General features: G+C 68.8%; 84 protein-coding genes and 1 tRNA gene (1 of these 85 running past the window's edge). 35 read left to right on the top strand and 50 right to left on the bottom strand.

The window, feature by feature from the left end; translation table 11 throughout:
- Together AB0G15_RS19555 and AB0G15_RS19550 are read right to left on the bottom strand one after the other, a co-directional pair.
- Positions 1–3,270: the 5' portion of a DEAD/DEAH box helicase gene (locus AB0G15_RS19555; RefSeq protein ID WP_362841433.1), read on the bottom strand. 1,437 nt of this gene lie to the left of the window's left edge; only the first 3,270 of its 4,707 coding nucleotides appear in the window; its start codon is at positions 3,268–3,270; the stop codon falls past the left edge of the window.
- On the bottom strand, positions 3,267–6,590 hold the full coding sequence (locus tag AB0G15_RS19550) for a hypothetical protein (protein ID WP_362841430.1): 3,324 nt from the start codon (positions 6,588–6,590) through the stop codon (positions 3,267–3,269). The genes AB0G15_RS19555 and AB0G15_RS19550 overlap by 4 nt, the downstream gene beginning before the upstream one ends.
- A 270-nt stretch (positions 6,591–6,860) precedes the next feature.
- Between AB0G15_RS19550 and AB0G15_RS19545 the strand changes: the two genes are divergently transcribed.
- Positions 6,861–7,508, top strand: a complete 648-nt coding sequence (locus tag AB0G15_RS19545; protein WP_362841427.1) for a hypothetical protein — start codon at positions 6,861–6,863, stop codon at positions 7,506–7,508.
- 213 nt (positions 7,509–7,721) lie between these two features.
- On the opposite strand, the gene AB0G15_RS19540 is transcribed toward AB0G15_RS19545, so the two are convergent.
- The 4 genes from AB0G15_RS19540 to AB0G15_RS19525 form a co-directional block, all read right to left on the bottom strand.
- Positions 7,722–9,290, bottom strand: coding sequence for a CBS domain-containing protein (locus AB0G15_RS19540; protein WP_362841424.1), 1,569 nt, complete (start codon positions 9,288–9,290; stop codon positions 7,722–7,724).
- Between the two features lie 465 nt (positions 9,291–9,755).
- Positions 9,756–10,181: a hypothetical protein gene (locus tag AB0G15_RS19535; RefSeq protein ID WP_362841421.1), complete on the bottom strand. Its 426-nt coding sequence runs from the start codon at positions 10,179–10,181 to the stop codon at positions 9,756–9,758.
- Between the two features lie 60 nt (positions 10,182–10,241).
- Positions 10,242–10,907 carry a DUF433 domain-containing protein gene (locus tag AB0G15_RS19530; protein ID WP_362841418.1) on the bottom strand — a complete coding sequence of 222 codons (666 nt, stop codon included), beginning with the start codon at positions 10,905–10,907 and terminating at the stop codon, positions 10,242–10,244.
- A gap of 278 nt (positions 10,908–11,185) precedes the next feature.
- Complete coding sequence (locus AB0G15_RS19525; RefSeq protein ID WP_362841415.1) at positions 11,186–11,641, bottom strand: ATP-binding protein; 456 nt, start codon at positions 11,639–11,641, stop codon at positions 11,186–11,188.
- A 352-nt stretch (positions 11,642–11,993) separates the two neighbouring features.
- Between AB0G15_RS19525 and AB0G15_RS19520 the strand changes: the two genes are divergently transcribed.
- Both AB0G15_RS19520 and AB0G15_RS19515 read left to right on the top strand, forming a co-directional pair.
- Positions 11,994–12,887: a helix-turn-helix transcriptional regulator gene (locus AB0G15_RS19520; protein WP_362841413.1), complete on the top strand. Its 894-nt coding sequence runs from the start codon at positions 11,994–11,996 to the stop codon at positions 12,885–12,887.
- Positions 12,888–12,901: 14 nt separating this feature from the next.
- Entirely contained in the window at positions 12,902–13,111 is a 210-nt protein-coding gene (locus AB0G15_RS19515; RefSeq protein WP_362841410.1) for a DUF397 domain-containing protein, read from the top strand.
- A gap of 130 nt (positions 13,112–13,241) precedes the next feature.
- Here AB0G15_RS19515 and AB0G15_RS19510 read toward each other — a convergent pair whose 3' ends face one another.
- From AB0G15_RS19510 to AB0G15_RS19480, 7 genes are all read right to left on the bottom strand, one after another.
- A complete protein-coding gene (locus AB0G15_RS19510; RefSeq protein ID WP_362841407.1) occupies positions 13,242–14,984 on the bottom strand; it encodes a hypothetical protein in 1,743 nt (580 codons plus the stop codon).
- 28 nt (positions 14,985–15,012) lie between these two features.
- A complete protein-coding gene (locus AB0G15_RS19505; RefSeq protein ID WP_362841404.1) occupies positions 15,013–17,013 on the bottom strand; it encodes a DUF262 domain-containing protein in 2,001 nt (666 codons plus the stop codon).
- A gap of 129 nt (positions 17,014–17,142) precedes the next feature.
- Positions 17,143–20,532, bottom strand: a complete 3,390-nt coding sequence (locus AB0G15_RS19500; protein WP_362841402.1) for a Swt1 family HEPN domain-containing protein — start codon at positions 20,530–20,532, stop codon at positions 17,143–17,145.
- Between the two features lie 4 nt (positions 20,533–20,536).
- The gene (locus tag AB0G15_RS19495; protein ID WP_362841400.1) at positions 20,537–23,329 is read right to left on the bottom strand and encodes a DUF1156 domain-containing protein; all 2,793 of its coding nucleotides are present in this window, start codon (positions 23,327–23,329) and stop codon (positions 20,537–20,539) included.
- Positions 23,326–26,838, bottom strand: a complete 3,513-nt coding sequence (locus AB0G15_RS19490) for a helicase-related protein (protein ID WP_362841397.1) — start codon at positions 26,836–26,838, stop codon at positions 23,326–23,328. Before AB0G15_RS19490 ends, AB0G15_RS19495 begins: the two co-directional genes overlap by 4 nt.
- Positions 26,839–27,213: 375 nt before the next feature.
- A complete protein-coding gene (locus AB0G15_RS19485) occupies positions 27,214–28,764 on the bottom strand; it encodes a serine/threonine-protein kinase (protein WP_362841393.1) in 1,551 nt (516 codons plus the stop codon).
- A 255-nt stretch (positions 28,765–29,019) separates the two neighbouring features.
- Positions 29,020–29,523, bottom strand: coding sequence for a DUF1643 domain-containing protein (locus AB0G15_RS19480; RefSeq protein WP_362841390.1), 504 nt, complete (start codon positions 29,521–29,523; stop codon positions 29,020–29,022).
- Positions 29,524–29,606: 83 nt separating this feature from the next.
- On the opposite strand from AB0G15_RS19480, the gene AB0G15_RS19475 reads away from it, so the two are divergent.
- The 3 genes from AB0G15_RS19475 to AB0G15_RS19465 all read left to right on the top strand — a co-directional run bounded on the left by AB0G15_RS19475 (position 29,607) and on the right by AB0G15_RS19465 (position 33,061).
- A complete protein-coding gene (locus tag AB0G15_RS19475; protein WP_362841387.1) occupies positions 29,607–29,963 on the top strand; it encodes a nucleotide pyrophosphohydrolase in 357 nt (118 codons plus the stop codon).
- A gap of 126 nt (positions 29,964–30,089) precedes the next feature.
- A complete protein-coding gene (locus tag AB0G15_RS19470) occupies positions 30,090–31,964 on the top strand; it encodes a DUF2075 domain-containing protein (protein WP_362841384.1) in 1,875 nt (624 codons plus the stop codon).
- 209 nt (positions 31,965–32,173) lie between these two features.
- Positions 32,174–33,061, top strand: coding sequence for a serine/threonine-protein kinase (locus AB0G15_RS19465; RefSeq protein ID WP_362841381.1), 888 nt, complete (start codon positions 32,174–32,176; stop codon positions 33,059–33,061).
- On the opposite strand, the gene AB0G15_RS19460 is transcribed toward AB0G15_RS19465, so the two are convergent.
- Together AB0G15_RS19460 and AB0G15_RS19455 are read right to left on the bottom strand one after the other, a co-directional pair.
- A complete protein-coding gene (locus AB0G15_RS19460; protein ID WP_362841492.1) occupies positions 33,051–33,974 on the bottom strand; it encodes a serine/threonine-protein kinase in 924 nt (307 codons plus the stop codon). The two genes, AB0G15_RS19465 and AB0G15_RS19460, sit on opposite strands and share 11 nt — an antisense overlap.
- A gap of 840 nt (positions 33,975–34,814) precedes the next feature.
- Entirely contained in the window at positions 34,815–35,384 is a 570-nt protein-coding gene (locus AB0G15_RS19455; protein ID WP_362841378.1) for a TetR family transcriptional regulator, read from the bottom strand.
- Positions 35,385–35,487: 103 nt separating this feature from the next.
- Between AB0G15_RS19455 and AB0G15_RS19450 the strand changes: the two genes are divergently transcribed.
- The gene (locus AB0G15_RS19450) at positions 35,488–35,967 is read left to right on the top strand and encodes a nuclear transport factor 2 family protein (protein WP_362841375.1); all 480 of its coding nucleotides are present in this window, start codon (positions 35,488–35,490) and stop codon (positions 35,965–35,967) included.
- Between the two features lie 22 nt (positions 35,968–35,989).
- Positions 35,990–36,112 carry a hypothetical protein gene (locus AB0G15_RS19445; RefSeq protein ID WP_362841372.1) on the top strand — a complete coding sequence of 41 codons (123 nt, stop codon included), beginning with the start codon at positions 35,990–35,992 and terminating at the stop codon, positions 36,110–36,112.
- Positions 36,113–36,221: 109 nt separating this feature from the next.
- Here AB0G15_RS19445 and AB0G15_RS19440 read toward each other — a convergent pair whose 3' ends face one another.
- The 3 genes from AB0G15_RS19440 to fusA all read right to left on the bottom strand — a co-directional run bounded on the left by AB0G15_RS19440 (position 36,222) and on the right by fusA (position 40,130).
- The gene (locus AB0G15_RS19440) at positions 36,222–37,217 is read right to left on the bottom strand and encodes a CU044_5270 family protein (RefSeq protein ID WP_362841370.1); all 996 of its coding nucleotides are present in this window, start codon (positions 37,215–37,217) and stop codon (positions 36,222–36,224) included.
- Positions 37,210–37,797 carry an RNA polymerase sigma factor gene (locus AB0G15_RS19435; RefSeq protein ID WP_362687829.1) on the bottom strand — a complete coding sequence of 196 codons (588 nt, stop codon included), beginning with the start codon at positions 37,795–37,797 and terminating at the stop codon, positions 37,210–37,212. Before AB0G15_RS19435 ends, AB0G15_RS19440 begins: the two co-directional genes overlap by 8 nt.
- Positions 37,798–38,024: 227 nt before the next feature.
- A complete protein-coding gene (gene fusA / locus AB0G15_RS19430; protein ID WP_362841489.1) occupies positions 38,025–40,130 on the bottom strand; it encodes an elongation factor G in 2,106 nt (701 codons plus the stop codon).
- A 490-nt stretch (positions 40,131–40,620) separates the two neighbouring features.
- Here fusA and AB0G15_RS19425 point away from each other — a divergent pair, with 490 nt between their 5' ends.
- Together AB0G15_RS19425 and AB0G15_RS19420 are read left to right on the top strand one after the other, a co-directional pair.
- On the top strand, positions 40,621–41,748 hold the full coding sequence (locus AB0G15_RS19425) for a pectinesterase family protein (protein ID WP_362841368.1): 1,128 nt from the start codon (positions 40,621–40,623) through the stop codon (positions 41,746–41,748).
- Between the two features lie 680 nt (positions 41,749–42,428).
- A complete protein-coding gene (locus AB0G15_RS19420; protein ID WP_362841365.1) occupies positions 42,429–42,965 on the top strand; it encodes an RICIN domain-containing protein in 537 nt (178 codons plus the stop codon).
- A 275-nt stretch (positions 42,966–43,240) separates the two neighbouring features.
- Here AB0G15_RS19420 and AB0G15_RS19415 read toward each other — a convergent pair whose 3' ends face one another.
- The 4 genes from AB0G15_RS19415 to AB0G15_RS19400 all read right to left on the bottom strand — a co-directional run bounded on the left by AB0G15_RS19415 (position 43,241) and on the right by AB0G15_RS19400 (position 48,565).
- Positions 43,241–44,635, bottom strand: a complete 1,395-nt coding sequence (locus tag AB0G15_RS19415; RefSeq protein ID WP_362841363.1) for a hypothetical protein — start codon at positions 44,633–44,635, stop codon at positions 43,241–43,243.
- Positions 44,636–44,661: 26 nt separating this feature from the next.
- Entirely contained in the window at positions 44,662–46,176 is a 1,515-nt protein-coding gene (locus AB0G15_RS19410) for a serine/threonine-protein kinase (protein ID WP_362841361.1), read from the bottom strand.
- Positions 46,177–46,186: 10 nt separating this feature from the next.
- Complete coding sequence (locus tag AB0G15_RS19405; RefSeq protein WP_362841358.1) at positions 46,187–47,677, bottom strand: serine/threonine-protein kinase; 1,491 nt, start codon at positions 47,675–47,677, stop codon at positions 46,187–46,189.
- 651 nt (positions 47,678–48,328) lie between these two features.
- Complete coding sequence (locus tag AB0G15_RS19400; protein WP_362841355.1) at positions 48,329–48,565, bottom strand: hypothetical protein; 237 nt, start codon at positions 48,563–48,565, stop codon at positions 48,329–48,331.
- Between the two features lie 145 nt (positions 48,566–48,710).
- Here AB0G15_RS19400 and AB0G15_RS19395 point away from each other — a divergent pair, with 145 nt between their 5' ends.
- Complete coding sequence (locus tag AB0G15_RS19395) at positions 48,711–50,033, top strand: sensor domain-containing protein (protein WP_362841352.1); 1,323 nt, start codon at positions 48,711–48,713, stop codon at positions 50,031–50,033.
- Entirely contained in the window at positions 50,021–50,680 is a 660-nt protein-coding gene (locus AB0G15_RS19390; protein ID WP_362841350.1) for a response regulator transcription factor, read from the top strand. Before AB0G15_RS19395 ends, AB0G15_RS19390 begins: the two co-directional genes overlap by 13 nt.
- 130 nt (positions 50,681–50,810) lie before the next feature.
- Here the strand turns inward: AB0G15_RS19390 and AB0G15_RS19385 are convergent, their stop codons facing one another.
- Entirely contained in the window at positions 50,811–51,860 is a 1,050-nt protein-coding gene (locus tag AB0G15_RS19385; RefSeq protein WP_362841347.1) for a DUF6461 domain-containing protein, read from the bottom strand.
- Between the two features lie 464 nt (positions 51,861–52,324).
- Here AB0G15_RS19385 and AB0G15_RS19380 point away from each other — a divergent pair, with 464 nt between their 5' ends.
- The 5 genes from AB0G15_RS19380 (at position 52,325) to AB0G15_RS19360 (ending at position 57,733) form a co-directional block, all read left to right on the top strand.
- Positions 52,325–52,687: a GntR family transcriptional regulator gene (locus tag AB0G15_RS19380; RefSeq protein ID WP_362841345.1), complete on the top strand. Its 363-nt coding sequence runs from the start codon at positions 52,325–52,327 to the stop codon at positions 52,685–52,687.
- A complete protein-coding gene (locus tag AB0G15_RS19375; RefSeq protein WP_362841343.1) occupies positions 52,684–53,598 on the top strand; it encodes an ABC transporter ATP-binding protein in 915 nt (304 codons plus the stop codon). The genes AB0G15_RS19380 and AB0G15_RS19375 overlap by 4 nt, the downstream gene beginning before the upstream one ends.
- Positions 53,595–54,299 carry a hypothetical protein gene (locus AB0G15_RS19370; protein ID WP_362841341.1) on the top strand — a complete coding sequence of 235 codons (705 nt, stop codon included), beginning with the start codon at positions 53,595–53,597 and terminating at the stop codon, positions 54,297–54,299. Before AB0G15_RS19375 ends, AB0G15_RS19370 begins: the two co-directional genes overlap by 4 nt.
- 293 nt (positions 54,300–54,592) lie before the next feature.
- Complete coding sequence (locus AB0G15_RS19365) at positions 54,593–55,246, top strand: NYN domain-containing protein (protein ID WP_362841339.1); 654 nt, start codon at positions 54,593–54,595, stop codon at positions 55,244–55,246.
- A 435-nt stretch (positions 55,247–55,681) separates the two neighbouring features.
- Positions 55,682–57,733, top strand: a complete 2,052-nt coding sequence (locus AB0G15_RS19360; protein ID WP_362841337.1) for a hypothetical protein — start codon at positions 55,682–55,684, stop codon at positions 57,731–57,733.
- Position 57,734: 1 nt separating this feature from the next.
- Here the strand turns inward: AB0G15_RS19360 and AB0G15_RS19355 are convergent, their stop codons facing one another.
- A complete protein-coding gene (locus tag AB0G15_RS19355; RefSeq protein WP_362841335.1) occupies positions 57,735–58,178 on the bottom strand; it encodes a hypothetical protein in 444 nt (147 codons plus the stop codon).
- An 85-nt stretch (positions 58,179–58,263) separates the two neighbouring features.
- Here AB0G15_RS19355 and AB0G15_RS19350 point away from each other — a divergent pair, with 85 nt between their 5' ends.
- The 3 genes from AB0G15_RS19350 to AB0G15_RS19340 all read left to right on the top strand — a co-directional run bounded on the left by AB0G15_RS19350 (position 58,264) and on the right by AB0G15_RS19340 (position 64,545).
- On the top strand, positions 58,264–58,554 hold the full coding sequence (locus AB0G15_RS19350) for a hypothetical protein (RefSeq protein ID WP_362841333.1): 291 nt from the start codon (positions 58,264–58,266) through the stop codon (positions 58,552–58,554).
- A 557-nt stretch (positions 58,555–59,111) separates the two neighbouring features.
- On the top strand, positions 59,112–61,292 hold the full coding sequence (locus AB0G15_RS19345) for an N-6 DNA methylase (RefSeq protein WP_362841331.1): 2,181 nt from the start codon (positions 59,112–59,114) through the stop codon (positions 61,290–61,292).
- A gap of 1,117 nt (positions 61,293–62,409) precedes the next feature.
- Positions 62,410–64,545, top strand: coding sequence for a hypothetical protein (locus tag AB0G15_RS19340; RefSeq protein ID WP_362841329.1), 2,136 nt, complete (start codon positions 62,410–62,412; stop codon positions 64,543–64,545).
- Positions 64,546–64,677: 132 nt separating this feature from the next.
- On the opposite strand, the gene AB0G15_RS19335 is transcribed toward AB0G15_RS19340, so the two are convergent.
- Positions 64,678–66,192: an alpha/beta fold hydrolase gene (locus AB0G15_RS19335; RefSeq protein ID WP_362841327.1), complete on the bottom strand. Its 1,515-nt coding sequence runs from the start codon at positions 66,190–66,192 to the stop codon at positions 64,678–64,680.
- A 240-nt stretch (positions 66,193–66,432) separates the two neighbouring features.
- Positions 66,433–67,923 carry a serine/threonine-protein kinase gene (locus AB0G15_RS19330; protein ID WP_362841325.1) on the bottom strand — a complete coding sequence of 497 codons (1,491 nt, stop codon included), beginning with the start codon at positions 67,921–67,923 and terminating at the stop codon, positions 66,433–66,435.
- Between the two features lie 354 nt (positions 67,924–68,277).
- Between AB0G15_RS19330 and AB0G15_RS19325 the strand changes: the two genes are divergently transcribed.
- Complete coding sequence (locus tag AB0G15_RS19325; RefSeq protein WP_362841323.1) at positions 68,278–69,285, top strand: D-isomer specific 2-hydroxyacid dehydrogenase family protein; 1,008 nt, start codon at positions 68,278–68,280, stop codon at positions 69,283–69,285.
- A gap of 130 nt (positions 69,286–69,415) precedes the next feature.
- On the opposite strand, the gene AB0G15_RS19320 is transcribed toward AB0G15_RS19325, so the two are convergent.
- The 8 genes from AB0G15_RS19320 to AB0G15_RS19285 form a co-directional block, all read right to left on the bottom strand.
- Positions 69,416–69,829, bottom strand: a complete 414-nt coding sequence (locus AB0G15_RS19320; protein WP_362841321.1) for a VOC family protein — start codon at positions 69,827–69,829, stop codon at positions 69,416–69,418.
- 90 nt (positions 69,830–69,919) lie between these two features.
- On the bottom strand, positions 69,920–70,975 hold the full coding sequence (locus AB0G15_RS19315; RefSeq protein ID WP_362841319.1) for a helix-turn-helix domain-containing protein: 1,056 nt from the start codon (positions 70,973–70,975) through the stop codon (positions 69,920–69,922).
- Positions 70,976–71,261: 286 nt separating this feature from the next.
- The gene (locus AB0G15_RS19310; protein ID WP_362841317.1) at positions 71,262–72,425 is read right to left on the bottom strand and encodes a M20 family metallopeptidase; all 1,164 of its coding nucleotides are present in this window, start codon (positions 72,423–72,425) and stop codon (positions 71,262–71,264) included.
- Between the two features lie 198 nt (positions 72,426–72,623).
- On the bottom strand, positions 72,624–73,778 hold the full coding sequence (locus AB0G15_RS19305; protein WP_362841315.1) for an amidohydrolase family protein: 1,155 nt from the start codon (positions 73,776–73,778) through the stop codon (positions 72,624–72,626).
- 254 nt (positions 73,779–74,032) lie between these two features.
- Entirely contained in the window at positions 74,033–75,352 is a 1,320-nt protein-coding gene (locus AB0G15_RS19300; RefSeq protein WP_362841313.1) for an MFS transporter, read from the bottom strand.
- Positions 75,353–75,786: 434 nt separating this feature from the next.
- Positions 75,787–76,257: an ATP-binding protein gene (locus AB0G15_RS19295; RefSeq protein ID WP_362841311.1), complete on the bottom strand. Its 471-nt coding sequence runs from the start codon at positions 76,255–76,257 to the stop codon at positions 75,787–75,789.
- A 389-nt stretch (positions 76,258–76,646) separates the two neighbouring features.
- Complete coding sequence (locus AB0G15_RS19290; protein WP_362841309.1) at positions 76,647–77,603, bottom strand: TIGR03885 family FMN-dependent LLM class oxidoreductase; 957 nt, start codon at positions 77,601–77,603, stop codon at positions 76,647–76,649.
- 149 nt (positions 77,604–77,752) lie between these two features.
- Positions 77,753–78,838, bottom strand: coding sequence for a hypothetical protein (locus AB0G15_RS19285; protein ID WP_362841306.1), 1,086 nt, complete (start codon positions 78,836–78,838; stop codon positions 77,753–77,755).
- A gap of 238 nt (positions 78,839–79,076) precedes the next feature.
- Between AB0G15_RS19285 and AB0G15_RS19280 the strand changes: the two genes are divergently transcribed.
- Positions 79,077–80,048, top strand: coding sequence for a hypothetical protein (locus AB0G15_RS19280; RefSeq protein WP_362841303.1), 972 nt, complete (start codon positions 79,077–79,079; stop codon positions 80,046–80,048).
- 6 nt (positions 80,049–80,054) lie between these two features.
- Here the strand turns inward: AB0G15_RS19280 and AB0G15_RS19275 are convergent, their stop codons facing one another.
- Positions 80,055–83,009 carry a glycosyl hydrolase gene (locus tag AB0G15_RS19275; RefSeq protein WP_362841300.1) on the bottom strand — a complete coding sequence of 985 codons (2,955 nt, stop codon included), beginning with the start codon at positions 83,007–83,009 and terminating at the stop codon, positions 80,055–80,057.
- Between the two features lie 535 nt (positions 83,010–83,544).
- Here AB0G15_RS19275 and AB0G15_RS19270 point away from each other — a divergent pair.
- The 3 genes from AB0G15_RS19270 (at position 83,545) to AB0G15_RS19260 (ending at position 86,265) form a co-directional block, all read left to right on the top strand.
- Positions 83,545–83,913 (top strand): hypothetical protein, encoded by a 369-nt coding sequence (locus tag AB0G15_RS19270; protein ID WP_362841298.1) that lies wholly within the window; start codon positions 83,545–83,547, stop codon positions 83,911–83,913.
- 252 nt (positions 83,914–84,165) lie between these two features.
- Positions 84,166–85,344, top strand: a complete 1,179-nt coding sequence (locus tag AB0G15_RS19265) for an FAD-dependent oxidoreductase (RefSeq protein WP_362841295.1) — start codon at positions 84,166–84,168, stop codon at positions 85,342–85,344.
- Between the two features lie 279 nt (positions 85,345–85,623).
- Positions 85,624–86,265 (top strand): tetratricopeptide repeat protein, encoded by a 642-nt coding sequence (locus AB0G15_RS19260; protein WP_362841292.1) that lies wholly within the window; start codon positions 85,624–85,626, stop codon positions 86,263–86,265.
- Between the two features lie 171 nt (positions 86,266–86,436).
- Here the strand turns inward: AB0G15_RS19260 and AB0G15_RS19255 are convergent, their stop codons facing one another.
- Together AB0G15_RS19255 and AB0G15_RS19250 are read right to left on the bottom strand one after the other, a co-directional pair.
- Positions 86,437–87,294, bottom strand: coding sequence for an alpha/beta hydrolase (locus AB0G15_RS19255; protein WP_362841289.1), 858 nt, complete (start codon positions 87,292–87,294; stop codon positions 86,437–86,439).
- 447 nt (positions 87,295–87,741) lie between these two features.
- Positions 87,742–90,624: a BTAD domain-containing putative transcriptional regulator gene (locus tag AB0G15_RS19250; protein ID WP_362841286.1), complete on the bottom strand. Its 2,883-nt coding sequence runs from the start codon at positions 90,622–90,624 to the stop codon at positions 87,742–87,744.
- Positions 90,625–91,298: 674 nt separating this feature from the next.
- Here AB0G15_RS19250 and AB0G15_RS19245 point away from each other — a divergent pair.
- Entirely contained in the window at positions 91,299–94,661 is a 3,363-nt protein-coding gene (locus AB0G15_RS19245) for a choice-of-anchor D domain-containing protein (RefSeq protein WP_362841283.1), read from the top strand.
- Positions 94,662–94,820: 159 nt separating this feature from the next.
- Positions 94,821–95,648, top strand: coding sequence for a hypothetical protein (locus tag AB0G15_RS19240; protein ID WP_362841280.1), 828 nt, complete (start codon positions 94,821–94,823; stop codon positions 95,646–95,648).
- Between the two features lie 219 nt (positions 95,649–95,867).
- Here the strand turns inward: AB0G15_RS19240 and AB0G15_RS19235 are convergent, their stop codons facing one another.
- Both AB0G15_RS19235 and AB0G15_RS19230 read right to left on the bottom strand, forming a co-directional pair.
- The gene (locus AB0G15_RS19235) at positions 95,868–96,290 is read right to left on the bottom strand and encodes a hypothetical protein (RefSeq protein WP_362841278.1); all 423 of its coding nucleotides are present in this window, start codon (positions 96,288–96,290) and stop codon (positions 95,868–95,870) included.
- A gap of 103 nt (positions 96,291–96,393) precedes the next feature.
- The gene (locus AB0G15_RS19230) at positions 96,394–96,771 is read right to left on the bottom strand and encodes a hypothetical protein (protein WP_362841273.1); all 378 of its coding nucleotides are present in this window, start codon (positions 96,769–96,771) and stop codon (positions 96,394–96,396) included.
- Positions 96,772–97,166: 395 nt separating this feature from the next.
- Between AB0G15_RS19230 and AB0G15_RS19225 the strand changes: the two genes are divergently transcribed.
- Positions 97,167–100,427, top strand: a complete 3,261-nt coding sequence (locus AB0G15_RS19225; protein ID WP_362841270.1) for a BTAD domain-containing putative transcriptional regulator — start codon at positions 97,167–97,169, stop codon at positions 100,425–100,427.
- A 334-nt stretch (positions 100,428–100,761) separates the two neighbouring features.
- Here AB0G15_RS19225 and AB0G15_RS19220 read toward each other — a convergent pair.
- Positions 100,762–100,838, bottom strand: a tRNA-Lys gene (locus AB0G15_RS19220).
- 256 nt (positions 100,839–101,094) lie between these two features.
- Here AB0G15_RS19220 and AB0G15_RS19215 point away from each other — a divergent pair.
- On the top strand, positions 101,095–101,466 hold the full coding sequence (locus tag AB0G15_RS19215) for a PRC-barrel domain containing protein (protein WP_362841268.1): 372 nt from the start codon (positions 101,095–101,097) through the stop codon (positions 101,464–101,466).
- Between the two features lie 137 nt (positions 101,467–101,603).
- Here the strand turns inward: AB0G15_RS19215 and AB0G15_RS19210 are convergent, their stop codons facing one another.
- A complete protein-coding gene (locus AB0G15_RS19210; protein WP_362697519.1) occupies positions 101,604–102,203 on the bottom strand; it encodes a hypothetical protein in 600 nt (199 codons plus the stop codon).
- A gap of 61 nt (positions 102,204–102,264) precedes the next feature.
- On the opposite strand from AB0G15_RS19210, the gene AB0G15_RS19205 reads away from it, so the two are divergent.
- Positions 102,265–102,780: a DUF6328 family protein gene (locus tag AB0G15_RS19205; RefSeq protein WP_362841266.1), complete on the top strand. Its 516-nt coding sequence runs from the start codon at positions 102,265–102,267 to the stop codon at positions 102,778–102,780.
- 25 nt (positions 102,781–102,805) lie between these two features.
- Positions 102,806–102,955 (top strand): GPGG-motif small membrane protein, encoded by a 150-nt coding sequence (locus AB0G15_RS19200; protein ID WP_362697514.1) that lies wholly within the window; start codon positions 102,806–102,808, stop codon positions 102,953–102,955.
- Between the two features lie 271 nt (positions 102,956–103,226).
- On the opposite strand, the gene AB0G15_RS19195 is transcribed toward AB0G15_RS19200, so the two are convergent.
- Together AB0G15_RS19195 and AB0G15_RS19190 are read right to left on the bottom strand one after the other, a co-directional pair.
- Positions 103,227–103,940, bottom strand: coding sequence for a metallophosphoesterase (locus tag AB0G15_RS19195; RefSeq protein WP_362841263.1), 714 nt, complete (start codon positions 103,938–103,940; stop codon positions 103,227–103,229).
- The gene (locus AB0G15_RS19190) at positions 103,937–104,182 is read right to left on the bottom strand and encodes a BON domain-containing protein (protein ID WP_362697508.1); all 246 of its coding nucleotides are present in this window, start codon (positions 104,180–104,182) and stop codon (positions 103,937–103,939) included. Before AB0G15_RS19190 ends, AB0G15_RS19195 begins: the two co-directional genes overlap by 4 nt.
- A 158-nt stretch (positions 104,183–104,340) precedes the next feature.
- Between AB0G15_RS19190 and AB0G15_RS19185 the strand changes: the two genes are divergently transcribed.
- Positions 104,341–105,546, top strand: coding sequence for a glycosyltransferase (locus tag AB0G15_RS19185; RefSeq protein ID WP_362841260.1), 1,206 nt, complete (start codon positions 104,341–104,343; stop codon positions 105,544–105,546).
- A 99-nt stretch (positions 105,547–105,645) separates the two neighbouring features.
- Here AB0G15_RS19185 and AB0G15_RS19180 read toward each other — a convergent pair whose 3' ends face one another.
- The 6 genes from AB0G15_RS19180 to AB0G15_RS19155 all read right to left on the bottom strand — a co-directional run bounded on the left by AB0G15_RS19180 (position 105,646) and on the right by AB0G15_RS19155 (position 110,234).
- Complete coding sequence (locus AB0G15_RS19180) at positions 105,646–105,897, bottom strand: DUF4235 domain-containing protein (RefSeq protein ID WP_329084950.1); 252 nt, start codon at positions 105,895–105,897, stop codon at positions 105,646–105,648.
- A gap of 128 nt (positions 105,898–106,025) precedes the next feature.
- Positions 106,026–106,295 (bottom strand): DUF6458 family protein, encoded by a 270-nt coding sequence (locus tag AB0G15_RS19175; RefSeq protein WP_362841257.1) that lies wholly within the window; start codon positions 106,293–106,295, stop codon positions 106,026–106,028.
- Positions 106,296–106,540: 245 nt separating this feature from the next.
- A complete protein-coding gene (locus AB0G15_RS19170; RefSeq protein ID WP_362841255.1) occupies positions 106,541–107,377 on the bottom strand; it encodes a MetQ/NlpA family ABC transporter substrate-binding protein in 837 nt (278 codons plus the stop codon).
- Between the two features lie 71 nt (positions 107,378–107,448).
- Positions 107,449–108,231 carry a DUF305 domain-containing protein gene (locus AB0G15_RS19165; RefSeq protein WP_362841252.1) on the bottom strand — a complete coding sequence of 261 codons (783 nt, stop codon included), beginning with the start codon at positions 108,229–108,231 and terminating at the stop codon, positions 107,449–107,451.
- An 89-nt stretch (positions 108,232–108,320) separates the two neighbouring features.
- The gene (locus AB0G15_RS19160) at positions 108,321–109,190 is read right to left on the bottom strand and encodes a lytic polysaccharide monooxygenase (protein WP_362841250.1); all 870 of its coding nucleotides are present in this window, start codon (positions 109,188–109,190) and stop codon (positions 108,321–108,323) included.
- A 120-nt stretch (positions 109,191–109,310) separates the two neighbouring features.
- Entirely contained in the window at positions 109,311–110,234 is a 924-nt protein-coding gene (locus tag AB0G15_RS19155; protein WP_362841247.1) for an NADP-dependent oxidoreductase, read from the bottom strand.
- Between the two features lie 100 nt (positions 110,235–110,334).
- Between AB0G15_RS19155 and AB0G15_RS19150 the strand changes: the two genes are divergently transcribed.
- Together AB0G15_RS19150 and AB0G15_RS19145 are read left to right on the top strand one after the other, a co-directional pair.
- Positions 110,335–110,616 carry a CYTH domain-containing protein gene (locus tag AB0G15_RS19150; RefSeq protein WP_362841244.1) on the top strand — a complete coding sequence of 94 codons (282 nt, stop codon included), beginning with the start codon at positions 110,335–110,337 and terminating at the stop codon, positions 110,614–110,616.
- A 149-nt stretch (positions 110,617–110,765) separates the two neighbouring features.
- The gene (locus AB0G15_RS19145; protein WP_362841241.1) at positions 110,766–111,302 is read left to right on the top strand and encodes a histidine phosphatase family protein; all 537 of its coding nucleotides are present in this window, start codon (positions 110,766–110,768) and stop codon (positions 111,300–111,302) included.
- A gap of 153 nt (positions 111,303–111,455) precedes the next feature.
- Here AB0G15_RS19145 and AB0G15_RS19140 read toward each other — a convergent pair whose 3' ends face one another.
- Entirely contained in the window at positions 111,456–114,590 is a 3,135-nt protein-coding gene (locus AB0G15_RS19140) for a M14 family zinc carboxypeptidase (protein ID WP_362841238.1), read from the bottom strand.
- A 322-nt stretch (positions 114,591–114,912) separates the two neighbouring features.
- Between AB0G15_RS19140 and AB0G15_RS19135 the strand changes: the two genes are divergently transcribed.
- Positions 114,913–115,343 (top strand): ice-binding family protein (locus AB0G15_RS19135; protein ID WP_362841235.1); only part of this gene is annotated, 431 nt, incomplete at its 3' end.

Here is a 115,343-nt window from a genome sequence, read left to right as displayed (position 1 = left end):
GAAGAACTCACCGGCCGTCGTCCACGTCTCGCCGCCGACCTTCTTCGCGTGCCGGAAGAACGCCGAAAGGGCGATCGAATGCGCGTGCCGCCGGTCGATCCGCTCGTTGCCGAGCGGGACGTACGGCGCGCGCACCTGCCCGGCGATCATCGAGGCGGGGTTCTGGTAGCGGGACAGGTCGTGGGAACGCCGCTGCGCGTAGGTCACCACCAGCGCGGCCGAGTCCGTTCTGCGCCCCGCCCGTCCGGCGCGCTGGACGTAGTTGGCGGTCGTCGGCGGCATGTTGCGCAGCAGCACCGACTGCAGTTCACCGACGTCCACCCCGAGTTCGAAGGTGGTGGAGCAGGACAGCAGGTTGACCTCACCGCGGAGGAACCCCTGTTGGATGGCCGCCGCCTCCAGGCTGGTCCATTGGGCGGTGTGCTCGCGCGCCACCAGCGGCACCGGCCGCATCGACTGGTAGACGACGCGGTAGTGGTTGTCGTCCTCTGCCAGAGGCGGGATGGTGAACGGTTGCAGCGTGCCTCGACAGCCCATCGTCGAGCAGACGCCGCGTACCGAGACTGAGGCGACTCGGCGGCACACGTTGCACCGGTGCGACGGCCGTTCCGGCGAGGCGGGCGCGAACCGCAGCCAGTCGTGGTCGATCTGCCGCAGCGTGCCGAGCGACCGGACGGTGTCCGTCTTCAGCCAGCCGTCCCGCTGGTTGGTGATCAGCTTCCAGCAGCCGCGAAGCACCTCCTTGGGATCCGCGGCGAAACCGGCGGGCCCCAAAGCCTCCAGCACCCGCCGCATGTAGTCCAGCCGCCGGTTCATCCCCCGGGTGGGCAGCCAGCTCAGCACTTTCCTGGCGGGTTCCGAACCGTCCTCTCTCAGGTAGATCGGGCCCCGGCGCGGGTCGAACGCCTCGTCCCTGGGGTCAACCCCGTCCGGCATGGTCAGGACACCCTGCTGCCTGACACTGCGGAGCAGCTCGGTCAGCAGCGCCCAGCTCTCGCCGTCGGAGAGCCCTAATGCCCTTAACCCTGGTGGCACCGGCCACCGGCGTTCCCTGTCCAGGTCGACGTGGAGCAGCCCGAGCCCCTCCAGGGACTGGCGATCGTCCATGGCCACCAGCTCCCGCATGATCCACAGAGCCACTCTGCGCCTGCGCTCCTGAGCGGACGTGCGGCGGGTGAACACATGGGCCCGGTCCGCCGCCTTCGCCACCTGGTAGGTGAGGTCGGCGACGCTGACCGCGTCGTCGTCCCGGGTGGCCGCCTTCAACCCTTCGAGGATCAGGCGGCGGTGCTGGATGCTCTCGTAGCTGGACTCCAGGTACGGGGCGAAGAACGCGGCGGCCTGACGGCTGTCACTGAAGGAGAGCAGCTTGCGGCCCTCCCCCGGCTGGTCGGCCAGTTCCTCCTCGGCGGCGGGGGGCAGCGCCTGATAGAGGGCGGTGCCGAGGACGGCCACCGCCGCGTCGTTACCGCTCTCGAACTGCCTGACCATCCCCTGCCCCCTCGCCCCGCAGGCGACGCAGCCGGATGGGGAGTCCTGATGGGTGTTGAGTCGGCGGACCGGCCAGAGGGAGGTCGCCGTACAGCCGGCCCGCCCGCAGACGAGCCTCGGCGACAGGTGCAGCCCGCCGCAGCCCGCGCAGAGGAACGCGTCGTCCCCGGTGACCTCGGTCGAGCTGCCGATCTCGTCGATCTCGTCGTCCTCGTCGGCCAGCACCGGGGAGTCGCCCAGGAGCAGCCACACCCTGCGCTCGTCACGCTTGATCCTCGGCGCGAAGACGTAGTCGGCGCCGTCCGCCCGGACCGCGCCGATCAGATGAACCGCGCCGCACCGCTTGCAGGCACCGAACTCGAAGGTGGCCCCCTGGCACGACTCGCAGGTCTCGTGACGTCCCAGGGAGACGTGCGGCCCGGCGGGAGTGAGGCAGGTGAACGCGCCCTCGGTCGCCCGGGCGAAGAGGTGGTAGCGGGCGGAGAGCACGGGCGAGCCGGCCAGGTCACGGAGCTTGCTGCCCACCGCGACCAGCGCGGCAAGCGTCTCCGCCGGTCGCTCGTGCGGGTCGAAGAGCAGCCCGGCGAGATCCGCGAAAGGAACCGGTCCCGCGGCCAGGCGCTGGCGCAGCTCGGCCATGCCCTGCTCGTGAGCGAGAGCCATGCCGGGGTCGTCCGCGGCGAAACCCCGCTCTTTGGCCAGCACCAGCAGGTCGGCGGCCGGGTCGGCGGCCTCGGCCAGCTCCCGGTAGGCGTCGGCGGGCAGCGGGCCCCAGAACGGACCCTCCGGCATCCTCACCCGGGTCGCGGTGACCAGGTCCTGCCGGGAGGTGTCGCCAGGCACCCACTCGAACGGCACATCGAAGAGCTTCCTGGCGAACTCGGTAACCGGTGCCGGGTCGTCGCCGACCGTCGCGCTGGTGGCGATGCACTGCAGCGGCCGTTCCGGAGCCACCCGGTCGTGCAGGCGGCGCAACAGCATCGCCAGCTCGGCCGCCTTGGCGCCGTCGTAGACGTGGGCCTCGTCCAGCGCGACGAACCGCCAGCTGCGCTGTTCGAACAGGTACAGATCATCGGGCCGGAGCAGGAGGTACTCCAGCATGGCGTAGTTGGTCAGCAGGAGGTGCGGGGGGCTCTCCCGCATCTCCTGCCGGCTGAGCAGCTCGTTGGGTAGGCGCGGTTCGCCGGGGTTGAGGGCCTCGAAGTTCTCCGCGCCCTCCCGCGCACTCTCCGGCGTGTCTCCGGTATAGCGGCCGAAGGTGATCTGCGGGACGTTCGCCAGAAGCCTGCGCAGCCGCTTCAGCTGGTCGTTGGCCAGCGCGTTCATCGGATAGAGCAGTAGTGCCCGCACCCCGGGGCCGAGGTCGCCGCTCGCGTGTTCGACGATCAGCGAGTTCAGGATCGGCAGCAGGAAGCTCTCGGTCTTGCCGGAACCGGTTCCGGTGGCGACCACCAGGTTCCGGCCCTGCCCGGCCTTGCGGATCGCGGTCTCCTGGTGCCGGTACAGCGGCCGTTCCAGTGGCAGGTCCTTCCCTGCGAGCAGGCGGAACGCCGGATCGAGCACGCCCTCGTCGATGAGCTGGAGAAGCGTGGCCCCCGTCGCGTACGGCGGGGTGGCCTCCAGCAGCGGCCCCTTCGTCAGCATCGGACTCGCGGAGATCTCCGCCGCCAGCGCCCGCGCGATCTGTGGTTCGCGGACGGGAAGCAGCGACCGCAGATACCGGCGGTAGCTCTCGACGATGAGGCCGCTGGTGCTCAGCGGGTCGAGCGTGTCGCTCACTGCGTCTCCTTCTTCCCTGCGCCGATCAGAAGCTCGGCGAGTACGAGGTCGATCGTCACGAGGTCGGGTGCCACCGCGGCGAGACGGGCCCAGTCAGCGCGGAAGAGCTGTTCGGCGCGGACGCAGTCCGCGTCCCCCCTGGCTGCCAGCCTGGCAAGGAGCGCGAACGCCGTCGAGGCCGCGGGCAGGGAGTACCAGCCGCGTTTGTCCGCCGGATGCCTTCGCCGATCGACCTGGCCCAGCAGAACCGGTCGTCCCAGCACCGACCGCGCCGACGTGACCGCGTGCGCGGCGATCTGGCTGACCGGTCGTAACCCCTCCTCCCCTCGGGCGTCGAAAAGCCTGCGCGCCGCCGACGCCCGGGTGTCGACGTCGAGCAGCGCTTGGGGGACGACGTTGGCAGCTCGCCAGATGCCCTCGATCTGCTGGGACGTCAGGTGGACCATCCTTTCGACCTCGGAACCGAAGCGCCCCACTCCAGCCCATGGGTCGACGCCTTTCTCCGTGATCTCGGCCAGCGCCGCACCGCACTGTCGTTCCGCCGCCGAGAAGCAGTCGGCGTCCGACAGATCTCCGGCCAATACCGCCGCCGCCGGTGCGAGCGGCCACATCCTCCGCGCCGCACCGGCCTGTTCCAGGTCCGGTACGGCCGTCGCCGCGAGCCCCGAAGTGATGAGGGCCACCACCGTGCGGTCCGGTTCGAAGCCGAGCTCCACCAGCGCGACCAGCGCGTCGGCGGGCCGCTGCAGCAGCGGCCCGGAGCAGTGCAGCCGGAACCGTTGCACGTCGGAGGAGGACCTGAGCTGATGCATGAGATCCAGCGCGGTCCAGACCCGCCGCAGGTCGTCGACCTCGTTCGGAAACCCGCCCTCCCCCGCCACGAAACGGGAGAGCGCCGTCTCCTCCGGATCCTCGCTCACCAGGTGACCTTCGCCACCCACCGTCAGATAGTGGTCGGGCCAGCGCGGCCATTCGACCGGCACCCACGGGTCGTCCACCTGAAGGCAGAGCAGGAGGGGACCGGCGTCGACCAACTCAGGGAGGAGGGGGATCCTGCCGTCCTGCTCGACCGGCACGATCAGCGGCTCCCGCCAGGGCGCCCGAACGGCGTAGATCCCTGCGGTCAGCCCCTCAACGGGCACGAATCCGGCGAGCTGGAGGTGCCTGTTCACCCGATCGACGCTCTGCGCGAGCCGCCGGGGACGGATGCTCGCGGCCCTGATGACCTCCTTGCCCACGTCCAGCAGCAGGTCGGCCCGCTGGTGCTCGTTCACCGTGTCGGCGAGCTTGACCAGGTCGTAGCGGGCCGTTCCCTCCTGGACCCGGCCGCTGGAGAAAATCTCCTGCACGATCCGTTCCCCGACCACCACTCGCAGCCTCGGCAGCACGCGCGCCTCGGGGACCCGGACGAGCAGGGCGCCGGGGCCGTCGGCGAACACGTCGGAGGTGATCCGCAGCGGACCCGCCCGCCACCCCGGCGGTTCGGCGGCCCGTTCGTGCATGACCTGAACGTGCGGAGGCGTGACCACCAGAGGTTCGGACTCCGTCTCGGTCCGGTACTCGATCACGCCCGCGAGCCGGTCGGCGTCGAAGGAGAGCACCCGGGGACTGGCCAGGGCCCCGATGGCCGCCGACAGTTCGGCCCTGCCCTCGGCCAGACCAGAGCGGCCGAACACCCGAACCCGTGGAGTGAACCGCACGTCGAGTCCCTCGGCGACGAACACCGTACGCCTGGCCCCGCGTCCCAGCGGACCGCGTACGGCGAGGTCGAAGGCACCGAGCAGGGGCCGGGGCAGCGAGTCCCACAGGCCGGTGACCGTGGTGGGCCCGCTGATCGTCTGAGAGCGCGACGCGACGACGACGTCACTCCCGCTGGACCGCACCTCGATCAGCCAGGTCGTGTCCGCGCCGGACTCGCCCGGCAACCAGATCTCCGGCGGGCGCGGATAGACCGGGGAGCCGTACGGCGTGGCGACCCCTCGGACGGGGTCGCCGGTGACGATCCGGGGGTGGGAGTAGCCGCGCACGGTACGGCGGCAGGCGGGCATCTCGGCGAGCTCGACCGAGCGCACGCCCCGCAGCGAGACCTGCCGCAGGCACCAGCCCTCCCAGCCCAGCGGTAGTTGCCCCTCGACGGTCACCGCGAGCGGGCTGTCCGCCACCAGTTCGTGCTCGTCGGGATGCACGACCCAGACCACGTCGGGTGGGAGCGGCAGGCTGGACGGCAGCAGGCGGCCGTCCTCGGCGAAGACCAGCAGGGGGGCGGCCGGGTCGACGACGGACAGCTCGCTCTGGTGCTGCCAGCCGGCCAGGGCGACCACCACCGTACGGACCGGCCGCAGCAGGCCGAAGCCGGTCGAGGGGGCACCCTCGGCCGTCCCCACCCACTGGGCCTGGCTGCGGACCGTGGTGGTCACCCCGTCGGCGGTGACGTTCCAGCGCGCGATCCCGTCGGGGGTCTCGCTGATCGCGGGCAGGACCACCTCGACACCGCGGCCGAAGGGGTCGAGGGCGATCCTGGGTTGTTCGCTCCGTATCCGTTTTCCGCCGGACGAGCGCGGAGCGGTGAGCGTGAGGCGTCCCTCGGCCGCCAGCTCCTGGGCGCGGCCGACCACCCGGGGCGGCAGGCCAACGCCGTCGAGATCGGGGGCAGAGTCCCCCAGCCGGTCGAGCAGGTCAAAGCTGCGCTCGACGAAGTCCAGCGCGAACTCAGTGCCGTGCTGCAGGAAGCGGCGCGCGGGCACGTCGAGCTCCTGGAGGCGCTTCTCCAGGCCCGAGGCGGTCGCCCAGGCGAGGAAGCCCTCGGCATCCAGTCCCCTGTCAACGGTTCTGCGCTGGGTGATCAGCCGGAAGTAGTCCTCCAGGCAGTAGGTCGGGATGCCGGTGTGCATCAGGATCGGGCCCAGGTAGGGCATCGACATGTCGGGGAAGGCGGGCATCCCGAGGGTGGCGAGCGCCGCTCTGAAGCCCTTCCCCCAGATGGTCTGGTCCTCCGGCAGTCCTCTGTAACGGACGGCCTTCCAGAGCTCGGGCCAGAACGTCCCTCGCTGGTAACCCCGGGCGGCGACCCCGGTGACGGCGACCGCCACGCAGGAGGGCCACTGCACGAAGAAGTCAGCGGGCCGTCGCCTGTTACCAGTCCACTTCTCGTAGACCTTGCCGAGAACCGACGCCACCTGCTCGCTGTAGGCGTCCTTGACGTCGACCTCCGCGATCAGGGATGACCCTCGTAGACGTCTGGACCAGGACTTTTCCCGGATGTTGAGCAGTTCTACAGGGCCGACCTTCTTCGTGGACGCGGCGTCTTTGGAACCTTCCATGCCAGAAAAGTAATCACCGACAACGGCATTCGGAATAGCGAGGTACAGATAGTTATTCGATGCTTGTAACCGGGAAAAGGGTCGGGTCCCCTTGCCAGGAAGTCTCGGTGACCTGGGGAAGCCGGGAGAGCACTGTGTCGATTTGATAGCTTATAGAGCTTTTACATGCTCGCTGTCCCAGTCTGCACGCCCCTTCTGGACAACTCGCACATCCACCTACTCGACTCCGAAAGTCTAAACGCAGCGAGCCGAGAGAGGACCTCACAAGCCATGACCCTCATCACCCTGCAGCAAGCCGCCGTTCACCTGGGCCTTTCCTCCCCCGCCCTACGGAAGATCGCGGATGCGGGTCTGCTTCCCGTAGCCGGTCAACACAGCGACAAGCTCGTCATTCCTACGGACGTGGCGCAACGGATCCGGGCCCGCTCCGCTGTAGCGTTACATCACCTCTTGCCAACGACAACGGGCAGCGCCACGATGGCGGTGTTGCGCGTCGACGTGGCGAAGCATGTCCCAGACGAAGATCGACCCTTCATCGGCTTTCACGCCGACCTGACACCCGCGGACTTGCTGGAGGCGCTGCGCGGATGGTGGGTGGGAAGACCGGAAAAGATCGCCCAGGCCGGCATTCTCCCGGTGACACTCGGCGGATTCGTCGTCGCCGTACTAACGGGACTGAGCAGCTGGGACACTAAACCAACCGGCAACGGCCTGATCCGTCATCGTTTCGATGCCCGGCTCGCCGGCTACATCAGCGACCTCGACGCGACCATCAACATGATCACGGTTGGCACAGCCGACGACCTGCGAATCGCCGAGATCCTTCTCGGCAAGCGCCTCCAATCCACGTCCGGCGGCCCGATCGCCTACGTGACCGTAGCCACTCATCAGCCAACCTCCGAGATCAGCGGCCACTGATCCCGCGGCAACACCCCCCGAAGTGTCTCTACCGCTGTCCGTGGGAACGGCCTGCCGCAGCATTTTCGCCAACCCCAAGAATGCATACCGGGTGCGCTGCCGGGGAGTACTTCGAAGTCACCCTCGCCGCGGTGCCCCCGGAATTGCTCAACAACGTGGTCGTCAACAAGCACCGCTCACACGTTCGGTCGTGGCACAGACCTCTCCGGTTTGCTACGGCCGCGGGTCGGCGGCCCGGAGCACCGCCAGCAGACCGTGCACGGCCGCGTACTGCGTGGGAGAGAGCGGGTCTGGAGAGAAGTGCATGAGCTCGTTACGCGCCTTCCGGACCTCTTCCAGGTATTCAAGAAGGATCTCCTGATCGACGTTCCAGCCCAGCACCTCCCATCGCCCCTGGTCCTTCAACAAGTGGAAATAATTACCAAAGGTGAGATCTGCGGCCTGGCGGACCTTGGACCTCTGATGTGGTGTCACCGCCTGCTTGAGGTCGTCCACGCTGAACACCTCTGCCGCCCGGCGGAGCCTGTTCTCCGCCTCCTCGATCAGGATGAACGGCCGCGCATGGTAACCGAACTGGCGGGTCAGATCCGCTGCCGTGATGATCCCGGTTACCTCTGATCGGTCGGCACTCCGGACGAAGATGTATCCCTTTTCGTAGATGACCTCGATCTGGTCGAGGAGGAGCGCATCGTGATCGACTACGACGGCGGCTGTCAGTGCCTCCTGCAACGTCGGATCGGCCGAAGCGACGTGTGCGTGACCGATCGACTCCCAGCTGATCGCACCGTGGAAGGTGCCGTCCTCGTCGACCACGGCCAGTTGGGAGAAGTTCTTCGTCAGCATGAGGGTCTTGGCGTACTTGAGCTTTGCCGATTTCGGCACCGAGACGAGCGGCGCCGGGAGACCGCCGAGCCTGAGCGTCATGGGCTCGTAGTCGAAGACATTCTCGATGTCGTCGGCGTCTTCGACGACATTCATCTCCACATCGGGTTCCCCGACGAGTCGCACCAGAGCGACCTCCGTGTCCACCGAGCCTTCTGTGAACGGCGGCTGGGTGGTGAGGCCCTGAGCGGCGAGATCGGATTTGATCGCTTCAATGGCCGAGCCGGTTCGACGTGAGGTCCCCCAGTGCTCCAGGAGGTCGCGGATCGTCAGCTTCCGGGGATCCTGCGGGTTTCGCGAAACAGCGTCCTCCAGGAGATCGGCGGCCGTGGTGATCTCCTCCTGTCCCTCCACTCCGGGGTCGACACCGTATTCGGCAAGGTGAGCGATCCGTCGTGCCGCGTCATTGCGGCTCAATCCGCAGACCGTGAGAAGAGAGGTGGTGCTCGCACGCAGGTCAGACTTGAAAATATCGCGAGGAATGTCGGTGTGGATCCACTCGACCCTACGGACCTGCCGGAATCCAGGTGCCTCGTCCTGGCGGTACTCGTAAGGGCCGATCACCCTCCCTATCGCGACCTTCTTGGGATCCCGCTTCCTGGGCATCACCACCAGGTCGCCTTCCTGGATCTCCTTGGAGAATCGCCAAAGTTGCCCGGCCCAGTTGGCGATGACACCCGGCGAGCTCTTCGGATAGGCGCGCCGTACCTCTTCCTTGAGGTCGTCCCGGTGCGCGTAGTGCCCGATATCTCCGAGTTCGCGCCAGCCGATGACCGCGAGCCCCTCGGCAAGCGCCTTGTCCTCTTTTCTATCCTCCAACTCTTCGTTGCCCTCGCCGTCCCGGCCACCACGGATCAGCCATGCCAGAGGCTCATTCTCTCGCCGCAGCCTCTCCCCCATGATTGACCTCCCTCCGTTTGCATCAACGAGAATGTCCAGGGACTCTCCGATCCAAACTGATATGCCATCGGCTCGCCACCGCTTTCGAGGACACCTCTCGACCAATCCCGGTGCCGTCCACGTGGGCACGCTCGCTCTGCAGTACGGCGAGCTGACTCCGTACCTTCTGCTCGGCCTTGGCGACCAGGAACTTCTTGCCGTCGCCGCCGCGACATCACGTTTCAGCCGCCCCTGCCATATGGCCGCCGATCGGCGCGATCTCCAATAGCGGTTGGACACGATCGACGGCTCAACTATGGTGAGTGGCGCGTGGTCGAGTACGAACCGCGAAATAAGGCCGGGCTCCCTCCGCATGACGGGCACCCGGCCATCGCGCTCTGATCGTTCTCTTCGCGCCTGTCCGCGAACCGGCCGCCTGCCTTCTCACGGCGAGGTCCTCGTATCACACCTGTTCGGCCGGGCACCTCAACGCTGCCACTGGCTGCCTTCGCGGGGCAGCAGATCCAGTTGGAGGGTTTCGCGGTAAGATCCACAACCAATCGTCTTCGGACGCCGTGCTCGCTTCTTCTTCGCAGCCGGAGCCTCATAGGGGTCCAGCCCGTGCGCGGTCAGTCGCCATACACCTGATCGGAGCTGGCTGGCCTCGCTGCACATCGCCGAGAGATTGCAGGCGATCAGTCCCTTGCGTTCCTCGACCTTCGACTCGCCCGGCAGCAGGAAAACCGCGACCTTGGCCTTGAGATATGCCTCGTATTCGTGCGGGCGCTCGAAGATACGGATGTCGCAGGCGATCACCAGCCAACCTCGCTGCCCGACCAGAGGTAGCCAGCGCTCATCGGCGGCACCCAGCGCCTCGTCTCGCGAGCCGAACAGTTCCGCGGGAGTGTGCAACCCAGTCCGGCCAGCAGCCTACGGACACTGCGGCTGACGCTGTTCTCGTCGAGGTAGAACTCAGGCGGCGTGGCTCAGGAGGATGCGGGTGGCAGTTCTGACGTCGTCGAGGGTGACTCCGAGCTCATCGGCGATCACCTCCGGCTCCTCGCCGGCCTTCATCATGGCCGCCACCTCGGACACCCTCGTGCGCGTCTCCGCGAAGATCGGCTGCCCGAACGCCCGATGTGGATCGACCACCACATTCGACGGCAGACAGCTCCGCAGCCGCAGGCTGGCGGGGAATCCGTCCTCGGCGCGGATCACGTAGTCCAGATAGTCGGTGACGATCTCCCGGATGACGTGCTGGCCCGTCCGTGCTTCGATGAGTCCCGCACCGGCCTCCGTTCGCGAGAAGTCCCACAGCACGTCGATGCCGTCCGTCGCCAGTTCGGGAGCGAGTAGGACGTACTCGTGACCGAACTCCTGCCGAAGCCGCTGGAGGGCGGGCCGGATCCTGTTCGGCTTCACGCCGGCCCGTTTGAGCGCGTCCAGCACATAGGCCTCGGCCATGGCGACGAACGGCGCGGTCGCCTGCCGGGAGTCGCCGGAGGGAAGAACGTGCAGTAGCGGACGCCCCCGCTCGTAACCCCTGGCCCAGCGGTTGAAGGTCTGCTGCCGGATATCGAGGAAGCGGGCGGCGTCGCTCTGATTCAGCAGACCCGTCCGAGTCCGGATGTCGTCCATGTCGCTCGCCTCCTCTCATTGTCGTTCCTGCTGTCATCATCGCCGATCGGCCTATCACCGGACAGGGGGCCTCGCCGCTTCCGCAATCATTACGATCGGCAGCAAGGAGATCATGATCGGACGGCCCGACTGGCGGAACCCGCCCACTGGTCGATCGCGGCACAGTTTCGCACGTGATCAGGCCGCGAGTCCGTGGTTCAGACGATCGCGGTCCTCGTGATCCGGCATGCTGCCGCTGTACGGCTCAAACCGGCCAGCGAACGATCGATCGCTCCTTTTCAGAGCTCAGTGGCTTCTCGGGGCGGTGGTGAGGCTGCCAGGGTGCACCAGACGATCTTGCCGCCGGGGGTGGGACGGTAGTAGCCCCAGTCGGTGGCGAGGAGGTCGACGAGGCGGAGGCCCCGGCCGCTCTCGTCGTCGGGGTCGGGGTCGCGCAGGACGGGCAGGGTGCGGGCGGCGTCCCAGACGCGAAGCACCACCGTCTCGCCGACCAGATAGAGGTCCATCCAGATGCGGTCCGGGCCGAGGTGGGTCGTCTCGACGTCGGCGGGGCACGAGGTGTGCGCCTTGACGGCGTTGGAGACCAGCTCGGAGACGACGAGCTGGGCCGTCTCGATCAGGTCGTCCCGCCGCCAGCCCTCCAGCACCCGCCGGACGTGCACGCGGGCGTAGTAGGGCGAGGTCGGGAAGACGGAGAGTTCCAGATAGTGCTCCGTGGTGGTTACACCGGTCATTTCACCCGCTCCTGGTCAGTACGTCGGACGTAGAACCGGCACCGTTCGCAGACGGGGGACGCCGCTCACCCCACGGGGGACGGGGGCACGGTGCCGGTCCTACGGGAAGCACGGCCGGGGAGCGTCGCAGATGCGTCGCCGGTCGTACCGCTGAGGCCGGACGGGCACCCGGTACGGGAGTGGGCCGCCTCGGGAGGGAAGATCGTCCGCCCGGCCGTCTGGGGAAATCGTGCGTTTCGCCGTTCAGCGGGAACCCCACCTGAAAGGCTTGACTGTGTGAGCATGCAGCATCACTCACAGTGAATGCAAGGGATACATTTGTAGTGACTACATGATCCGGAAAGGTAGATAAATGCCAGAGAAGCGAGGGATGGGCGGCAATGTGGCCAGCCAGTCGAGCAGACGCCAACCTCCCACGGTGCGCCTGCGCCGCCTGGCATCGGAGCTACGACGTCTTCGCCAAGCCGCAGGGTTGTCCCAGGACGACGTCGCCGAGAAAACCAACGTCAACAGCGTCACGCTCTACCGGATCGAAACCGCCAAGACCAAGCCGCAGCTTCGGACGCTCATCACTCTGCTCGACGCCTACGGGGTCACCGGCAGCAGCCGAGCCGACCTGATGACCTTGCAGAAGGAGGCCAAACAGCGCGGCTGGCTGCACAGCTTCGAGGCTAATCTCAGCGATCAGTACACCGCGCTCATCGGCCTGGAGTCCGAGGCTGAGCAGGCCATCAACTACGAGTCACTGTTCATCCCCGGCCTGCTACAGACCGAGGACTACGCGCGAGCAGTGATCCGAGCTGTGCCTCCAACTGCCACCGAGGCTCAGGTCGAAGACCGTGTTGCTGCCCGACTGCAGCGTCAGGCTCTTCTGGAGGGGGATACACCGCTCCGCCTGTGGGCGATCCTCGACCAGGCCGCTCTGTGCCGAAAGATCGGCAGCAACGCCATCATGCGCGAGCAGCTCGCGCATCTCGCTCGGCAGGCTCAGCGCCCGCACATCACCATCCAGGTCATCCCGTTCTCCGCCGGAGCCCACTCCGGGATGTTGGGCAGCTTCATCGTCCTGAAGTTCGTGCCGGGCAACTCCGATGTGATCTACATCGACAGCATGGCTGGCGACCTGTTCCTTGAGAAGGAAACGGATATAGAGAGGTATAACGATATGTGTGAGCATCTTCGCGCGATAGCGCTCAGCCCTGCGGACACGATCGCGTTATTCGCATCCTCACGCGAAGATCACTAGCGGAAGGAAGCAGGATGCAGCAATCTGACCTCTCCGGTGCGCCCTGGCGCAAGAGCAGCCTCAGCGGCGAAGGAGCAAGTTGCGTCGAGATGGCGTTCGTCGGTGATACCGTCGCCGTCCGCGACACCAAGAACCGCGAAGGCGGAACCCTCATCTTCCGCCGCAACGAATGGACCACTTTCATCAGTGGCATCAAGAACAGCCACTTCGACAAGCTCACCTGAACGACGGGAACCGCCTACCAAGAACGGGAGCGTTCCCCTGAAAGTGTCCTAGAGTCGCGAGAGACAAAAAATTTCCGGAAAACGTCTCCGAGTCGGCGTAGGCCGCATCAAAGAAAGCCTTCCGATATGGTCAGTTGGTCGATTTGACGTCCAGGTGGGGGCCGAGATATCCGATGTAGATCTTTCCGGTTCCGTGTACATCGTCATAAAAATGCATGCGGGGCGAGCTCATTCCCGCACCTCCACCAATGCAAATATGCGCCCACATGTGGATTCGCTCTGAAAAATGCACCTCAGGCGGGACAGGCAGCTCTCGCTGACGACGCATCTTGACATTGGTGTGTACCGTCTTTGATTCGTCCGGCCTCACCTTTCCAGCGGAGACAGCAGCAACACCTGAGGGCGGCTCGGCACACCACTTACGGAAGTCGCCATTAAATTTTCCGTCGGCCACTGCGTCGGCATATTCCTGAAACGCAAGAACGACCTGCCAAGCAGTTTGGGCCCATGTCGAAGACTGCGCCTTCTCTTCGAGTTTCCAAACCTTGTCGATGTCCCCGGTGAACTCGACACGGTCGAGATCATCAAGCCACTCCAGAACCTCGGGCAACTGAGTGGGAAGCTTGGTCGGTTCTTCAGTCGGCACATAGGCCTCGGCTACGCGCCCGGTATTCTCAAGTCGTTTCCGTAGGACGCGGACCCAGTCCGATAGCTCGGCGATCTTCTCATTTGCCGCTTCAAGGTCTTCCGTGACATCCAGCATCTCGCTCTGCGAGTCGGCAACCTCTTCCCGAAGCTTCTTCTCCTCGTCTCCTACCATCTCGAACAGTTCCCGAAGTTCGTCATTCTCCTGACGAAGACTCGTGACCTCCTTGCGGAGGGCCTCGAGAGACGTTTCGCCGTTCTCCTCCGGCAAAGGAAGCGTTCTGGGCGGACTCGGGGCTACAAGACCGGCTGTGCGAGCCAGTTTGCTCAGAGGTCCTGGCAGACGACCGTCAGCTGCCAGTCGCCGCGGAAACCCCGAAAGAAGCTGCGCGGCGCGGCGACTGTTTTCCTGAATGCGTGGTTCGGACAGCACACGATGACGAGCGGCATCCTCGTCGATCGCCAGATCCAAACCGGGAAGATATGTTCTTATTGCACCACCCCGGACTTCAAAGGAGCCACCTACGGCTTTGTTGAATTCGGTTTCAGCCAATGGGTCGAGGATGTAGAGGCTCGCAACCCCGGGAAGGAACTTCGTTACCTCCTCAACCTTCTTGCGCCACGAATCGAAAACGGTTTGGCCCCGCGACGACGCCACCACGGTGGGGAGTCGACGTTCCTCATCGGTGAGAATCTCAAGGAGATCCTCAACTCCGTCTGGCCTGACAAGAGTGGGAGTTGGGGTCAGCGCAGCCCAGTGGTCACGAGCGTCCACAGCCGCCAGTAATTTCCGGGCTATACCAGGAACGCCGGCTCGCGGAGGTCTCCAGTCCTCGTCGTCATCGGCGGTCCGCACGTATTCGACATCGAGCCAGAACCAGGTGCGCTGCTTTGGGTTCTTCGGCTTCGACGGCGCATGAACGACCAATGAGCTGAGCCAGTATCCACCGTCGTTCTTCTCGCGAAGCTGCCAGTGCCGGGTTTGCGCGCCATCCCCGCCCGACCGGACATTATGGAGGAGTATTATTCCGTCGCCCAACCGCGCCTGTCCGGCATCGTAGGCGGCGATGTCGATGCTTTTGTATCTAGTCTTCGCAATCAGCCATGAGCGCAACTCGTTGGCTGTAATTCCAAAAGCATCAGCCGGCGCCAGGTCGGCATGAAAAACTGTACGGTAGCGGCCAGACGGCGCTCCTTCGTCCTGAGCGCCACCCTTCTTAAATCCCATACCGATAACCTCTATTAAATAATGATCACTATTCGATACTGGTAACAGGGAACGAGACCGAATCGCCTTCCCACGGCTGGGGAGCGATCACGGGACACTGTGACAGCGGCTGAGCATCGACCTGCTCGCGTTCGAGCATCTTGTGCCAGGCGTCGAGGGTGCCGGAGACCAGGAACGGCCCGATGGGGATCGTGACGGTGTCACTCTCCACCCGTACCGGCATGGTCACGCCCGCGATCTCCAAGTCGCTGTCCAGGCCACCATCCGCGGCCTGGATCACGGATTCGAGGTCGGCGAAGCTGAATGACCCGGTCCAGCCGAACCCGTCCCCCTTGGCGTTGACTACGATCTGGCCGGTGTCCCAGGAGCTCTGGTAGAGCACGAACTCGACGGAACAGCCCGCAAGCGGGTCGGAGGTCGCCTCGGTCTCGTCCATCCACGGGGGCCGGAAGCGGTCGAGCAGGCCGGTCATAGCTCGGGCGAGAAGATTACGGCGGGCATCCAGGAAGTCGCGGTAGGCGTCGGCGTGGCGGAGTGACTCCTGGTACGGAACGAAATGCGCCGCGAGTTCGGACTCCGTCAGCAGCGGTGGCTTCGGGTCCACGAAATAGTCGCTGGGCGAGCGGTCACTGATCTTGCGGTTGGCCTTGCCGGAGATGAACGCCAGGTTGGCCAGGTCGTTGATTTCGGTCTTGCTGTAACCGTTCTGGTGGTTCTTCAGCGTCGCCTGCGGGTGGATGTGGTGATACTCCAGTTTCTGGCCCGCTTCGGCGGTCGCGGAGATCTCCGTGGCGTACCACCAGTCCTGCGCGCCGGCGTTCTTCGCCACTAGGAAGCTGAGAAAGAAGTAAGGACTCCCGACCGTACGACCCACCAGATCCTGGGCCGTCACCTCGAAGTGGGCGCCTCGGACGCCAAGGTTGGCAAGGAGTTGTTTCACCGGCTCGGGACCACGTGCGGCTGGGATGTCCTGGCCGAGCCGGGTGTCGGTCGAGCCGCTGTAGCGGTTGCGGATGCTGGCGAGCAGGAACCAGTAGATAATCCCGTTGGCCGTTTCGGCGTCCAGTCCGGTGTCGGGCCGCTCACCAAGCAGCACGATGAGCGGGAGCAGCGCCACGTGAGAGGGGATCAGGTTGCTGTTGCCGACCTTCAGATTTTCCCGGAGCAACGGGACGAGGTGGCGCAGGCCCCGCTGGACGGCGGCCCACCCCTTCTCCAGTTCCTCGTCGGTGGCGGCAACGAGTCGGCCATGTGACCAGGTGGACAGACCCCTGCCCAGAACGGTTCCGGTCAGCGCCCGAGTCAGAAAGGTGACGTCGAGGTCCTGGTAGTGCTTTTGCGCCCAGTAGGCCGCCTCGTCCTCCAACTTCTTCAACACCCCGGTCCAGCGGGCCGACAGGGTCGCCAATGCCAGGTCGCTGGTCTTGAGCGGGCGTCCGCTGTTCACCCGGACGAAGATCTGTGCGATCTCCTCATAGGGAAACTCCGTGAGAATTTCCATGTGGAAGGCCCGGTTCCGGATGGCGGCTAGCCGTCCCAGCCGCTCTCCGATGAGATCTGGATCGAACCCAGGCACCGCTGCCTGCGTCGTACTGATGAGCCGGTACAGCTTGGCGTCGGGTCGAACGACATCGTGAACCTTGATCCAGCGCGGGTCCTTCGCCGTCGCCGCACTCTGGTTCTGAAATGCCTCAGTCTCGACGTTGAACACGATCTGGGCATCGGGGTGGTCGCTCAGCACCCGGTGGAGCGAGGTCAGCCGTTGCTGCCCGTCGAGCAGGAAGAGCGGCTGCACGGCAGGGTTGGCCTGATCTCCAGCGATCGCGACGTCCCGAGTGGCGGGCTCCTCCAACGTGCGCCAGCACAGCAGCGACCCGCTGGGATACCCCCGGTAGAGCGACTCGATCAGTTTGGCCACCTGGGTGGGTTTCCAGACGTAACCACGCTGGATCTCCGGGAGTTTGATCTCTCCCCTGGAGATCTGATCCACCAGGGTCTGGACGTAACGCTCTGTTTTCTCCACCGGCATGCGGGCTCCATGCGATCAGTCGGGGGTCTGGTATCGCTTTGAACTTCGGTTACTTGGCCGGATTCAGCCCTGTTCCTTCTATCTAGAAGACGGTGCACCTGCTGAAGAGCAGCCGGTGCACCGTCGACCTCAGTGGTCCTCGAAGCCGAACTGGTCGAACTTCAGGACACGGGCGTTCTCCGAGACGACGCGAATCTTGTCCTCGGGGAAGCCATCCGGCTTGCGGGCGTTGATCTCAATGCTGAGTTCCAGCTCCGCCCCCTCCACTGCGGCCAGGTGCTGAATGACCTCCTGGACCATCTTGGTGAAGCTCTTCTGGTAGAACTCCGGGTCGAGCGTGGCGCTCCCGTAGAACCTGACGTTCTTGGGGCCGGGGGGTGGTGGCGGGGTCTTCCCTCCAGGCTCCGGAATAATGACCGTCACCCCGTGCGAGCCGGTGCCCGCGCCGGGGACACCCAAGCCTCCACCGCCCGGCCCCCCGCTAGTAGCTGCCGCCGCAGCATCGGCCTTCGCCTTTGCTTCGACGTCGGCATTGTGTTGGGCCAGAGCTAGGTCGGGCCGAACCAGGAACGTGCTGTCTGTAATCTGCCCAAACCTGCTGTTCGGCGGCAGGGCCAGTCCCTCGAACCGCTGACCGTCGTAACCGGTGGCGAGGGCGAACCCGGTGCGCTCCCAATCCATCTCATCGGGCCCGGCTGCGATCCCGCCATCCAGCACTTCGCGGTCTCGGAGCCTCGGCAGGTAGGGGTAGCGACAGTAGTAGTCCCACAACTCCTTGACCGAGATGTAGCCCCGCTCCCAGACGCTGGCCAGTTCCCGGTCCAGGTTCCCTCGGATCACCGACGCGGCCTGGACCACCCGGAGCATGTCGCGCTGCTTCAGCTTGACACTGACCCGCTCAGCCAGCCGGTCCTTGCCACCGTCAGCTTTCTCGACCTGCCAGGTGATGTGGCCACCGGGTTGCTGGTCAGGGACGAACACCCAGTAGTAGGTCTCACGGATCCGCAGTTCGACGGCCTGGTTAGCATTGGCCAGCCGGGTCTCCACCTGCTTGATCTGTTGGACGGTGAGATCAAGCTCGTCCTTGCGCCCCGTGATGTTCCGCCAGGCCAGAAGCTCCCGTACGGCGTCCGACAGTTCCTCCATCCGCTTGGCGTCGCCGGCTAGGAAGATGAGCATGTTGCGGTTGATCCGCTGCGCGCTGCCCCGCTTATCGAGCACCTTTTGGGCGAGGAGACGCGCTGAGGAGTTGTTGTCGTTCTTGGCGTGGACGACGCTCGGATGCAGTATGACCAGTCGTGCGTCACCGGTGTCCGGAACATCGTTGCTGTCGTCGGTGACATGCACGGCGGAAAAGTCACCACGAGACTTAAGCTCCTTAGCCCGCAGTCGCGTGACGATCTCCAGCCAGACGTCCTCCTTGTGCAGCCGCTCGGCGTAGTCCTTGGCCGTACGGGTGACCGATGCCTGGGTGTCGTACCAGTAGCGGGCACCGTCCACGTAGAGGAAGGTGGCCCGGTCGCTGAGCACATGCAGCGCGGAGCCGAAGTTGCCGACGATATCGCCAGGGATGGCCACGCCAAGCCGGATGTTCTGCTGCTCGATACCCTTGTGCTGCTTGGTCAGCGTAGGAGCGGAACCGAAGAAGAGCGTTCTGGCCAGCCGGCGAGTGAGTGCCCGCTTGCCGAAGACGGTCCGTTCCTTGTCGATCTGGACCGGCGTGGCCGTCTCGCTGTCGACGTCGGTCTCGATGATGGTCTTCCAGTTGTCCTGGAGATACTGCGTCAGCTCGCTGACCACGGCCGGATGGTTGAGCGGCAGCGAGCCCGGCATGATCAGCGGTCCAGCGTCCTGGGCCTGCCAAAGCTGCTGGATGACGATGCTCATCAACCGGAGCACGCCCCGGGTGCGCTGAAACCGATCCAGCGTCGACCAGTCCCCGTAGAGCCGGTCGAAGAGCTCAGGGTGGATCGGGTAGGCGTCGATGATCCGTTTCTCGTAGGAGACCTCGGAACACCCGCGCGGAAACTCACCCTTGTGGTCGTTGTAGAACTTCCAGAACTGCTTGGCGATGGCCGCGATCTCGGCCTTTGCCTGAGCGTTGGGCTCCTCGAAGAGGCGACGACGGACGATCTCAAAGGACTCATGCGCCCGCGCGGGCTGCCATTGCAGCGCCACCCGGCGGATCACGTTCTGCAGCCGGTCCAGCGCGGCCTGGCCGTTGACCCCGCCGACCTCCAGCGCGCTACCCATGATCCCCTCTTCCGTCTCCTTGTGACTGGAGGCGGGGATGGAGACGACCAGCAGCGCGCCCGGCACGGCCTTGACCGCCTCGGTGATGGTCTGCGCGAAGGTGAACTGGGTGTCGAACGTCCCGGCCAGCAAGTCGTCGCGGCCGTAGAGCTGCCGACCGTAGGCCACCCACTCGTCGATCAGGATCAGACACGGTGAGTAGGCCGCGATGAGCTGCCGAAGCGCGTCACCGGGGTTGGTGTGCGCCTCATCGGCCTCCCGGACGATCTCGTACGCCTTGCGCCCACCGAGTTGCCAAGCCAGCTCACCCCAGAGGGTGTGAGTGTGGACGCCGTCCTCGTGAAGCTTCCCAGCGCTCGGGTCGATGTGGTTGCCGACGAGCGCGGCCCGTTGGACTTGGCTGCCGATTGCGCTGATGTCCGTGTCCGCGAACAGGTCAACGACCTCCTGCGGGAACTCGTGCAACGGCTTCCCGGAGAAGATGTGCCACAGGGCCAGCATCGAGTGGGTCTTGCCACCGCCGAAGTTGGTCTGCAGGTTCCAGACCGGGGTGGCGTTCGAGTCCTTGCCGACCCGGGCAACCGCTCGCTGCAGCAGGTCCTTCAGACCCTCGGTGAGGTAGGTGCGGCGAAAGAACTGAATCGGGTCAGCATACTCCCGGCTGGTGCTCTCCCCGATGGAGACCATGTGCAGGTCGGCGGCGAACTCGGCGGCGTCCAGCTTGCCCACCTGCACGTCCGCGTGCGGGGTGATGACGTCCCGCCAAGGCTTGAGCCCGTTGGCCTCGATGCTGGGCATGGAGGTCACGGACTGGGCGGCCTTACGGGTCTCACCGTCGTAGAGGCTCCGCTGCTGGTCCAGCCGAAGCTTACGCACCTCGTCGGCCCGGTCCATGGCGCCAACCGCGATCAGCAGCCGCTCCATCGTGTCGAGAGCACGGTAGGTATCATCACCGGAGAACGGCTTAGTGTGTGCCCACTTGTTGCCGACCTCGCGTAACTCGCTCGCGAAGTTCTGCTCTCCCCGTGAGAGCCTGTCCTTGAAGACCCGCCACTCCTCGGTGATGACACGGAGCAGGAAACGCACATCGGTCTTCTCGTAGGTCTTATTCACGCCGTGCTTGACGGCGTCCCGTGCCTCAATGACCTGAAGCCAGTCGTGGCTCCCTGTCGTGGCCATGCTCATCATCATCTCGACAAACGGCTCAAGCCCCTTCCCGAGAATCTCCAGCCCACGGCCGATCCTGTCCCTGTTGCTCAGCGCCATGTCGTCAGCCCTCCTCAGGGGTGAAGTCGAACATGCCCTGACCGCTCCCGACCGGCGCGGCGGTACGCGCCGCATTCTCGATCTCCCGCCACTCGGAGCCGAGGGCGTTGAAGAGCAGGGCGGTCTTGGCCCAGTTGCGCCGCTCGCAGATCGCGAAGAGCCGGTAGGCCAGCTCTTTAGCAGTGTCGAGGTCAATCCTGAGCTTCGCGGCGGCCATCAACTGCCCGGCCGCACCGATGCCCTGTTCATCCAGTCGCTTGGCCAGGTGCATGACCACCTCCCAGACCGAGATCCGGTCATCGGCCTCCGGGTCGTAGAGGGATGGAAGCTCTCCCGGGCTGAAGAGCTGCACAATTCCGGCGCGGGATTTAAGCACCCCCGAACGATCGAGGCCCGCTACGGAAGTGTCCATGGCCTTGGAAATCGATTCAGCATCTCCGAACTTGCCCTCATCGAAGCCGTGAATCTCGAACCAGTTGATGCAGAAACGGGTGTCGGAATCGAAGTCATTATCTTGCTCGGACAACACCTCGGCGAGGAGTTGGTTGATCAGAATCAGTGCCGCGCGGACTCGCATTGGAGAACCATTGGCCTCGTTTACCTGCGCATATTGGGAGAATACCGCCATTCCTGGCCCAATCGCCGCTTGCGCGAGATCTACTGGTGCGATACCGCCCTGTTGAAGATCACGCAACGCATCAGGGAGTTTTACCTTAAGCGCGCTAATTAGTCCTCGCCGATCGATCGTTCCTGCAGTTTTAAGCCGAGGCAAACACGCCAGTACCACCGAAGAGGCGAGCGCATTAGTTCCAACACTGATCATGCGACCGCTCCGCTCAGTACGAATTGGCCAAGTCGCAACGACCCGCCAGCCTGAACGAATCATTCCTTCGAGTAGAGTCTCCCAACCCGTTGAAGCTTCGCCACTATCATCGGTCTCAGACTGCTTGAAAGCATAAAAGACGGTCATTGGAAAGTCCCCTGATGCCCCTTTTCGAATTCTAGAGAAAACCTGCCTAAAACCGTCTTCAAAAAATTGTGTTGCCTCAACTTTGCTGCCATGCCTATATGGATTGGCAATGAGTTCGTCGACCTTGGGAGTCAGTAGCGTTCCAAAAAGATCAGGGAATATAGGCCCAAGTGAACGCCGCAGCCAGACATAGAAGTAGTCCGAGAGGTCCGCATATCCAATATTGTCATAGTAAGGCGGGTCGGTCGACACAAGAATCGAGTCATAATCACGGCCAGCAGCGCTCACCTGGCGCGCATTTCCTACCCCAAGAGGAAGAAGGTCTATGGCTCGCGCTATCCATTCGGCACTTGTCAGCAACTCCGAAGGTTGGCCCGCAAGCAGAGCGTTTGCTTCCGCAAAGTCCCACGCCATTGGTAGAGCATGGCGGCGAAATGGCCCAGTGATACCTTCCTTACTCGGTGCAGGGTTCCACGTAGCAAGACTGGTGAGACTCGTGGTTACTCGGCTCACCGCGAGAGCGAGGTATGTCGCGACCGCTTCTGCGTAAGCTTGGGCATCATTGCCTCCCCGGGCAAGGGCATCGCCTTGGGAAAACCCGGTAGCAAGAGCGTCAATTCGCGCTTTTTCGTGAGCTTCAGAAATGAGATCACCGAATACAGAAAGAGCAACGAGTTGCCTAGGAGTAAACAGGTCAGTATATGTCGTTAGGCCAAAAAGCGGCGGCGAAAACCAACGAGGATTATCTGGAATCTCTCCATCCGGCATGCCAGCAGGGCTTGACACCTGAGCAACCTGCTCTTGCTCCTGAGTTGGAGCAAGGTAATAGCGCATCCGCGGACCTTCTGCGGCAACCGCCATCAACTGAGCAGCCATCCGTCCCCCCCTCCCTTCCTCTCGAAGGTAAGAGAGCGGCGCCGGAGTATTACATATAAGACAGACAGCACCAGTGCGGGCAACAGTACCTTCCTGTGCCTGACCTACAGGTCCCCGGATTTCAAAGCGGACACGCTTTCCCTCAACAATTGGCTCGATATAGCGCTCTTTCCCTTTCTTCTTTCCGAGCCAGAAAGAGCGCACCAGCGGCATAGTGCCGCCACACGCGGGGTTGGGGCAGGTGACCGTACGCGCCCAGATCCAAGCGATGACGTTGGCTTCCGTGCCATCCGCCAGCTTGGCCTTGGGGTATAGATGGCCAATACGCTTCTCAGCCTCGTCGCGCATCCACTTCCCGTAGCGACGGACGTCCTCGGCAAGGCCGGTAGCACCAGGCCAGTCACCCATCCGGGATTCGGCCGCTCCAGGGAACACCGGAGGCTGCCCTGCCCACTTCGGCGGGATCTCGATCAGTGCCTTGTTGATGAGCACCGGGATCGGGTTCAGGTCGGAGGCATGCGCCTCCAGCCCAAGCCGCTGTGCCTCCAGGGGAATCGAGCCGCCCCCCGCGAACGGGTCAAGGATCGGCGGCGGATTGCCATCGCAGGACTTCCAGATCTCGGCCTTGGCCTCCGCGTACAGGGCCTTGTCGTTGATATTGTCCCAGTCGACCAGCCGCTCGATGATGTTGAACAGGCGCTTGCGCTCCAGCGCCTGGTCCTCCTCCGTCGGAAACTCCTCCGGCCGCGAGGATGGGTCATCCACGAGCTGGGCGAAGAGCACCGCCCGGCAGGCGGCCAGCGGACGGCGGGCCCACCACAGGTGCAGGGTCGACGGATGACCGTGCCGGATCGACTTCTCGCGGGCCGACTGCTTGTTGATCTCCTCCAGCGGAAGGGCTACCTCGATCAGCTTGCGCCGGTATCCCTCAGAACCCGTACCAGTGTTCATACCGGTGCTCCTCCTCGTGCCCATTCCTTGTTCCAGTCGCCACCGAGGTCGGTGGCGACGAAGTCGCCGAAGTCCACGTCCCTGAACGGGTCGACGAGGTAGCGGACCTCGTCGTGTGCCGGGCCGTCCGGGTGCACGCTCACCAGGGCGAGCCGGAAGGACCGGCCCGCGTTCTTGCCGTTCAGCACCTCGGTCCGGGTGACGTGGAAGTCCTTCGCCCCGGCGATCCGGCCCTTGACCTCGAGGAAGACCCAGTGGTCGTCCACCGTCCGGGAGCGGATGTCGTAGCCGGGGTTGTTGTGCGCCATCTCCTCGGGCAGCCGGCCGAGTTTGCGTTCCTCGTCCAGCACCCGGTCCACCGCGCGCCGCTCCACCTCGGCCGTCTCCCGCGCGTACGCCGTCGCCGGGTCGGCGCGGAGCCCGGCCAGCCTGTCGAGCAGGCCCTGCGGGACGACCAGCGCGCCGCCCGCCACCTGCGGGGGCCGGACTTGGAGCAGCTCGCCCCGGTCGAGTTGCTCCATCCGGCGGCGGAGCCGAGCCTCCAGGTCCCTGGCCCGCCGGGCGGCGGTCTCCGGACGGATCTTGAGCTGCTTGCCGGTCAGCTCGGCGTCCAGCAGGTCGGCGTGCCGGGTGTCCCAGTAGTTGATCTCCTGGAGGAGCCGCTGCCGTACCAGGCCGCGAGTGCGGGCGGTCTCCGCCGCCAGCCTCGTCCTGAGCTCGTCGACGAACGAGGCCAGGCCGTTCTCGACGGCCCAGCCGACGGCGAGGTCCTCCACCCCGCTCGCCAGCCAGCCCTCCTCCAGCACCCCGGTCACCAGGTGCCGCTCCTCCGCCGAGGCGGGCACGTAGTCGAGGTAGGGGGCGGCGCCGGCCGTACGGGCGGTGGAGGGGCCGATCTCCACGAAGTCGAAGCGCTTGCTGACGATCCGGTCGTGGCCGTCGGCGACCTCCTGGGAGACGGCGGCCAGCAGATGCGGCTCCTCCCCCGCGTCCCGGCGGTCGACCAGCAGCGCGCCCTGCTTGAGCTGCGTGCCGTACCGCTCGACGACCAGTGAGACCACCGCGTCGAGCAGCGGGTGGCCGGGCGCGAGCAGGTCGGCGCGGGGGCGGCCCGCGGGCCTGACCAGCTCGCGGGCGAAGGTGACGCGCTCGTAGCGGCGCAGCACCGGGACGCCCACCCTGATCTGCCGGTCGTGCGTCAGCAGGTCGCCGGGGACGTGCTTGATCTCGTAGCGGCCGGACTCGCGTTCGGCGACGCGCCCCCCGAGCAGCTTGAAGGCGGCGAGGAAGAACGCCCTGACGTAGTGCGGCTGCAGTCGCCGGGCTTGGGCCTCCTCCATCCGCAGCCGCCACTCGGCGACGTCGGTCTCGCCCAGCCGCTGGTGGGCCAGCGCGCGCTCGGCCATCAGCCGGTCGAGGCCGTCGCCGACCGAGGCGTCGATGACCTGGTTGAGCCGGTCGCGGACCTCCGGCCTGTCCCCGTACTGGATGGCCTCCATCAGGAGTTTGCGCAGCGGCTCCTCCTGGAACGCCTCGCCCAGGACGTCGAAGACCTTGCCCTTGTAGGCGCGGCGCTGCTCCTCGATCTTCTCCAGCAGCCGGTAGAAGACGTCGCCCTCGCGGGTGCCGATGGCGACGAGGTTCCACAGGTGGCAGACCTCGGTCTGGCCGATGCGGTGGATCCGGCCGAAGCGCTGCTCGATCCGGTTGGGGTTCCACGGCAGGTCGTAATTGACCATGAGGTGGGCCCGCTGGAGGTTCAGCCCCTCACCCGCAGCGTCGGTGGCGACCAGGATCCGACACTCCGGGTCCTGGGTGAACAGCTCCTTGACGCGGCGGCGCTGGTCGCGGGAGACACCGCCATGGATGACGACCACGGCCTCCTCCCGGCCGATCAGGCCGCGGATCCGCTCGGCTAGGTACTCGAGGGTGTCCTTGTGCTCGGTGAACACGATGAGCTTGCGGGGGGTGCCGTCGCTGTCGCGGATCAGGGTGTTGCCTTGGAGCAGCTCGGACAGCTCGCTCCACTTCCGGTCGGTGCCGGAGTTACGCACCCGGCGGGCCAGCTCGACCAGGTCCACGAGGAGGCCGAGCTCCTTGTCGAGCTCGGCGATCGTCTGCGCGGTGGTCGCGGCGTCGACGACGTCGTCCTCCAGCTCCTCGACCTCGGTGCTGGACAGGTCGTCGAGGTCGGCGTCGAGGGCCTCGGGAGCCTTGCCCAGCAGACCCGCGAGCCGGTCCTTGAGGCGGCCCTCCATCGGGCTCGTCCCGGCGGCCAGCTCCTGGCGGAGCCTGCCGAGCCGCTTGTGGCGGCGCTCCAGGGAGCGGAGGATCGCCTCCGGGCTGGAGGCGAGGCGGCGCTGCAGCACGGTGAGCGCGAAGCCGACGGTGTTGCCGCGCCGGCCCTCGCCCCGGGCGGCGAGCTGCTGGGCCCGGCCCATCTGCTCGCGAACGTAGTCGGTGACGACCCCGTACAGCTCGTCCTCGGCCTCCGACAGCTCGTACGGGACGGTGTAGGCGCGGCGCTCGGGGAAGAGCGGCTTGCCCTCGAAGGTGAGCAGGTCCTCCTTGACCATGCGGCGCATCAGGCCGTCGGTGTCGGCGGAGCTGAGGCCCTCCCGGTATTTGCCCTCGAAGCGGTCGGAGTCGAGCAGGCCCATGAAGAGCTGGAAGTCGGCCTCGCTGCCGGCGTGCGGGGTCGCGGTCATCAGCAGCAGGTGGCGGGCGTGCCCGCCGAGCAGCTCGCCGAGCTGGTAGCGCCTGGTCTTCTTCAGCTCGTCGCCGAAGTAGCGGGCGGACATCCGGTGGGCCTCGTCGACCACGACGAGGTCCCAGTCGCTACGGGCGAGCTGGACCTGCAGCTCCTCGCTGCGGGAGAGCTGGTCCATCCGCGCGATGAGCAGCGGCTGGCTGTCGAAGACATTCGCGTCGAGCTGGGCGTCGATGAGCTGGCGGGTGAGCTGCTCGAACCGGAGGCCGAACTTCTCCAGCAGCTCTTCCTGCCACTGCTCGACCAAACCTCCCGGCGCGACGATCATGCATCGTTCCACATCGCCCCGGAGCATCAGCTCCTTGATGTAGAGACCGGCCATGATGGTCTTCCCCGCACCGGGGTCGTCGGCGAGGACGAAGCGGAGCGGGGTGCGGTCGAGCAGCTCGCCGTAGACCGCCTGGATCTGATGCGGTAGCGGCTCCAGGTCGCTGGTGGTCACCGCGAGCATCGGGTCGAACCGGGCGGCCATCCGGATGCGGAGCGCCTCGGCGGCGAGCTTGAACAGCGCGCCGTCGCCGTCAAACCCGTAGGCGGCGGACGCCCTGCGCAGGGTGAGCCGGGCTTCGTCGTCCCGGTAGAGGAGTTGCTCGGTCACCTGGCCGGTGCCGGTCTTGTAGGTGAGGTTGACCGCGCCCGAGCCGTACCACTTGACCGCGACGACGGTGATGTCCCCGTCCGGTGTCACCCCGCCGACGAGGGCGCCGGGAGTGAGCTCCTCCAGCTTGGCCCCCGTCATCGCGAGGTCCCGCGAACAGGACGGGGTAGACATCTCACAGCGCTTACAACCCTTTCGGTCTGTCCATAAACAAATAAGTAGCCGAAATACTCTTTGGAGGCTTTGGTCCGACTAGAAGGACTTTGGGCCGATCCTCGATGGACCGCAACTACCAATTCCGGTTACAGTTGATTCGAGTTCACAAATCAGACAAAGACACCAAAGGCGTACATGTCTCACGAATAGGGCGTGCGGTTCTCCCATTGCCGCAGACGGCAATAGAATTTCCCAAGCTCAAGTAAAACGTACACACAAAACTGGGTTTTCCACAAGAAAAACTGTGTACTTAGCTCACTGAGTTTTGCTGTGCGCTCTACGAGCCCCCTTGGCAGCACCTCACACGGAGAGACGCGCGAGTCCGTCCCGGACCTTGACCGTGTCGGGGTGATCGGATCCGTGGAGCCTGACGAGATCCTCCAGCAGGTTGGACAGGGTGTGCCGGGCTCGTTCGGTGTCACCCGCGCCGAGCTCGAGGAGGCCGATCTGCCGTCTCAGCTCCAGCGGCCGGTGATCGTGCCTCCCGAAGACGGCCTGCTCCTGGACTAGCAGGCTCCTCAACATCCTCAGCGCCTGTCCTGTCTCCCCCATGAGCGCCTTGCAGGTCGCCTCCTGCCGATGGCAGTGCAACACTCCCTCGTCGTGCGGACCGTGCTTGCGCGTCAGGTCAACGCGTAGCTCCCCGAAGACCGGGGCCGCCCGGCGGTAGTCACCGCCCTCGAAGAGCACCTCCCCCAGGCGCAGGCGCATGGCGAGCACCTCTTCGTCGAGAGGGCCGGCCATCCGGCTGGCGGGGGCCACGACGGCGTCGAGCACCTCGACCGCCTGGCCGTAACGTGACGCCTTCGCCAGCGCCTCGGCCTCGCTCCGGGCCTGGGCCAGGTCCTCCCTGCTGAAGTCTTCGGGGTCGGCCTGTCGGGGCGGCTCAGACACACCGGCTGTTGACCGCAGATTCCCGGGGGCGGTGATGCGCCTGACGACCTCCGCGTACATCTGCACCGGGCTGGTGCCGGGGCTCGTCACCCCGGGCAGCGGTCCCACCTCGTCCACGAAGGGGAGCAGGGCGGTGTGCAGGAGCTCCGCCCGAGCCGGTCGATTCTCCGCACGCTTGGCCAGCAGTCGCAGCACGAGCCGGTCCAGTTCAGCCGGCACGTCGGAGCGGTGCTCCCGCACCGAGGGAGCGGCCTCGTGCACCTGTCGCTCGAAGATGCGGTATTCCGAGTTCCCGTCGAACACCCGCTCCCCGGTGAGCATCTCGTGCAGGACCAGGCCGAGGGAGTAGAGATCGCTCTGTGGGGTGACCACCGCGCCCCGGACCTGCTCCGGCGACATGTAGAGGGGGGTGCCCAAAATGGTGCCGGTTCGGGTAAGCCTGGACAACTCGGGGTCGTGGAACATGGCCAGGCCGAAGTCCAGCACCTTGACGGTGCCGTCGGGGCAGACCATCAGGTTCGACGGCTTGAGGTCACGGTGGAAGACACCCCGCTCGTGCGCGGCGCACAGCACGGCTGCGACCTGCGCGGCGATCCCTACGGCCCAGCTGACGGGGAGCACCCCGTGTTCCCCCAGGATGTGGTCCACCGTGGCGCCCTCGACGAACTGCATCACCATGAACGGCCGGGGCCCGATCTTCGGGTCCTCGAAGACACCGACGTCGTGGATAGGCGGTGTGCCCGGATGCTCCAGCTTGGCCATGATCCGCGCCTCGTGGAGGAAACGCTTGACCAACCCCTCGTCGTGCTTGCCGTAGGGGAAGCGGAGCAGTTTGACGGCGACCCTGCGGTCGAGCTTCTGGTCATAGGCCCCGTAGACCTCGCCCATCCCGCCCTGTCCCAGAGGGAGAGTATCCAGCTCGTAGCGACCGTCGATGACCACTCGATCCGCCTCCACCGGCCCACTCGAAACTCTGTTATGCGGAAAAACTACCTCGCTTTGCCGTCCTGATCATCAGGATTCAGCCACCAGGTCCTTTTATGGCCAACAGAGTTCTTGAAACAGTCGAATTCAGGACAAAAAACCTCGAAGGCGTGCTACTCGGGTTGGGCATTCTCGCCTGTCGCCCTCCAGGAGTTTTCACATGCGGGGAGTTGCGGTGACAACCGAGTCCGTACGTGAGTCACCGCGGCCAAGACCGCGATCAGCTCGCTATTCGAGCGGGTGCGCGGCCAGCACCTTCGCCAGGCGGTCCTCGAAGGTGCTGCCCTCCACCCGCGCTTTCTCCGGTCCGACGTACTGCCGCCAGCGGGAGGGATGGCGCGGGGTGCCCGCCACCATCCAGGTCCGGCGGACCCCGGTGTCCTTCAAGTGCCGACGCAACCAGGACACCTGCTCCCGCAACACGACGCCGGTGCGGCCGGTGACCCGGTTCGCCCCCCAGGCGAACAGAATCTCGTCGGCGGCGAGAACCGCCTCGGCGAGCAGAGCCCGAGACCGGGCCACCTCGAACGCCTCGATCACTGTGGCGCCCAGCTGGACCTGGTCCTTGGTGGGAACGTCCAACAGGTTCGCCAGCCGGATCCGCCCGCAGCCCACCAGGGGGAGAGCACAACCAAGATTGCGGTACGAGATGGTCTCAGGAGCGGGACGGAGTGCGGGATTCAGCAGGATCGCACAGAGCGTCCGGGAGTCGTGACCCACCTCGCGCCCCATCCGGCCCTCCTTGGTCTGTCGGAATCCCGGAGACTGTACTGGGTTGTTCGGCCCCTGGTTTCCGCGACTTGTAGCGTGCTTCCATGACGGAGCTTGAGGAACTGGCCGACAGGTTGCGACGGTTCGCGCACGACAGGGCGTGGGAGCGGTTCCACACGCCGAAGAACCTGGCCATGGCCCTGGCGGGGGAGGTCGGGGAGCTCCTCGGGGAGCTGCAGTGGCTCACTCCCGAGGAGTCCGCGCGCACCATGGAGGATCCGGAGGCCGCCGGGCGCCTGCGCTCCGAACTCGCCGACGTCATGGTCTATCTGACCCGGCTCGCCGATGTGCTCAACGTCGATCTCGTCGAAGCCGCCCACGCGAAGCTCGACCAGAGCGAGCAGCGCTACAGCGTGGAGGCTTACCGGGGGTCCGCCAGGAAGGCGCCGCCGCTCGCCTGATTTTGTCGGATGATCGCGGTAATGTGCCGGGCGTAGTGATGCGGCCCGACGGGCTTCCGCCGATCCTCTGATCGCGGACACGCTCCCATACCGCACGAGTCTCTCGTGCTGCCTGGGGGTAGGTCCGTGACGGCATTTCGGCACTCCGCCGAAAGTCTGGCCAAGCTGGCGACCGACGGTTCGGTCCCCGAACAACGGCTCAGCGAGGTCATCGCCGAGCATCTCAGAAGAACGGTGCGCGTCAACACCTCCGAGGCCGAGCGCAGGTCCTGGGATCGCAGCCTGCCCATCCTCGCCCGCGACCTGGTCGGCGCCGGGCTGGGTGACGTCGAGATGCTGGTCGAATACCAGCTCCCGCTGACCAGCATGCGGGCCGATGTCGTGCTCGCGGGAGTGGACCGCCGCACCGGCGGCGACGCCTACGTGGTGGTGGAGCTGAAGCAGTGGAGCCAGGCCGAGCTCTTCGAGGAGGATCCGAAGCTCGTGCTGGTCGAGGGCATGCCGGGCGGTCCCAAGCTGCACCCCGCACTCCAGGTGCGGGGTTACTGCGACTACCTCGCCGACTTCGTCGGTGCTCTGGAGGGTCGGGATGACGCGCTCAGGGGCGTGGCCTACCTCCACAACGCGGCCGACCTCGACATCCAGGATCTTTACACGCGGGAGCAGGACGAGCGGAGCCGCCTGTTCACCAAGTCTCGGCGAGGCGCCTTCCTCACCTACCTTCGCGATCAGTTCGCTCCCGAGTCCGGCGCGGACGCGGCCGACCGGTTGCTCACCAGTGCGGTGCGTCCCTCCAAGCAGCTTCTCAAGCTGGCCGCCCAGGAGATCAAGGACCGGGAGCAGTTCGTCCTGCTGGCGGAGCAGCGTCTCGCGTACGAGATCGTCCTGAACGCCGTGGACAGAGCTCGCCGGGCGGACTCGAAGGAAGTCGTCATCGTCACCGGTGGACCTGGAAGCGGTAAGAGCGTCATCGCGCTCTCCCTGCTGGGTGAGCTGTCGAGGCAGGGGCGGGCGGTCCTGCACGCGACCGGATCACGGTCGTTCACCGAGACGCTGCGCAGGGTTCCGGGCAAGGGCTCCTCGAAGGTGAAGAGCCTCTTCAAGTACTTCAACAGCTTCACGACCGCCGAGCAGAACGGCCTCGAAGTTCTCATCTGCGACGAGTCCCACCGGCTGCGTGAGACCTCGCAGAACCGCTACACGCCCGCGCGCCTGCGCAGCGACCGCCGTCAGGTCGACGAGTTGATCGACGCCGCCCGCGTTCCCGTCTTCCTGCTGGACGAACACCAGGTCGTGCGGCCCGGCGAGATGGGCACCGCCGCCGAGATCAGGGAGCATGCCGAAGCTCGGGGCCTCCGCGTTCACGAGATCTCGCTCGACGGGCAGTTCCGCTGCGGAGGCAGCCGCGCCTACGAGGAGTGGGTGCTTCACCTCCTCGGCCTACGGGGTGACCACCCCGTTCGGTGGTCGGGAGACGACCACTTCGTGGTGTCTCCGGTGGAGTCGCCGCAGGAGCTCGAGGCCCTGTTGCGCTCGAAACTGGGTGAGGGCTACTCGGCGCGCATGACCGCCGGCTTCTGCTGGCCGTGGAGCAAGCCGAACAGCGACGACACGCTCGTTCATGACGTACGGATCGGTGACTGGTCCCGTCCGTGGAACGTCAAAGAGGAGAGGGCCGTGGGCAGCGCACCCGCGAGCGCGCTGTGGGCGACCCTGGACGGAGGGTTCGAGCAGGTCGGCTGTGTCTACACAGCCCAGGGATTCGAGTACGACTGGAACGGTGTGATCATCGGACCCGATCTCGTCGTCCGGGACGGCAGGCTCCATACAAGGAGAGCGTTCAGCAAGGATCCCGCGCTCACCCGGGGAACCACCGACGAGCAGGCGGATCGACTGATCCGCAACACCTACAAGGTGCTGCTGACCCGGGGAATGATCGGCACGTTCGTCTACTCCACGGACCCGGAAACCCAGGAGTTCCTCTCCCGTCTCACCTCCTGATGGCCATGTCCCAGACATCCGAACCGGCCAGTTCAAGCCAAGATCCGGATGTGCGGCTGAAGTACCGGGGTTCCTTGTGCACTAACACCGACACCGACCTGATCAGAGGGGCGGTGCCGGATGTACTTCCACACCACCACCGGTAAGATCCGGATCCGGTTATCTCCCCAACGGTCGACCGATGTCTGACCCCTGACAATCGGAGTCCCATGTTGGTCGCGCAGCGCTACGAGCTACAGCAGCCGGTGGGCCGGGGCGGTATGGGGGAGATCTGGCAGGGGGTCGACCGTCACCTTAACCGCAAGGTGGCCGTCAAGCGTGTCCGGCGCGACAGGCTCACCGAGGAGACCGTCCGGCGGTTCAGGCGCGAGGCCCGGATCATGGCCTCGCTCCGCCATCCCGGAGTGCCGGCGGTCCACGACTTCGGACAGGACGACTACGGGTTCTTCCTGGTGATGGAGTTCGTCGACGGCTGGCCCGTCACGCACGTGCTCGACGCGCACGAGAGGCTCCCCGTCTCATGGGCCGCTCTGATCGGAGCACAGCTGTGCGCCGTGCTGTCGGCGGCGCACGCTCGCTCGCTCGTTCATCGGGATCTGAAGCCGGGCAACCTCATGCTCTGCCGCGACGCGACCCTCGTCGTCCTGGATTTCGGTGTCGCGACGGTCCAAGGGTCGCCTGACTTCTCAGTGATCACCGGGACGATGGAGGCACCGGGAACCGAGCCGTACATGGCTCCCGAGCAGTTCCGCGAGGGCAGGACCAGCGCGCTGACCGACCTGTACTCGGCGGGATGCGTCCTCCACGAGATGCTCACCGGCCGCCGGGTCGTCCGGTCGACGGGCTTCGTCACCGAGACGGGCGGACATCTCGGCCTCCCTTCGGCACCGCTGGGAGCCGCGGTGCCGAAGGAGCTCGCCGAGTTGGTGATGGCACTGCTGGAGCGAGAACCCGACCGGCGTCCGCAACGCGCCGACGAGGTCTTTCACCGTCTCCTGCCGTTCATACGGGACCTGCCTGCGCTGCCCGGCGTCGTCGATCGGGTGACGAGGCCGGTCCATCTGTACGCCGAGGCGCTGTCCCGGGTCAGCTGGTGATCAGCATCATCACCTCGGCGGCCGTCGGCCGGCCACCCGGATCCTTGGCGAGGCAGGCGGCCAGCGGAGCCTGGAGCGCCGACGGCAGCACGGACAGATCCGGATGATGAGCGACGATCTTCCGGTAGACGAGAGGCGTGGAGCCGGCGTCGAAGGCGTGTCTGCCCGTGGCGCCGAAGAGCATGGTCGCGGCCCAGCTGAAAACGTCGGAGGCCGGGCCGACGTGCTCGCCGGAGATCTGCTCGGGAGACATGTAGGCCATGGTGCCCTTGAGGACGCCCGAGGTCATCGTGACCTGGTCCAGCGCCCTGGCGATCCCGAAGTCGATCACTCGGGGACCGTCCGGGCCGAGCAGGACATTGGCCGGTTTGAAATCCCGGTGCACGATGCCCGCGGCGTGAATACCCGCCAGCGCTCCCGCCGTCCCGATGGCCAGCCGGGTCAGGCTGTCGCCGCCCCTCGGCCCTCCCTGTCTGACCAGCCGTTCCAGTGACGGACCGGGCACGTACTCGCTGACGATGTAGGCCACGTCCCCCATGACGCCGACGTCGATCACCTTGGCCGTGGCGAAAGGACGCACCCGCTGGGCCATGGCGGCCTCCTTGACGAAACTCTCGCGTTCGGCCGCGCCACCGATGATCCGGCTGTGCAGCACCTTGACCGCCACCGGCTGCCCGCCCGGACCGTGCGCAAGGTAGACCGCTCCCTGCCCCCCTTCACCGATCTTCCGATCCAGCCGGTACGGCCCGATCTCGCCGAAGGGACGGGAGCCGGATGCGGTGTCCGCCGGATACTGGGGGGACGGGGAAAAGGATGGGGTCGGAGCGGGGGGTGAAGTCGGGGTCGGGGTCGGGGTCGGGTGAGCCTGGTAGGGCCGGGAGGCAGGAGCCTGATAGGGCGAGGTCGGGGGCATCGGAGCCCGGTGGTGAGGCGGCGGCACGGGGTTGTACTGCCAGGCCCCCGGAGGGGGGTGAACCGCCGGCCGGGTACGGAAGACGGATGGCCGAAGGATGAACGCGTGCACCGTGCCGCCCAGCCAGCCCACGATGATCATGATTCCCACGATCACATCGACCGGTGGTTCCTTGGTCGCGGGGTCATTGTCGCTGTAAATTCCGGAAATCACGACGAACGCGAGCAGAAGAACGCCGTAGACACCGGTCGCGAATCCGGTGATCCGGCTTTTCAGCTGCACCGCGGCGTGTCCGATGATGAAGGGGGTCGCGAATCCGGCGGTGTACAGCGGGGCCAACGCCCAGATCAGGCTGAGCGGGAAGTTCCACCAGGGAGGCCGTCCGGGAACACGCCCATCGACGTTGTGGTGATGGTGAGGGGCGGAACCACCGGCTGAGAACACGGAACAAATAATACGGACCTGCCGCCGTCACCGAGGAGCACAGCACCCGCGGAACCCTCACCTGGGACGCCCCGAACCGCCGGACGAGGAGGCGGCGCCCATCACGGACGAATTCTCCGGCCAGGACCTGCGCCGACGCTCTGAGCTTCGTACGGAATCCCGAACTCGAGGGGCGGTTGCCGTTTTCCACGAAACCCGCCGGTTTCCTGCGAGCCTCGCCAGGTTTCATCACGAGCCAGGCCAAGCGCAGAAGATCGATTTTCGCTCCCCTATTTTTGCTTTCGCAGTGACACGTCACACCAAAAGCAATCAAGCAAGACATATCCCTTTTATCACCGTCCTGACCATGTCCGGCCGGTGCTGCGGCGGGGTTTTCCCGGTCTCGCGCATGGCCGGTCAGGCGGGGGTGGGTGCCGGCCGGCCGGGCCGCGACAGGCCGGTGAGGACGACGTCGATGGCGCGGGCCAGGGTGTCGGGCGGGGTCCGCGTCGTCGCCGATGCCTGGGCCAGGCCGCGGATGAGCAGATAGACCTCCTCGACCGTGACCGAGGGCCGGACGGCCCCGGCGTCCTGTCCCCGGCGCAGGACCTCGCTGACCACGGACTTCAACCGGTTCGACGCGGCGACGGCGCCAGCGGGGAACTCGTCGCGGTCGGCCACCAGGGAGATGAGGGTGAGTTTGGTGGCGCCGGTCTCGATCATCGTCCGTATGAGGGCGCGCCATGCCACGGCCGGGTCGGCGTCGGCGACGAGCGCGTGGGCCCGGTCGGTGAGCTGCTCGAAATGCCGTAGCAGCGCCGCCTCGACCAGCTCCTCCTTGGTCGGGAAGTGGCGGAAGACCGTGGCGATGCTGACGGCGGCCCGCCGGGCCACCTCCTCGGTCGATCCGGCGGCACCGTACTCCCCGAACACCGCCTCCGCCGCGGCCAGGATCCGTTCCCGGTTCTCCCGTGCGTCCTGCCGCATCCGGCCTCCTTTTGATCTCTGATCTCACTTCAGGGCTTTAACCGTAGTCTGGACTACGGTAATCTTACCGTAGTCCAGACTACGGTTAATTTGGGAGAATGCCATGCCGCAGCCGTACACACCAGCGGAGGTCGTCCAGGCCGTCGCCGCGGGAGTCAGCCGCCTGATCGCCGGCGAGCTCACCGGGCGCGAGCGGGAGGCCGAGCTCGACCACCTGTCCGGCCTGTACGCCGAGCGGACCGACGTCCGGCACCCGTTCGCGCCACTGGGCGACACGCCGCTGCGCACCCGCGCCGAGCTGCGCCGGCACTTCGCCGAGGGGCCGGGCCAGGCGCGGGCCGAGCGGTTCGAGCCCGTGGGCCACGTCCACGAGACGGCCGATCCCGAGGTGGTCGTCTTCGAGTTCAGCTACGTCGGCTCGGCCGGCGGCCGTCCCTTCGCGGTGCCGTGCGTCTTCGTGTCACGGGTACGCGACGGCGTCATCGTCGAGTCCCGCGACCATATCGACCACCTGGGCCTGGCCCGGGCCTTCGGCCGGCTCGACGGCCTGGTCACCGCGCTGGCCGCGGGCTCTTCGTCCTGAGCGAGTTCTCGAGAAAACTCGGTTGGGCGTTCGCGCCTTCAACGGGACCCTGATCTTCGACGTTCCCGAGAATTTCAAGATCAAGGCGATCGCACTCCATGACTCCGTCTTCTCCGGCGGCGTCACCGTCGCCCTGGACGACTGACGACACACCCTCTACCGGACGACGCCGCTCCGGCGCTTCTCGGTGCCTCTGGCGTCGGCTCCCCGGGAAACCCGTCCAGCGTCGTCTTCCTAAGGGAAGCGTCGTCTTCCTAAGGGATCTGCCCGGGTTCGTCGACGACTCCCGACGCGACCTCGGCGGTCGCGAAGACGCTCCCCTTCTCAAAGGCCACCTCACCGCCGATGAGATAGTCCTGCAGGTATTCCGTCCGCATGCCGAGATGGCGATAGGTCGTGCTGTCGAGGATGACGTAGGACCGCTCGGTGACCTGGCCGTTCTCGTCGCGCTGCGTGCCGTAGCCCGGGCTGCCGACCTCGTAGGCGATGCCCATGCCCGACCTGCCCACAGCGTCGCGTACGCCGAGGTCCACCCGGACTCCCGGAATCCGGGCGAGGGCGCGGAAGATCGCGGCCTCCAGCTTGGGCGGCATGTGCTCCTCCTGGCCAAGGTAGAGCGACAGCACTCGGAACGCCCGCGCGTCCGGGTGCTCGTGGAGACCGCGCTCCGCGTCCGGCTTGTCCCTCCAGTGCAAGTCGCCCTTGACGTGGGCCAGCAGCCTGTCCGGGTCGGTGGGCAGCTTGGCCAGCCTGGCCGCGTACTGCCGGGGGGACAGGTCGTCGTCGCCCGGGTCCGGCCCGATGGTCCGTGTCTCCATCGGGCGCGAGCCCATCCGGGTCGCCTGCCTGGTGCCGTCGTAGCGCGTCCAGTACTCCTGGACCTCGACCGAGCCGTCGGCGGGCTGCATGACGACGCTCTTGCGGTACAGCCACTGGTCGGGACGGAGAGGAGTGCTTTCAGGCCGGCGCTTCTCGGCCGTCAGCGCCGCCTTCCTCAGCATCACCTCCGCGCTCACCGGCGTCGCCTCCACGGTGACGGACGGCGGCACGACCGGCCGCTCGTCGTCGTTCACCACCACGATCACCGCCGCGATCACCGCGACGGCCGCCGTCACGGCCATCGGCAGCGAGAGCACGGGCCGGAACCGGCTGCGGCGGCGCAGAGAACGTGCCCGCAGCGCGCGCAGGCGGTCGGCGTCGGGCTCGGGCGCGTTCGCCCGCAGCTCACTCAGCAGCTTCAGGTCATCCACGACCGGTCTCCTCCTCCGAGATGGCGGACGGATCGACCCCGCCCAGGGCCTCGCGGGTCTTTCTCCTGGCACGGTGCAGCCGCGAGCGCACCGTGCCGATGGGGACGCCAAGTGCCCGCGCCGTCTCCTCGTAGCTGAGATCCGCCCAGGCGATCATCAGCAGCACCTCGCGGTCCTTCGGCGACAGCACGGCGAGTGCCCTCACCAGATCGCGTTGCGCCGCCGAGGCCGTCACCCGGGACTCCACCCGGTCGGCGTAGCTCTCGGCCACCTCGTCCACCCCGGTCCTGGCCAGCGAGAGGTACGCCCTGACCTCGGCGCGGCGGTGCTTGCCGATGAGGTTGGCGGTGATGCCGTACAACCAGGGGCGGGCATTGCGGTAATCGGTGTCGTAGCGCCCGAGCCGCCGGAAGGCGGTGAGAAACGTCTCGGCCACGATGTCGTCGGCCATCGAGTCTCCCAGGCGCCGCGTCACGTAACGGTGCAGGGCGGGGGCGTGCCGGTCGAACAGCACCGAGAAGGCGGCGGGATCACGCCGGGCACGCTTGATCACCTCCGCGTCGTCCAGGTCTGTTTCCACACTCAAGCGTGAACTCCGTTTCCTTGGTCCGGTCACCCCTTTTCACCCGGTACCGCGAATCGAGTTCTCCACGCCCCCGTTTCGGACGGCCTGGGCGGGCGTGTGATGGGAGACGCATACCCGGGCCCACCCGATCAGACCGTCGAGGGCCGCGCCCACCGCGAGCGTCGCCGGGCGACGGCCCCGCCCGGAGGCGGAGCCATCTTCCTACCGGTTCTCAACGGGTTCTACGAGGACGGCGTCCCGTCGGACACTATGCCCGGCACCTGGGCGTACCCGGTGGCCCGGGTGGTGAAGGTGCCCCGGCCCTGGGTCCGGCTGCGCAGCCGGGTCGCGTAGCCGAACAGCTCGGCCAGCGGGACGGTCGCGGTGATCACCACCGTCCCGGCCCGCGCGGTCGAGCCGGAGACCCGGCCGCGCCGGGCCGCCAGGTCGCCCAGTACCCCGCCGGCGGCGTCGTCGGGCACGGTGGCCGTGACCTCGACCACCGGTTCCAGCAGCGCCATCGCACCGGCCCGCAGCGCCTCACGCAGCGCGAACCGTCCGGCCGTGCGGAACGCCATCTCCGAGGAGTCCTTGGGGTGGGTGGCCCCGTCGGTCAGCGTGACCCGCAGGCCGGTCACCGGATGACCGCCGAGGGGACCCTCGGCCAGCGCGTCCCGGCATCCCGCCTCCACCGCCCGCACGTACTCCTTCGGCACCCGCCCGCCGACGACGGTCGAGCCGAACACGAAGCCCGCCGCGTCCGGGGCGGTATCCAGCGGCTCCAGTGGTTCCACGTCGAGGACGACGTGGGCGAACTGGCCGGCGCCGCCGTCCTGCTTGACGTGCCGGTACAGCAGCCCGGACACCCCGCGCACGACCGTCTCCCGGTAGGCGACCTGGGGCCGCCCGACGCCGACGTCCAGGCCGTGGGCGCGGCGGATCTTCTCCACCGCGACCTCCAGATGCAGCTCGCCCATTCCCGACAGCACCGTCTGGCCGGTCTCGGGGTCGGTCCGGACCACCAGCGAGGGATCCTCCTCGACCAGCCGCGCCAGCGCCGACGCCAACCGGCCGGAGTCGACGCTCCTGCGGGCCTCGACCGCGACGGAGACCACCGGATCGGCCACGGCCGGCGGTTCGAGGACCAGCGGTGCCGAGGGCTCGCACAGGGTGGCCCCGGTGCGGGCCGCCTTCAGCCCGACGACCGCAACGATGTCCCCCGCCGTCGCCCGGTCCACCTCGGTGTTCCGGTCGGCCTGTACCCGCAGGATCCGGCCGATCCGCTCGGTACGCCGCGCGCCCGCGTCCAGCACCGTGTCTCCCTTCCGGATCGTTCCCGAATAAACGCGCAGGTAGGACAGCCGCCCGGTGGCGGTCGAGCTCACCTTGAACACCAGGGCGGCGAACGGCGCCGCCGGGTCGGCGGCCCGTTCCCGCACCGCGCCGCCCTGGAAGCCGTCCTGGAAGCCGTCCTCGGTGCCGCGTACCGGCGGCACGTCCAGCGGCGAGGGCAGGTAGGCGACGACGGCGTCCAGCAGCGGCTCGATCCCCCGGTTCCGGTAGGCCGATCCGCACAGCACCACCACGCCCTCACCGGTACGGGTCAGGTCGCGCAGTGCGGCGGCGAGGGTCGGCGCGGAGATCGCCGACTCCGCGCAGAACTCCTCCAGCGCGGCCGGGTGCAGTTCGGCCACCGCCTCCTCCAGCAGTCGCCGGCGCCGGTGTGCCTCCTCCAGCAGGGCGTCCGGCACCGGCCCCTCCTCGAACGTGTCGCGGCCTCCGGCCCAGACCAGTGACCGCATGCGCAGCAGGTCCACCACGCCGGTGAACCCGTCCTCCCGCCCGATCGGCAGCTGGACGACGAGCGGGACCACCCGCAACCGCTCGCGGATCGACGCGACCGCCGTGTCGAGGTCGGCGCCGGCGCGGTCGAGCTTGTTGACGAAGGCGATCCGCGGCACCCCGTGCCGGTCGGCCTGCCGCCACACCGACTCGCTCTGCGGTTCGACGCCCGCGACGGCGTCGAACACCGCGATCGCGCCGTCGAGCACCCGCAGCGAGCGCTCCACCTCGTCGGAGAAGTCGACGTGGCCCGGGGTGTCGATCAGATGGACGCGGTGGCCGTCCCAGGCACAGCTCACCGCCGCGGCGAAGATGGTTATTCCACGGTCGCGCTCCTGGGAGTCGAAGTCGGTGACGGTCGTCCCGTCGTGCACCTCGCCACGCTTGTAGGTGGCGCCGGTGACGTACAGGATCCGTTCGGTGATGGTGGTCTTGCCCGCGTCGACGTGGGCGAGGATGCCCAGGTTGCGGACGCCGGTCAGCGAGTCGGTGAGATGACGGTGCATGTCGGTGCGCACGGCCCATGGCCCTTCGGAATGTTCCGGACAGGACGGCGCGATTCCCGGACGAGACGACCCGAGGTCAGGTCGTGGAGGGACCCCTGGCGTGGCGCGACCACACGGGGGCATGCCCCGGCGGCCGGTTCGGCGCCGGGCGGGCAGGGGTCAGGGGTTCGTCACGGGCATTCGACGCCGGCCGCGCGGCCGGCGTCGGACATCGACGAAGACACCAGGATCACGTCGTAGCGTGACGGGGGAACGACCACAGCGGTGCGGTGACGCACGGACTGCTCCCCTCACTGGTAAGGCGCGCGCCACGGTGTCGCGGCAGCGCGTGATCAGTGGCGAGTGTAGCGAGACCGGCACGGGCGGAAAAGCGATTTTCTTGCCGGTTCTGCGATACATGTCGGCCATTGACACCACTGCCTGATTTATCTAACTTCCGGATGTTGCCCTGACGGAAACCTTTCACGCGGGTGAACGCGGGAGTGTGGCCATGTCGCCCCAGAGTCCACTGTTCGGCCGGCGCCGGACGCCGGCCCGAGCCGCGATCGCGGCCCTCGGCCTCGCGCTCGTCCCTGCGGCCGGAACGGCGGCCGGGGCCGCCGCCCGGCGCCCGTTCGGGCCGTACGGATCGCCGCGGCACAGGCGGGACGAGCGCACGCTGTACGTCGACCCCCAGGGCCGGGGCGACCACCTCACCGTCCAGGCGGCGGTCGGCGCGACGCCCGACGCTCCCGAACGGGGCTGGACCCTGGTGATCGCGGCCGGGACCTACCGCGAGACGGTGCTGGTGTCCCAGGCCAAGACCGGCCTGACCTTCCTCGGTGCCACCCGTGACGCCCGTGACGTCGTCATCGTCTTCGACAACGCCGCCGGGACGGCGAGGCCCGGCGGCGGCACGTACGGGACCGGCGGCAGCGCCACCACCACGATCCAGGCCGACGGGTTCACGGCGACCTCCGTGACCTTCGCCAACGACTGGCTGCGTGCCGACCACCCGGAGATCACCGCGACGCAGGCCGTCGCGGTGAAGGTCATGGGCGACCGTTCCGCCTTCGAGGAGTGCCGCTTCCTCGGCCATCAGGACACGCTGTACGCCGACACCCGCAGCCTGGCCGCCTTCGCCCGGCAGTACTACCGCCGCTGCCACATCGAAGGCGACGTCGACTTCGTCTTCGGCCGTGCCACCGCGGTCTTCGACCGGTGCGAACTGCGCGCCCTGGCCCGCGACGTGTCGTTTCCGCAGTACGGTTTCGTGTTCGCGCCGAGCACCTCCGTCGCGAACCCGTACGGCTACCTGGCCACCAGGTGCCGTGTCACCGGTGAGGTCCCCGACGGCTCCTACGGTCTCGCCCGCCCGTGGCGGCCGAGCAGTGACCCGACCGCCGTCCCGATGCTGACCGTGCGCGAGACCTGGATCGGCCCCGCGGTCGACACCACCGCGCCGTACGTGAACATGAGCTCGGGTTACCCCTGGCAGGAGGCCAGGTTCGGCGAGTACCGCAACTCCGGTCCGGGAGCGGCGATCCCGGTTCCCGGGAACAGGCCACAGCTGACCCCCGAGCAGGCGGCCGGGCGGACCATCCGCACCCACCTCGGCGACTGGAGACCGCCGGTGTAGACCGACACGGTCCGCACGGTCTGCCCGATCCGCACGGTCTGCCCGGTCCGCGTGGACCGTGTGGACCGTGTGGACCGCGTGGTCAGGTCACGAGCCCGGTCCGGGGGCGGCTTGCTCGACGAGAGGAGGCCGCCGGTCTCACGCGACCGGCCGGGGTCCGGAGATCGGTAGCCGATCCAGCCGAACGAGACAGGTCGGTCGGCCACGCCGTGGTAGCCGGTCGTGAGGTTCTCGTTGGCGCCCCGACAGTGCCCCTGCGGCCGGTGCGCCGCGTCGGTGCGGATGAAGATCCAGCCGCGCCCACCCCCGGGTACTCGGTCGCGCCGGCCGCCCAAATAACAGATCGCCTCATGCGGTCATTTAACTCGGATATGGACACTCGCTTAAATTGTCCGCCACACAGTTGTTTCGCCGCGTTATCTCCATTGAAGAGGGATAATCAGACCAAAAGCCCGTTCACCCGACACCGTTGCCGCCAACTCCATGAAAAGAGTCCGGGCTCACCGCGACGGGCGCACCGACGCCCTTTTCCCGGATGCGGCTCCCACCTCCGAAATCGATCGATCGTCGCGAGATGCCGGACACGACACAATGTCCGCCTTCAGGCGTGCTTAACCGGAAGGCTGAGCGATTCGTGCTATCAAGGATTCGTTTCCCTTGGGAGCGACTAAGGAGGATCGATGAAACTTGTCCACGCCGTTCAAACCCTGAGCATTGCCGGGACTTTGCTCTCTTTGCCGTTTACCGCGATGCCGGCCGCGGCCGTCGCGATCGCCGATGCGCCGGAGCGGCTCCGGGCCGAAGCCCCGAAGACCGTGGTGTCCCGGCACAGCGGCAAGTGCCTGGACGTGTACGGCGCCGGCACGGCCGACGGTGCCAACGTCATTCAATGGACGTGCAACTCTCAGCCGAATCAGCGGTGGGATCTGGTGACGGCCGGCAGCGGCTACTACACACTAAGGGTCGCGCACAGCGGAAAGTGTCTCGACGTCGCGAACGCCAGCGGGGCCGACGGCGCCAACGTCGTTCAATGGACGTGCAACTCTCAGACCAATCAGCAGTGGCGGCTCGTCCAGAAGGGCAACAACTACGTCTCGCTGGTGTCCCGGCACAGCGGCAAGTGCCTGGACGTGTACAGCGCCGGCATGGCGGACGGCGCCAACATCATCCAGTGGAACTGCACGTCGCAATACAACCAGCAGTGGCGGTTCGTCTGAGCGGACGATTCTCACCACCCACGCCTGCAGCCTCAATCGGGAGCGGGCGGTCGGCGGTCGTGGCCGCGAGCAAGGCGCCGGGATTTCTCATCTCCCGGCGCCTCTCGTGCCCCCTCTCCTCAAAACTTCTCAGCCCGCTTTTCCCAAGGCTTCTCAGCCCGCTCTTCCCAAGGCTTTCTTTCGTACCCGCTCTTCCCAAGGCTTCCCAGCCCGCCCCCGCCGAGGCGGCCGACGGCCCGCGTACCGGCTGTTGACGAAGGTGGCCGTCTCACCCGTCAGCCGTCGAGCGCGCCCATCACGGACCGCATCACCGGCATCGCGCCCTCGGTGGCCTTCTTCAGGCTCATGAGCGTGGACTTTTCGGAGTTGACGGGGGTTCCCTCGGGGCGATCGCTGCCGCCGAAGAGCAGGGAGACGACGTTCCTGCCGTCGAGCACGTGGATGTTGTAGGTCCCGGTGTGGGCGGTGTTGGTCCGCTGCTCGACCGTGTAGCCGAACGCCTCCTGCCCGAGGCCCGTGAGCTTCTCCTGCGCGCCCGTGGTGATGCCGCCGAAAGAGGATTTTGTCCGGTGGATTCCGCTTCGCCGGTCGACGAAGTAGTACCGCGCGGAGTCGGCGTCGGGAAAGGCCCGGATGGAGATCCGGAGGTTCCGCCAGCGGACGGTGCCCGGCTTCACCGGCAACGTCTCGTTCCACCACTGGCACACGGTGAGCGCCGCCTTGCCCTCCTGGTTGCGGGCCGCCAGCCCTTCGGTGTCGGGGACCAGTTTCACGGCCCGCGCTCTCGCCGCGACACAGGGCTGGGGCAGCGCGACGAGCGCGGGCGTCGGGGTGGGGGTCGGGGTGGGCGTGGGCCGGGACCTGCCCGCGTACGGCAGCGGCCGGTTCGACCGCCAGGCCGTGACCGACGCGGCCACCTGGGTGAGCAGGTTCCCGGTCTCGCGCAGGGCGTTCTCCTCGGTGATCGACTTCATGGTCTCCGCGGACCGGAAGTCGGCCTCCTTGTGCCTCTCGCCGGCCTGGTACCTCACCTCGAAGGTGATGTTTCCGATCCTGCCGATTCCCTCGCCGTAGGCACTGCGGAATATCTTCCCCTTCGACCACTGGTAATGGACCGCCGCAGCCTCCCCGACACCGGGGAGCGTCACCGGCTTCGACTGGTAGAGCTCCTCGTCGACGTTCTTCGCACCGTACCGGTACGACGACAACCTGCCGTCGTACCGGTTGGCGGCCGCCTTCGCGGCGGTCGTGGTGCCGATCCCCTCGTGTGCGGTGACCTCGACGGTGATCTTGCGCGTGCGTGTCACCTCCCGGTAGGAGATGTTGTTGTTGGTCCAGGTGCATGTCTGGTAGACGTAACTCACCAGGCCGGTCCGGTCGCTGTTCGACCGTGACCTGATCTCCGCGCGGGGAACCAGACGGTCCGCCTCGTCCGGATCGAGCATGGCGCAGACGTCGACGCCGAGGGCCGCCCGGGCGGATGCCGAAGGTGACGGGGGCGGCGTCGGAGCCGCGGTGACCCGGCCGTTGCCGACCAGCAGAAGGGTCAGGACGCTGCCGGTGGCCATTCCCAGAACGGCGACGAGGACGATCACCAGCCACGACGGGGCCTGCGATGCCCGCCTGGACGAGGGCCCCCGAGGCTCGGTGGTGTTCTGACCGTGGACCATCTGACCTCTCAGAAAGGTTGGCGGGTTCACCCGAGGGCGACGTCGACGAACTTCGCCGTCCGGGCGGCGGTCTCCCGGATCTCCGGCAGGGCGGAGGCGTCCCCCGTCCACCGGGCGGTGACCTCGGTGACGAGGTTGCCGCGCCGGAACCAGATCGTGCTCGCGGCCGTCCCCGCCCCCGTTTCGACCGTGTCGCGCGCGTATCCCTCGTCCGCGAACTCCGGCTGGTCACGGACCTGCGAGGTGACGGCGTCCGGGGCGGTGCCGGCCTGCTGCTCCCGGACCGCGCGCTGGGCCGCGAAGTCGTCCCGGGCGGTGGACGACATCCGGTGGGTGACGTTGATCGTCCGGTACCGGCCGCTCCGCAGTTCCGTCCACCGGCATCCGCCGTCGTCGGCGGGGGCGCCGTCGACACCGGCCCCGAGGAGTCGCTGAACCTGGGCCGTGGTGAGGCTCCGGCACGGGTCGGGAGCGACGGCGAACCGCCGTTCCTCCACGCCGGGGGCCCCGCCGCCTCCGGCGAGGAGGCGCCAGGTCACCAGGCCGCCCGCGACGACCAGGACCGCGACCAGCGTCCCGGCGAGGATCGGCTTCCACCGTCCAGCGCGCCGTACGAACCCGGAAGGCGACCCGGGGAGCGGCTTCCACCGTCCAGCGCGCCGTACGAACCCGGAAGGCGACCCGGGGAGCGGCTTCCACCATCCCGGGCGCCACCCCCTGCGTCGTGCGGGCCTGCCGGCGGTGCGGGGCGCCGTGGCCAGCCGGGCGAGCACCTCCCGGACGGCCGCGGCGGCGGGCCGGCGATCGGGGTCCTTGTCGAGCAGGGCGAGGACGAGCCGGGCCAGTTCGGGCGAGGCCAGGACCATCGGCCGGGGTTCGTGCATGATCACGGCCGCGATGACCGCCTCGGGCTGCCGCCGGGAGAATGGCCCCTCCCCCTCGACCGCCAAATAGAGGGTCGCGCCGAGCGACCACAGGTCCGACGCCGGCCCGGCGGTCTCCTGGCGGAACCGCTCGGGCGCGATGTAGCCGGGCGAACCGACCAGGCCGCGCTCATCGACGTCTCCCGCGCCGAGGGGCACGGCGATGCCGAAATCCGTGAGCATCGCGCGGCCGCTCTCGTCGAGGAGGACGTTGGCCGGCTTGACGTCACGGTGCAGGATTCCGTGGGCGTGTGCCACCGACAGGGCGTCCAGCACGGCCAGCCCGATCTGGGCGACCCGCCAGGTGGGCAGCGGTACCAGCTCGTCGAGGGAGTGGCCCGGGACCAGGTCCATCACGATCCAGGGGCGCCCGTCGTGGGTGACCACGTCGTGGATCCGTACGACGGCCGGGTGGCTGAGCCGGCCGGCGACCCTGGCCTCGCGGATCGCGCGGGCGGTGAACTCGGCCAGTTCCCGCTCGCCGAGCCCCGGCGGGATCCGCACCTGTTTGACCGCGACCTCGCGCCGCAGCAGTTCGTCGGTGGCCCGCCAGACCGTGCCGAAGCCGCCCTCTCCCAGCGGCGTCGTGAGCCGGTAGCGTCCGGCCAGCAGGTCCATGCCGCGACCCCTAGCCCAGACCCCGCAGCGCGGTCACGGCCGACCTGGCCGCCTCGACACCCGCCTGCCGCAGGGCGTCGTCGGAGCCGGTCCGCAGATTGACGTAGTGCAGGTCCGCCACCAGATTGCCGAGCCTGAAGGTGACCACGATCATGCGGACCCGCCCCTCGGCGTTGGCCGCGTTCCAGGAGAACGCCTCGTCCCCCACGTCCGTGAGCGTGCGGGGAACGGATCGGGTCATACGTTGCTTGTCCTCGATCCCGATCTCGTACCAGATCCACTCCACGTCGCGGGTGCCGTGGATCTGCTGCCGCTCCAGGGCGGCGAAGAGCTCGTGCGCGGACCCGGGGTTCAGCGACCACGGGTCCGGGGTGTCGGAGTCGGTGACGGCGGTCAGCTCCACCCCCGCGCCGCGGATCGTCCACTCGCAGCCGTTCTCGGACGCGCGCCCGCCCGCCGGAGCGCCGAGAAACCTGGTGACCTGTTCCGGTGACAGCGCCTTGCAGAGGTCCACGGCTTTTTCGAACACCGGTGACACCGGCCTGGCCGCCGGTACGGGCTCTCTCGTGACCAGGATGGCGGCCGCGGCGGAGACCACGGCCGCCGCCACGGCCAGCAGGACCGTCGGGGTCCACCGGCGCGGCGGGCGGCCGATCGGCTGGGGCGCGGTGATGCGCGGTGACTCACCGTCCGCGATCTGCCGCAGCAGCCCCAGCGCGATCTCGGCGTCCGGGCGCGCCTCGGGCTCGCGGGCCATCAGCCACTGCAGGAGCGAGGCCAGCGGACCGGCGACCCGCGGCGGGCGGGGGTCCTGCGTGAGCGTCGCCCGGATCACGTCCGCGGGAGAGCCGTCGTAGGGCGGGACACCCTCCAGCGCGACGAAGAGGGTCGCCCCCAGCGACCACAGGTCCGAGGCGGGGCCGCCGTTCTCGCCGGCCAGGCGCTCCGGGGCGATGAACCCGGGCGTCCCGATGACCTGGCTCGCGCCGGTCAGCGTGGGCTGGTCCGGGGAACGGGCGATGCCGAAGTCGGTGAGGACGACGCGGTCGTCGTTGGTCAGGAACACGTTGCCGGGTTTGACGTCGCGATGCTGCACGTCGTGCGCGTGCGCGGCGACCAGCGCCTCCAGCAGGAAGGCTCCGATCGAGGCCACCTGGAGGGGGAGCCGCGGGCCGCGGGCCGCCAGCTCGTCGGCGAGGTTGCGGCCGTGCAGCCGTTCCATGACGATCCACGGCCTGCCGTCCTCCACCAGCACGTCGTGTACGGCGATGATCGCCGGGTGGCGCAGCCGCGCCATGACCTCGGCCTCCCGCATGACCCTGGCCACCAGCTCGGCACGGCTCCGCTCGTCGCTGCCCTCCGGGATTCTCACCTCCTTGACGGCGACCTCACGGTCGAGCATCTCGTCCCTGGCCAGCCATACGGTGCCCATTCCACCGTGGCCGAGCGGGCGCAGGAGAAGATAGCGAAGAGCCAGCTTCGCCCCCATCGAGTCGGCCATATTCCAACAATAGGCAATTATCCTGCGTCAATCGATCTCGAATGCGATGAGGCGGTACCGAAGCCCCTGCCCCGACGTCCCCGCGTCGCGTTCACGAAGTATGACGGTCACGAAGTGTCGCGTTCACGAAGTATGACGGTCACGAAGTGTCGCGTTCACGAATCAAGGAATGGGCAGACAGGCGCGTTACCCACCTCGAAGGACATGACCGGCCCGAAGGTCTTACGGGCATCGCGCCGAGGAAGAGTTCCCTGTTTTCGGCCAGTACATAATAAGTTTCGGCCATCGAGCGAAACCTGACGGGCACGCCGATCGACACGGTCGAGCCCGCGCCGCCCCTGCTCCTCGGGCACGGGCGGCATTCGCGGATCCCGGCCCCGGCGCCGGCCTTGGCCCCGCCCCCGGCTCCCGGGTCGCGACGCCGGGGAACCTTGGACACCATTCGGGAGCACGTCCGGGTAAAAGCGTGCGCTTCCCCCGCCGGCCCGCACCGGCCATTCCTTTTCCCCTTTCCCCTATCTTCAAACGTGACACCGAAAACAGCGTCCATTCACGGCGAAAAGGATTTGGGCCTGCCCGCCGGCCGACGCCCCCGACGCCATCCGGCGCCTCCAGGAGGCGCAGTCCGGCCGAATCCGGCCATGCCGCTCCTCACCGCCGGTGCCGGTAGTGGTGGGCGATCAGGGCGGCGACGCACGCGAGAACGGCCAGCCCGAACCCGGCGCCGGCGAGGACGTTGTCGCCGACGGACGAGAACACGATGTTGAGAACCGTGCTGACCATCAGCAGGAACCACAGCACGGGACGTACCATCCCGGCCCGGGCGCCGGTGGGCCGTACCGGACGTGGCGCCTCGGAGGCCTGCAGAACGTGGTGGGAATCGGTCACGGTACGCTCCTCGCTCGATGAACTCGGCAGATCGTCTGTCACACCTCGACGCTACGGACGATCACCGCCGGCGGCGATCCCGCCCACGGGACAGCCGAGGTACAGCAGGCTGTACTCCTTGGCCGCCGGTCTGACGATGACCCGGATGGTGCCCTATCGTCTGGTCCAGGAGGTTCGTCTGGTCCAGGAGGTGCGGATGCCGGCCCCCGACCCCGCGACCGGCCGGAAGCCGGAGCGCCGCTGGGACGTGTTCGCCCGCGCCCGCGCCGCCCTGGACGCGTTCGAACACCTCATCGGCGGGCTCGGCACCACGGTCCTGGCGCTGGTCGCGCTCCTCCTGGTGGCCGCCACCGCGCTCGCCTGCCTCGTCGGGGTGGGCCTGCTCCTGGTGCCCGCCACGCTGCGCGCGCTGCGCGCCGTCGCCGACCGGGAACGCGCGCGGCTCTCCCGCTGGGGCCCGGAGATCATCGGCCCGGAGCCGGTGCCGCCCGGCCTGCGTGCCGCCCTCACCGATCCGGCCACCCGCCGGGAGCTGGGCTGGGTGGTCGTCCACGCCACCTTCGGGCTGTTGCTCAGCCTGACCGGTCTCACGGTGTCCTTCAGCGCGGTGACCAACACCACCTTCCCGCTGTGGTGGCGGCTGCTGCCTCCGGAGGAGGCGTCCAGCTCCGCCATGGGGCTCTGGACCGTGCGGGACCTGCCCAGTGCCCTCGGGGTCGGCCTGCTCGGCCTGGGATGGATCGTCCTCGCCCTCCTCCTCACCCCGGGTATGGCGCGGCTGCAGGCGTGGCCCGGCAGGCGCCTCCTGCCGGCCGACCCCGGCGCCGACCTCGCGCTGCGGGTCGCGCAACTCACCGCGACCCGCGCCGCCGCGCTGGACGCGCACGCCGCCGAGCTGCGGAGGATCGAACGGTCGCTGCACGACGGGACCCAGAACCGCATCGTCGCCGTCACCATCCTGCTCGGCGCGGCCCGTCGCACGCTGGCACGCGACCCGTCCGACGCCGACGCCATCCTCGAACGCGCGCAGAGCGCCGCCGAGCAGGCGCTCGCCGAGCTTCGCGCGGTCGCCCGCAGCATCCTGCCCCCGGTGCTGACCGACCGGAGTCTCGCCGACGCCCTCACCGGTCTGGCCACGACCTGCCCGGTCCCGTGCCGGATCGACGCCGACATTCCCGTCCGGTGCGCCGCCTCCGTCGAGGCCACGGCCTACTTCGTGGTGGCCGAGGCGCTCACCAACATCGCCAAGCACAGCCGTGCCAGGCACGCCACCGTCAAGGTCCGCCGCGACGCCGACCGGCTCCACCTCCAGATCACCGACGACGGCCACGGCGGGGCGGACCAGCGCGGCGGGTCGGGTCTCGTCGGCATCCGCCACCGCACCGAAGCACACGACGGGACATTCATGCTGAACAGCCCTCCCGGTGGACCCACCACCCTCACGGTGAGCCTGCCATGCGGATCGTGATCGCCGAGGACGACCCGCTCCTGCGCGAGGGTCTCGCGCTGCTGCTGCGCGCCGAGGCACTCGACGTCGTGGCCACCGCCGGCGACCCCGACGGCTTCCTGGCCGCCGTCGACGCCCACAGGCCGGATGTCGCCATCGTCGACGTCCGGATGCCGCCGACCCACACCGACGAGGGGATCGTCGCGGCCGTCGAGGCGAGGCGGCGCCGGCCGGACCTGGCCGTGCTCGTGCTGTCCGCCTACGTCGAGCAGGCCTTCGCCACCGAACTGCTCGCCCAGGGCAGCTCCCGCCTCGGCTATCTCCTGAAGGAGCGGGTCGGGCGGGTCGAGGAGTTCCTGAGCGCGCTACACCGGGTGGCGGACGGAGGCACGGCCATCGACCCCGACGTCGTCGCGCAGCTCCTCACCCGCACCCGGCCCGACACCCGGCTGGACCGCCTCAGCCCCCGCGAGCGCGACGTGCTGGCCCTGATGGCCGAGGGGCTGGGCAACACCGCCATCGCCGAACGGCTGTTCGTCACCGACGGCGCCGTCCACAAGCACATCCGCAGCATCTTCGCCAAGCTCGACCTGCCGCCCACCGACCGGGCGGACCGGCGCGTCACCGCCGTCCTGCACTACCTCGACGACGCCCACCGCCGCGCCTGACCCGCCCCGGCCGCCCGGTGACCGATCAGTGGCGGCCGAACCGGCCCGTACGAAGAGGGCGGCAGCGTGACGTGGTGCGCGGAACGCGCCGGCCCTTCGACCGCGCATTCGCTCGCTGAGCTCTGACCGCTCAGGGATCGAGGAAGGTGACGACCTCTCCGAGCGCGTAGTGGCGGTCGAGGTCCCCGTTCTCCTCGCTGAGGTAGGTGCCGCCGGAGTAGGTGACGACCTCACGGGCCCGCCAGAACGGATCCCTGTCCGGCCTCACCGCAGCCCTCAGTGCCCCGACGGCGGCCCCCTTCACCGCCCATCGGCCGTAATCGGTGTCATGGCCCGGCGAGGGGGACCGCTCCCGGGCGCTGTCGGGCGAGGCTCGAAACGCCTCCCACTCCCGTCGCGCGAGCTCCATTTGAAAGACGTCCAGCCGTTCGGCCAGCTCGGCGGAGCACTCGCCGGTCGCGATCATGGCCAGCGCCTCCTCGACCAGGGGGCCGTCGATGCCCGCCGTGGTCACGGCCATATCGGCCGCGATGACGATGATCTCCGGCACTCGGTCGGGCGTGGGGTCGGCGATGATGCGGGCGATGCGGGGGTCGACGGCCGCGATGGCCCGCATGCGCGCGTCGACGCGCAGGGCCGGGCGCGCGACGACGGTCACCGGGCGCAACCAGTGCAGGGCGTGGGACCGGGCCGTCCAGTCGTCGTCGATGACGACTCCCGACAGGTGCTCGGCCACGGCGAACGCGGCGGCCCTCCAGTCGGCGCGCCAGTCGGCCTCGCCGACCGGCAGGCCGTCGAGCCACTCCCGGCCGGAGGCGCCGTCGAGATCCAGGGCGTCGAACGACGCGACGACCTCCCCGTCACGGACGTAGCTGACGAAGGTGGCCATGTTGACGGTCCACGCCACCCGGAACGCCTCACCCTTGGCCGCGACCTCGCCCAGCAACGTCTCGCTCAGCCCGCGGAACGCGAACGGCTCGACGATCACGACCCACTCCCCGTGGCGGGCCACCAGGGCCACGCCGGTGGCGTCGTCGGGCAGGTCCTCCGGGGCGATGCCGAACAGACCGTCGAGGGTCTCCGGCTCCCACACGAGAGGTTGCCCGCCGAACGCCCGGACCGCCTGGTCGAGATCACCGGTCCTGATCCAGGTGAAGCAGGCGGTCTCAATCTCGATCATGTGAACGCTCCGGGAAACAGCAGGGGGAGGGTGGTGAACGGTCCGCTCTCCCCCCGGTCATCTATCGGGCGGGTGATGTTGGCTCCTGTTCCGTCGATCGTACAGGCGCCGTGATCAAGTTCCGGAAGTTCCTCTGCGTGCGGCCGGGGTTCTGCCAGTTGAACTTTCGCCGGCGGTAAGCGGTCAGAGGCAGGTGAGTCAACCAAAGCGACTCCACGAAGGCCGGGATACGTCAAAGCCCCCAGCGATCCCGGCGCGGTTCACCCTCCAGGTCGTCCGACGATGCTTGCACACCCTGCAGCGAACCTCGCCCATGGGTCGTTCCACCTCGGATTGGGCATCTGTGATGTCGTTCGAGCTGCACCCGACGCCTCGCCCACCCCGCCGTGAAGCCGATGTTGACGCACGGCTTCTTCGCTCCTATGGTTCATTACAAGAGTAATGAACCAACTAAGCGGGTGCTCATGTTCGATGACCAGAGCCCGATCTATCGGCAGATCGCCGATCGCATCAAGACCGAGGTGTTGAACGGCACGCTGAGCGGCGGCGACCAGGTCATGTCGACCAACCGGTACGCCGCCTTCTACCGGATCAATCCCGCCACGGCGGCCAAGGCGTTCCAGCAGCTGGTCGACGAGGGCGTTCTCTACAAGAAACGAGGCATCGGCATGTTCGTCAGTCCGGACGCCCGGGAGGCGCTCAGGAGTCAGCGACGGGAAAGCTTCTTCGCCGAGGTGGTCGCCCCGATGGTGGCCGAGGCGAAGGTGATCGGCATCCCTCTCACCGACATCGTCAAGAGGATCCACGAGCTCGAGGAGCGCGCATGAACATCGTGGCCGACGGCCTGCGAGTGGACTACGGCACCGTCAGAGCGGTCGACGACGTCACCTTCTCCCTTGACGGCGGCAAGATATACGGCCTCCTGGGGCGCAACGGATCGGGCAAGACCAGCCTGCTGTCGGTGCTGGCCGCCTTCCGCAGGCAGTCGGGGGGCACGGTGCGGGTCGGGGGCCGCCCCGTGTTCGAGAACGCGGACGTCACCCGCGACATCTGCCTGATCCGCGACACGGGAGAGACGGTCGACATCGGCACCGCCGCGGACGCGCTCGACTTCGCCGAGTCGCTCCGCCCGAACTGGGACGCGGCGTACGCGCGCACGCTGATGGACAGGTTCGAGCTGAAGCGGAGCGCGACCGTCAAGACCATGTCCAAGGGGCAGCGGTCGGCGCTGGGAGTGGTGGTGGGGCTGGCCGCGCGGGCGCCGCTGACCATGTTCGACGAGTCCTACATCGGGATGGACGCCCCCTCCCGCTACGCCTTCTACGACGCCCTGCTCGCCGACTACATGGAGCGCCCGCGCACGATCATCCTCTCCACCCACCTGATCGAGGAGGTCAGCTCGCTGTTCGAGGAGGTCCTGATCCTCAACCAGGGCAGGCTGCTCCTGCACGAGCGGAGCGAGACCCTGCTCACGCGCGGCACCTCGGTCACCGGGCCGGTGGCCGGGGTCGACGCCTTCACCGCCGGGCTCACGGTGCTGAACACCAGGACCCTGGGCCCGACCAAGGTCGCCATGGTCTACGGCGACCTTGACGCCACCGCGCGCGCCAAGGCCTCCCAGGCCGGGCTGGAGCTCGGCCCGATCGCCATGCAGGACCTGTTCGTCCACCTCACCGACCCCGACCCCACGGCCCCCGCGACCCCCGCGACCACCGAGCCCGCCGGAGACGTCCGATGAGATTCCCCAGCCGCCTTCTGGGCGCCCCCCTGGTCTACACCGCCTTGCTGTGGGCGGGTTTCTACGTGCTGATCGTCCTGATCACGGTCGGCGTGACGATGTTCGGAACACTCGACATCAGCGTGTGGGAGGCCGCCACGCAGCTCCCCCGCTGGCTCGTCCTGTTCATCGGCGTCTCCCTGATGAGGGAGTTTCTCCCGCTCTACATCGCGCACGGACAGACCCGCAGGCAGTTCGGGGCGCAGGCCGCGGTGACCGTCACGCTGTACGCGCCGGCGTTCTCCGCCCTGATCACCCTCGGCTACCTGCTGGAAGCGCTCCTGTACAACCTGCTCGACCGGCCGCAGACGCTGATGAACACCCACCTGTTCTCCTCGCCGACACAGGTGCCACTGATCTTCGCCGAGTACCTCGTCCAGGGCCTGGCCTGGGTCGTCGCGGGAGCCCTCATGGGGGCGGCGTTCTACCGCTGGCAGGCCGGCGGGCTGCTCTCCCTGCCGTTCGGCGTCGCGCTGGTCGTGCTGGGCGAGTCGGCCATCGGCGGGAACCTGAGGCTGCCGTTCTTCACCTCGGCACTGGGCTTCGACCTCACGCCGAGCGTCACGACGGCCCTGGGAGCCGGTCTTGCCTGCCTTCTGCTCGGCCTGGCGATGACCTGGCCGCTCATCCGCGACGTCCCGCTTCGCAACAGGGTCGCTTGAGCACGGGCCGCTTCCCGGCGGGCCCGGCGCACATGCCGGGCCCCGCTGTCGTCCGCTCAATGCCGTTCAGTCAATGCTCATGCGGTGGCTCGTGGTTGTCCGGGCAGGAGAGCGACAGTGGGTGGTCGTGAGTACTTGCGTCAGGCTCCGTTGTGACTCGTCGGCGGTCGGCGTCGGCTTTGTACCGCCTCTCCCTGAAGTCGTACGCCCCGCACCCGGCAGCCCCGCGTCCCCTGCGGAGCACTCCGCACAACCCGCGCGACCCTCACACTCCGTGACTATATCTTTACCCAGTGATAACGAACGTCTACGTCGATGGGTTCAACCTCTTCTACGGCCGCCTCAAAGGCAGTCCGCACAAGTGGCTGAACCTCGACACCTTCACCCGTCGGCTTCTGCCCGAACACGAGATCCACCGCATCCGCTACTTCACCGCCAACGTCATGGCATGGCCGGACGACCCTGACAAGCCAAACCGGCAGGACTTCTATCTCAGAGCCCTGGCCACGATCCCACACCTCAGCATCCATCTCGGACGCTTCCAGGTCAGTAAGGTCCGCATGCGCCTTGCCCATCCTCCCCCGGAAGGCCCCAAAACAGCGGAAGTGATCAAGGTGGAGGAGAAGGGCACAGACGTCAACATCGGCGCTTACCTGCTCTCCGATGCTCTCGGCGGCGACTGTGAACACTCCGTCGTGATCAGCAACGACGCCGACCTCGCGGAACCCATCCGGATGGTCTGCCACGACCACGGCCTGCCGGTGGGCATCTTCAATCCTGGACGACGTTCCATGGGCAGCTGGCAGCTGCAGCAGATCCCTCCGACCTTCTTCCGGCACATCAAGACGAGCGCCTTCGAAAGCTGCCAGTTCTCGGAAAAACTCCAAGATGACGAGGGAGAGATCCAGCGCCCGGCGTCGTGGCACCCGGACCTCTGGCTGAAATGAATGAGGCCCCGTCCGGTGGGCGGGGCCTTCAACCACCGGCACATGTCCGGTGGCGTGATTGAGACCAGTAAACAGGCGCGCTTCCGTGTCTGTCAACTCACTCACGGTAACAAGGATGACCGGCCAGCCCTCCACTCCGACGCGGAGACCTCCGAGAGGAGGCGACCGGCCCCTCAGTGGCCCCAGGGCTTACCGCCGCCAATCCGGCCCGGACAATCCCGCACCGCTGTGCGAATAGCTCATAATTCCAGGCTGCCATCGGGCAAAACGATATCTACCGGCTATCCACCCCATACTGGACGACCGTATTTCTTATTCAGCATGACATCCCGGGACAGGTCAAGGTCCGAGACACCCTCCGTACTGAATGAAAATCACGCATTTTGGAACTAGAGTGAAATAACTGAAAATAGGGCGATAGGGGTGGTGGAGTCGATGTCGCCGGGAGCGGGGCCCACGTCGCCGGACTTCACCGGAATCGACCCCGATCTGATGCGGACCTTCGTCACCGCGCTGGAACGCGGGCGCGACGTGATCGGCGAGCAGTCCGAACGGATCCGGCAGCTGCTCACGGCGGCCGAGGTGTCGGCGGCGGGGCTGGGGCCGATCAGGGAGATCGACGGCTGGGTCGGCGAAGAGCTGCCGAAACTGCGCGAACGCCTGGAGACGATCAATCAGGACCTCCCCATGCTGGGAAAGGGACCCCACATCCCGAAGCAGGGCTCGCTGTGGACCGGCGACCCGCTCCAGGACCCGTTCCAGTGGGGGCTGCTGCCCTACGACGAGAAGACGGGAAAGTCCCCGGCGGGCAACGCCAAGAAGGGCACCGACCTCGCCGCCGAGTTCCGCCGTCTTCCCGAGTCCTCCCTCGGCCTGCCCAACGCCGCCTACAACCGGATCCTCGAAAAGCTCGCCGACGGGCAGAAGGACGCCTACCTCACCGCCGGGTTCTTCCGGTCCATCGGTCCCGAGGGCATGCTCAGCATGGTCAGCCGCCTGGAGAGGTACGACAAGAAGACGGCCGACAAGCACCGGAAGGTGATGGGCGACGCCCTGGCCACGGCGGTCGGCGCGCAACCGGCCCTCCTCGGCTCGGCCTGGCAGGCCGGCACCCTCAAGAAGGCGTCGGACCACGAGCTGACGACCCTGCTGCGGCACGGCATGTTCCCCGCCGCGTGGCTCACCGAGATAGCGCGGAGCAGGGTGGGCAAGCCGGTCGGCGCCGGCGACGGCTCCCGCCCCCGGCGCTGGGAGACCGACCTCGCCCCGCTGCTGCCGACCCTGGCGAACAACCCCGACGTGGCCAGGGGCCTGTTCAACGCCATGTCCCGCGAAGACCTCAGGGACCTGTTCACCGAGCTCAACCGCATGAGGAGCCCCGAAGAGCCCTGGAAGCGGGTGGGGGGCATGGACTTCGACGTCAGCGCTGAGTTCGGCCGGATGCTCGCCGCCGGAGGCGGGGCCTACGAGAAGGGACCGCACAGCCCCGAGGCCGCGAAGTTCGCCTTCAACGTCATGACCATCATGGGAGACCTCAAGGACACCGACGGCACCGCGGACTCTCCGGCCACCCCGATGCAGGTCGCGCCGAAGGCCAGGATCTTCATGTCGACGCTGGCCGGCGCCTACGCCGCCGAGATCACCGAGGGCGCGAACATCGGCGACGCCAACATGATCGAGGAGAGCGCGCTCAAGCCCTTCACCTCGGCCTTCGGCACGACGGCGGCGTTCACCCTGAGCCCGAAGGACACCTACCGCTTCCTGAAGACCTTCGCCGACTCCCCGGCGAACCTCGCCCCGTTCGAGAAGGGAATGGGCGCCCTCAGCATGAAACTCATCGCCGACGCCTCGGCGACGGCCCGGAGCACCGGCGACGTCAAGCACATGGACCAGGTGTTCACCGCACTGGGCAACGTGCGCGGCTTCGAATTGGCCGCCATCGAGAAGGTCCAAGGCAACCTTGACATAGCCGACAAAAAGCAAGCGGACCTGATGAAATACCTGCGCGACACCACTATCGGGGTGGCGGGCCTCTTCGCCCCGACCAAGGCGGCCTCATACTTCTGGACACTCGTGGGCTTCTCCTTCTCCACCTATGACGCCGCCGGAGACATCTTCGGCGAAGAGGACGAGACACGGGTGGATTTGGCCGACAAGAAGGACTCCATCGAGACCCTCGGCCGCCAGCACACGTATGCGCAGATCCTCATGGTCAACGGCTTCACCCCGAAGGTGACACCCGCCGAGTTCCAGGCCACCTGCCCACCGGGCGTGGCCATCGCCGACGCCAAGGGCAACCTCAAGCCGTTCTCCGAGTTGATCAAACAGGGGAACGAAGGGCTTGAGGCGTTCGAGAGGTGGACGGTCGCCAATGGCATGGGCAGCCATGGCGATCTTTCACTGGGAGTGTTGTCCAGTCGGTCTGCGGATGCGTTCGAAAGCCGCAACAAACGAGGCCGGGAGCGCGCTCTAGCCTTCGACAGTTAGATCACGAGGTTCGGAGACATTCGGTCTCACCTCGAACGCCATACTGCCCGTTGCCCGGAGACTCCAGGACAATTACCGTCTTGTATTCATCGTTGGCCAGCCGGATGGGAGCATTGCCGCGGTCTTCGGCGATTCGATAGGGAGCGACCCGGGAGAGGGCACCCAGCAGGAGATCATTGAGCATATCTCCGCTGGTTCGCGGTGCGGGATCCGTACCAATGGCAGCGAAGGTTCGCTTTGCCTTGCCCTCGCCACACGAGATATCACGCCCACCAGAATCAGTGATTCGGACATCCAAAGCGTGGCGCTCCTTCATCAACTCGGTGATGTGCGATTTAAGGGTCTCCCCCGCTTCGGCCGCTGTGGGGCCACTTTCCCCGCATCCGGACACTGTCAGCACCATCGCAGCGCAGGCCAAAAAACCGCGCCATACAAAACGTGCCATGCGTTCCTCCGGGGCTGGCCGAGGTGCCGTAGATCCAATAATGTCCAATGGATTGCCCCCTGTATCCACATCCGAAGAGGGATATATGAATCCTGTCCCGGAAGGTCTGGTGCCCAACCCGCGGCGTCAGGTGCTGGAACAGACATTGGTGGAGCTCAGGGCGCGAGTCGCCCTCCTTGAGGCCGCGCTCGACCCGGCCCACGGCCAGTTCACCGGCCAGTCGGTGTGGGTAGGGCCGAAGGCCCGAACGTTCACCGAAGATCTCACCGCCCGCCGTGCCCGACTGCGCCAGGCGGCCAGGGCGCTCGTCGACGCGCTCGAAGAGGAGATCCGGTCCGCCCCGGCGAAGGTTCCGCCTTCCGCCGCGCGGCAGTGACACATCAGGCCGAAATCTGGCCGGGAGCCGACGCTACGGACTCACGTCACACTTCGTGACATGTGGCCAGGTTGCCGAAGCCATCGCCTTTGATTCTGTCTGGCCAGGCTCCCGTCGGTCGGCGGCCAAGCGTGGAAATCTTCGTGCCGCCGGGGCGATCAAGGGTCACCACGGCTCAGCGGGGCCGCACGTCGGTGTTCACCTGGGAGCGACGGGACAGCAACCGGCAGAGCCGGGACCGCCGCAGCCCGCACCAGGATGCGGGAGACGGCCGGGCGACTGGTGGAGGTGGCGCGGTGAGGGTGCTGGGGCTGCTGGGCCAGGTCGATCTGCCCGCGCGGAGCGCCGCTGTCCCCCGAACCCGCCTCTACATCCGCGCACCACCGTCGTTTCATGTCCGTTTCCCCAGCCGAGTCGACTCCCGGGTGAACTGAGTCAACGGATAGGCTGCGAAAGGACCTTCCCAGGAAGGCATGGTGCCCGCCCGCTTTGGCACATCCCGTCACCGTGCCTCCGACGGCGGGTCACCGCCGTCCTGTCCCCTACCCGGAGACACCATGCCTCCTTCTGCCGACCCGTCCGTCTCCGTCACCCTGGCGGAGATAGCCAGGATCGCCGGTGTCGGGCGCGCGGCCGTCAGCAACTGGCGCCGCCGTCACGACAGCTTCCCCGCGCCGGTCGGCGGCACGGACACCAGCCCGCAGTTCGCGCTGTCGCAGGTGGAGGAGTGGCTGAGACGGCAGGGGAAGCTCGACGAGGTCGGCAGCCGGGAACGGCTGTGGCCGGAGTTCGAGGCGCTCGGGGACCGCGACACGATGGGGATGGCGATCGCCGCGGCCGGTGCCCGGCTCGCCCGGGAGGAGGCGGGACAACGCCCGGCGAGCCCATCGGACGCGGGACACCTGGCAGACCTACCGGACATCGGCGCGGCCGGGGGATTTCCGGACGACACCGGTCTCTCCGACGCCCAGCGGTCCCTGGTGGAACGCGCGGTCGGCCTGGCGAGGAAACACGGAGCCCGGGAGACCTACGACTTCCTGCTCGGCCGCTGGCTCGACACGCACGTCCGGCAGATCGGTGTCACGCCACACCCGCTGGCGGCCCTGATGGCCCAGGTCGCCGAACTGTCGCGCGACGGCGAGGCCGGTGACGTCGGCAGCGTGTTCGACCCCGCGTGCGGCACGGGTGGTCTCCTGCTCGCCGCCGCCCGGCAGTGGGCCGGCACGGTGGACGCGCCCCCCTCGGACGTCCCGCTGAAACTGCTCGGCCAGGACGTCGACCCGACCCAGGCGGCGCTGGCCGCCGTACGGCTCCTGCTCGCCGGTCACTCGCCGGGGTGTGAGACCGCGTGGGAGGTGGACGTCAGGGCCGGGAACACGCTGCGCGCCGATCCCCATCCCGGTGTCCGCGCCGACGTGGTGCTGTGCAACCCGCCGTTCAACGAGCGCGACTGGGGATACGAGGAGCTCGCCACCGACGCCCGCTGGACGTACGGCCTGCCTCCCCGCACCGAGCCCGAGCTCGCCTGGACACAGCACGCGCTGAGCCGCCTGGCGCCCGGCGGGACGGCGGTGCTGCTGATGCCGCCCGGTGTCGCCTCCCGCAAGGCGGGGCGCCGGATCCGGGCAGGGCTGCTCCGTAGCGGCGTGCTGCGCGCGGTGGTCGCCCTCCCGCCGGGGACCGCGCCCCCGCACAGCGTCGCGCTGCACCTGTGGGTCCTGCGGGCACCGGCCGAAGGCGGAACGGGCGCGGGGACCGGGGTGCTGCTGGTCGACGCGGCCGGGGTCCAGCCTGAGCCGCCGGGGGGAACGCAGCGGACGGGCCGGGCGGCGATCGACTGGTCCCTGTTGCACAGGCGTGTGGTGTCGGCCGTCCAGCCGGGAGACGAGGACAGGGACCGGCCGGCCGATCACGCCGTGCTCCCGGTGATCGACCTCCTGGACGACGAGGTGGACCTCACCCCCGCACGGCACGTCCCCAAAGTGGCGGCCTCGACGGACCTGGGCCTGCGGCGCTCGTGGAACCGGTTCGGCACCCTGCTTCACGAGCTGCGGGACCTGAGCGCGACCCTGTCCGCGCTCGAACCGAGCGGCGAGGAGCCGGCGGGCCAGGGTGCGGTGACCGTGGGCGACCTGCTCCGGGCGGGTGCGATGACGATGCGGGCCGGACAGCAACCGGCGGACGGCGCGGTACGCACCGGCGACGCTCCCGATGACGCCGTGCCCGTGCTGACCGTCGCCGACGTGCTGGCCGGAGGCAGGCCGTCCGGCTGGTTGCCCGTACGGGAGGCCTCGGCGGGAGAGACCGCGGGCACCCTCACCGTGACCGTCCCGGAGGAGGTGGTGGTCGTCGGGGCCTACCGGGCGTTCGGCGCCTGGGTCGACACCGGCGCCCCCACGGTGCTGGGCTCGCAACTGTTCGCCCTGCGGGTGGACCCCACGCTGCTCGACCCGTGGTTCCTGGCCGGTTGCCTGCGCGCCCCGGCCAACGCGAGGCAGGCGGGAACCCACGCCTCCACGTCCTCCCGTCTCGACGTCCGCAGGCTGCAGGTGCTGCGGCTGCCCCTCGAGGAGCAGCGCCGCTACGGCGAGGCCTTCCGGCGGCTCACCGCCTTCGAGCGTTCGCTGCGGGAGGCTGGGGCGATCGGCGGGGAGCTGGTCGACGGGCTGACCGACGGTCTGTCCGCCGGGAGGATGCCCCGCCACTGGCCGGAGCGGGCGCCCCGGGGCGGGGCGTGAGCTGACCACCGGCTCTGTCCAGGACCCGCCGCGTCCTGTCTCGTAGCCGGCCTGCTCAAGCGCGTCAAGATGGGCCAGCTGTTCGTCGGACCGTCCCCCTCCGCGTGCGAGCGCACCTCGGCGAGTGTCGGGGCGGGCACCTCCAGCTGTCGGGCCAGGACGGCGATCCTGGCGGAGAGATCCGCCAGGGTGCGGACCTCGCGCAGACGTGCCATTCCCAGCGTCCTCCCCTTCACGGCGCGGAGCCGGAGGGAGTCGTCGTCGCACAGCTCGAGCCGGATCCCGGTCTCCGCCTGTTGCCGGCGACGCCAGGAGTGCCACCAGCGCAAGGTCGGCGGGTCCATGCTGCACGGGACGCACAGCACCCACTGATACGTCTCTTACCAAGAGAAGCTCCGGGGGCGTGCGAGAGGAAACGATCTTTGGGGCAAGCCGACGGGCGAAGGCCGGAACCTCGCCGCCCCAGTTCTCATGCGAGATCCGCACGTTTTCCCGGAACTCGACAGAAACGCACCATACCTGGCCACTCTGGATCCAGGCCCGAAATCCAGACATGGCCGACTGGACAGCCCGGCGACCTCGCGATGACCGCGGGTTACTTCTCCACCGAGGCCCGACAAAGTCGGTTGAGTTTATAAAATCGCGACACATCTATCACGGCCCCACCATCCCCGCAAGTTCTCCGGAGTCCGGAACAACGCCGCCGGCTCGCGCCGTTCATCGGCACCTTCGCGCCCGGGGCGGCCCCGCGTCCGCATCGGCGTGGACCCCTGCCGCCGCCGCGCGGAAGGAGCCCGGCCCCGTGCGGGCGGCCGTCCCGGACGGCCGCCGAGCTGCGACCTCCGGAAAGACCATGACACCACGTCAGCATGTCGTCACACTTGGGTGCGACAAAGTCGGCCGATTGCGGCAACCATGAAGCCCTTGAACCAGATTTACGTCGTATAAAGCCTAATTCCATATTAAAACAGCATTTATGGTACACAAAGCCCGGCCGCTGGAACCGGCGGAGCCCGGCTGACATCCAACCCCGTACGACTGGCGTCCATTTATCGGACGTGAGCCGCACATCCCCCAGGTTGATGACATATGAGGTGTCGTGACTATGGCGTCGAACGTGACGCGGTTATATCGGGCGGTGCTGCGCGACCCGGCCGCCCCCATCTCGATCCGGCTGCGCCGCACCTTCTCGGAGTGGGTCGAGCGGAAGGGGTTCCCGCCCCCGGGCGCGGCGCGGGCGATGGTCGAGGCCGAGGCCGGCCGGGCACGGCTCACGATGGAACGGCGCGGCGACTGCGGCCGCTACACGCTCGACGAGCCGGACGGGGAAGGACATCTGCGGACCCGGGTGACCTACGCGGAATCGGTGCCGGGCATGACCGGGTGGGTCATCGTCACCGTAGACCGGCACGAGGGGCGTGAGCCGGAACGGCAGCGGCGGGAACCGTACCGGAGCGGAAGGCGCGAACCGGAACGGCGGGAACGGCCGGAGCGGCGCGAACCGGCCGTGGTGAGCGTGCCCGGTTTCCTCCCCGCGTACCTGCGCACCGCGCGCATCAGCGACGGCGGCATCCAGGTGGAGGACGGCCCGGTGGTCCTCGACGAGGAGGGCATGGACCGGTTCGTCCCCGTGATGACCGAACCCCGCCGGAGGATGCCGATCCTCGTTCTCTCCGTGGACCCCCAGAACCCGGAGGCCGCGCGGGCCCGTGCCGACTATCTGGCCGGCGCGGTCACCGGCGCTGGCCTGGTGGTACGGCTGGCCGACCTGCGCGCCCAGAACCGGTTCAACAAGGCGATGGGCAGGGAGCTGGGCGTGTTCGGCGGAGGGATCCGCACCTACCTCGCCCCCTTCGACCCCGCCGAGGAACGCCACCCCCGCAGGCACCCGCCCATGGGCGCCGCCATGATCCGTGACCAGGGTGACGCCGCCCTGGACCGGATCGTCGTCGGAGCGGTCGGCGACACCGTCCATCGCGACCTTCCCGCGGACGTCCAGCGGACGCTCCACGTCGTCTACCGGGTGCTCGCCGGGCGCGCCGACCTGGGCGAGATCGCCGAGGCCGCGCGCCGTCCCGCGAAGACCGACTCCGCCCGCGAGGAGCTGCGACGGCGGATGATGGCCATGACCCGGCGCCCGGCGCCCGCCCCGGCCGGTGGAACCGGCGGAGCCGGCCCGGTCTCCGCCGGTTCCGCCGGTTCCGCCGCTTCCACCGGTCCCACCGGGAAGCAGGGGCCGCCTTCCCCGGACAAGGCCACCGCCATCACGGAGAACGAGGAGAACGAGGAGACCGAGAGAACCGGGGAGACCGGGAACAGCGCGGAGGTCCTCTCCGGGGGCGGCGGCCCGCTCTCCGGGGTGGAGCAGATCGCCCAGGTGGTGGCGGACATGGTGGTCAAGGAACTGCGCGGTGATCTGGACGCGGCGCTGGGGCTCGCCACGTCGTCACAGGCCTCCGCCGGTGACCTCGCCAGGGTTCTCCGCGAGCTCCACACGCTCGGCGCGCACCTTTCCGGCCTGCGTGACGTCGTCGCGGAACGGCGTGGCGAGGCCGTCCTCGCGGACGAGGAGGGCGACCGTCCGGCCGCCGGGACCGGGAGCCTCCGCGAGGAGTACCGGCTGCTCACCGAGGAGTACGCCGAGGCCGTCACGAACGCCAGGAAGCTCACCGAGCGGGTCCGCTGGCTGGAGGGCAGGCTCGCCGCGGCGGGCCAGCCGGTGTACGGCGTGCCCGAGGAGACCCCCGTCTTCGAACCCGCCAGCCTGGTCGCGGTCCTGGCCGAGGCCCGCGAGAGCCTGCGCCACATCGTCGTCGGCGACACCGACGGCGCCGCCGCCCGGCTCGACCTGGACCACCCGGCCCAGTCGCGTACGTGGGCGGCGAAGGCGTGGGACTCCCTGCGCGCCCTGGAGGACTTCGCGAGGGCGCGGTCCGGCGGGGAGTTCTCCGGCGGCTTCTACGAGTGGTGCTCCCACGGCTCCTCCGGCCGCCTCACCATCCCCACCGGGATGGTGTCCATGCGCGAGTCGAAGAGCGTGGTCACCCGCGCCAAGTTCAGCGACCGCCGGACCTTCGCCGTCCCGCCCGAGGTGAACCCGGGCGGGCAGGTCCTGATGGAGTCCCACGTCAAGCTCCGGTCCGTCGGCTACCCCGCGCCCCGGATGTACTTCCACGACGACTCCGGCGGCGCCACCGGCAAGATCTGGATCGGCTACCTGGGCGAGCACCTCCCCAACACCCGTACGAACTGATCGGTGAGGGAAAAGGACGGGGACAGGCCTCGCCCCTCATGGAGACCGGTGTCTCCATGAGGGTCCCCCGAACTTGCCCGGTATCGCTCCCCCTGGAGGAATCCCCCCGATTCCCGTACGGGCACCGCGGGGTCAGCAGGCGGTGTCGGTGGCCGGCAGTTCACCGGTGGTGAGGTAGTGGGTGACCGTGGCGTTGAGGCAGGCGTTCCCGTAGTGCGGGAACGGGGCGTGGGTGTGGGCGTCGATCGTGACCAGGCGTGACCCGCGGATGCGCGCGGCCACGGCCCTGCTCACGGACGGCGGCACCGCCACGTCCCGCAGGGCCGCGACGATCAGGGCGGCCGGCGCGCGGTTGCCGTCGAGCCGCACCGGTTCGTCCTTGGCGGGCGGCCAGAACGCGCAGGGGTTGATGTTGGCGTTGGACGGGCCGAACAGCGGGTGGCGGTCCCGCTGGGCGGCGATGTCGCGCAGGTAGACGCGCGGGTCGCGTGGCCAGGGGGCGTCGGCGCAGCGGTAGGCGACGTTGGTGGCGGTGTAGTGGCCGGCGGGCAGGCCGGGCACGCCCTCGGGCCGCGGAGGGCGGATGGGGAACGGCAGGGACGGCTCCCGTCCGGCCGCGACGGCGGCGAAGGCCGCGGCGACGACGCCGAAGGCGCGCTCGTCGTAGATCCCGGCCACCAGCAGGGCACCCAGCTCGCCGACGGTCCAGGCGTGACCTCCGATGACGATGGGCGCTCGGGTGGCCCGGTCGAGGATCCCGGTGAGCGTGGCGTGCACCTGTGCGGGGGTCTCCCCCAGACCGTATTCGGAGTGCCGCCCGGCGGCCCAGGCGGCGAGGGCCACCGTCCCCTCCTCGAACGCGGGGGTGCGGCCCATCTCGTAGGGCCGCCAGATCGTGTCGGCGTTCACCGGGCTGTCCAGTACGAACCGGTCCACGCGGTGCGGGAACAGCGTGCCGTAGACGGTGCCGAGCAGTCCCGCGTACGAGCCGCCCAGGTAGGAGATCTTCTCCTCGCCGAGTGCCGCGCGGATGAGGTCCATGTCGCGGGCGGCGTTCGCGGTGGTGGCGTGCGGCAGGGCCCAGCCGGAGGCCCGTACGCAGTCCTCGGCGTACCGCCGGGCCTCGGCGGCTTCGGCGGGGAAGCGTCCTGGGGCCGCGGGGCGTACCCAGAAGCTGCCGGGCTCCTCCTCGGGCTGCCCGCAGCCGATGGGCGTGCTGCGTTCGACGAATCTCATGTCAAACCCGACCAGGTCATACCGGGCACGGACCTCGGCGGACAGCGCCGGGGCGAGGCTCACGGGCAGCGGGACGCCCGGCCCGCCGGGTCCGCCGCCGGTGGTGAGCAAAACGCCCCGGCGCCGCGCCGGGTCGGTGGCGGGCAGCCGGGAGATGACGACGGAGATGGTGCGGCCGCGCGGGCGGCGGTGGTCGAGGGGGACGGTGACCCGTGCGCATCGCAGGTCCGGCGTGCTCACCCCGGCGCACGCCTCCCACCGCGGTCCCTTGCCCCCGGTGACGGTGTCCGGGGCGGCGACCGGGGGCGGCGCCTGCCGGGCCGCGGCGGCGCCGGTCCCCCCAGGCCAGGCCGGCGCCACGGCGACGGCGAGCGCCGCCAGCAAGGCGAGGGGGGCTTTCCGTACGGGCATGGGTCTCCCTGCCGTGAAGAGCGGTTCGCGAGCGACCCGGGGGGAATCCGGGCCCTGACGATCACCTAGCGCGCGGGCCGTGTCAAGCCGGCAGCGCCGGTCCGATCATGTCGGCCTGGTCAGGCGGATCGCCGCCCATGATCGTTTTCATGGTGTTTTCATGGCGCCCCCCTGGTGGGCGGCCCCGCGGTGCCGACCTCAGGACGCGGCCGGCGAGCCCGCCGGCGGTCGGTGAGCCCGTCAGCGGTCGGCGAGCCCCTGGAGGATCGCGCGGACCTTTCCGGCGTTGTGGTGGTACGGGCCGTACCTGCGTTCGAGGTCCGGCAGCAGCTCACCGAGCAGCCGTTTGGCCCGCCCCCTGTTGCCCGCGTCGAGTTCCACCATCCCGATCTGACTCCGGATCTCCAGGATCCGTTCCTCTCCCGCGCCGAACCGCCTCTCGTCGGCCAGCAGCCGCCGGAGCTGGGACAGGGCGAGGTTCGTCTCCCCGATCGCCGCGTGGCATCCCGCCTCCATCAACCGGCACCGCAGGGCGAGGTTGTTGTCCGGCCCCTCCACCCTGGCGACGTCGGCCGCGAGCCGCTGGAACTCGGGCGCCGCCCGGCGGTAGTCGCCGCCGAGGAAGAGAGCCTCGGCGAGTTCGATCCGCAGGTCGATCACAGAGGAGCTCGTCGAGCCGAAGGAGCCCGCGGCGGGTCCGACCACCTCGGCCAGGAGGTCCGCCGCCTGGCCGAAACGGGCTTCCGCCTTGAGCAGGTCGGCTTCCTTGCGAGCGCGCTCGATGTCGGCCCGCTCGATCTGCACCAGTCCCGTGGCACGCCTGATCCGCGCCGGCCGTACCGGATGGGAGGGCCGCCGGTCCTCGGCGCGCGGGGCGGAGATCCGTCCGAGGACGGTGGCGTACATGCGCACCGGGTGGGACGTGTCCAGGTCGACGTAGCCGGGAAAGGGCGGCAGCTCGCGGCAGAAGTCGAGCAGCCGCTCGTAGACGACGTCCGCGCTCGCCGGCCGCTCCTCGGGCGTCTTCGCGAGCAGCCGCAGGACAAGCCGCTCCAGCCCTTCGGGGACGTCCTGCCGTCTCGCGCGCAGCGGCCGGGGGGCGACGTCGGTGTGGTTGCGCATCGAGGCCAGCGGGGTGGGCGCGGCGAACTGGTTGGTCCCGGCGAGCATCTCGTCCAGGATCACGCCGAGGGAGTAGAGGTCGCTCCGCGGTCCCGCGGTCCCGGCCATGGCCTGCTCCGGCGGCATGTAGGCCGGGGTGCCGAGCACCTCGCCCGTCCTCGTGAGGTTCGTCGTGTCCGTGGTGGCGAGCGCGGCGGCGATGCCGAAGTCGAGGACCTTGACGGTGCCGTCGGGGCAGAGCATCAGGTTGCCCGGCTTGAGGTCGCGGTGGACCAGCGAGCTGGCGTGGGCCACGGCCAGCACCGAGCACACCTGGGCGGCGATCGCCGCGGCCCAGGCCACGGGCACCTCCGTCTCGTCGAGCAGGGTCGCGACGGAACACCCCCTGACGAGTTGCATGACCATGTAGAGGTCGTCACCGTGTGGCCCGCAGTCGTAGATGGTCGGCACGCCGGGGTGTTCCAGCCGGGCGGTGATCCGCGACTCGCGTACGAAACGCCTGGCCAGTTCCTCGTCCCGGCGACCATCGGGAAACCTTTCGGCTTTGATGAATTTGATGGCTATCTGCCGATCCAGGCGTTTGTCGTAGCCGAACCAGACCTCTCCCATTCCGCCGGAGCGACGCGACGTGGGATCCAACTCGTAACGGCCACCGATGATCGTTCCTCTGCCCAAAACGATCCGCCCTCCAGAAACGCCCCGTCTTCCCCAGGAAAATGTAGCGCTCCCGGAGTCCCGTCGTCGTGGGCGAAAGTCTCTCCAGGTCACCGCCCCGCGATCGGATCGGTTCGCGCCGGGCGAGATCGTCGAATGCGTCACGCGTCCGCGATCCGGCTTTTCACGCGCCCACGTGATACCGGTCAATTCCCGGGTTACTTCCGGATCTCCGGGAAGTGACCGGCGAGGCGGGATCGCCCCCGGGCCGGCGATACGCCGCAGATGATCTACGACAGAATGTCGTTCATGGAAGCCCGTATCGCGATAGCACCCTTCGCGGAGGCGAGGACGTCCCACGGACGGCCCGGCTCCGCCGATGCCGAGCTCGACCGGCTACGGTTCGGGATCGAGGAGGCCGTGTCCCGCGGCGGTGGTACCAACGTCCCGCTCGCCGACGCCGACGGCCTGGTGTGGCTCGTTCCCGGCGAGCCGGGGCTGCTCGGGGCGACGCTGGATGCCCATCCCCGGATCGGGTGGGTGCAGTTCCCCTGGGCGGGGGTGGAGAGGTTCGCGTCATCGGGGGTGTTCGACCGCCCCGTGGTCTTCAGCTGCGCCAAGGGGTCGTTCGCCGGGCAGGTCGCCGAGCACGCGCTGATGCTGACGCTGGCCTGCCTGCGCAACCTCTCCCGCCAGGCGCGGACGCCCGGCTGGTGTCCGGTGGACCCCCGGTCGCTGCACGGCCGGCGGGTGACGATCCTCGGTGGCGGCGGCATAGCCACCGAGCTCGTCCGCCTCCTGCGGCCGTTCGAGTGCCGGATCCGGGTGATCCGCCGCCACCCCGAGAAGGCCGAGGGCACCGGCGGGACACCGAAGACGCCAAAGCCGCCGGAGACGCCGGAGACGCTGCCGCCCTCGGCCCTGCCCGCCGTGCTTCCCGAGACCGACATCCTGGTGCTGGCTCTCGCCCTGACGCCGGAGACGAGGCACGTCGTCGGCGCCGCCGAGCTGGCGCTGCTGCCGCCACACGCCGTCGTCGTCAACGTCGCCCGCGGCGCGCACATCGACACCGGCGCGCTCGTCGAGGCCCTCGGCGCGGGGACGATCTCCGCCGCCGGCCTGGACGTGACGGATCCCGAGCCGCTCCCGGACGGGCACCCCCTGTGGGCCGACCCCCGGGTGCTCATCACCTCGCACTGCGCCGACTCCGCCGAGTACGTCGCGCGGATGCTCTGCGAGCGGGTCGAGCGCAACGTGGGCAACCTGCGCGCGGGCCGCCCGCTGGAGGGGGTGATCGACCCCACCGCGGGATACTGAGGGGTACCGGCCGTCGCCCGCACCTGCTCCGGACGGCCCGCGCGCCCACCGCGACGTCCGGCCGTCCGGCCGACCGACCGGCATGACGGCGCAGCCGGGACACGGGACCGGGCGTCGCGGTGAACCGAGGTCAGCCGCGGGATGTTATCTGCTGGACCGCCCAGCCGTTGCCGTCCGGATCGGTGAAGAAGACGAATCCCACGTTGTCGAGGTCGTCTCCCTCACGGCTCGGGCGAGCGCCGGCCTTGCCCATCACCTGGATCTCGCCGACCTCCACCCCCCGCTCGACGAGGTGCGCGCGGGCCGCGTGGATGTCCGAGACCACCAGTTGCAGGCCCCGGAGCGAGCCCGGCTCCATGTCGACGAGGCCCTTCCCCAGGACGATCGAGCAACCGGATCCGGGGGGAGTGAGCTGGACGATCTGAGGGCCGCCGTCGATCCGGGTGTCGTGGTCGACCGTGAAGCCGACCTTCTTCTCGTAGAAGTCCTTGGCCCGGTCGATGTCGCTGACCGGGACCACCACCACTTCCAGGGTCCAGTTCATGAGATCTCTCCTCCTGGTAGCCGCGGTGGCTCTCCGGCCGGCCGGCGCTCATCTCTTTATAACCTTTTCGTTCTATAACCTTATGGTTTTCTATAGGTCCGCGTGGCGGCTGTCAACCGGCACCGGACCCTCGCCGGAGGCGTCCGCCGTGTCCCTCGGTTCCCGGAGGTGGCGCCGGTAGGACGCGGGCGAGGCGCCGTAGGCCGCACGGAAGGCCCGGCTGAAGTGGGAGTCGCTGGTGAAACCCCAGCGCGAGGCGATGGTGCGGACGGGCAGGTCGTCCATCAGGGGGTCGGCCAGGTCGCGGCGGCAGCGTTCGAGCCGTCGCAGGCGGATCCAGCCTCCGACGGTGACCCCCTCCGGCTGGAAGAGCTTGTGCAGGTGGCGGACGGAGATGTGGTGGGCCGCGGCGATGTCCGAAGGCGACAGATCCGTCTCACCCAGACCTCTCTCGATGAACGCCTGGATACGCATGAGGAGGACCCCGTGGGGGTTGGACAGGGAGTCGGAGGCGTCCGTGTCGAGTTCGTGGGCCAGCAGGGCGGCGACCAGGTCGAGGATGACCGTCGACAGCCGCAGCGCGTCGGAGGGCGAGCGCCGGCCGGGCTGCGCGATCAGCTGGTGGAGGAGCCCGCTGAGCAGCGCGCCGATGCCGTCCTTGCCCGACAGCCGCACCGCGAGCAACCGTTCGGCCGCCGAGGCCGGGAGCGGCAGGACCTCGCGGGGGAACTGCAGGATCAGGCCGTCGGACACGCTCGGACGGGACCCGCCCGCCGCCCTGGAACCGGCGCCTTCCGCCACGGTCCAGGCGTGGAACGTGCGGGAGGTGTCGTACAGCGTGATGTCGGTCGGCGCCAGCCCGGCCTCCCGGCCCTCCTGCTGGATGCCCGACCGCCCGCGAAGGGTGAGGGAGAGCTGGTAGTGGCCGGGGTCGGACCGGCGGATCCGGCTCGGGCTGCGGCGCGCGTCGAACGAGACACACCGCACCCGGGACAGCTGCGCCACCCCGAGGTCGAGCGTGCGCATCTCGGCCCAGAAGTCCGCGGCCTGGTCGCTGGAGACGTCCACCGAGACCACCGACTGCGCGACGGCCTCCCACCAGAAGTCGAATCGCTCCTGAACGGGGACCCCGTCAAGCCGTAACACGGAAGGAAGCAGCAACTTTTCTCCCGACAAACACCACAAAAGGGACTAACGACAAATTGTCGGAAATCTCGCATTCTCGGGTGTTCGTTTACCATCTGACGCGGAGAGCCCAACGGCCCCGCCTGACAAGCGGAAAGTCGCGATCGTCCGCACCTCACCCCCACGCGGGCCCCGGCCACACCCCCGGTGACCGGTCCTCACCCACGTCAACGACCATCACGCTTCCAGCGTTCCAGGCTTTTTCCGCCTCTCCCGCGGATTACCGCCGCCGGCGCGAAACACCTGTTCAGCCGCCCGCGCCGATCACCCGCGTGGCGGCGAGGTAGGCGGCGAGCAGGCTCTCGGCGACCGCCGTCACGGTCTCGTCTCCGGGCAGGAAGTACGGGCTGTGCAGTCCCGACGCCGTGTCGGTGCCCACGAACAGCATCAGCGACGGCACGACCGACGCGAAGTGGGCGAAGTCGTCGGCACCGCAGGAGCGCAGCGTGGCGGGCATGTGGTGGGCGACGTCGACGAGAATGCAGCCGGTCTCCTCGGCGAGGCGGGCGTCGTTGACGAGCACCGGCTCCCCGGGCGTGATCCGCACCTCCGCCTCGCAGCCGTGGACGCGGGCGACGCCCTCGGCGACCTCGCGGAAGCGGTGGTGCAGCTGGCGGCGCCACGACTCCGACATCGTACGCAGGGTGCCCCGGGCGGAGGCGTGACCCGGCATCGCGTTGGGGGCGCTGCCCGCCGACACGGTCCCGAAGGTGACCACGGTCGGCGTCATCGGGTCGGCGTCGCGGCTGACGAGCTGCTGCGCGGCCACGATGATCTGGGCGAGCGCCAGGACCGAGTCGCGGGACAGGTGGGGGTAGGCCGCGTGCCCGCCCTGCCCCCGGACGGTGACGGTGAACTCGTCGGAGGAGGCGTTGACCGCGCCCGGCGTGCAGGCCGTCTCGCCGGCGCCGAGCACCGGCTGGACGTGTGCCGCGATCATCGCGCCGACCCGGTTCCTGCGGAGCGCCCCGGAGTCGACGATGTCGCGGGCACCTGAGGGGTGGGTCTCCTCGCGCGGCTGCAGCACCGCGACCATCGGCGCCGGCGCCCGTACCCGGTCGACCGCCCTGGTCAGCGCCACCAGCGCCGCGAGGTGCACGTCGTGGCCGCAGGCGTGCATGGCGCCGTTGCGCGAGGCCCAGGGCACGTCCGTCTCCTCCGGGATCGGCAGGGCGTCCAGCTCCCCGCGCACCCCGACGGCCAGGCCCTCGCCCCCGACGCGGAGGAGCGCGCCGGTCCCGGCCACCCGCTCCGTCGTGTCGCCCTCGGGCAGCGCGTCCAGCACGCGCTTGAGCGTCGGCTCCTCCTTTCCCGACACGCACGGCTCGGCGTGCAGTTCCCGCCGCAGCTGGAAGGCGGCGGGCAGCTCGGCGTGCAGAGCGGCGCGGAGCCGCTCGTGGATCTCGTTCATCGCCGCCCCCCGAGCCGGCGGGCGTCGCGGTTTCCCCTCACGCGTCCTCCTCGGCGGGTGCGGCGAGTGCGCGGACGTGAGTGCCGATCATGGATCTCCCTCTGACTGTGCGTGGTGCCGTTCTGCTGGTACATGGGTGCCATGGGTGCCGTTCTCGTCGTACGTGATGGTCGTTCTCGTCGCCGGCCCCGGGGCCGGTCACCCGGTCTCTCCGAGGCCGTAGACGCGGCGGGCGTTCCGCGCGCCGATCATGGTGGCGACCCGGATCGCCTGTGGCTCGCTCCACTCGCCGTCCGCGACGAACCCCCCGAGGACGCGGGCCATCGCGCGGCGCCAGAGCAGGGCGCCCAGGTGGTGGAGCTCCGCGGGACCCCAGGCGTCCGAGGAGAAGAGGATCTTGGCGAAAGGCGCCAGCTCCAGGCTCTCGGCCACCAAGGCCACGCTACGCGCCCCGGTGTGGTTCACCCCCAGCCCGACGTCGAGGTAGACGTGCGGGTAGGCCTGGGCGAGGTAACCGGCGTTGCGGTGGTACGGGTAGCAGTGCAGCAGGAGCAGGGGGACGCCCCTGGGCTCGGCGAGCTCGACGAGACCGCGCAGCAGCAGGGGGTCGGACCGGCGCAGGTCGAGGTCGGGGTCGCCGTACCCGGTGTGGAACTGGAGCGGCAGCCCGCGCTCGATGCCCGTCCAGATGAGGTGGCGCAGCAGCACCGGGTCGTCGACGCGGATCCTCCCGGTCCGCTCGGACTCGCGCAGCCAGCGTCCGGCCGCCGCCACCACCTCGGCCGGGGCGGGCGGGGCGGGGTCGAGGTCGAGCCCGTACCGGTAGGCGGCGACGCTCTTCAGGCCGCGCGCCGTACGGCTGCGCTCCCACAGGGCCGCCTCGAAGCGGGCGGCGAACCCGGCGGCGTCGGTCCCCTCGGCGGCGACCCCCTCCGCGACCGACTCCAGGCGGACGATCTCCTCGACGGGCCGCCCCGTGAGGGCCGCCATCGGCGCCGGGCCGAGGATCTCCCCGCCTCCGTAGCCGGTCTCCAGGAGGAAATGATCGACCCCTGCCGCGGCCAGCAGGCGCCGGTTCGCCTCCCCGGCCCCGAGCTCGGCGCGGCGGGCGAGGTAGGTCTCCGGGTCCGGGTGCGGGTCGAGCCCGAGGACGGGCGCGCAGTGCCGCAGGACGGCGAAACCGAGCTGCGAGTCGAACTGGGTCATCCAGCCGGGCACCGGCCGATCGGACTCGGTGATCAGCTCCTCGAACCGGCTCCGCGGCAGGTCGCCGTCGAGGGCGCCGTGGACGTGATGATCCACCAGCGGTATCGCCCCGATCGCACGCTCCAGGGCACCGGCCCCCGCGGCCACGGCCGCGCGCTCCGGAATTCCGGCCTCCCCCGCCCAGGCCGCGTGTTCCAGGGACGCGGCCCTACCCTCATCACCCTCATCACCCTCATCACCCGCACCGCCCGCACCGGGCCTCGCCCTCGCCCTCGCCCTCGCCCTCGCCGGAGAGTCCATGGGTGCCGGGGTCATGGTGGAACGCTCCTCGAGTGTGCGGTGCCGCTGGGATACGAGGTGCCCATGAAAAGGGGATGTCATGCCCCGGCGTCCCATCCGGCTCACCCGCCGATCGGGCGCTCCACCTCACCCGCCGCCTCACCGGGCGTCCCGTCTGCCGCCGTGCCCGCCGTGTCTGCTGTGCCTGCTGCGCCCCTCTTCCGGATGCCGGGCGCGAGGGTGAGGGCGACGACGGCGAGCGGGAAGACGGTGGCGACGAGGAGGCCGGTGCGCAGACCGGAGCCGCCGTCGCCGGGAAGCGCGGCCGACAGGGTGGTCAGGAACCCGCCCGCCGCGGCGGAGGCGTCCGCGGCAGCCCCGGCGATCCAGGGGCCGGCCGCGCCCCCGGCGTCACCGAAGACGGCCAGCACCCCGAACATGGCCGCGCCGCCGAGGGGGAAGCGGGCCGCGGCGAGACTGAAGGTCCCCGGCCACAGGAGGCTGACCGCCAGGCCGCACACCGCGCAGCCGACGAGGCTGACCACCGGGTCGGAGGACAGGCAGACGACGAGGTAGCAGACGGTCGCCAGCGCGCCGCACGAGGCCATCGCGGGCACCAGCGGGATCCGCTCGCCCCACAGGCCGTAGACGATGCGGCCGATCCCCATCAGGACCGCGAACAGGCACGGGCCCGCCAGGTCACCCCACACCTTGGAGACGCCCAGTCCCTCCTCCGCGAAGAGGGAGGACCACTGCGACATGGTCAGCTCGGCCGCGCCCGCGCAGAGCATCAGCACGACGGCGGCGGCGAAGGCGGGAGCCCCGAAGAGCGCCCGCAGGGAGGTACGGTGCTCGTCCGGCACGGTCGCGGGCAGCGGCACCCTCAGGAACGCCACCATGTTGACCAGCGGGACGAGCGCCCAGGCGACCGGCAGGACCTGCCAGGCGTCCTGGCCGATCCAGGCCAGCAGCAGCGTGCTGCCCGCCACCACCGCGACCTGCCCCCAGCAGTAGAAGGAGTGCAGCAGGCTCATCGCCGCGGCCTTGCCCTCCTGCGGGCTGGGCAGCGCGTCCACGACGGGGCTGACGAGCACCTCCAGCAGGCCACCGCCGACGGCGTAGACGACGATCGCGACGCACAGTCCCAGGTACGGGGAGGGCGACACCGCCGGGGCCACCGCCAGCAACACCAGTCCCAGCGCCGACAGGACGTGCGCCAGCACCAGCGGGACGCGGTAACCGGTCCGGTCCACGAACCTCACGGCCACGATGTCGGTGACCAGCTGGGTGGCGAAGTTGAGCAGCACCAGGCGCCCGAGCATCTCCAGGGGCAACTGGTAGCGGGTCTGGAACACGATGAACAACAGGGGGGCCAGGTTGTTGACGATGGCCTGGGTGACATATCCGGTGTAGCAGGCACGGCGGGTGTGGTCGTACGTCATGGGCGATGCGTTTCTCTCCCTGGGGGGCGGGCCGTCCCGCACACTACGGGGCCGGACGGCACGGCGGCACACCCACCCCCGGCGACAAGAACCCCCAGGTCACTGCGACACCACGGCATCATGACACCGCGGCATCGTGACATCGGATGCCGGATCGTGAGACCGGATGCCGGGGAGCCCGCCTCCGGTGGACACGACCGCCCCTGCCCCTTCAGGCCCTGGGCCCTCTTCAGGCCCCCGGCACCCTCCCCTGCAGCCCTTCCGGCGCCTTACCCCTGTTCCGGCGCCCTCCCGCTTCCTGCCCGCGCACCTCTCAGCGCTTCCTGCCCGCGGATCTCTCAGGCGCCCGGACGGCCACGCGATCCCGTGCGGGGGACACCGGGCGCGCCGGACGGGCGGGCGTCTCCCGGCACGCGCCTACTTGAGGCACGCGCCTACTTGAACTGCAGGACCGGGGCGACGGCGGGACGGAGGTGGGAAGGGGCGGGGAGACCGAGGACGAACCAGACGATCTTTCCTCCGGTGGGGGGATGGGCGACACCCCAGTCGTCGGCGAGGGAGTCGACGATCTGAAGGCCCCGGCCGCCGGTGGCGTTCATGTCGCGGGCGCACACGCGGGGAGCCCCCTCCCCCGGGTCGAAGAGCTCGCCGCGGACGAAGCTCCTGCCACCCCGGATCCGCAGCGCGCACGCGGCACCGCCGTACCTGACGGCGTTGGTGACCAGCTCACTGACGATCAGCATGCAGTCGTCTATGAGGTCGTCCGCGCCCCACAGGGAGAGCTCCCGGCGGACCAGCGAGCGGGCGTCGCGCACGCTCGTGGGAACGGCGGGCAGCAGGCACTCGCCTTCGTACTCGTGGGCGGCGTCGAGCGACGCCGCAGATGAGTCGTGCTGGAGAGACACTGCGCCTCCTTCTGATGGGAGCGCTCCCATGACAAATGTAGAACATTCACCTACGTCTGTGAATTGATTCCTCCCTAATTGTTTCCATCACATGTCATGAAAAGTGAGGAAGATCAGATTCATGCCATGATCTCCGGCGGCCTGAGAGGCCGACCACCGGCCGGGAAGCCGCCTGCGCCGCTCACCCTCCCCGGCCGGGAATCCGCCCCCCTTCAGCCGGGAACCCGCCCTTACCGCTCACCTTCCCCGGCCGGGAAGTCGTCCCCCCTCCGGCCCGGGAAGTCGCCCCCCTCCGGCCAGGAACCCGCCCGCGCCGCAACCCCCTCCGGCCGCGCGCAGACGCCGGCGCGGCCTGGGAAGCGCCCTCAACACGACCGGGGAAGCGCCCGTCAGCGCAGCTGGGGAAGCACCTTCGCGCCGAAGGCGTCGATGTAGGCGGACTGCTCCTGGCCCACGTGGTGCAGGTAGATCTCCTCGAAGCCCAGGTCCGCGTACTCGTTGATCCTGGCGGCGTGCCAGCCGAGGTCGGAGGAGACGTTGACGGCCTCGGCCACCTTCTCCGGCGAGACGTCCGCGGAGACCACGTCGAAGAGCTCGGCGGTCTCGAGGTCCCAGCTGACCGGCGGCGAGAAGACGTTGCTCCGCCACTGGTCGTGGGCGATGGCCATCGCCTCGTCGTCGCTCTCGGCCCAGCTGAGGTGGACCTGGAGCGCCACCTTGCCCTTGCCTCCGGCGTCCCGGTAGGCGCCGATGACCTCGCGCAGCCGGTCGACGGGCCCTCCCACGGTGATCAGGCCGTCGGCCCACTCCGCGCACCAGCGGGCCGTCTCGGCACTCACCGCCGCGCCGACCAGCTTCGGGGGGACCTCCGGGCGGGTCCACAGCCGGGCGCGGTCGACGGTCACCAGCCCGTCGTGGCTGACCTCCTCCCCCGCCAGCATCGCCCGGATGATGTCGACGCACTCCCGCAGCCGCTGCTTGCGGAGCTCCTTGCGCGGCCAGCGATCACCGGTGATGTGCTCGTTGCTCGCCTCGCCCGTGCCGAGGGCGGCCCAGAAGCGCCCGGGGTACATGGCGCCGAGAGTGCCGATCGCCTGGGCGATGATCGCGGGGTGGTAGCGCTGGCCGGGGGCGTTGACCACGCCGAACGGCAGGTTCGTGGCCTGGAGCGCCGCGCCCAGCCAGGACCAGGCGAACCCCGACTGCCCCTGACGCCTGCTCCACGGGGAGAAGTGGTCCGACGACATCGCCGCCCCGAACCCCGCCTGCTCGGCCCGCGTGACCGCCTTCAGCAGCTCGGCCGGGTGGATCTGCTCGTGTGAGGAATGAAAGCCATAAGTCGCCATCGTCTCCGGCTACCCGGGAGAGGGGCGTCCATTCGGGTGAGCGGCGCGGTACCGCCCGGTATACAGGGCGGTACCGCGCCCGGGCCTTTCGGAAGGCCGAGGTCGCCTCCAGAAGCCTCCATGAGCCTCCAGAAGGCCGAGGTCGCCTTCTAGAAGGCCGAGGTGTAGGTGACCAGCGACTGCCGGTCGACGCGGGTGGTGGCGTTGTAGCAGATGACGTTGCGGACGAACGCGTTGCCGCCGCTGGTGTTCCAGAGGGTCTGCAGGTTGCAGAACTCGGGGCCGGAACCGTACGCGGTGACCTGGACCTGGTCCTTCAGGACCCCGACCCTCGGGAAGGTCACCAGGCGCTGGCCGGGCCCCGCCGCCTGGATGGTGTTCGTGCTTCCCTGGGAGTTGTAGTTCAGAGCCGAGGGCACCGGCGCGTACGGGCCGGGGTTGGCCGGGGTGGTGTCGAAGGTGTAGGCGAAGTTCTTCGGCGGGATCGCCGCACCGGTGATGGCGCGCTCACGCTGGTAGGTCAGCGTCCATCCGGTGGTGAGCGGCACGTTCGTCGCGTTGTGGCAGCGCACCTGGACCGCCTGCGCGCCCACGCCCGGGGCCCAGGCACCGACCTTGCAGCGGGCGGGCTGGCTGGGATTGACAGCGGTGACCTGGAGGTTTCCGGCGAAACCGGGCGAGCCCAGGCCGGGCAGGGTGACCGTCCAGACACCCCCGCCCCCGGCGACGGTGTTCACGCCCCCGGCCGAGTTGAACTGGGTGGCGATGGCGGCGCCGTTGTAGTGCACGTAGCCGAACGCCTGCGGCGCGGGCAGGACGCCGGTGCTCTGCTCGAAGACGATGCTGTACGGCGTGAAGACCGGAGCGCCTCCGTACCGGTAGCACTGCACCGCCACCACCAGGTCGGTGCCCGAGGGGCCCCAGTTCTGCGCCTGGCACCAGTAGGCGGTCTCGGAGATCGCCGTGACGTGGACCACGCCACCGGTGATCGCGATCTGCGGGAACTTCACGAACGTCTGCCCGACCCCGCCGGGAGTGACGCTGACGTTGAAGCCCACCCCCCAGCTGCCCGCCTGGTGGTTGACGTCGGGAATGCCGGAGGTCACGTTGACCACGGCGAAACCCCACCGGTTGGGAACGGAGGCCTGCGCGCCCGTGGCCGTCGCGGTGATACCCGCGGCGAGCATCGCGATGACACACAGGATTCGCAACATCACTCTTCGTAACTGACGCATGCCGTACTCCATCGGCTCGGGGGGTGGGGCGATCGGACGCGACCGCGATGCCGGCGCGGGAAAATGTCGGGAATCACAGTTCGTCCTGAGCTCTTGATAACCCGCTCGTCCCCCCTTGAGAAGACCCAACCTGACGGGTGAGATGACTCCGTCTTCCCAGATCAGGTCAGGGTTCGGACCAGATGGCGGCTCTCTCGTCGAGAGATCGTCCGGCCGTTCCGCCGAGTACCGTATGTACATGCGCAGCCGATCCGCCAGGATCCACGAGACGGGGTGTGAGACCGTGCCGGAGCCCGAACCGAACGTTCCGCGTGTCATGTGGCAGTTGCTCGAGCCCTTGCACGCCGTCACCTACTTCGCCCCCGAGGCTCGGGCGGCGGCCGACGCGGTCGGCATGCGCGGCTTCTGGATGGGCTACTTCGCGGCCAGGGCGGCGCCGCTCGGGCCGGTCGGCCCCGGCGTCGTCACGGCGGCGTTCCACGGCTTCCCCCCGGCCAGGGTCGCCAGGGCGCTCCCCGACGCGTGGACGTTCGCGACCCCCGGCGACGTGCTGCGCGCCCGGCTCGACGGGGCGGGAGCGGCACTGCGGAACCTGCTCACCGACAAGGTGACCGGCTCCGACGACCTGCGCGCGGCGGCGGACCTCGCCTGGGAGGCCGCCGGGCTCGCCGACACCGCCGGCCGGGTGCTCGGCGCGGCCAACCAGGCGCTGCCCGCCCCCGACGAGCCGCACCTGCTGCTCTGGCAGGCCGCGACCACGCTGCGCGAGCACCGGGGCGACGGGCACGTGGCCGCCCTCGTCGCCCACGGCGTCTCCCCCGTCCAGTCCCACCTGCTCAAGGTCGCGGCGGGCGAGACGGACCTGGACCAGCTGCGCCTGGCACGGCGCTGGGACGACGAGGAGTGGGAGGCCGGTGCCGCCGCGCTGCGCGAGCGCGGGTGGGTCGACGACTCCGGCCTTCTGACGGCCGAGGGCGCACGGGAGCGCGAGCGGATCGAGCGGCTGACCGACGAGGCCGCGGCCGCTCCCTGGCGGGCCCTGGGCGGCGAGCGCACCTGCGAGCTCGCCCTGCTGCTCCACCCGCTGACCATGGCCGTCCTGGAGTCGGGCATCATGCCGCCCTCCAACCCGATCGGCCTGCCGCCCCCCGGGGAAGGCGAGAACGGCCGGGGGCTCACGCTCCCGGCCGTCCCTTCGCCGATCGGCTGAGGGGGATCAGCCGAACGGCAGCCTCACGATCGACTGGTTGCCGACGCCGAGGTTGACGGCACCGTTGCCGATGGCGTTCCAGACCTCGACCCTCACCTGGCCGTTCGACAGGTTGCCGAGCGCTCCCGAGGAGGACTGCGGGCCGGCTCCCTGCGTGTAGTGCTCCCAGCCCGTCACCGGGTCGGTGGCGAAGTAGGCGTAGGTCTCCACCCTGTCCCAGCTCCCGTTGCCGGTCAGGTCGTAGGAGACCCGGACCTGGGTGCCGTTGGCGACCGAGGTTCCCGCGTCCACGAAGAGGTCGAACGCGGTGGTGCCTCCGTTGTGGCCGGCGGTGAGACCGGTCGCCGTGAAGACCCGGGCGTTGGTCGGCACGCCGTCGTGGTTGCCGTTCGCGGCGGCCACCGCGAGGCTGCCCGCCGTCCCGGCCGTGCCCGGCAGGCCGCCGCCGCTCTGCAGGTAGCGCGTCGCGGCGAAGCCACCCGGGTCCGGGGTCGGCGTGGGAGTCGGGGTGGGCGTGGGGGTCGGGGTGGGTGTCGGGTCGGGGTTCGTGGTGCCGCCGCCCGCGTTGCCGCCACTCCAGGTGAAGGCGCCGGAGGTGACCGTCTTGCCCGCCGGGACGTTGAGCACGGTCCCGTTGGAGAAGGTCACCGTGAGCGCGCTGCCGGTGATGTTGGACGCGACGTAGGTGCGGGCCCCGTTCTTGCTGAACACCTTGGCCAGCGGGTGGTTGGCGGTGACGGAGGTGTCCACCGTGCCCAGGGCGGCCAGGTTGCGGATCCAGTGGAAGGTGTGTGCCCTGCTCTCCCCCTCCTCGGGGGTGTAGGAGCCGGCGGCGCGCAGGTTCGACAGGGCCGCGTCACCGTTGCCCAGCGCCTGGAACTGCCAGAGGATGTCCCGCCACACCGTGGGTGGGCCGCCGTTGTTGCGTACCAGCTCGGCGTAGTTGGTGTTCACGTAGGCGGGGTTGTCGCCCATGTAGAAGTGCCCGCCGGTGACCGGGAGCATGTTGATGCCCTGGATCATCTCCGGCTCGGCGCTGAACCAGGTGGCGTACGCGCCGCCGCTGCCCCAGACCATGCCGACCGTGCTGTGGCCGAAGGCTGCGGGGAAGTTCTGGTCGCGCGAGTCGAACCAGTACTCCTGGATCGCCGCGGCCTGGGTCGTGTAGATGAAGATGCCCGCGTCGCGGACGGCGGTGTTGCCGGTGGCCTGTCCCCACTGGATGAGGGCGTTGGCGAAGTTCTGGCCCTCCGACGACGACTCCTGGTTGTTGCCCGAGCCGAACGCGCCGTGCCCCGACGCCCAGTCGTGGCCCGCGTAGATGTCGAAGTCGCGCAGGTACGGGAAGCGGGTGTCGTTGCGGTCGTAGTTGTTGGCGTCGCGGATCAGCAGGTCCACCATGCCGCCGTACTGGCTGGTCCTCGCCCAGTTGGGGTCGAACTTGGCGAGGGTCGCGGCGGCGGCGATGTAGTAGCCGTAGTGGAAGTGGTGGTCGTTGAGCTCCAGGTCGGAGCCGTACGAGGCCGGGTAGCCGAGCAGGGTTCCCCAGCTCGGGTTGTAGTAGAAGACCCGGCTGGTCTTGCCCGGCGAGGCGGTGAACCAGTCGTTGAGCCGGGTACGGATGGCGTTCAGCGCGGCGGTGCGCACCGACGTCAGGTTGAGCTGGTCGGCGATCTCCGCGATGCGGGCGGCCCGGCCCAGGCCCTTGCCCGTCCAGTAGGTGTCGTCGCCCCGGATGTCCATCGGGTTGCCGAGCTCGGCGTTGAGCTGGTTGGTGACCGTGGTGAGGTCGGCGCCCGAGCTGTCGGCCACCGCGGGGATCTCGGGCAGCACGCCGGTGTACTTCATCGTCGTCCGGAACTGCGTGCCAGTGACGATCTTCATCGGCCCGCGCGCCGACACGTACGTCTGCGCCAGCGGCGTAGAGCCGGTCAGGTGATTCCACTGGTGCGGGTAGAGCGCGATGACCGTGCCGGTCTGGCTGCCCTGCCTGGCCGTGGTGGTGAAGGCGTACGTCGTGGTGAGCGAGCTCGCCGACTGGTTGTAGGCGTACGAGACCCGGGTGCCGGTGACGTGCGCGTGCGCGTACTGGCCGTAGGTGCTCGCCAGGGCCGCGCGGTCGCCGCCCGCGGGCAGCGCCGCCACGGAGAAGAAGCCCCTGCCCGCGAGGGCGGAGCTGATCGTCGTGCCGCTCACCGACCAGGTCGCGCCGGTCGGCGCGTAGGCGACGTAGTCACGGCCGCCGGCGGTGAAGCCGATGGTGGCGCCGCTGTTGGACCACACCGTGGGGGTGCCCGCGGTGGTGATCTGCGCGTCGCCTCCGGTGACCTGGAAGTACGCGAACGGCAGGCCGTGGCCGATGGTGGCCTTCATGGTCCGGCCCGCGCCGCTCCAGTACGGGGTGACGGTCCAGTCGCTCCAGCCGTCGACCTTGACGTCCGGCGAGCTCAGGCCCGCGACACCGACGCGGATGTTCTCGACGTACGGGTAGTGGTACTCGCCGACGCCGGTCGCGGTGCCGCTGATGGCGGGGGTGGTGTTGTAGGAGAAGCCGAGGCCGTTGCCGAAGGTGTCGTACGAGATCGGGTGCGCGTGGAGCGGCTCGCCGTACGCGCAGTCGGTCTTCTTGTAGAGGATCGACGACCACCAGTCGTTGGTGGGCACGGCCCCTGCGGGGGCGTTGGCCGTCACCCACTGGCGGGGGTTGGTGGAGATGGAACCGCAGCCGGCCGGCAGCGAGCGTCCGGCCGGGAGGGTGTCGGCGTAGCTGCCGGCGCCGACCGTGGCGGCCTCGGCCGAACGGACGGCGCCGAGGCCGCCGAGCAGTCCGGCCACCATCGCGACGACCACGCCGGCGGCGAGGCGGCGCCGACGAGTCCTGAGGCGGGCCGCCGACCGGGCGAGTCGTCCTTCACGGGGGGGCGCGCTGTCCGGACCCGTGGTCCGGATCGAGGGATCCATTGGGGGGTGCCTCCGGGGAGAGGAATCGGGCTCTGAAGCTGACCGATACGAGAGAGCGCTCTCTCACCGAAAAGTAACGGGCTGCGTCACGGCAGTCAATGTTTCACGTTGGTAACGAATAGGTAAAGTACAGACGTGCAGGCGAGAGGGCGTAAGCCCAGAAAACAGGGCGTTACGCCGGACCGCGATGCCTCCCCTGGCTCGCGCGCACCGCATCACCCCCCTGGCCAACGATCAAGAAATGAACCTATCCTGATCTGAGAGCGCTCTCTCCGTCGATCGACGTCAGTCGCCGATCGACCGCTTGGCAGTGCCCGCTCCCCCGTTCCCGGGCGCCCCGGGAAGGGTCGCGAGCCGGCGGCCGCGGAAGGCGCGGATCCCGCTCGAGAGCACCCGCACCCTCCCGGCCCCACATGCCCGATCACCGAGACGGGTGCAACTGGCGAGGCGGTGACAAAATCAAGGCTGGACACTCAGCGTGACAGTCAATTTACTTTGCGTGACCACTGAGGCACCCTCTGTCCCAGGAGAGAACATGCGAAGCAGGAAGCTCACGACCGCCGCGCTGGGCGTCGCCGCCGTCGGCGTCGCGGGTCTGACCGCGATGACCGTCGCCGCTCCGGCCACGGCCTCCGTGCCCGCCGCTTCCGCGGCCGCCGACTTCACCGGTTACCAGCTCGTCAAGCTGCCGAACGCCAACGTGCCCAACTTCCAGCGCCGCGTGGTCCGCTGCCCCGCCGGGAAGAAGGTCGTCGGCGGCGGCGCCGAGGCGCAGGGAAACCAGGCCGTGCTGGTGGGCTCCTTTCCCACCGACGACGGCGGCGGCTGGATCGGGCTCGGCCGCCAGCCCGGCTACAACGACGTCGGCATCAGCGTCTACGCGATCTGCGCCAACGTCAGCTGATCGTCACCCCGACCACACCGTCCCCCGGCCATCACCCCGGTGATCACCGTCCCCGTGGTCACCACCCGCTCGTCCGCGTTCCCGATCATCACCCCGGTGATCACCATCCCCCGTGATCGCCATCGCCTGATCAACGTCCCCTGATCGGCGTCCCCCGAGAAAGCACCGGCTCCGGCCGGGCCCGGAAGGGTCCGGCCGGAGCCGTTTCGCGCGTTCATCTGAAATCTCACGCGTTCATCTAAAATCGCCCCCGTGGAGAACCCCGCCGTCGAGCACGACGACGCCGCGCGAAGGGAGAAGCCGCCGATGCACACCCCCGACCGGATCGAGACGGAGATCGCGGTGATCGGCGCGGGGCTGATGGGCTCGGCCACGGCGTGGGAGCTCGCCCGCCGAGGTCACGCCGTCACCCTCATCGAGGCGTACGACGTCGGTCACCGGCACGGCAGCTCGCACGGCACCTCACGGATCTACCGCCGGGCCTACGCCGACCCGGAGTACGTGCGTCTCACCGGCCTGGCCGGGGAGAGCTGGCGCGAGCTGGAGGACGACACCGGGACGGAACTGCTCCGCGTCACCGGCGGCGTCGACCTCGGCGCGGGGCGCGACCCCGAGGGGATCGCCCGGCTGCTGGCGGAGGCGGGCGTGCCGCACGAGCTGCTCTCTCCCGGGGCCGCGGCCGAGCGGTGGCCGTTCATGCGCTTCGAAGGACCGGTGCTGCACCACCCGGAGGCGGGCACGGCCGACGCCGACGCGGCGGTGGCCGCCGCGGTGAACCGGGCGGCCGAGCTGGGCGCCCAGGTGCTCACCGGCGTACGGTTCACCGGCGCGGAGCTCCTGCCCGGCGGACGCGTCCGGCTGCGCACCGAGGGCCCGGAGGTGACCGTCGCCACCGTCGTCGTCGCCGCGGGCGCCTGGCTGCCGGAACTCGCCGGCCGGCTCGGCGTGCCGGTGGGGTTGCCCCCGCTGCGGGTGACCCAGCAGCAGGTCTTCCACTTCCGCTCGCACGATCCGGACGCCCGCTGGCCCGTCTTCGTCCACATGGACGGCACGCAGATCTACGGGCTTCCCTCGGGCGGCGACGGCGGCTCCCGGCCCGCGGTCAAGGTCGCCCAGCACGACGCGGGCACACCCGTCACCGCCACCACCAGGGACGGCGTCGTCGACCCGGCCTCCCGCGCCGTGGTGACCGCCCATGTCCGGAGGTGGCTTCCCGGCCTCGACCCCGTCCCGGTGGCCGAGGCGAGCTGCCTCTACACCGTCACCCCCGACGAGGACTTCGTCCTCGACCGCGTCGGCCCCCTCGTCATCGCCTCCCCCTGCTCGGGCCACGGCGCCAAGTTCGCCCCCCTGATCGGCCGGATGACCGCCGACCTGGCCCTCGGCCGCACCGAGCCCCACCCCCGCTTCGCCCTGCGCCGTTTCACCTGAAGGACCCGCACCGTCTCCGGTCATCCGGCCACGCCGAGCAGGCGCACCACTTCGGGATCGAGGACGAGCGTGACGGCGACCTGCTGGAACGACGGGGAAGAGCTCTCATCCGGCGGCAGCCTCACGAAGCTCCTCGAAGGAGGCCCCAAGGAGCCGCCGATCTTTTCCTCGGAGGACGGCAACGGGATCTCGCGGCAGCCGGAAGGCTGGTGTCACGCCTCGTCCGGCGCGTACGGTGTTCGACGCGGCGGGCGGATCCGGGTGAAAGGGGTTGAGCGGATGAGCGCGGAGGAAAGGCTCGAACGGGCCAGGCTGCTCTACGAACGCGCGGTCTTCGACGGTGAGGCCGGGGTGCTTGAGGTTGCCGACCGGGAGCTGGACGCGGTCGAGGCCGGTCTGGCGCTGGCCCGTGGCCGGATCATGCACGCGCGCTTCTTCGAGGACGGCGAGGAGGACCCGCGCGAGCTGGCGCTGTTCGAGCGCGCGACGGAGCTCTACCGGGCGCTCGGCGACCTGCGTGGCGAGAGCGAGTCGTTGCTCTGGATCGGCCTCCTGCACCAGGTCGTCCGCGGGGACGACGACACCGCGGTTCCGTTTCTCGAACGGTCGCACGAGCTCGCGGTACGGGCCGGTGACAAGCTGCTGATGTCGTACGCGCTCCGGCACCTGGGTACCGCCGAGCACGCCGCCGGGCGGCTGGAGACGGCGCGGGAACGGCTGGAGGAGTCGGTCCGGCTCCGCCGGGAGCTCGGTTTCCTGCCCGGTGTCGCCGCGAACCTGGTCGGGCTGATCTACATCGCCGCGGCGCAGGGCCGCCGTGACGACGCGCTCGCGCTGGCCGAGGAGGCGAGCGCCCTCGCCGAGGCCGCCGGCGCGAGGAACATCGCGCGCCAGATCGAGGAGGCCCGCACGCGGGTGTAGGCGACCTCGTCTCTGCCGGACCTTCTGAAAACTGCCGGACCTTCTGAAAACTGTCGGACCTTCGGGAAAGCCGGGAGACCGGCGCGGTCACGGCCGTCTCCCGGGCCGGGTCGCCGGGAGACGGCCGTGTTCGGTCTCGCCGGGCCGCGTCACCTCAGAGGCCGCGTCACCTCAGGAGCTGGAGAGCACCTCGTCGAGCTTGGCGGCGAACTCCTCGTGCCGGGTGCTGAAGGCCCCGTGGTCGCCGGGAAACATCACGTGCCGCCCCCCGATCTGTTCGGCGACGACGAAGGAGGCCCGGTAGGGCGGCTGCCCCTCCGACTCCTCGCCCGCCACCATCACGACGCGCGCCGAGGAGGCCCGGAGCGCGTCGACGTCGGGGAGGTGGCTGACGAACGGCGGCACCTCGTAGCCGATGAAGAACTCCGTGTTCTTCTTCATCCGCGCCAGCGCCTCCGCCATCTCGGGGGTGGGCTCTCCCTGCTCCCCGCGGGGGGCCGCCTCCTCGTGCTCGCTGCCGGTCCTGTCGAACCCGGTGGCGAATGCCCGCATGGCGGCCTCGGTCCCCTCCTTGGCGAAGGCCTCCTCCACGTCCCGGATGACGTCGCGCCAGCGGTCGCGGTCGGGCAGCAGCTCGAAGAGCGGCGGCTCGTGGGCGACCAGGACGCGCACCTGCTCGGGGTGGCGGGCGGCCAGCTCCAGCCCGATGATCGCACCGGAGCTGTTGCCGAAGACGTACGCCGGCTCGTCGGCGGTGACGCCCGCCTCCACCAGCACGCGGTGCGCGTCGTCGGCGTGCGTCTCGATGCTCTGCGGCTCCGGCGGCCCGTCCAGGGGGCTGCGCGAGTTGCCGCGCCGGTCGTAGGTCACCACCGTGTAGCGGTCGGCGAGCCGCTGGGCGAGGCCCGCGTATCCGGCGGCGTCGTAGATCCCGCCGCAGATCAGCAGCAGGATCGGGCCCGAGCCGCGGATCTCGTGGTGAAGGGTCGCGCCGGGCACCTTCAGAGTGTTCGTCCTCGTGGGCCGCATGGTCGTTCCTCCTCGAAAATCGTCGTCCGTCTCGTTCCGCCGATCGCAGAGAATCGGAGCCACGGATGCGTTCCCGGCATCCCTGCCCGCAAGACTTCAGGGAATGAGTGCCTCCTCCTGTGGCAGGCAGCCCCGGGTTGGCGGCACATGGGGAACCGCACCGCCACCGTCCTCCTCGCTTCCCCTCGAGGAGGACACCACGGCCTCGCCGACCTGGCAGTCATGGCGGCCGGAGCGGCGAGGCGCGTCGTAGTAGTGCGGGTCCACACCCCTGATGATGCCAGCCGGCACCGACAGTTCCCGGCCCGAGCACAGTGCTCCCCCGCCCGCCCCCGGCCCGCCGAGCACTCGCGGAAGGCCCGTGCGGATCCACCGCGCGGGGCACGTACGCGCGGAAGGCCCACGTGGATGCACCGCGCGGGCCGAACATGCGCGGAAGGCGTGTGCTCAGCCGGTCAGGGCGGTCACCTTCGGCTCGGCGTTCCACCACGAGGCCCCGTGCCGTTCCAGCAGGACCTGTACCTCGTCGGCCTCGGGCATGTTCCGCCGTACGAAGATCTCAAGCGCCTCTGCCAGGCACGCCCCGGCCCGGCCCGGCTGGCCGAGGTAGGAGAACGCCTGGCCGAGCGCGACGAGCGCCTTGCCCTGGATCCATTCGTCGCCCGCCTCCGCCATGAGGCCCAGCGAGTCCTCGGCGCAGTCGACGGCACGGTCCAGCTGTCCCAGGACGAGGTGCGTCTCGGCCATCCGCAGCAGGGTCGCCCCCTCCCGGACGCGCTGCTTGAGCCTCCGGTACGCCTTCCGCGTCTCCAGGAGCCGGGAGAGCGCCTCCTCGGGGCGCCCGGCGTCGCGCAGCACGACGGCCGACTGGTACAGGATGTCGGGATCGGCCCCGCCGCCCAGCTCGCGGATGGTGCGTTCGGCCAGTTCCACGGCCTCCACCGCCTCGGCGGTCCTGTCGACCGACGCGAGCGCGAGCGCCATGTTGCCCAGGCCGACGGTCTCGCTGCTTCGATCGCCGAGCCGGCGCCAGACCTCGACCGCCTCGGCGTACAGCGCGATCGCCTCGGTCTTCGAGCCGCGGCTGGAGACGGCCAGGGCAAGCAGGTTGAGGCTCTCCGCGTACCGTGCCAGGTCGTCCTCGGCGAGGCTGAGGTCCCGCGCGGCGACGCCGTCCTCGATCGCCGCGTCGAGGAACCAGCGGCTCGTCCAGAACCCGCCGCGCACGCACCGGGCGTGCGCCTCGGCGCGGCGGTCCCCGCGGGCCGCCGCCGCCTCGACGAGGGCTCCGGCCGCCCGCTCGTAGCGCTCGGGGGTCACGTCGGTCTCCAGCACGTCGGACGCCATGTCGAGCAGCCGTATCGCGTCGGAGAGAACGCTGCCCGGAGTCCGGGCGATCTGGTGCACGCAGCTGATCACCCCTTGCTCCTCGTCCTCCGCCCAGCTCACCGCGGCCTCCTCGTCCGCGAAGGAGGGTCCGGGAAAGGAGGGTCCGGGCGAGGACGGTCCCGCGCCGGACACCGGGGCGCCCGGATAGGTCAGGTGGTAGGCCGCCGTCATGCCGGCGAGGTAGTAGCCGAGCAGCCTGGCCAGCGCGGCCCGCCGGACGTCCTCGTCGTCCGGCCGCGACCGGGCGAAGATCTTGAGGAGGTCGTGGTAGCGGTAGTGGCCCGGCGAGGGCGACTCCAGCATGCTCACGTCCACCAGCGCCTCGCACACCTCCTCCGCGTCCGGCTCGTCCAGGCCGAGCACGGCCGCCGCCGAGCCCAGCGAGAAGTCGGCCGCGTCGGGGACGGCCAGCAGCCGGAACGCCGAGGCGAGCCCGGCGTCGAGCTGGTCGTAGCCGAGGGCGAACGTCGCCTCGACGGCCAGGTCGTCCACCCGCAGTTCCGCCAGGCGCCGGCGCTCGTCGGCCATCCGGTCGCGCATCCTGGCCACGCTCCAGGCGGGCCGCGCCGCCAGCCGCGAGGCCACGATCCTGATCGCCAGGGGCAGGTACCCGCACGCCCCGATCAGGTCCGCCGCCGCCTCGCGCTCGGCGGCCACCCGAGCCTCCCCCACCACCTTGCCCAGCAGCGCCATCGCCTCGTCGTGGGGCAGCACGCCCAGATCGACCTGGCGTACGCCGGACAGCCCGACCATCTTCGCGCGGCTCGTCACCAGTACCGCGCATTCGGCGGCTCCCGGCAGCAGCGGCCGTACCTGCGCCACGTTCGCGGCGTTGTCCAGGACGACGAGCATCCGCCGGTCCGCCAGCGTGGAGCGGTACAGGGCCGCCCGCTCGCCCGGTTCCTCGGAGTCGGCGGGAACCTCCGCCCCGAGGGATCGCAGGAACCTGCCGAGCACGGTCTCCGGTGCGAGCGGCTGCGCCCCCGAGCCCCTGAGGTTCACGAAGAGCTGGCCGTCGGGGTAGTCCGGCGCGAGCCGGTGCGCCACGTGGACGGCCAGGGTGGTCTTGCCCATGCCGCCCGCGCCCGACACGGCCGAGATCACCAGCGCCGAGGCGTTCCCCGCCCTCAGGGCGTCCACCATCTCGTCGACCTCGGACTCCCTGCCGGTGAAGTCAGAGGTGTCGGCGGGGAGCTGCCGGGGCACCTGCCTGACGGCCGGGCTCGCCGCCCTCTTCAGGCCGAGGGCGGGGTCCGCCGTGATGATCCTCTGATAGAGCTCCGCCAGCTCGGGCGAGGGGTCGATGCCGAGATCCTCGGCGAGCAGTTCCCGGGTGTCGGTGAAGACGCCTATCGCCTCGGCCTGCCTGCCCGAGCGGTACAGCGCCAGCATCAGCAGGCCGGCGAGCCGTTCCCTGGCCGGGTGTTCCCCGCGGAGCGCGGTCAGCTCGGCGATGACCTCGGCGTGCCCGCCCTCCTCGACCTCCCGGGCGAGCCTGAGCTCCTGCACGGCGAGCCTCCGCTCGCCGAGCCGGATCCGCTGGCCCTCGGCGTAGCCCCCCTCCAGCCCGGCGAGCGGCTCCCCCCGCCAGAGCGCCAGAGCCTCGCCGTACCGTCCCTCGCGGGACAGCTCCTCCATCGTGACCAGGTCGCAGGTCCCGCCGGCGAGAGCGTACCCGCTGCCGATCGAGGTGATCACCTCGGCGCCGAGGGCGGAGCGCAGGCGTGAGACGTAGGTGCGCAACGTGCTCATGGCGGTGCGGGGACGGTCCTCGCCCCAGATGGCGTCGAGCAGGTGACCGTGGCCCACCACCCTCCCCTCGGCCAGGAGGAGGACGGCGAGGACCAGCCGCTGCTGGGGGGAGCCGATCTCCACCTCGTCGCCGTCCCGCCAGACGCGCACCGGCCCCAGTACGGAGAACCGCAGTCCAGGATCACTCATTTTGACAGCGCTGTCTTTCGCTTGTTCTCGAACGGTCCCATGGAAGCGCCGCCGTTCTCTCGCGCCGGGATACCGCCCGACGAGATCATGCCGCCCGACGAGATTCGGGCTGTTTCGTCCCGCCGTGCCGTTCCGTGCCAGCTCACCACGATGAAGCATCGTATGGCAGCACATCGGCATTCGCCGAAAAACCGGCGAACCTCGTAATTTTTCACATTCGGGATGTTTCGCCGGTGATCGCGGCGCGGACCCGGGCACCCACCGCCAGGCCGGCGGCCACGCCGACCGCGCGGGCGGGACAGATCACTCACATCGGCGGACCGCCCGAAGCATCCCGGATCGGCCGAAGCATCCCGAACTGCACTGAGCATCCCGAACTGCCCAGCGCATTCCGGACCGGCCGAAGCATCCCGGGCCAGCCGGAGAACCGAACCGCCGCAGGGCGCTGCCTCCACCGGCACGCAAGCGGTTTCCAGCAATTCGCAACCACTTACGTGAAACTTTCCGTACAAGAACCAACGCAATGCGGTCGTTACGTTTCATGCATTAGATGAAATCTTGCAGCAATCTGTTCGTCATTTTAAGGTGTGGATACCCCCCGGGCGCCACCGGCCGGCGTCCGCGACGCTCCGGCCGCGAAGCGTCCGGCTCTTCGTAAAGTGAAGGGTCAGCCGATGAAGAAGTCCGGCAGGCTAAAGGCCTGGACCATCGCCACGATCGCGGCGCTGACGGCGGGAGGACTGGTCTCCTTACCGGTCGCCCCCGCCACGGCCGCCGCGAGGGCCGACTCCCCGTTCGACTTCCCCGGGCGCGGCGCCACCGTGCCCTTCTTCGAGATAGAGGCCGAGGACACCGCCCACTCGGGCCAGGTGATCGGCCCCGACCGGATCTACGGCCGCCTTCCCTCGGAGGCCTCGGGCCGCAGGGCGGTGACGCTCGACTCCTCGGGCGAGTACGTGGAGTTCACGCTCACCCGGCCGGCGAACGCGCTGTCGCTGCGCTACAGCGTCCCGGACAACGCCTCGGGAACCGGCCAGAACACCACCGCCAGCCTGCGGCTCAACGGCACGCACCTGAAGGACCTGACCCTCACCTCCAAGTACGGCTGGTACTACGGCGGCTACCCGTTCAACAACAACCCCGGCGACACCAACCCCCACCACTTCTACGACGAGACGCGGACCATGTTCGGGTCCACGCTCACCGCGGGCGCCAAGGTCCGTATCCAGCACACCGGCGGCATCCCGGTCACCGTGGACCTGGCCGACTTCGAGGTCGTCGGCGCCCCGATCGGGCGCCCGTCCGGCTCGCTGTCGGTCGACGACTTCGGTGCCGTCAAGAACAACACGGGCGTCGACAACACGGCCGCCTTCCAGGCCGCGGTCAACGCCGGCAAGGCCCAGGGCAAGGAGGTCTACATCCCCGAGGGGACGTACAACCTCTACGACCACGTGGTCGTCGACGGGGTCACCCTGCGCGGGGCGGGCCCCTGGTACAGCGTGCTCGGCGGGCGTCACCCCACCCAGCGCAACCGGGCCGTCGGCGTCTACGGCAAGTACGTCCAGGGCGGCGGCTACGGCGGCGAGATCCGCGCCCACGAGGCGGGCGGCCCGAGCCGCAACGTCACGCTCAAGGACTTCGCCATCATCGGCGAGATCATGGAGCGCGAGGACAACGACCAGGTCAACGCCATGGGCGGCGCGATGACCGACTCGGTCGTGGACAACGTGTGGATGCAGCACACCAAGGTCGGTGCCTGGATGGACGGCCCGATGAACAACTTCACCATCAAGAACAGCCGCATCCTCGACCAGACCGCCGACGGCGTGAACTTCCACACCGGGGTCACCAACTCGACGGTGACCAACACGTTCCTGCGCAACACCGGTGACGACGCCCTGGCCATGTGGCCGGAGCGGATCCCGAACGTCGGCAACAAGTTCACGTTCAACACCGTGGGCGTCACGCTGCTGGCCAACAACATCGTCACGTACGGCGGCAGGGACATCCAGATCACCGACAACGTGGTGGCCGACACCGTCAGCAACGGCGGCGGCATCCACATCGCCAACCGCTACCCGGGCGTCAACTCCGGCCAGGGCACCGCGGTCGCCGGGACCCACACCGTCGCCCGCAACACCCTGCTCCGGGCGGGCAACAACGACTTCAACTGGCACTTCGGCGTCGGAGCCCTCTGGTTCAGCGGGCTCAACGAGCCGGTCAACGCCACCATCAACGTCACCGACACCGACATCCTGGACAGCTCGTACGCCGCGATCCACATGATCGAGGGCACCACGAGCACGGTGAACTTCAACAACGTCAACATCGACGGCACCGGCACGTACATGATCCAGGCGCAGTCGGGCGCGAACATGACGTTCAACAACGTCAGTGCCGACCACATCGGCGCGGGCGTCGCCATCCACAACTGCGTCGGCGCGGCCTTCACGCCCGTCTTCGGCACCGGCAACACCGGCTGGAGCCCCAGCAGCACGACCTGCACCGGCACCTGGCCCACGCCGAACTACATCTACCCCGGCGGCGGCGGCAACACCGGCGGCCTGTCCGCCTCCCCCGGCAGCCTGTCCTTCGGCGCGCGCCAGGTCGGCAGCACCAGCCCGGCGCAGGCCGTCACCATCACCAACACCGGCACCGCCGCGGCGACGCTCGGCACGGTCGCCACCACCGGCGACTACGCCCAGACCAGGACCTGCGGCACCACCCTCGCCGCCGGCGCCTCCTGCACCGTCAACGTCACCTTCACCCCCACCGCCTCGGGCACCCGGACGGGCAGCCTGACCGTCGCGAGCAACGACCCGAACAGCCCGCTGACGGTCGGCCTGAGCGGCAGCGGCACGAGTTCGACCACCAACCTCGCGCTCGGCGCGACGATGACGGCGAGCAGTTCCAACGGCGGCTTCCCGCCGGGCAGCGCCAACGACGACAACGCCTCCACCTACTGGGAGTCGAACAGCAGCGCCTTCCCGCAGTGGCTGCAGGCCGATCTCGGCAGCGCGCAGAGCGTCGGCTCCGTCACCCTGAAGCTGCCGCCGCCGGCCGCGTGGGCGACCAGGACGCAGACCCTCTCGGTCCAGGGCAGCACCAACGGCACCACCTGGACCACGCTGAAGGCCTCGGCCGGATACACCTTCAACCCGGCCACCGGCAACAGCGTCACGATCCCGCTGGCCGGCTCGTCCGTGCGCTACCTGCGGCTCAACGTCACCGCCAACACCGGCTGGCCAGCGGCCCAGGTCTCGGAGTTCCAGATCTTCCCCGGTGGCGGCAACCCCCCGCCGACCGTGTCACTGGCCGCCTCCCCGGTCAGCCTGACGTTCGCCGCCAGGACGGTCGGCAGCACCAGCCCGGCGCAGGCCGTGACGGTCACCAACACCGGCACCGGGTCGGCGACGCTCGGCACGGTCGCCACCACCGGCGACTACGCCCAGACCAGGACCTGCGGCACCACCCTCGCCGCCGGCGCCTCCTGCACCGTCAACGTCACCTTCACCCCCACCGCGACGGGCACCCGTACGGGCACCCTGAGCGTGGCGAGCAACGACCCGAACGGGCCGCTGACCGTGGCCCTGACCGGGACCGGCGGCTCGGCGCCCGTCACCAACCTGGCGCAGGGCAGGCCGACCACGGAGACCAGCCACGCCCAGGTGTACGGCTCGGGCAACACCGTGGACGGCAACGCGAGCACCTACTGGGAGTCGAACAACAACGCCTTCCCGCAGTCGGTCACGGTCGACCTGGGCTCCACGCAGAGCGTCGGCCGGGTCGTCCTCAAGCTGCCCCCGGCCGCCGACTGGGCCACCCGCACCCAGGCGGTCGCCCTCCTGGGCAGCACCGACGGGACGAACTTCACCGGCGTCGTCGGCTCGGCGACGTACACCTTCAACCCCGCCACCGGTAACACGGCCACCATCACCTTCCCGGCCACCAGCAGGCGCCACCTGCGCCTGACCTTCACCGCCAACAGCGGCTGGCCCGCCGGCCAGCTCTCCGAGTTCGAGGTCTACGCCTCGTAGGCCGCGTGGCCGCGTGGCCGGACCGGGTACCGGATGGGGCGAACGCGCCCCATCCGGTACCTTTCCATCACGGTCGTACGGATCGAACTCGCGCTGTCAACCAAACATCCCTGTCCCCCGTCTCCCCTTATGCCCCATCTGTCGTAAGCAGGAGGCAACGTGCGCGTCCGTTCGGTTCTCCCAGTCGCCGCCCTGGCAGGGGGCCTGGTCCTCCTCTGGCACCCCCTTCCCTCCTCCGCGGAGCGGGACGGGGTCGTCGCGGCCGGCATCGTGCAGTACGAGTGCACCACCGACGGCGTGACGGAGAAGCAGACCATCCAGATCGACGTCGAGCTGACGATGCCGGCGAACGCCACCGCGGGACAGCAGTTCACGATCGGCTGGCGCGGCACCTACTCCGGCACCGGCCTGACGGCGCCCGCCGCGGGGCTGCCCGCGGGCACCAAGCTGTACGCGTACGCCTCCATCAGCGGCCTTTCCGGGGTGACCTCCGCCACCGGGGTGGGCACCCTCGACACGGTCGCCGCGGGCGGGACCGTCGCGCTGCCGACGGCCCCGGTCTCCCTCGCGACCACCTCGGCCAACGCGGGCAGCGCCACGGTGAAGCCCGCCGCCGTCAACTTCGGGACCCAGCCCAACCAGCCGTTGATCGAGTGCGAGCCGCTGAACGGGGACGCCCTGACGACCTACCCCCTCACCGTCGCCGGGGGCGGCCAGGCGACCGATCCCGCCCCGACGGACACGGCCACGCAGCCCGTCGGCCCGCCCGCGACGGATGAGGACACCGAGGCCGCCGAGTCCCCGCAGGACGCGAACGGCGAGATCGACGAGACACCGGCCGGAGGAGCCGAGACCGGAGGCGGCGGCGAGAGCGGCCCCGACGGGCGGGCGCTCGTGCTCACCGGCTCCCTGGTCACCCTCGGCGCCGTCTCCGGGCTGCTGTGGCGCCGTCGCGGCGCCAGGACGGCCGTGGGCCGGCGGGCCTGACGCGACCGGGTGGGACTCCGGGACCCGACGCGCCCCTGCGGCTCCGGGTCCCGACGCGCCCCCACCCGCGTTTCCTGATGGCATCCAGCTGCTGATGAAGACTCATGCCATGCAGGACCGCCTACCTTCGTGCGCGTCGGATCACCGGCGATGCCGTCTCGACCGGATGACCGGAAGCGCGCGACCACGTGCGCCCGTGAACCACGTGCCGTGCGAAGGTCAGCACCAGGGGTCGATATCGTTCGATTCCTTGAAGGTCTCCCTGTTGTTGGCGTCGTAGGCCGAGACTCGCGTGTAGACGTAGTCGGTGGGGTTGCCTGATCTGTAGCACCGGACATCGGGGGCGCTCATCGTGCCCTGGCTTCCGGCCGGAGTCGCTTGGCAACGGGAGGAGAGGGTCCGGTTCGGGCCGATCTCGGCCATCATCAGGCGAACGCACCAGCGAACGTAGGTGCCGTTGCCGTTGGAGTAGCTTCCCGAGCCCTTCCAGTAGACATGGTCGGTGATCGTGTAACCGACGTCGATCCTGGTCGGGATGGCGGCGGAAGCCGCGTTGACCGGTAGAAGCGCTGTGGCGGTGATCGCCGCGGAGAGTGCGGCGATCATGCGCCGGGAACGAACGCGGGTTCTCGTTATGGTCATTGGTTCCTCCGCACGTGACGGGCGCCAGATGATGCTGTCATCGGCCGCTTCGGCATGACATACACGACGACGGCCGATCCTTCTCGGCCACAAGCCCCACCGGTTATTTGCACCGCGCGGGCTTCGTCGCATTGAGATAGACCTCGTACACATGGCGGTCCCCCAGCCCGAACGAGTCTCCGTCGCAGAAGTAGCGAGGTGCATATTCGGTGCTGTAAACGGCGCCGGACCAGCCACCCGCCGAGAACGAATTGGATATGAGGGCGGGGACAAGTTTCTTCCCGTGGCAGTTCCACCTCAGATCGCCTCCGTAGGTGTGCAGAACCGCGTAGGTGCTCTGGCAGCCGAGCGCCGAGGTGGAATCGGCCGACACGGGAGTCCCCACGGCGCCGGCGGTCACGGTGGCGAGGGCGGCCGCGACCGCGAAGCCCTTCAGCAACATCCCCGGCTTCCGGTATTTCGCGTCGATGGTCAGGGGCATTTGCGCTTCCTTTCCGAGAGATAAAGAACTGTTTCCTGGTCGGACTTCGCCGTCCGCGTCACGGCCGACGACCTCCTCTGTTGCAACGTCCCCATTGGTTGTCCAGGACGGTGGATCGACCGGACGAACAACACGCGGTTCGACCGAGGCGGGTGACCCGCGGCGGGAACTGCGCCGGCCTCGATCTTTTGTGATCTTCGTGTGGTCGGTCGAGATGTTTGACTGAGGCGTGATTTCGCTTTCTGGTCGACGTGATGGCCCGCCTGTCGTACGAGAATCGCCTATGAGTGATTCTTCGTTCGGCTGGTAGCGCGTTGGTAGCGCATTGGTTGACGGCGATGACGCGGCCTGACAGCCTGTGCTCACAGGTGCGGTGTCGACCAGGGGGCGGCCAGATGCTTGAGTTCGGCGTGCTGGGGCCGCTTTCTGTGCATCGTGACGGGGTTCCCATCGAGGTGAGAGCGGGGATGTTGCGCCGCGTCCTGGCTGTGTTGTTGTGCCGAGCCGGACAGTCGGTGAACGTGTCGGAGCTGCTTGATGAGCTATGGGATCAGGCGCCGCCGGCAACAGCCCGCAAAACGCTTCAGACGTACGTTCACCGGCTTCGTAAGGAATTCGGCGACGAGGGACTGATACGGCACGGCTCCGCGGGCTATTCGCTGGCCATCGAGTCCTGCCAACTCGACGTGCTGCGTTTCGCGGAATTGCTCGACCAGGCCCGCGCTCTTCGGGAGCAGGGCGACGCGGCCCGAGCCCGGAGTCTTTACCATCAGGCGCTGGGTCTCTGGCGTGGCACTCCCTTCGGGGACGTGGAGGCGGGCCCGATACTGACCGACGAGGTCAGGCGCCTGGAAGATCATCGGTTGGCGGCGCAGGAGGAGCGCATCGTCCTTGAGCTGGCTCTGGGACTGCATACCGAGGTGATACACGAACTCACCGAACTGGTCCGCGCGCATCCGTACCGGGAAAGCCTGCGAGCGCACCTCATGCTGGCGCTGTATCGCAGCGACCGTCAGGTCGAGGCGTTGGAAGCCTTCCACCTGACTCGCACTGTGCTACGCGACGAACTCGGCATCGAGCCGGGTGTTTCCCTGCAGCGCCTGTATGAGGCCATCCTTCGCTCCGATGAGCGGCTCTACCTGCCTGATGCTCCCCCGGCTCCAGGTCAAGACGGTGGCGAGCGCACCTCGCGGGAGACGCCCATCGCACCGCGACAGTTACCCGTGGACATGGCTCGTTTCACCGGCCGCAAAGACTACATACGGAAACTGGACCAGTTCCTGTCTTCGGCGTCCGAAGGGGCAGCCGGGACGGTGGTGATCTCGGCCATCGCGGGGACCCCCGGCGTCGGCAAGACGGCTCTCGCCGTGCATTGGGCGCACCGGGTGGCGGACCAGTTTCCCGACGGGCAGATACACCTCAATCTCCGAGGGCACGCCCAGGCAACCCCGATGCGTCCCATCGAGGCTCTCGCCCTGCTCCTGCGGGCACTGGGGATGACGGCCGAGCAGACGCCCGTCGATCTCGCCGAATCCGAAGCCCGTTATCGCTCTCTCGTAGCGGATCGTCGACTGCTCATTCTCTTGGACAACGCCCGGTCCAGCGCACAGATCCGCCCCCTTCTACCCGGCGTCGGCAAATCGTTGGTGCTCATCACCAGCCGTGATCGGCTGACCGGTCTGGTCGCCCACGACGGTGCCCACCGCCTCATCCTGAACGCCATGACACCGCAGGAGGCCGAAGGCCTGCTCATCAGGTTCCTCGGCCGCGAGCGGGTCGAGGCGGAACCGTCACCGTGTGCCGCTTTGGTCGAGGTGTGCGCTCGCCTTCCGCTCGCCCTGTGTATCGCGGCGGCTCAGCTGGCCGACCGGCCGCGGCAGGCCATCGGTGAATTCGTCCAGGATCTGGTCGCCGGGGACACGCTCGCGTCGTTGACTGTGGAGGATGACGAGGAGCGCGGCGTCCGAGCCGCCTTCGATCTGTCGTACCGCGCGTTGGCTCCCGACGAGCGGCGGCTGTTTCGCCGTCTTGGGCTGGTGCCGTGTGCGGACTTCACAGCTCCCACCGCTGCGGCGCTCGCCGGCATGACCACGCAAGAGGCATCGCGGACGCTGAATCGACTCGCGGCCGCACATCTCATCGCGGAGGAAGACCCGGGCCGGTTCTCTCTGCACGACCTGCTTCGTCAGTACGCGACCTCCCGAGCGAATGTCGAAGACAGTGATCAGGATCGAGCAGCAGCGATAGACAGGTTGTTCGACTGGTATCAGCACAAGGTCGCCTCGGCTGACCAACTGCTCCGCGGGGGCAACACCCCACCGCTGTCCGCTCTGGCCAGTCCAGCACAGACGCGAGACTCAGGCCTGAATGATTACGCCTCCGCGTTGGCCTGGCTCAACGGTGAGCGGCACAATGTTGTTAAGGTAATCGATTACGCTGTTCATCACGGCCACAGTCGCACGACATTACTGCTGGCAGATCGACTGCGCAGCTACTATGACCTACTTCGCCCTGATATGGTTGAGTGGTTGACCGTTGCCAGGTCCGCGCTTGCGGCGGCGCGATTCAGCGGAGACGTGAAGCTGCAACGAATGGCTTTGAGCGGTCTGGCGCAGGTTTACTTCAATCTCAGCAAACTCTCACGAGCAATCGTCTACTTGCGGCAGGCGATTGCCTTGAAAGACGATTCCGTGTCCCTGACTCAACACGGCAACATGTTGTGCAACTTCGGCCAATTGCTTAGCGTGGTTGGCCGGCCCGACGAGGCAGTCGCCGCGCTGCAGCAAGCACAAGACCTTTATACTGACATCGGCGACGACGTGGAAAGAGCGGTGGTCCTGCTCAATCTTGCGAATCTGTACCGCGACTGCGGCCGCCTGGACGAGGCCGTCGATATCGCCGAACAGGCCGTAAGGTTGCACCGTAAATTCACGGATACAGTATGGGAAACGATGTCTGTCGCCACACTTGGAGAGATTTGCCATCTGCTCGGCCGGTTCGATGACGCCGTCACACATTTGGGAAACGCCCTCGCCGCACACCGTGGTTTGGGGAACCGAAGTTGTGAGGCGGAGACCCTGGCATCCCTTGGTCGCGTTCATCGCGATCGTGGCGACACCGATTCCGCCCGTGAGCGTTTCGAGGCCGCCCTTCACCTCGCGCGTGACCTCGACCACCGCAACGTCGAGGTTCAGGCATTGAGCGGCCTGGCCTCACTGAGCACTCATGACCGTAATGTGATGCTGGCCATCGATCTCCACCAAAAGGCGCTGGAAATCGTCAACGACCTTGAGACCCCTTACCTGAAGTGTGAGACCTACTTGGGGTTGGCCGAAGCACACCACCACGGCAATCACCTCACCGAGGCAACGGATCTCGCACGACAGGCACTGGCACTGGCCGAGCACAGCCAGTTTCGCGTGCTTCAAGGTCAGGCTTTTTATCTGCTTGCCCGTTGCTGTGCCGCGAAGAGCGACGACGAGCAGGCACGCGTCTATGCCCTGCGCGCCTTGGACGATCACCGTCAGAGTGGCCACCGTCTCGGTGCGGCACATGCCCATGCCCTTCTCGGCGAACTTCTCGTTCATGTCGATGCCACGGCAGGAAAAGAACATGCCAAGGCGGCTGAGGGCCTCTACACGGAAATACTGAGATGATCTCGGCGAGTGGTCTTCTCCGCAGGTGACGTCGCGGAGCCGGTGGAGTCGGTTTCGATACTCCAGTGGCCGCGGATCCACATGGCCAGGTCGGTGAAACAGGCCTGCCCAGCGAGCAGGTCGTCAGGCCGGTCATCGCCGTCGACCAACGCGCGACCAGCGTCGTGTGGACCTGGACCGCGAAGCCAGACGGCGGCCTCCAGGCCCTCGTCCAGGTGTGGGAATCGGGCACCGGCGGCTGGGACACAGCCCGCACCAAGCCGCCGCAGGGCCCGGAAACGACCCTGGGCATCCCCGCCGGAAGCGAGGATGCCCAGGTTGTCGGCCTAAACCGTGGTGCGCCGCCAGGGACTCGAACCCCGGACCCGCTGATTAAGAGTCAGCTGCTCTAACCAACTGAGCTAGCGGCGCTTGACCTCGACAAGCTTACCGGACCCGACACCATGGTCCGTACATGAGCAGATATATGCCGCCAAAGAGCACCGGACGGCGAGATTCACGTCCCGGGGGCGGCGGTCGAAGCCCGCGATGACCTGCGGATTCAAGCGGAAACAAAGGCGAGCGAACAGTGTTCCACACCTGCTGACTTGGGGAAATGCCGTTTAGGGCTCCTCGCTCGGGTACGTGACCGGAGCCCGGAGTATCAAGTCAAGGGAGATGTTCAACCATGCAACCTGAGCTCTGGAACTATCGAACCGACGTGTACGACCAGGACAGGACGCTCGACGTCGCCGGGTACCACGTCGAGGCCACCGACGGGAAGATCGGCTCCATCGACGAGGCGACGTACGAGGTCGGCGAGAGCTACCTCGTCGTCGACACGGGACCGTGGATCTTCGGCAAGAAGGTCCTCCTGCCGGCGAGTACGGTGACGCAGATCGACCCGCAGGAGAAGAAGGTCTACATCGCGCGCACCAAGCAGGAGATCAAGGACGCCCCCGAGTTCGACGAGGCGAACTTCAAGGAGCCCGCGTACCGCGACCGTGTCGGCGAGTACTACGGCCGCTTCCCCTTCGGCGGCGGCCCCGGGACCTTCTGATCCGGACCTTCCGGGCACGGGTCTTGTGATCCGGAACCTTCGGACCCGGGATTCCTGACCCGGCACACCGGACGAGACGACGAGAGGGGCCCCGCCGAAACGGCGGGGCCCCTCCGCGTTCCCGGGACGGTCGCGTCTCACGGCCAGGTCGGGTCGCCGGAGGAGTCGATGGGGCCGGGGATGACGTCAAGGCGCTGGAGAAGGATGAGAAAGGTGGAGGCGTAGGGGGAGTCCTGGACGACGGCGGCGACGCGGTTCCAGTCGACCTGCTCGCGCAGGGCGCGGACCTGGGGCAGCAGGGAGCCGTAGTCACAGCTGTGCTCGGAAAGCGGAAGCAGCCAGGAGATGACCAGGTCGGTGGCCTCCAGGACGGGCAGGATCACCGCCGAGGCCTTCATCGGCTCCGCCCGCTTCAGCAACTCGGGGGTGACCGGGTGGTCGCAGATCGAGAAGATCAGATCCACCAGCCTGCCCTCGTCGAAGGCCTTGACCAGCCAGTCCTCCGGCGGCTGCCTGGACGTCTCGAATCCCAGTTTGCCCAGCGCCTCGAGCGCGAGCGGCACGTCCTCCTGGGGGAGGACGAAATCGACGTCGTGAAGCGAGGGGGCGGCTCCGCGCGCGTAGGCCGCACAGCCTCCGGCAAGAGCGAACCTGACGTCCGCGTCCTTCAATCCGCTGCTCGCTCGCTTCAGCGTTTCCAGGATCGCGTCGGTGACCTCGTGACTGTGGCTTCCCATAGCCACCGCCGTACCCCGTAACTCCCCAGGTAGGCATGTCAAACCTTTGCTTGGGTAAACGATGCGCATGATTCAACCTGAACATGCGCAAAGGGAACATCCCGAGCCCGGAGAGACCCGCAAGGAACGTGTCGACCGCGAGCTCGGCGAGTTGTTACAGGGCCTGCGTGTCGCGGTCACCGGCGTGCAGGTGCTGTTCGCCTTCTTGTTCAGCCTGCCGTTCGCGGCGGGCTTCAACAAAGTGGACACCCTGGGACACTGGTTGTTCTTCATCGCCCTGCTGAGCGCGGCCGTCGCGTCCGTCTGCTTCATCACCCCCGCGGCCCAGCACCGCCTGCTGTTCAGGACCGGGCTGAAGGAGAAGATGCTGCACCGCGCCAACGCGCTCGGGATCGCGGGGGCCGCCGGGCTCGCGGTCGCGATGACGAGCTCGGTGGCGCTCGTCGCGGAAACGGTCCTCAACGCCTGGCCGGCGGCGGTGTTCGCCGGGGTCGTGGCCCTGCTGAGCGCCTGGCTGTGGTTCATCCAGCCGATAGTTGATCTGTACAGAACCGAGGATGATGAAGATGTTAAGTAGTGAATTGTGAGGGCAGAGGCCGGTTATGGCTACCTTGCTTTGGATCATCGCAGTCGTTCTCGTCATCTCCGGGATCTACGTCATCCTGGCCCGTCGCGATTTCCTCTGGGGAATCGTCCTCATCGTCCTCGGCTTCCTCGTCGGTCCCGGGGGTGTGAGCATCTTCAATGTGTGACGCGGGCCTCGCGCTCGCCGCACACATGACCGGTGCGAGCCCAGCGCTCGCACACCGTCCAGGTGCGGGCCACACGACCCGCACGCGGTTCCGTACGGCCTGATGTCCGTACGCCGTCCGGTGCGGGCCTGAGGCCGGCACACTTCTCGACGCGGGCACCACGCTCGCGAAGAACATCCGTAAGAAGCACGTAAGCGCCCCGAACTCCCACAGAAGCCTCGCGGGCCGGGTATCCCCCGGCCCGCTTCTTCATGTAACGCGCCGGAACGCGTCAGAGGAGATACACGCCGTACGCCCGGCCCAGCACCGGCAGCGCCACGTTGCGTACCCGGATGCCGCCCGGCGTGACACCCTTCTCCGTACCGGCGTGGGCGTGCCCGTGGATGATCAGATCGGCGCCCTCGGCGTCGACCGCCTCGGCCAGCAGGTAGCTGCCCAGGAAGGGATAGATCTCCAGCGGCTCCCCGGCGAGGGTGTCCTTGACCGGCGAGTAGTGGGACAGCACGACCCTGCGGTCGGCCTGCAACTCCTTCAGTGCCACCCGCCAGCGGTCGGCGATCCGCTTGGTGTGCCCCACGAACGCCTTGATCTCCGGCTCGCCGAAGTCGCTGGCGCACTTGCCCGCGTACCCCCCGCCGAAGCCCTTGCCGCCGACCACCCCGAGCCGCACCCCGTCGATGTCGAGCACCGTCGCGTCGTCGTGCAGGACCTCGATCCCGGTGTCGCGCAGCAGGGCGGCGATCTCCGCGGGCTGGTCGGAGTGGTGGTCGTGGTTGCCGAGCACGGCCACCACCGGGATCGGCAGGTCGCGGAACTCGTCCGCCACCACCCGCCCCTCCTCCATCGTGCCGTGCCGGGTCAGGTCTCCGGCGAGCAACAGGACATCGGCCTTCTCACCGATGTCGTGGAGGTGCTCGCGATAGCTCCCCTTGCGGCTCTCGTCCAGGTGCACATCCCCGACCGCCGCGATCCGCACGTCTCTCACAGCCTCTCCTCCCCCACCGGGTCCCGCACGTCCACGATGTCCATCTCGTTGTGGACGGCCAGCCCGGGGGCCGCCTCGCCGGCGACTTCGGCGATCAGCTCGCTGCGGTCGGTGCTGGCGACCTGGCCGCGCAGGTAGAGCTGATCACCCCGAATGTCCACTCGGATGCCGAGTTCCGTGGTTCTCTCGTCCTCGGCGAGCGCGCGTTGCACGCGCGCCGCGACGTACTGGGGAGCCTCCATCGTCGAACTCCTTTCCGTCCAAAACTGCTCGCCTTCCCGTGAATCCCAAGGTCAAACACGTTTAAAGCCCCCGCTCAGGGCAGAGGAGGCCGGTATGCCCAGGACGCAGGCACGCCTGCCCCGTACACCCGGTGGAGCCGTGTCCATTGAAGATCGCAATGGTGTCAGAGCATGCCAGTCCCCTCGCAGCCGTCGGCGGAGCCGACGCCGGGGGCCAGAACGTCCACGTCGCCGCCCTGTCCCTCGCGCTCGCCGCGCGCGGGCACGAGGTGACCGTCTACACCCGCAGGGAGTGCCCCTTTCAGCCTGAGGAGACCTCCCTGGCCCCCGGGGTCACCGTGGTCCACGTCCCCGCCGGACCCGCCATGACCCTGTCCAAGGACGACCTGCTCCCCTGGATCCCCGACTTCGGCCGGTGGCTCGCCAGGCGGTGGAGCGCCGCGCCGCCCGACATGGTCCACAGCCACTTCTGGATGAGCGGCCTGGCCGCCCTGGCCGCCGCGAGGGACGCCGCCGTCCCCATCGTGCACACCTTCCACGCCCTCGGTACGGTCAAGCGCCGCCACCAGGGCACGGACGACCCCAGCCCGCGCGAGCGCCTCAAGATCGAGGCGATGGTCGCCTCCCAGGTGGACGCGATCGTCGCGACCTGTGCCGACGAGGTGGCGGAACTGCACAGGATGCGGATCTCGCGGAGCCGGGCGAGAGTCGTGCCCTGCGGCGTCGACGTGCGCTCCTTCACCCCCGCCGGCCCGAGGAGGGACCTCGGCCCGGGGCCCGTCCTGCTCGCCGTCGGCCGTCCCGTCCGCCGCAAGGGCGTGGACACCACGATTCACGCCCTCGCCCGCGTTCCCGGCGCCACCCTGGTCGTCGCCGGCGGAGACCTGGACGACCCGGAGGCGGACCGGCTCTCGCGCGTGGCCGCCCGGTGCGGCGTGGCGGACCGCGTCAGATTCCTCGGCAGGGTGGGCAGGGAGGACGTCCCCACCCTGATGCGCTCGGCGGACGTCGTGGTCAGCATGCCCTGGTACGAACCGTTCGGCATCGTGCCGCTGGAGGCCATGGCCTGCGGCGTACCGGTGGTGGCGTCCGCGGTGGGCGGGCATCTGGACACCGTCGTCCCCGAGGTCACCGGCCTGCTGGTCCCACCGCGAGAGCCGCACACGCTGGGCGGCGCGCTGCGCCGGCTGCTCGCCGCGCCGTCCCTGCTGGCGGCCTACGGGGCGGCGGCCGCCGCCCGGGCACGTTCACGCTACGACTGGAACCGGATCGCCGCCCAGACGTCCGCCGTGTACGCGGAGGTGCTCTCCTCCCGCGTCCCGGCGCGGGGGGCGGCCGCCCGCCCGTGTCCCGGAGCCGCCTGACGGTCTCGGACGTACGAAGGCCCCCGGTCCCGCGGACGGGATCGGGGGCCATCCGGCGCGAGGCCGGCCGCCGGTGGTGACGGCGGCTACCTCACGGGGTCACTTGCCGGTGGCTCTGTGGATGCTCCGGGACGCGGAACGGTCGATCGCGGCCTTGACCACACCGAAGATGGCGCCCTGGATGGCCGACGCCACGAGGATCTCGCCCCAGCCGTACTCGTCCGACGTCGCCTGGGGGGCGTCGTCCTTGCCCGACGCGAGCTTCCAGACCTGCTTGAAGATGACCCCGGCGATCGCGCCACCGAGCATTCCGCTCACGGCGCTCGCACCGCGGGATACGACTCTGCTCACGTCCTGTGCCCTCCGTTCGCGTTCACTGAAACGGCACGCCTACCCGTGGGGATCGCTTTCTAACGGACCCGGATCGGCCGGCGGTACCCGCCGAGGTCGCGGTTCCCCCGCCGGAGAGGTCCGCGGGATCACACCGCCGGGGGGTCGTTGTAGTGGCGCTCCTGGTAGGTGCGGCGCTGGGTGACGGGGTCGTCGACCACCGTGGTGGTCGTCGAGTCCGGCACCACCGCCCGGCGGGCGAGGCTGAGCCGGTACACGGCGAACAGGAGCCACGCGAGGCCGCCGATCATCAGGATGACACCGACGATGTTGATGTCGAATCCGGCGATGTCGAATTCGACCGCCCACGTGAGAATGGCGCCGAGCATAATGAGAACGATGCCGCCTGCGATGGTCATGGGATCTCCTCCTTCGAGCCAACCCACCCCATCTATCCCCCACGCGGATCTCAAACGTCACCTCATGGAGGTAGATGCGGACCGCGGCCTCCCGTTCGTCGTCACAGGCCCTCCGGTCCTGGAAAAGCCGTCGGCCGCGCCCCCCGCGAGACGGGCGGGGAGGCGCGGCCGAGGCGTCGCGCGGGAGGTGGTGACCGCCCTGGGGCGGATCACCGGAAACGGCACCGAACGGAGCACCGGGCGGGTCACTCGGCGGGCAGGACCGCGCCCTTGTACCTGTCCTGGATGAACTTCTTGACCTCGGGACCGGTGAGGAGCTCGGCGAGCTTCTTCACGCGGGGGTCGTCCACCTTGGCCGGGATGGTGACCAGGCCGTTGGCGTACGGGTTGCCCTCGCCCTTCTCCAGGATCAGGGAGTCGGTCGCGGGCTGCAGCCCGGCCTCCAGGGCGTAGTTGCCGTTCACGATCGCGGCGTCCACGTCCTCCAGGGAGCGGGGCAGCTGGGCCGCCTCGAGGGGCTTGAACTCCAGTTCCTTGGGGTTGCCCGCGACGTCACGCTCGGTGGCCTTGACGCCGACGCCCTCCTTGAGGGTGATCACGCCGTTGTCGGCCAGGAGCTTGAGCGAGCGGCCGAGGTTGCTCGCGTCGTTGGGCAGTGCCACCTGGGCGCCCTGGGCGAGCTCGGAGACGTTCTTGATCTTCTTGGAGTACAGGCCGAGCGGCTCGATGTGCACCGGGGCGACCCAGCTGAGCTTGATGTCCTTGCCCTTGGAGAACTCCTCCAGGTACGGGATGTGCTGGAAGTAGTTCGCGTCCAGGTTGCCCTCGTCCAGCTGGGTGTTGGGCTGGACGTAGTCGGTGAACTCGACGATCTCCAGGTTCAGCCCGGCCTTGGCGGCGAGGTTGTCCTTGACGTACTTGAGCACCTCACCGTGGGGCACGGGGTTGACCCCGACCCTGAGCGGGGCGTCGGCCTTCGGCGTGCCGCCGGCGGGCTGGGCCGTGTCGGTGGACGTCCCCCCGCACGCGGCCAGTGTCCCGGCCAGGACCAACCCGGCCACGACCCCAAAGATCTTGCGCATGACTCTCCCCTTAATTCCCCTTATAGCAAGTAGGGAATATATCTCACATAAGGGAGTGTAAGGACAAATCCTTACTGGTCGCGCAGGGCCAGCATCTGTGCGATCTGTGCCGTACGCGAGACGTCGACGCGCCTGGCCATCTCGGTGACCTGGGAGTGCAGCCCGGTGGCGACCTCCACCTTGGCCATCTGGGCGGCGTCGTCCTGCTGGGCGATCAGCATGTCGAGGAACCTCCGCTCGAACTCGGCCGGCGGAGCGGCGATCAGCGCCGCCATCTCCTCCTCGCTCACCCCCGGCATCCCGCCGTGGGCGGCGTGCTCGTCGTCCTTCGCGGTCGCGGGCTGCCCCCAGGCGTCCAGCAGCCCGGACATCGAGGCGGACTCGCGTTCCTGGGTCACGCCGATCGCCTCGGCGAGCTCCTTGACCTCGGGGCGGACCGGCCGCTCGCGCACCAGCCGCACCAGCCGCACCCCCTGGGTGTTGTGGGGCACCATCATCTGCAAAAACATCACGTCGGGGGCGTTGAAGGCGACCCCCGCGGCGGTCCCCGCCGGCGGGGCGGGCGAGGGGCTGGGCGCTCCCGCGCCGGCACCGTGCGCCGAGTGATCGGAACCGTGGCCGGCGTCCTGCCCGGGATCCTGACCCGAGCCCTGTCCGGAGCCCTGTCCGGAGCCCTGTCCGGAGCCGCTGTGCTCGCCCTGGGCGGGCGCCGGCCGGACGGGAGCACCGGGGGTGCCGTGCGCCCCGTGACCGGCGGGACCTCCGCGGAGTTCCTGGATGCTGTCGGCACCGCAGCCGCAGAACAGGAGAATTCCCAGGACGACCGTCGGGACCACCGGAACCGCACGCTTCATGACGAACTCCTCGGTTCTCGGGAGGATTCTCGGGAGAGCGACGATCCCGGCCGGGGTGGCGGCGGCCACCCCGGCCGGATCTCACCGGGTCAGACGCGTCGCCACAGGGCCGCGACGTTCGGCGGCTCCCAGCCGGCCAGCGCGGTGTGCGCCTGCAGGCACTGGTAGGTCACGCCGCCGTAGGTCACCGTGGCGCCCACCGCGTAGGAGGTGCCCGCCGTCCAGGTGCCGCCCGGCTGGCTCGTCGGGGTGGGCGTCGGGGTCGGGGTGGGGGTCCGCGTGGGAGTCGCCGTCGGGGTCGGCGTGGGGTCGGGATTGGGGTTGGTGCCGCCGAAGTTCACGTCGGAACAGGTGTAGAAGGCCTCCGTGCTGCCCACGATGCGCTGCCAGATCGAGAAGATGAGCTGGCGGCCGCTCCGCTGCGGGAGGTTGATCGTCCAGTTGGTGAACTGGGTGGGGTTCTGGTTGTTGAAGGTCCTGATGTGCTCCAGATCCGACCAGCGCAGCGGCTGGGTGGGGTTCCAGCTCTGCTTGGTGATGTAGAACTCGAAGTTGCTGTTCGCGTGCGGCGCGGTCGCGTGGTAGGTGACCGTGAGCGGCCCCGGGGAGACCGGGGTGGCGGGCCAGTCGGCCCTGGCGAGGTTGAGCCCGCGGTACTTGTCCCGCCCGGCGCCGCACAGCTGGCCGTCGGGGATGATCTGGCGGTGGTTGCCGCCGGCTTCGAGCCGGGACACCTCGTGCCAGTCGTAGAACGCCTGGGTGCCCCCGGCCGCGACGGCCGCCTTGCACGCTTCCGACCTGGGGGTCTCCGGGCCTTCGTTCTTGCAGACGTAGGCCCGGCTGGGCGGGTTCGACATGGACCCGTGGGCGACCGCCGCGGTGGACGGCAGCAGGGCGAACAGGGACCCTACGCCGATCGCGGCGGCGGTACCGGTGGCCAGCTTGTGTCGCAGATGCACGTGGACTCCTCCTGGAGCGAGAAATGGGAGGCGGGACTGTCCAACGAGCCGACGGATAGCACGTTATTAACAAGAAACCTTACTAAGGGTTCCGGCCATAAGACCAGTGATACCGCCATATCAGTCCATGACCAGCACGACCTTGCCCCGTCCGTGCCCGGTGGCGACCTCGCGGTGGGCGTCCGCGGCCCGCTCCAGCGGATAGGTCCTGCGCACCGGGAAGACGAGCTCGCCCTCGGCGTACAGGGCGGCGAGCTCGGCGAGGCGGGATGCCAGCCGCACCCCCTGGGTCCGCTGCACCCCCAGCTCGGCGGCCTTGCCGTGCTCGACGAGCGTGAGGACACGCTCGGCCTTCACCAGCTGCAGGGAGACCTCCAGCGCCTCGCCGCCCGCGCCGTCCAGGACCATGTCCACCCCGCCGGGGGCGAGGGCGCGCACCCGCTCCAGCAGCCCCTCGCCGTACGTGACGGGGACCGCGCCGAGGTCACGCAGGTAGTCGTGGTTCTCCTCGCGGGCGGTGCCGATCACCGTGCTCGCCCCCCAGAGCCGGGCGAGCTGGACCGCCGCGGTGCCGACCGCGCCCGCGGCGGCGTGGACCAGGACCGTGTCGCCCTCCCCCACCCCGAGCTGGCGCAGCGCGATGTGGGCGGTCTGGGTCCCGGCGGTGAAACCGCCCGCCACCTCCCAGGGCATGTTCGCGGGCTTGGGCGTGACGTTCTCCGCGGGCACGACCACGTACTCGGCGTAGGAGTTCAGCAGGTTGAAGCCCAGGACCTCGGCACCGACGGAGATCCCGTCCACGGTCCCGTCCACCCCGGCGCCCACCTGGTCGACCACCCCGGCGAACTCGTTGCCCGGCACGCGGGGCAGCTCACCGCCGACCCCCTCCGGGGTCCACCCCGCCCGGATGGCCAGGTCGAACGGCTGCACGCCCGCGGCCCTGATCCGCACCCGCACCTGCCCCTCGCCCGCCTCGGGCGTCGGAAGCTCCGTCGCCCGCAACACCTCGGGACCGCCGAACTCGAAAAAAGCAGCTGCCTTCACGGGATTCCCCTTCGCTCGTTTACGCCGTCGCCCAGCCTGCGACCTCAAGCACTGTTGAGGTCAACTCGCGTGCTCCGGGCCCGGCGCGAAGGGTCGGCCGGTGGACAACGCGATGGCGTGCCTGGAGCACGAGACGACCGTCGCCGACCGGGAGCAGATGCATCATGCCATCACGCTCATGGGCTTTCATCCCACGGTCCGCATCGTGAAGACCCGGCGCACCGCGACGCTGGGAAGCATGACGATCTGCGTTGACGAGGTCGAGCACGCCGGGGCCTTCGTCGAGATCGAGCGCACGGTGAGCGGCGAGAATCCGGGACCGCCGTGCAGGTCGGGCTGGACGCCTTCGCGCGGTCGCTCGGTGTCGGGTTGGAGCGGGTGACCGACACCTACGATTCGCTGGTCCGCGCCGCGTCGACGTCGGCCTGACAGACATCGGGCGCTCCGATGGCCGCGGGTGTGCTGAGCGCGGGCGAGGTCGGCAGGCGCGTACGCCAGGAGACGCACCGGAAGGGGCGTTAGCGTGACGTCATGCCGATAGAGATCGTGTTCGAGACGCATTCGTGGAGCGAGGACAACGATCGGGGGATCGCCACCGGATGGCTGCCCGGCCGCTTGTCCGAGCGGGGGCGGCACCTGGCCGGGGAACTGGGCGAGCGACGGCACGAGGACGGCTTGGCGGCCGTCTTCACCTCCGACCTCGCGCGGGCGGCCGAGACCACTTCCCTGGCGTTCGCCGGCACCGACATCCCGATCCTGCATGACTGGCGGCTCCGGGAGTGCGACTACGGCGCCGGCAACGGCATGCCCGCGATCCGGCTGCACCGGAACCGGTCCGAGCACCTCGACACGCCCTATCCGGGAGGAGAGAGCTGGCGGCAGGCGGTGCGTCGCGTGGGCCGCTTTCTCGACGACCTGCCCCTGCGCTGGTCCGATACGCGAGTCCTGGTGATCGGCCACGTCGCGACACGGTGGGCGTTCGATCACCTCATCGACGATGTCCCCTTGGAGAAGCTGGTGGACGCCGACTTCGGCTGGCGCGAGGGATGGGAGTACCGGCTGGCCTGACGGGCAGCCGAAAACCGGTCCGCACGATCGCCGCGGCGGGACGGGGCCCTGGACGCGCGGAGGCCGGGCGCCACGTGCGTGGCGCCCGGCCTCACGGTCGGGTCCGGCTGACGGGGTCAACCGCCCGCCGGGGTTGCCGGTGGAACGACCCGGCTACCCGATCAGGTGCTTCATGATCTTCTTGATGGTCGCGGCGCGCTCGGCCGGGGAGGCCACCTGCTCCAGGCCGAAGCCGAGGAACACGGAGTCCTTCGTCGAGACGGCCGCCGTCTTGTCGGCCTGGGCCCTGGCGAAGTCGCCGGCGCCCGCCGGGCTGCCCGGAGGCGGTCCGGGGATCGCCCAGGCGCCGAGACCGGACTCGAAGCCCTCGGCGGCGAGCTGGCCGCCGGTGGTGGTGATCCTGGTGTCGTCCACGAACGCGCCGACGCCGCCGGTGCCGGGGTCGGTCACGTAGCTGATCGACACCTCGACCTGCTGGCCCGCGTACGCGGACAGGTCGAAGGCCACCTGCTGCCAGCCGCCGGAGCTGCCGGTGAAGGCGTTCCAGGAACCGCTCGTCCCGGTCGGCGTGCAGGGGTTGCCCGGGGTCAGGTAGCGCAGCAGCCACGGGTGCTCGTCCAGCAGGAAGCCGGCCTCGCACTCGGTCGGGACGTCGGTGGCGGTGCCGCCGTTGAGGTCGGGCAGGGTCGTCCAGTTGTCCTGGCCGACCGTGTGCGCCTCGACGATGACGTTGTCGTAGCCCTGCTCGGTGTCGTACGAGAGCTGGAACTGGAGCTTGGGCTGCTGCGCGGCGGTGACGGCCGCCAGGTCGACCGTGCGCGTCAGCCTCTTGTAGGCGTCGTCGGTGTGCGGGCCCGCCACGTACCAGTCGCCCTCGGCCGGGTCGAACGGGCCGGTCGCCCCGATGTAGTCGGCCGCGGCCCAGCTCTTGAACTGCGGGAACTGCGCGGGTGGCAGCGTGTCGCTGGTCACCTGCAGGGTGCCCGCCTCGTCCAGCGGGTTGTCGGCGACCGCCTGGCCGCCGAAGGTGCCGCTCGTGCCGTTCAGCCCGGGACCGGTGCCGGTGAAGCCGGTCGGCCCGACGCGCGGGTTGCGGCCGTAGACACCGAGGTAGTACTGGGCGAAGTCGTCGGCGAGGATGAGGCACTCCTCGAAGAAGCCGTCCTGGCTGGTGATGACGCAGTCGGAGTCCGGTGCGCCGTCCAGGCCGTAGTAGATGCCGCCGAGGCTGGCGCCGAAGAAGCCGAAGTACGCGGCGGTCTCCCCGGTGTAGAGCAGCTTGCCTCCCTCGTTGAGGTAGTCGCGGACCGAGACGGTCAGGTCCTGCTGCTGCCGCTTGACGTCCATGTCGGGAAGCGGGCCGAACGGGGTCTCGGTCTCCACGTCCTGGGCGTCCATCGCGAGCCGGTCGTCACCGAGGTACCAGGCCACCGCCTTGAAGTGGCCGAGCACCCCGAGGTGGTGCGGCACGCCCTGGGCGTCGACGTCCCACGTCTCGGAGGAGTATCCGGCGGTCTGCAGCGCCTGCTTGTACTGCGCCGCGTACTTCGGCGCGGTCACCGACGCCGGGTAGTCCGGGTTGAAGCCGGTGTAGTCCTCGTTCGCCACGACGAGCACCTTGGCATTGGACTTCTTCTCCAGCTTGTACGTGAAGTGCTGGCTCTCCACGGTCCCGGTGCCGGGTTTGTGGCCGGTGAACCAGACCTCGACCTTGTCGCCAGGTTTGGCACCCTCCACCTTGGAGCGGTACTCGGCGAAGTACAGGTCGTTCTCGTCGCCGTACCGCTCGCCGCCGTTCCACTCGCTGAGGCCGCGCAGGCGCACGGGGCCGCCGTTGATCCGGAAGCGCAGCTGCTTGGTCAGCAGGGAGCGCCGCATGGTCACGGCCACCGGCTGCGGGTCGCCGTACGAGACGGTGAAGCTGTCGGGCCGGAAGTCGGGGACCGTGCGGTTCACCGGCGAGACCGGGTTGTCGGGGTTCTTCACGGACTTGGCGAGGTCGACCGCGAGCGGGACGTTCTTGGCGAACTCCGCCTGGATCAGGGCCTCGCTGTCGGGGAAGGTGAAGCCCGAGCCGCCCGCGCAGTCGGCGAGCGTCCACTCGTCGTCCGGCACGCTCTCGACCGCCACCTCGCAGGTGGTCATCTCCGGCGTGATCGTCAGCGCGTCGTGCTTGTTGGTCATGTGACCGTCGGTCTCGCCGTTGGTCGTGTAGAGCTCGGCGCCGATGTCGGGGTCGTAGCCGGGTACGGCGGGCGTCGCGTCGTCACCGAGCAGCGCCTCGAAGATGAGGTCGTCGGGAGAGGGGGTGGCCTGCTGCCAGCCGATGCCGTACAGCAGCAGCTGGGCGGCCGAGTGGTAGTTGAGGATGTAGGTGAAGTCGACCCGCTTGGCGAGGTTGTCGACGGCCCTGGTCTCGGGCTCCGACTGCGGGCTCGGGCCCCGGTAGGTCTGGCTGGCCGGGTTGTCGGAGGAGCCCTCGTTGTCGTAGCCCCACTTGTAGGCGAAGTTACGGTTCAGGTCGACGCCGTCGGCGCTGGTGAGCTGGCCGTCGCCGTTGTTGTCGCGGAGGTTCTTGCGCCAGAGGCGGTTGTCTCCGGTGAAGGTGTGGTCGTAGCCGTCGGGGTTGGAGACGGGGATGAACCAGAGCTCGACGGTGTCGATCAGCTTGGTGATCTCGGGGTTGGTGCCGTAGCCGTTCAGATAGTGGAGCAGGAGCCTGCGGGTCATCTCCGGGGTGATCCACTCACGGGCGTGCTGGGCGGACATGTAGAGCACGGCCTTGCGCGCCCCGTCCTTGAGCTGCCGCGCGCCCTTGGTCACCTTGATCGCGGTGAGCGGCTGGCCCTTGACCGTGGTGCCGAGGTCGACGACCTTGGCGATGTTCGGCTTGGCGTTCGCCGCGTTGACGACCTGCTCGCGGATGCCTCCGGCGCCGCTGTACGGCTTGAAGACGCCGTCCCCCTTGGCCGCCTGCCTGCTCGCCGCCGCGGCCTGCTGGACCTTCAGGCCGAGGCCCGCCTTGCGGAGCTGCTCCGCCTGGGCCGCGCCGAGGATCGCCTCGACGGTGACCTTCTTGCCGTCCGCGGACTTGGTGATCCGTAGTTCCTCGCGCTCGACACCCGACTTCAGCAGCGCGTCCAGCTGTTCCGCGGTGAGCTCGCCGACGTAGACGTGTACTCCGTCGTCGCCGGCGGGTGGATCGGGGACCGCTGACGCGGGCGTGCTCACGACCAGGCCCAGGAGCAGCACCGCGATTGCGAGAATGGCTAATCTCGCACGTTTCATTGCAACCTCCGTACATCCCCCGAAAAACAGGAATGCCCGAAATCTGGGCGATAGCCGGACCTGAGTCAACGTCAATCCTCGCCAGCTTTTCGCTGTGACCTGATGTGGTCAGAGCGAGCCCGGGTCTTCCGAAATCACGAGAGACGTGCAGGGTCCGATGACGGATCGTCCATACGGTCTGTCCTGCGTACAGCACGTCACCGGCCTACCGGCCTGGTCGAGTGCTATAACGGGCTTACCGTCCGGCCGCGGACCCACCATCGGAATTCGCGGCCACCGAGGTCTCCTCCCGCCTGAAAACCAGTCCAGGGGTGAGGGGCGTATGAGAAGTCTTCTGTCGGCCGTGCTGCGGCACGCCGGGGTTTCGAGGCCGGCCGGGGTGCCGGGGGCGGGAGCCTTCCTTCCGGCACGGGCCGGCCGGTCCGGCACCTCCCTGCCGGCGGGGGTTCTCACCGCGCTGGTCGCGTTCGGGTGTGTCGTGGCGACGCCTCGTGCCGCGGGCGCGGAGGTGGCGCCGGTGGGTCTGGGTACGGCGGGGGCCTTCGCGGTCCTGGCGGGCAGTACGGTCACCAATACCGGTGCCACGGTCATCACCGGTGATCTGGGGTTGAGTCCGGGGACGGCGGTGACCGGGTTTCCGCCGGGGACGGTGAACGGCGCGATCCATGCGGCCGACGCGGTCGCGGCGCAGGCCAAGGTGGATCTGGCGGCCGCCTACGCCGATGCGGCCTCGCGTGCTCCGGCGGCCACGGT

The sequence above is a fragment of the Streptosporangium sp. NPDC023825 genome (genome assembly GCF_040639575.1).
GTDB lineage: Bacteria > Actinomycetota > Actinomycetes > Streptosporangiales > Streptosporangiaceae > Streptosporangium.
Note: the sequence above shows the minus strand (reverse complement) of the source record. Positions and strands in the feature narration are given on the sequence as shown.

Coding starts and splice junctions, on each gene's coding strand:
- AB0G15_RS19550 (WP_362841430.1), bottom strand. CDS start 6,590: ATGGAAGGTTCCAAAGACGCCGCGTCCACGAAGAAGGTCGGCCCTGTA.
- AB0G15_RS19545 (WP_362841427.1), top strand. CDS start 6,861: ATGACCCTCATCACCCTGCAGCAAGCCGCCGTTCACCTGGGCCTTTCC.
- AB0G15_RS19540 (WP_362841424.1), bottom strand. CDS start 9,290: ATGGGGGAGAGGCTGCGGCGAGAGAATGAGCCTCTGGCATGGCTGATC.
- AB0G15_RS19530 (WP_362841418.1), bottom strand. CDS start 10,907: ATGGACGACATCCGGACTCGGACGGGTCTGCTGAATCAGAGCGACGCC.
- AB0G15_RS19525 (WP_362841415.1), bottom strand. CDS start 11,641: ATGACCGGTGTAACCACCACGGAGCACTATCTGGAACTCTCCGTCTTC.
- AB0G15_RS19520 (WP_362841413.1), top strand. CDS start 11,994: ATGCCAGAGAAGCGAGGGATGGGCGGCAATGTGGCCAGCCAGTCGAGC.
- AB0G15_RS19515 (WP_362841410.1), top strand. CDS start 12,902: ATGCAGCAATCTGACCTCTCCGGTGCGCCCTGGCGCAAGAGCAGCCTC.
- AB0G15_RS19510 (WP_362841407.1), bottom strand. CDS start 14,984: ATGGGATTTAAGAAGGGTGGCGCTCAGGACGAAGGAGCGCCGTCTGGC.
- AB0G15_RS19505 (WP_362841404.1), bottom strand. CDS start 17,013: ATGCCGGTGGAGAAAACAGAGCGTTACGTCCAGACCCTGGTGGATCAG.
- AB0G15_RS19500 (WP_362841402.1), bottom strand. CDS start 20,532: ATGGCGCTGAGCAACAGGGACAGGATCGGCCGTGGGCTGGAGATTCTC.
- AB0G15_RS19495 (WP_362841400.1), bottom strand. CDS start 23,329: ATGAACACTGGTACGGGTTCTGAGGGATACCGGCGCAAGCTGATCGAG.
- AB0G15_RS19490 (WP_362841397.1), bottom strand. CDS start 26,838: ATGACGGGGGCCAAGCTGGAGGAGCTCACTCCCGGCGCCCTCGTCGGC.
- AB0G15_RS19480 (WP_362841390.1), bottom strand. CDS start 29,523: ATGGGGCGCGAGGTGGGTCACGACTCCCGGACGCTCTGTGCGATCCTG.
- AB0G15_RS19475 (WP_362841387.1), top strand. CDS start 29,607: ATGACGGAGCTTGAGGAACTGGCCGACAGGTTGCGACGGTTCGCGCAC.
- AB0G15_RS19465 (WP_362841381.1), top strand. CDS start 32,174: ATGTTGGTCGCGCAGCGCTACGAGCTACAGCAGCCGGTGGGCCGGGGC.
- AB0G15_RS19460 (WP_362841492.1), bottom strand. CDS start 33,974: ATGCCCCCGACCTCGCCCTATCAGGCTCCTGCCTCCCGGCCCTACCAG.
- AB0G15_RS19455 (WP_362841378.1), bottom strand. CDS start 35,384: ATGCGGCAGGACGCACGGGAGAACCGGGAACGGATCCTGGCCGCGGCG.
- AB0G15_RS19450 (WP_362841375.1), top strand. CDS start 35,488: ATGCCGCAGCCGTACACACCAGCGGAGGTCGTCCAGGCCGTCGCCGCG.
- fusA (WP_362841489.1), bottom strand. CDS start 40,130: ATGCACCGTCATCTCACCGACTCGCTGACCGGCGTCCGCAACCTGGGC.
- AB0G15_RS19425 (WP_362841368.1), top strand. CDS start 40,621: ATGTCGCCCCAGAGTCCACTGTTCGGCCGGCGCCGGACGCCGGCCCGA.
- AB0G15_RS19420 (WP_362841365.1), top strand. CDS start 42,429: ATGAAACTTGTCCACGCCGTTCAAACCCTGAGCATTGCCGGGACTTTG.
- AB0G15_RS19415 (WP_362841363.1), bottom strand. CDS start 44,635: ATGGTCCACGGTCAGAACACCACCGAGCCTCGGGGGCCCTCGTCCAGG.
- AB0G15_RS19410 (WP_362841361.1), bottom strand. CDS start 46,176: ATGGACCTGCTGGCCGGACGCTACCGGCTCACGACGCCGCTGGGAGAG.
- AB0G15_RS19405 (WP_362841358.1), bottom strand. CDS start 47,677: ATGGCCGACTCGATGGGGGCGAAGCTGGCTCTTCGCTATCTTCTCCTG.
- AB0G15_RS19395 (WP_362841352.1), top strand. CDS start 48,711: ATGGTGCCCTATCGTCTGGTCCAGGAGGTTCGTCTGGTCCAGGAGGTG.
- AB0G15_RS19390 (WP_362841350.1), top strand. CDS start 50,021: ATGCGGATCGTGATCGCCGAGGACGACCCGCTCCTGCGCGAGGGTCTC.
- AB0G15_RS19385 (WP_362841347.1), bottom strand. CDS start 51,860: ATGATCGAGATTGAGACCGCCTGCTTCACCTGGATCAGGACCGGTGAT.
- AB0G15_RS19380 (WP_362841345.1), top strand. CDS start 52,325: ATGTTCGATGACCAGAGCCCGATCTATCGGCAGATCGCCGATCGCATC.
- AB0G15_RS19375 (WP_362841343.1), top strand. CDS start 52,684: ATGAACATCGTGGCCGACGGCCTGCGAGTGGACTACGGCACCGTCAGA.
- AB0G15_RS19370 (WP_362841341.1), top strand. CDS start 53,595: ATGAGATTCCCCAGCCGCCTTCTGGGCGCCCCCCTGGTCTACACCGCC.
- AB0G15_RS19360 (WP_362841337.1), top strand. CDS start 55,682: ATGTCGCCGGGAGCGGGGCCCACGTCGCCGGACTTCACCGGAATCGAC.
- AB0G15_RS19355 (WP_362841335.1), bottom strand. CDS start 58,178: ATGGCACGTTTTGTATGGCGCGGTTTTTTGGCCTGCGCTGCGATGGTG.
- AB0G15_RS19350 (WP_362841333.1), top strand. CDS start 58,264: ATGAATCCTGTCCCGGAAGGTCTGGTGCCCAACCCGCGGCGTCAGGTG.
- AB0G15_RS19345 (WP_362841331.1), top strand. CDS start 59,112: ATGCCTCCTTCTGCCGACCCGTCCGTCTCCGTCACCCTGGCGGAGATA.
- AB0G15_RS19335 (WP_362841327.1), bottom strand. CDS start 66,192: ATGCCCGTACGGAAAGCCCCCCTCGCCTTGCTGGCGGCGCTCGCCGTC.
- AB0G15_RS19330 (WP_362841325.1), bottom strand. CDS start 67,923: ATGGGAGAGGTCTGGTTCGGCTACGACAAACGCCTGGATCGGCAGATA.
- AB0G15_RS19325 (WP_362841323.1), top strand. CDS start 68,278: ATGGAAGCCCGTATCGCGATAGCACCCTTCGCGGAGGCGAGGACGTCC.
- AB0G15_RS19320 (WP_362841321.1), bottom strand. CDS start 69,829: ATGAACTGGACCCTGGAAGTGGTGGTGGTCCCGGTCAGCGACATCGAC.
- AB0G15_RS19310 (WP_362841317.1), bottom strand. CDS start 72,425: ATGAACGAGATCCACGAGCGGCTCCGCGCCGCTCTGCACGCCGAGCTG.
- AB0G15_RS19300 (WP_362841313.1), bottom strand. CDS start 75,352: ATGACGTACGACCACACCCGCCGTGCCTGCTACACCGGATATGTCACC.
- AB0G15_RS19290 (WP_362841309.1), bottom strand. CDS start 77,603: ATGGCGACTTATGGCTTTCATTCCTCACACGAGCAGATCCACCCGGCC.
- AB0G15_RS19285 (WP_362841306.1), bottom strand. CDS start 78,838: ATGCGTCAGTTACGAAGAGTGATGTTGCGAATCCTGTGTGTCATCGCG.
- AB0G15_RS19280 (WP_362841303.1), top strand. CDS start 79,077: ATGCGCAGCCGATCCGCCAGGATCCACGAGACGGGGTGTGAGACCGTG.
- AB0G15_RS19275 (WP_362841300.1), bottom strand. CDS start 83,009: ATGGATCCCTCGATCCGGACCACGGGTCCGGACAGCGCGCCCCCCCGT.
- AB0G15_RS19270 (WP_362841298.1), top strand. CDS start 83,545: ATGCGAAGCAGGAAGCTCACGACCGCCGCGCTGGGCGTCGCCGCCGTC.
- AB0G15_RS19260 (WP_362841292.1), top strand. CDS start 85,624: ATGAGCGCGGAGGAAAGGCTCGAACGGGCCAGGCTGCTCTACGAACGC.
- AB0G15_RS19255 (WP_362841289.1), bottom strand. CDS start 87,294: ATGCGGCCCACGAGGACGAACACTCTGAAGGTGCCCGGCGCGACCCTT.
- AB0G15_RS19250 (WP_362841286.1), bottom strand. CDS start 90,624: ATGAGTGATCCTGGACTGCGGTTCTCCGTACTGGGGCCGGTGCGCGTC.
- AB0G15_RS19245 (WP_362841283.1), top strand. CDS start 91,299: ATGAAGAAGTCCGGCAGGCTAAAGGCCTGGACCATCGCCACGATCGCG.
- AB0G15_RS19235 (WP_362841278.1), bottom strand. CDS start 96,290: ATGACCATAACGAGAACCCGCGTTCGTTCCCGGCGCATGATCGCCGCA.
- AB0G15_RS19230 (WP_362841273.1), bottom strand. CDS start 96,771: ATGCCCCTGACCATCGACGCGAAATACCGGAAGCCGGGGATGTTGCTG.
- AB0G15_RS19225 (WP_362841270.1), top strand. CDS start 97,167: ATGCTTGAGTTCGGCGTGCTGGGGCCGCTTTCTGTGCATCGTGACGGG.
- AB0G15_RS19215 (WP_362841268.1), top strand. CDS start 101,095: ATGCAACCTGAGCTCTGGAACTATCGAACCGACGTGTACGACCAGGAC.
- AB0G15_RS19210 (WP_362697519.1), bottom strand. CDS start 102,203: ATGGGAAGCCACAGTCACGAGGTCACCGACGCGATCCTGGAAACGCTG.
- AB0G15_RS19205 (WP_362841266.1), top strand. CDS start 102,265: ATGCGCATGATTCAACCTGAACATGCGCAAAGGGAACATCCCGAGCCC.
- AB0G15_RS19200 (WP_362697514.1), top strand. CDS start 102,806: ATGGCTACCTTGCTTTGGATCATCGCAGTCGTTCTCGTCATCTCCGGG.
- AB0G15_RS19190 (WP_362697508.1), bottom strand. CDS start 104,182: ATGGAGGCTCCCCAGTACGTCGCGGCGCGCGTGCAACGCGCGCTCGCC.
- AB0G15_RS19185 (WP_362841260.1), top strand. CDS start 104,341: ATGGTGTCAGAGCATGCCAGTCCCCTCGCAGCCGTCGGCGGAGCCGAC.
- AB0G15_RS19175 (WP_362841257.1), bottom strand. CDS start 106,295: ATGACCATCGCAGGCGGCATCGTTCTCATTATGCTCGGCGCCATTCTC.
- AB0G15_RS19170 (WP_362841255.1), bottom strand. CDS start 107,377: ATGCGCAAGATCTTTGGGGTCGTGGCCGGGTTGGTCCTGGCCGGGACA.
- AB0G15_RS19165 (WP_362841252.1), bottom strand. CDS start 108,231: ATGAAGCGTGCGGTTCCGGTGGTCCCGACGGTCGTCCTGGGAATTCTC.
- AB0G15_RS19145 (WP_362841241.1), top strand. CDS start 110,766: ATGCCGATAGAGATCGTGTTCGAGACGCATTCGTGGAGCGAGGACAAC.
- AB0G15_RS19140 (WP_362841238.1), bottom strand. CDS start 114,590: ATGAAACGTGCGAGATTAGCCATTCTCGCAATCGCGGTGCTGCTCCTG.